Here is a 115,343-nt window from a genome sequence, read left to right as displayed (position 1 = left end):
TTTCTGGGAGCAGCCTCTCAGGATATGGGAACATTCGGACTGGGATTCTCTGCATTACCGAATGTCTTTGCCCACATGCCAGGTGGTCAGATCTTTGGTTTCCTGTGGTTCTTCATGTTATTTATCGCGGCGATCACCAGCAGTTTATCGATGCTTCAACCCGTGATCGCCTTCTTCGAAGAAGGCCTCGGATTAAAACGTCATGCCGCTGCGGCTATTTTAGGATTACTTGCGGCTATCGGTTCCGGTTTTGTAACCTGGTTTTCAAAAGATATTAAAGCTCTGGATACGTTGGATTTCTGGGTCGGTACGGCTGCTATTTTTGTTCTGGCAATGGTTCAGGCAATTATGTATGGCTGGGTTTTCGGAATTGAACGCGGTCACAAGGAATTGCACGAAGGCTCGCACATTCGAGTTCCATTTGCTCTGCAAATCATGTTGAAGTACGTGACGCCGTTTTATCTGATCGTCATTTTCTGTGCCTTCTGCTATTCCAATGTGCCTGGATATGTAACGTCCATCAGTGAGAGTGAAGTTGCCGTTGCTTCAATAATGTTCATTCTGCTAGTGGCCACGTTCCTGTTTGTGCTGGTGCACATAGCCGGGATTCGCTGGATGAAAGAAGGGAAATACGATTTCCTGTATCAAGATGAAGAGAAAGCCATTCAGGATTAAGCGTCTTACTGAACCCGCAATACTCAATCCAATATTCTCAGGAGATCTGAAATGAATACATATGGCTGGATTATGATGACCGTTTCGGTCTCGGCTGTTTTGATGCTGGTCTCGTTTTGCCTGGTTAAGGTCTTAAGTCTGCCGGCTGTCGAAATGGAGGATATCAAAGGGCCTCTGGAAATCGATACGCAAGACACGGACGACGCCGATTGAACCTTAGGTCAGGCTGTGCCTGACGAAATTGAGATTCACTTGTTATTGAACATACAAGCACGAAGCGCAAGCGAGTGTGTCCTGATTACCCAGACACACTCGCTTGCGCTTCGTGCTTGTAAAACAGTTCAATTGTTTGCCTGGATTCAACATCGATACTCGTCCGGCAGTGCCTGATCTACGAGTTTTCTCGTTCGTTTAGCCAGAGGTCGCGACGTTTCTTGGCCGTCAGTAAAAGCGCATTGATCTTATCGGTATCTTTGGCTTCGACGGCTTCCAGAAACGCATTCAACTGCTGTTGAAATTCTTTTGCAGCGGCGAGGGTGCCGTTGGGATTCTGACAGAAGATGGACGTCCACAAATGAGGATCCCCGCTGGCGATGCGGGTGGTATCGCCAAATCCCGTGGCTGCCAGAGGTAACTGATCTTCTGACACAGAAGAGGCTAAAGCCGCAGCGATCAAATGTGGCAAATGACTCGTCGCTGCCAATGCGCGGTCATGTTCTGCAGGTGACATAATAGAGACTTTGCCGCCGAGAGCTTTCCAGAACGCTTCCAGAAAATTGAGATCATTTTTGGACGACTGCTCTTCAGGAGTCAACACGACGGCTGCATTCTGAAACAGGTCTGCATCGGAATGTTCAAAACCGGTTTTTTCAGAACCGGCCAGAGGATGACTGCCCAGATATCGATGCTTTGCTCCGAGTTTTTCACAGACTTCACGAACAATCTGTTCCTTCACGCTCCCGGCATCGGTAATTAATGCTTCAGGCCTCAAGCTTCCATGAAGTTGAACGATATCCTTGGCAATACAATCAACTGGCGTGCAAACGACGATCAAATCGGCTTGACTGGCAGCAGTTTTTGAATCGGTTTCGAATCGATCGATAACCTGATGCTCAACCGCTTTTTGCAATCGAGCCTCATCACGACCGATACCCACAATTTCCTGAGCAATCCCAGCTTTCCGAGCTGCTTTCGCAATAGAACCACCAATCAAACCAACGCCGCGGATAGCGAGGGTCTGCAGGGAAAATTCAGGCTTTTCTGATACGGGTTTCATGGCGGCAGTTTAATGGTTTTATCGCAATTTCCTCCACCGATTAGAGACGATTCCTGTAAAAAGATAAAAAACCAATTTGAGATCAAGATGCATCAAGAAAGACTTCATTTTAAAGAACGGCGCTGGGTGGCCCCCTTTAGCATCGCGAAGGGCGTGGCCGGAAGCGATCACCACGACCATCACTTCGTTCTGGGTCGTGCCACCCAAACTTGTACTTCCCAAATCTCAAGTGACTTCATTCACTTTTTGTGAGAAGAGGAAATTTCCCCAGCTTTCATATTAAACTCGGATACTTCACTTCTGCGTTTATCTGCGTCCAACTGCGGTTCAAATTTCTCCAGATTACCTGACCGCTCAATTCTTAGATTGGATCTCGTTTTTAAGGCAGAATCTCTCAAGTCCTTGTTTACGTTTCAGGAGATCGATAGTGTGATATTGCGAGTCAATCTTTTATGGAGTGCTGACAATGCAATTTTCTGACTTGAGTTTCGGTCGATTTCTCTCGACATCATTAATTCTCCTGCTGCTTACGTCAGGAGGAATCGTCACCACAGTCGAAGCCAAAGACTGTTTTCTGACAATCGGAGGTGGATATTCTCCCACCGGAAATCAAATCTCTTTGGAACGGAACGTCGAATATTTCCAGCGCGTGTTGGCTGAAGCTTACGAGGGAGATGTTCAACACGACATTCTCTTCAGCGACGGTTCAGATCCGCAACGGGATCTGCAGTATTACAATTCTCAGCAACCGCTGCCAAGAATCTATGAGTTGCTCGGGCAGGTATTTGAGACCGAAAGCGGGCAGGATTATCGGTATCGTAATCATCAAATCGGAAACTTGAGAGGCCCTTCTTCGGTAGCCGAGTGGGATCGCTGGGTGAACGAAGTTGGGGCAAAAATGACAGCTGACGATCGACTCTTTATTTATGCAACTGCACACGGTGGAAAATCATCGGATAAAAAACGGTCTGGAAATACCTATCTGTATTTGTGGAATAAAGAAAAAATCAGTGTCGAGCAATTTGCAAATTCGCTGAGAAAACTTCCCGAGAATGTGCCAGTTGTGCTCGTGATGGTTCAGTGCTATTCCGGCGGATTCGCGAACAGTATGTTCCCGAACGGCGACCCTGCTCAGCCTCTCGATAATCGAGATATTGTTGGCTTCTTTGCGACCATTGAAACTCAACCGGCAGCCGGTTGCACGGCTGATATCCACGAAGAAAACTACCACGAATACAGCAGTTCCTTCTGGGCTGCGATTTCCGGAAGCACACGGACTCAAGAGGAAGTCTCCAATTGCGATTGCAATGGCGACGGACAAATGTCGTTTTCCGAGGCTCATTCCTACACCGTGGCAACTTCCACGACCATTGATATTCCCATCAGCACGTCCGATGTATTTTTGCGAACCTACAGTAAAACGTCTGGCGAAGTGGCAGAGGATGCAAATTTGTTGACGGAGTCCTCTTCGATTGAAGAACTACGTCAGTCTGCCCGGCCCAATCAGGCTTTCGCTTTGACTGAGTTGGGAAAACATCTGGAACTGACGGGAGATGACTGGCAGGCAGCCGTCGCAGAAAAGAAGAAGCTTCTGGAAGCGACAAAGAAATCTCTCGATTCTGAAGCTTACTCTTTGAAACGACAGTGGACTTCAAAAAAATCGGTCATTCGAAAGGAACTCCTGACAAAATGGCCCGAGTTGAACAACCGCTGGCATCCGCTCGTTCCTCAGATTATCGCGGAACAGCAGGCCGAAGTGATCGAGGCTATCGAATCTCATCCGGAATTTGCGGACTGGCAGAAACTGCACAGTCAACATGAAGAATTCAGCGTTAAAAAGCTGGATAATCGTAAAGATCTGGCAAAGTGCGAACGTGTTCTGTATCTGTTGAAGACACTGGCATTGACGTCCAACCTGAGACATTTTGCCTCCGATGAACTTCAGCAACGCTATGCAAAAATCGTGGCGTTGGAAGCAATGAGCCTGGGAAGCGAAGGAAGCAAACAGCATGAAATGACGACAATTACTGCTCGCAAAGTGTCAGCTGCAGAATCAATCGAAAAGAAAGAAGTGACTCCCGAGAAAACTAAGGCAGTGCCTCCACCAAAGCCTAAACAAACCGATGAGCAGCCCGCTGCAGACGATCGTTAAGTGCGATTCCCAATCCATGATTCGGAAATGGAGTCGCCACAATCAGATCCAGCTCGAGTTTGTCAAGTTCATGAATGGCCGCAAAGAAGCGAGTCGTCGCTTCGAGGAGGTTGCCGGTTTCTGAGAGCGTGATTACTTTCTCGAAAGGCTTCAAGTCAGGAGAGGTAGCCTCTGAAAATCGCAGAAGCCCTGTCTTTCGATCAGGTTTCAGTACCGCATTGTCCGCTGAAATGACTAGCGGAGTTTGTGGAGAGTAGTGCTCTTTGAGTTGGCCGGGAGCGTCGATTTTTGTGTCGGTATATTTTAAGGAATCGTATTGAACAATCGCTTGATTGACGCAATCTCTCAGTTCTTCCTGAGTAACCCCACCCGGCCGGAGTACTTCAAAGCGACCTTCTGCAAACCGCAATATCGTTGATTCCACGCCGACAATACACGGTCCTGCATCAAGAATGTAATCGATTCGTTCGGCCAGTTGATCAGCGACATGGTCAGCGGTTGTCGGACTGGTTCTTCCAAAAAGATTAGCACTCGGAGCAGCCAGCGGAACGTCTGCTTTCGCAATTAATTGACGAGCAACCGGATGAGCGGGCATTCGGACGGCCACCGTAGGCAATCCGGACGTGACGAGATCAGAAACCATGGCGGTTTTCTGAAAAATCAACGTCAGCGGTCCCGGCCAGAATCGTTCCATCAGCGGTTGATATTCTTCAGGAATGGTCGCAGCGATTTGAGAAAGCCTGGAAAGTTCATCAATATGAACGATCAGTGGATCGAATGTCGGCCGCTGTTTCGCTTCGAATATTTTCGCGACGGCTCGTTCATCAAACGCATTTGCAGCCAGTCCATAAACCGTTTCGGTAGGCATCGCCACTACCCCGCCCTCTCGAAGAAAACGAGCAGCGGTGACGAGATCTGTACCTATGCTGGCGATGTGAGACATGAGAAGACTTAACGAGAATTGAAAAATTTTGAACCGCCAAGACGCTCAGATCAACAAGGAATTTGATTGAGTTCAATCGTTGAATTCGTTGAAATGTATTTTTTGCAACGAAATTATTCATGAGCGAGTCACGTAATTATCATAACCCTGAATGGATTCTAGCCATGTGAATGGAATGATAACCAGCTGAAGAATAATTTTCTTGTGATTATTGGCGTCTTGGCGGTTCATTCATGCGGTTAAAGCATTACGCATGACAATTCAGCGAGTCTGGTTTTGCCATTGTTCCCATTGATCGGGAGTCAGGCCTTCAGGTTTGCCCCCAGAAGGAGCAGACGCTGGTACGACGGTTTTCTTGCTGGCCTCTTCGGAGGTTTGTCGCGAAACGGCATGAATGACCATGTCCTGCGTAGAAGCATTCGGCTTCGAGGCAGAAGCGGTTATAATTTGCTGGCTATTGGGTTCTTTTTTATTCTTTAGTTCGGTCACCCAATACCGTGCTTGCTCGAGTTTAGGATTGAGCCTTAAAGCCTCCACCATGTATCGCTCAGCGACCAGATCATCCTGATGATCGTTCATCGCAATGTAGCCGATGTTGTACATCGCTTCCGGACGACTGACGACTTCTGTCAGCGTGATCATTGCTTCCTGGTACTGTTCGAGCTTGGCCAGTTCAATTCCCAGAGAATATTTGTAATCGGTATTTGAGGGTTGCAGTTTGACTGCCTTCTGAATTTCAACAATTGCTTCTGTATGCCGTTTTTGTTCGGCTAGAAAATTCCCCAAGGCATAATGAGCTTCGGCTGAGTTGGAGTCGATTGATGTGGCATTTCGCATACGCTTTTCAGCATCTTCATAACGGCCAGCCAGAGCATCCAGTCGAGCCAGTCCAATGTTGGCTTCGATGGACTTTGGTTCGCTGTCCACCACTTTTTCATAGGAAGAACGGGCTTCAGTCAGATAGCCGAGTTGCTCCTGCAGTTTGGCGTAACTCAAGTGGAGTTGGAGCGGATTCTTCAAATCCTTTTCCGTTCGAGGGAGATGTTCATGCTCAACCATCGAAGGAGGATAAAGACTACTTTCCCCACCAGCCTGCATTTGCTGGGCACTGGGTTGCTGAGAAGCGAGCATCGCCTGCAATGCGGCGTTGTCGGCTTTGGGATCTTTAGGTGCAAATAACGCAAATGGATTTCTGGAGTGCGCACAACCAGGAGCCACGCAGACCGCGATCAGTAGTGGCATAATGTACTGTTTTATTGATGGCTTCATCTTCGCAATCCTTTGCGGCCGATGAACACACTCGAAACAAACTCGCAATACGCAATGCGTCCACTTGCGTAGCAGAGAACAAATCCGCTCACGAAAAACTGTGAGCGCGCATATTTCTTATCGTCATGGAACCGACGGGACTGAAAGAAAGCTGATTGCCATCACGAATAATCGGAAAAATCAGACTCGGCACTAGGCAGATGTTCAATGCCATTCAACTAATTACGTCGAGTGCAAAGAATCTTGAACTACTCTCCCCCGCTGCCTTCAAGGCTGTACGGAATATGAGGTGATTCCATATTTTCCAGCCAGACTCGCTGGTAATTCTCGACCTCAACAGCTGGTCGGGACATAGGCGAAGTGACATCCAGCATGACTGCCATTGAGCAGGCCGGTCCTGCCAGTTCATTCACATAATTATTGACACTGGCAAGACGTTGCTCGTTGATGTACTTCTCGGTCGAAGCCTGCACATAGGCGGCTCGGCGATGAGAAACTGCACTTTGCATAATCCACAGCAGATGTTCGCGGCCTGATTTGGTCAGCTCGTGAGTTTCAGAATTGAAATGATAATCGTAAAGGGTAGTTGCATTCTTCCAGCCTTTGGAGACCTGCGCTTCCTGAATCGTGTTGATATAGTTTCGGTCCATTTCGTTGTATGGCGTTGGCCAGAAATGAGCCGAGTGGTATTGCTGCATGAACGTCTGCTGAGGATCGGTCGGGCGCGGGCGGGGTGGCCACATCTTCCCAAAGCGGTAAAACTGACGCGAGCCCACTGGCAGCGAGCCGGTATAGGCCCACCATTCGGGAGAATATTTTTCCATCCCGCAATCCTGCTTTTTTGCCCAGGGCCAACCAGCCTTGGCGGTATCAGGACATAGAACGATTCCTGAAAAGAAAGCGAAGAGCAATATTTGAGATAGTATTAGACGCATCCTGCTGTCTCCCCCACCCTGAGTTTCAAACTCAGGATTTGATCTCTCTTAGTGATTGATCTCTGAGCATCATACTCAGTTTGTTCGACTCAGCTGAAATGGTGGCGCAATTTCCCCGGCGAGAAAACGATTCACCTCTGATTGTCGATGCAGCACATGGCGCGCTGCTCCCTGTCCTATCGGGTAGTATCGTCAAAATAGGCAGTCCAGCATGACGAAAATTACGGATTTGGCGATCAATACCGTTTTAGCGAACGAGTCGAATACCCTTACAGGGTGTTATTTTGGAGTCACAACTACTGTAATGAACTCCAAGATTGCGTGATCGAACTTGATCAGCTCAAAAAAATCTAAAGCTACGAACCGAACCAAGATCATCAAGCGTGCTCAAAAATAAACTCTAGCGTTCGGCAGGAGCAAACAGAGCGTATTGCTTTCATTTGATGTCCATGCGACTGCAGAAACCATTTGAAAATGGTCTCGTTATTGCATCGCGATACAAATGTTACCGGCATCCAGAGACACCGAGTAAGTCGTTGTGCGAATGGAGTCGGAAAGACAATGTTTTCCGGTGCGGACATCAAACTGCCAGCCGTGCCAGGGGCAGGTCACTACTCCTTTTCGCAATGCTCCTGTGCCAATCGGTCCTCCAGCATGAGGACATAAGCCATCAATGGCGTGAAATTCATCACCTTCCATCCGGAAAATGGCAATGACTTTGCCATGAACTGCAAATTCACGTCCTTCCCCGACGGGAATCTCATCAATTTGGCATACAGGAATGGGTTCAGACATGAATCTCTCTGGTAATTCAACTTATGCAGCCTTGGGGACTGCTGTTTTCTTGACACGCTTGCGGGGTTCGCTTTTCCAGCGGCGATGGACCCAGAAATATTGTTCCGGACTTTTCAGGACAATCTGTTCCAAAGCTGCACTATATCGACGGGTAATTGCCTGCACATCTCCGGCCAGATCTTCATCGCGAGGATCAATCACCGCTTCAATCCCGATTTCGTATCGCGTCCAACGGGAATTGATGAAATCATCTGGCAATCGACGGGCATATCCGACGCAGATTAACGCATCATATTGTAACGCTAGAACGCCAATCGACTTGAACGTGCTGGCTGGTTTGCCGAAAAAATCGACGAACAAACCACGAGGCCCGGCATCCTGATCTCCAAGCATCGCGACCACACCAGCTGACTCCATCTCGGCTGAGACTTCTTCAGAAGCTCCCGACTTGAGAATCATATAGTGTCCAGTCTGCTCGCGGAATCGACGGAACCAGTCGTGCAGATGCGGATTATCCAACGCCCGTGCGACTGCTCCTGCTCGGAATCCAAACAGGCCAAAACTGACCAGCGACATTTCCCAATTCCCGAAGTGACCACTTAATAAAATGACCGGACGATCACTGGTGAGCGATGTCACTGCCAGATGCCGATCCTGAAAAGTGATGCACTCATGAAAATTTTCCCGCCGCAATTTTCGAGGCAACTGAATCATTTCGACAATCAAACGCAGCAAATGAATCCACATTCCTAGAATAATGCGATCGGCTCGTTCATCATCTAACTCATCGCCAAACGCTGTCTGCAGATTTTCACGGCAGACTTTATAGCGTGTCAATTTTCGGGGCAGGCAGAAAAAGGCAAATTTGGCGATACTCTCTGCCACCAACACACTTTGTCGATAGGACAGACAGCCAATCGCGGCTGTGAGCAATCGAAAAACGGTGTATTCGGCCAGATATCGAATTGACTTCCCTGTCATCGAACTGCTCCACTATTTTTGTAGGACAGGCTTCCAGCCTGTCTATCTTTCAGACAGGCTGGAAGCCTGTCCTACCAAATTCGTCAAACGCAAAGTCTTACTCAGCATCGACATAACGTCAAGATGAGTTTCTCTTTTACTCTTTTTGTTTGGGGATTTTGGGATCACTTTTCAGTGGTAATTCCACGCGTTTTCCAGTCCAGGCTGACTTATAAATTGCGAGGATAATTTCCACACTCTTGCGACCTTCCCGACCATCGACACGCGGAGTCGTATCGGTTTCAATGGCCTTGATGAATTCCTTGAATTGTTCCATGTGGCCTGTGAACGAAATTGCTTTGGGATCGCTTGCTCCGCCACTATTGCCGGCTTTCTGTGAAAACTTTTCGATCACTTTGGCATCATTGGCACGTGATTTGGCAAATTCCCAATGCAGAATATCATCCTGCTCAACAATGACAGATCCGGCTGTGCCGTGGATTTCGGTCTTTTTCATAAAGCCCGGCCAGGCAGAAGTCGTTGCAGTAATTGTCCCCACTGCTCCATTGGCAAACTGAATGGCAGCAACGCCGGTATCTTCCACTTCAATTCGCTCGTGAGCCAGAGTTCCGGTCACTGCGGAGACGGAAGCGACATCACCCATGAACCAGTAAATGAGATCGACATTGTGAATCGCCTGATTCATGTAGGCCCCACCACCGTCCATTTTCCAGGTGCCACGCCATCCGCCGCTGTCGTAATAATCCTGAGTTCGCCACCATTTGACGAAAGAATCCCCTAAGGTCAAGGTGCCGAAACGCCCATTTTCGATAGCCTTCTTGAGTGCCAGATTCGCTTCGCCAAACCGCGAAGGCATGATTGCCCCAAGTTTGACATTGTTTTTATCGCAGGCATTAATAATTGCATCGCAGCGTTTGAGCGTGATTTCAAGTGGTTTTTCGACGATCACGTGCTTACCGGCATTGGCTGCCTGCACAGCCGGTTCCATGTGGGCTCCACTGGGTGTGCAGATCGTTACGATATCGATCTCGGGGTTTGCCAGCATGTCTGCCAGTTTTTCATAGGGTGTGCAATTTCGTTCGGCTGCAAATCGCTCGGCTGATGCAAACGGGACACTGAAACACCCCACGAGCTTGGCACCACGAATATGCGCAATCGCCTCGGCATGAAAATTCGCAATCATGCCACATCCAACTATTCCAAATCCAACCGCCATTGATACTCCTTGTTCGTTTTTTTATTCCCAAGTGTAGGTCAGGCACTGCCTGAAGAAATCTGCTTTCAATCACTTGTTTGTTTACGGTTCGCAGCCCCAACATTTAATGTATAAGGTAATATATTACATCTCATTATTTCAAAACCACTCGACAAAACTTCTTCTTTCCAGCCCAAACGATTAATCCCTCAACCAGTTCAATCGATTGATTAATATCGCCAATCGCTGTTTTCTCTTCTCCGAGTTTAGCCCCGCCCTGCTGAATGAGACGTCGCCCGTCGCTTTTTGTTTTGACGAGCTTCAGGTCAAACAGCAAGTCCACTGCTGCGACGCTTTCTTCGGGATAACTGGATTTCTCTAAAGTCACTTCCGGAATATCACTCGGAAGTCCACCCGCTCCAATTTCACGCTCCCAGCGTTCCACAGATTCATTGGCTTCCTGTTCCGAGTGGTACTCACCCGCAATGCACTTGGCCAATGTTTGCTTGGCAATTTTTGGGTGACCAGCCAGGATTTTCTGAATTTCTTCGATGGGCAAATCCGTCAACAGTTCAAAGTAAGACTGCATAACTTCATCGGGCAGCTGCATCAATTTTTTTGTCATGTCGTAAGCGGACTCGGAAATGCCGATGTAATTTCCAAGACTTTTTCCCATCCGACGCACACCATCAGTGCCCACTAGTATAGGCGACATCACACTCAACTGCAGTGGAAGTCCCTGATCTTTCTGGAGATCGCGGGCCAGCATGAAGGTATAGAGCTGTTCGGTTCCGCCGAGTTCGATATCCGCTTTAATCTCGACCGAATCCCACCCCTGCATCAACGGATACAGACACTCATGCAGATAGATCGCGTGTTCATTTTTAAAACGCTTGGAGAAGTCGTCCCGAGTCAACAACTGAGCAACAGTCACTTTGCTGCAAAGTTCCAGAATTCGTGCAAAGTCCATCTTTGCAAACCAGTCACCGTTGCGATGCACCTCTGCTGCGTCCATGTCGATGACTTTGGCGACCTGCTTCAGGTAATCTTGAGCATTGGCTTCGACCTGCTCGGCAGTCAGTCGGGCACGGGTTTCATCGCGACCACTCGGATCGCCGACCAGAGCCGTGTAATTTCCGATGATAATAACCGCCTGATGTCCCAACTCCTGAAACTGACGCATCTTTCGCATCGGTACAGTGTGACCAAGATGCAGATCGATGCCTGTCGGATCGATGCCGTATTTAATGCGAAGCGGCTGGCCAGTGGCTGCACTTTTTTCCAGTTTCTTCCGCAATTCTTCTTCCGGGACGATTTTCTCAACACCCCGACAGATCACTTCAAGTTGTTCTTCAACAGGAGGGAAAGTCATGTTCTATTCTTTTGATCACGCATTTTATGAAAGTCTTAAATAACTTTTAAAACTGAAATTGATTACTATTGCGGGCATAGTATAACAGCATGAGATTGAATCGTAACGTAACAAGCCCTCCTCAAAGAAACCAGTCAGAATTGATTGGCAATAACTGATGCCAAGCCAGAAAGTATTCACAAATAAGCAACCATCAATTCTCTTTGCGGGAGGAGGAACGGGTGGGCATATTTATCCGGGTATAGCCGTCGCTGAACGCTGGCAGGATTGTTATCCCGACGCTTCAATTTTGTTTGCTGGTTCGGGACGGGAAATTGAACGCCATATTCTGGCGAAATCTTATTTCAAGTATGAAGCCTTACCTTTTGTTTCTCCACGAACGGCTTTGCGTCACCCTCTGCGTTTTCTGAAAGGATGGAGAGAATCAAGGAAGCTCGCCCGTAAAATTCTTCGCGAATTCCAACCTGCAGCTGTGATTGGTCTTGGTGGATACGCGAGTTACCCACTCGTCATCGCTGCGTCTCAACAACAGATTCCAATTATTTTGCTGGAGCAGAATGCCGTCGCCGGACGTGCTAATCAGCACCTTGAAAAATATTCCAGCAAAGTCTGTATCAGTTTTACAGAATCGATTCAGACATTTACCAACCCATTAAAAATCGACCTGACGGGGAATCCTCTGCGCCAGGAAATCTTCGACCTCAAATCGGCAGCATTTGATGAGAATTTGTTACCAACTTTACTGATCACTGGCGGCAGTCAGGGATCAAATCTGATTAACGAGACTGTCATCAAGTTCTTCGAAAGTTATGCGAATCTTCTCAAGGGATGGCAAATTCGTCACCAAACCGGAAATGATTCAATCGCAATTCAGATTCGTGATCTTTTCCGACAACGGAATCTACAAGGGGATGTTCGACCTTATTTTGAATCCCCGGCTGATCTCTATCAAAATGTGAAACTGGCTATTGTACGAGCCGGAGGCACATCTCTGGCGGAACTGGAAGCTCTTAAAATTCCTGCGATCATCATTCCAATCGCTAATTCCGTAGCCAATCATCAAGTCCTCAATGCGAAAACATTTGCCAGTCGGAATGCTGCGGTTGTGATCGAAGAGTCAGAAAATAATTTTCAAAACGCTTTTTCAGACGCGATGACACTCCAACTGGCCAAAGCTTACTCTTCACCAGAGAAGTCCTGCACTGATTCCTGCGAAAAGAATTTCATCCCGAATGCTGCAAATCAAGTGGTTGAAGTTATCAAACGCTTGATTGAAGAATCAGATGTCAGTTGTTTTACTCCAGCGTAAACGCAGGTAATTGAACTTTCTCTCCGCCTTTCATGGCGGATTGATGAGCACAAATACCGACGCAAGTCCAGTTGGCACTTTTGGTCGCATTGGGCCAGGGATCGCGATCTTCTTTCAGAGCTGAGACAAATTCGTGGACCATATGCGGATGCGAGCCGCCATGACCGCCGCCCTGAATGAAGGAAAGGTGATCTGCATCGTGGATTTCTGCCGGTTGAGTAAATCTCTGAATCGATTCCGGCAGCAAGTGTGCGAAGTCTGGCACTTCGATTTTTTCCGGAATTTCATGCTCCGGCTTCTTGGCCGTATGCAGCACATGCGGTTCATTTTCGATGAGCGTCCACTCGAAACTTTTTTTAGTCCCGTAGACATCAAAACTTTCACGGTATTGACGGGCGACATCGTAAAGAAACCGCCAGATATGAGCAGTCACATCACTGTCTTTCAGCTTGATATGACACGATTCCACGGCAAACGGATTCCCTGATTTTTTCGCAATATCCTCCCTCACCTGCCCCGATCCGAAGCAACTCACATACTCGGCTCGTGAGTCCATCAAGCCAAGGCATGGGCTCACAACATGCGTTGCGTAGTGCATTGGAATCATCTCTTCCCAGTAACTGGGCCAGCCATCCATGTCCTGAGGATGCGAGGCGGCCAGATGCTGAATCTTACCCAACTCCCCTTTTTCGTAGAGTTCTTTGATGAAGAGGAACTCGCGACTGTAAACAACTGTTTCGGCCATCATGTACTTTAAGCCGGTCTCTTTGACCTTCTCGACAATCTTCTGGCAGTCTTCAATGTTAGTCGCCATCGGCACAGTACACATCACATGCTTGCCGGCTTCCAAAGCCTTCAAAGACATCCAGGCATGATCGGGAATCGGGCTGTTGATATGCACAAAGTCGACCTCAGGATCGGCAAGCACGTCGTCGTAACTGGTGTAACCTTTTTCGACACCAAACTGCTCGCACGTTTTTTTGAGTTCTGCTTCGTTACGTCGGCAGATGGCATAGGGATTCGCATCGGGATGCTGTTGATAAATCGGAAGAAACTCGGCACCAAATCCCAAACCGATGACGGCGACATTGAAGGGCTTCGACATGAAGACGGCTTTCTGATTAGCAGAAACTGCAAATGAATAACTGATCGTCGATGATAATTCATGACCATAATTGGATCGTAATAGGAACTCGTCATCATGTCATCCTATCAAAGATTGTCCATGAGAGATGACGCAAAAATTCATGAGGATTTTCACATCTCGCACAGATAACAATTATTGAGAACGATCGATTGAATTGACTCTCAACGATCCATCAGGGACGATATCTAAAGATCTTTATGAACTCTCGCACTATTGATAGAAAGTCCATTCTCATGAAATCCACTTCGTCTTTGCCACGTCGCTCGTTTCTCCAAACTTCATTAACGGCCGGAACTGCGGGCGCCGTTGGTCTGCTGACTGGTTCTCAGAATTCTGTTCAGGCTGCTGAATCAAAAGCAGAACCGGTTATCAAACCGGGTTCTACAATTTTGTTTCAGGGAGATTCCATTACCGATGCCGGTCGAAAAAAGGATAAGGAAAATCAGGATACCCCGAACATGCAACCCGGATTCGGCGGTGGTTATGCCTGGATGACAGCCGCGGCTTTGCTGACTGGTCCCGAAGGCGACACATTGAAAACCTACAATCGAGGGATCAGTGGGAATAAAGTTTATCAGTTAGCAGATCGATGGCAGGCGGATTGTCTCGATTTGAAACCGGATGTGCTGAGCATTCTGATTGGCGTGAATGATATCTGGCATTATCTCAATGGAAAATATGACGGGACTGTGGAAAAGTATGAAGCGGACTATCGTGCATTATTGGCTCGCACCAAAGAGGCATTGCCGAAGGTGAAATTGGTGATCTGTGAACCATTTGTGTTGAAAACAGGGGCTGTGACCGACAAATGGTTCCCAATGTTCGATGGCTTCCGCGAAGCCTCTGCACGATTGGCTCAGGAAAACAATGCAATTTTTGTCCCATTCCAAACCATGTTCGATGAAGCCGTGAAATACGCCCCTCCTTCCCACTGGGCAGGCGATGGCGTGCATCCTTCCTCACACGGAGCGTCACTGATGGCATCAGCCTGGTTGCGAGCGGTTCAGGCTGGTTAATTTATGAGTTCAATACAAGCACGAAGCGCAAGCGAGTGTGTCCACCACATTCGCTTAAAACTCACTCGCTTAGGCTTCGTGCTTGTATGTTTTTAATTATTGTTACGAACATTTATTTCGAGATCCCATGCGATTCACGAAAACAATTCGACTGAATGTCCCTGCTCAATTTGCTTTTGACTGGCATGCCAGACCGGGAGCGCTCTATCGTCTGCTGCCTCCCTGGGAAGACATCCGGATTCTTCAAGAATCGAATGGGATTCAGGTCGGGGAACGGGTCATTATGACCGTTCCCATGGGACCAACTCGTAAGAAATGGGTTGCGGAGCACACGGACTTCCAGGATGGAAGAGAATTTCAGGACGTGCAGGTTTCCGGACCGTTTGCATCGTGGAAACATCGGCATATTTTTAGACCGATCGACCAGACAACCTGCGAAATGACTGATGAGATTACCAATGAGCTGCCCTTCGGGCCTCTTGGTAAACTCGGCTCTTCATTCGCAACCAGTAAACTCGATGCGATGTTCGCATACCGTCATGCACGAACGGCGACCGAACTTGATATTCATTATGAGTGGCGGGAAGTCCCGCGAAAACGAATTTTAATCTCGGGCTCTTCAGGACTGATTGGAACCTCACTCGTCTCGTTCCTTCGGACCGGCGGACATGAAGTTATCAGACTAGTACGTGATAAAGCCGAGGCAGAGAGCAATCCCCAAGCAATTTTCTGGGACATCAAAGCTGGCGAAATTGATCGTGAAAAGCTGGAAGGTATAGATGCCATTATACACCTAGGTGGGGCTGGACTTGCCGATCATCGTTGGACGAAAGAGTACAAGGAAACAATCATTCAAAGCCGTGTCCAGTCAACAAAATTGTTGGCGAACACGATGGCTTCGCTGGAAAACAAACCGGACGTTTTCATATCGACTTCAGCCATTGGATATTACGGCGACCGAGGCGACGAAGTTCTTACTGAAAAGTCGACTTCAGGAGTCGGGTTCCTGCCGGAAATCGGACGGGAATGGGAAGATGCAGCCGAGCCCGCTCGACTGGCTGGAATTCGAGTCGTTCATCCTCGAGTCGGAGTCGTTCTAACTCCAGCCGGAGCGGCTCTCCAGAAACTACTGACTCCGTTCAAATTAGGTGGAGGCGGAGTTGTCGGTCCCGGCTCTCAATACTGGAGTACGATTTCCATTCACGATGTCGTTGGTATCTATCACTACTGCATGATGAAAGAATCGATTGAAGGTCCCGTGAATACGGTCATTCCCCAGGAAACGACGAACCGGGAATTTGTCAAAACCTTGGGCAAAGTCCTTTATCGTCCTACCATTGCTCCACTTCCCTCGATCGCTGTCAAAATGATGCTCGGCGAAATGGGCAAACCCTTACTTCTCGACAGCACCCGTGTTCAACCGCGAATCCTTCTGGAAAACGGGTATCGCTTTCAGACAGAAACGTTGGAACAGACACTGCGACAGGTGTTAGGGCGATTTTGAAATCGGGAAATTTGCAGAAACATTGATGTGCTTGCCTGGTTCATCGGGAGTCTCGGGGAAGTCGGAGCGGTAATGGACGCCGCGGGATTCGGTTCTTTCAAGAGCAGAGACCAATAGTAATCGAGCGACCAGGAGCATGTTCTGCAGGGACCAGCCATCAACATTGACGAACTGCTGACGCGAGACATATCGATCCCAGAACTCGACCTGTTTCAAAGCGTCGTTCAAGCCCTGAGCATCGCGCCAGATACCTGCCTGACGCCACATCAGACTCAATAGTGAGTTGCGAATATCGGTCAGATCGAGATCGGTTTGATCCATTGCTTGTCGGGGTTCATCTCCCTGGATTGGCATCGCACAAAAATGATCGGAAATTTTGGCTGCTTCCCGCGAAGCCGCCAAACCGGCTGCTTTACCGTGATACAAACCTTCGAGCAGACTGTTTGAGGCAAGACGATTGGCGCCATGCAATCCACTCGAAGTGACTTCACCGGCTGCAAACAGACCCGGGATTGTGGTACGACCTTCATGATCGATCACCACGCCGCCGATCATGTAATGAGCACCTGGGCGAACGGGAATCAAATCGACAGCCAGGTCGAGTCCGAACTGAGAACAGACTTCGGCAATATTCGGAAAGCGTTCTTCCACCAGTTTTCGATCAAGATGTCGCAAGTCGAGATAGACGCTTGATTGTCGGGTTTTATTCATTTGAGCAGTAATCGCTCTGCTGACGATATCTCGCGGAGCCAGTTCGGCTGCTGCATCGTAATCGGGCATGAAGCGATAGCCGTTTACATCAACCAGATGAGCGCCTTCACCGCGAACGGCTTCGGAAATCAGATGTCGTGATCCCCCTGCGATATACAACACCGTAGGATGAAACTGCATCATTTCCATATCGCGAAGTTTTGCCCCGGCTCGAAACGCAATTGCGTGACCATCGCCCGTCGCAATTTCCGGATTGGTGGTTTCACGATAGAGCCGCCCTGCTCCGCCGGTTGCCAGAATGGTTTGCTTGGCCCAGATGAAGGTCTTGCCGTGATACGGATTCCAGACCAAAGCTCCAACGCAGGTGCCGTTGTATGTCAGCAAATCGATCGTGAAGGTCTGCTCCCAGATCTGCGAGTCGGTCACGGCTTTTACGCGATGAATCATCGCTCGCATGATTTCCCGGCCGGTTGCATCCCCTAAAGCATGGATGATGCGTCGGTGACTGTGACCACCTTCCTGCGTCAATGCGAGATGGCCTTCGAATTGATCAAAGTTGGCACCGTAAGAAATCAGGTCGCGAATAATCTCGGGAGCTGCAGAGGTGATCTCTTCAACGGTTTTTTCATCACACATCCCCTTGCCCGCAGCGATGGTGTCGCGGGCATGATTGGAGACATGATCTTCAGGATCAAGCACTCCTGCAATACCGCCCTGTGCTTTCCAACTGTTGGAAAGTTCAACCTTCCCTTTTGTCAGAATAATTGAGTGCAGGCTGGAATCAGTCGCGAGAGCGGCTCGCATCCCGGAAATTCCCCCGCCGATAATCAGCACATCGGTGAACGCGTGCGGAATCCGTTTGGGATGAAAGTTGACGAGATAGCGTCCACTTAACGGGAGTGTCAGTTCAGTTTTCAATCGGCTAGTCCGGGAGAATTACTAAAAGAATCTGATTTTAACATCAGATCGTCATCGAGGAGAATCCTCCGTCAACAGCCAGATTATCACCTGTGATAAAGCTGCCCGCAACATCGGATGCAAGCAGCAGAACGGCTCCTGCCAATTCGTGTGCTTCTCCAAACCGATTCGCTGGTGTGTGCTTCATAATCGACTCGACACGTTCGGGTGTGAGAACTTTGCGATTCTGTTCTGCTGGAAAAAATCCAGGGGATAAAGCGTTCACGCGAATTCCATCTTCTGCCCATTCCCGAGCCAGGTTTTTCGTCAGATTCAACACCGCTGCTTTCGAAGCCGAGTATGTGAAGACACGAGAAAGCGGGACGATTGCAGACATCGAAGCGATGTTAATGATCGATCCCTGTCGTTTTTCATTGAGCCAATACTTCGCAAATATCTGACAAGCAGTTCGTACCGATCCCAGATTGATATTAAAAATGCGATCCCACTCTTCCTGAGTGATTTCGAGAAATGGAGTCGCCGCATTTACGCCTGCCCCGTTCACAAGGATATCGGGAATGTGACCGGATGAAACGCATTGATCCAGCAAAGACTGAATATCATCTGCGGAGGTGACATCTGCGGCAATGAACTCTGCAGATCCACCTGCGGATTCAATTTCTTTAACTCGATTTGCTCCCGATTCAGCAGAACGCCCAGCAACGACAACATAAGCTCCAGCGGAAGCCAGACAATCGCAAATGGCTCCCCCCAGCACTCCGGTGCCGCCAATCACGACGGCCGTTTTGCCCTGAAGCCCAAAGAGTTGTTGAAGATACTCTGCTGAATTCGCCATGAGATGCCGGTTCACTTTCGAGATAAACGCTTCGTTCAAAAAATATTTTGGAGACAGATATAGCCATTTTGTAGAGTGCGTCTTGTCGCACTATGAAATCTCCACATCTGCAGCACGGTGCGTCAAGACGCACCCTACATTGTGCAATCTAGCCGATAAAGTCGAGTTCGACTTTTTTGCTGATGATACCTTGATCGTAACCACGATTCAGCAACACCTTGACTGCTTCCCGGCCGACATCGCCGAAGTCGAGAGTCCAGTCATTGACGTACATGCCGACGAATTTATCAGTCAACTGAGTATCGAGATCACGTCCGTATTTCATCGCGTGTTCGAGAGCATCTTTTCGATGGTCGAGACCGTACTGAATGCTCTGCTTCAAATAGGCGGTCACTTCTTCCATCACTTCGCGACCTAAATCGCGGCGGATTGCGTTCGCGCCAAGTGGAAGTGGCAGGCCGGTATCTTCGTACCACCATTGTCCAACGTCGACAATCAAAGAAAGTCCCTGAGTTCCGTAGGTCAATTGACCTTCATGAATGATTAATCCAGCATCGACTTCGCCACGCTCGACCAGATTCAAAATCTGATCAAATTCGTGTTCGACGTAAGTCGCTTCGCTGCCGAGAATCAATTGCAGTGCCAGAAATGCGGTGGTCAGTTTTCCGGGGATGGCAATTGTTTTGCCCTTCAGATCTTCAATCGCCATTTTTTCTCGGGCGACAACCATGGGACCATATTTATCGCCCATACTGGCCCCGCAGGCACACAGGGCATATTGATCTGTTAAATAAGCGTAGCCATGCAAACTGACCGCTGTCAGTTCGAGTTCACCTTTGAACGCTCGCTGATTGAGCGTTTCGATATCCTGCAATTCATGTGTGAAACGATATCGACCCGTGTCGATTTTATCGTTTGCCAACGCGTGGAACATGAATGCATCATCGGGATCGGGGCTGTGCCCCACTTGGATCAAAATCTTTTCTTCGTCTGCCATCGCCTGCTGCCACAATCCTGCAAAATAATATTTATTATGTTAAGGCACACATTTTAACAGAAACTCCGTTCAAAATGTGCGCAAACCATCTTCACGATCATCAGATCATTATGCACGGTAGTTATTGAACAGCCGGAAAGCAATCGAGCCGAATTGACGCAGATTCAAGAGACACTATTTAACCAGTCCTGCCACGGCCCTCGAATTGCAAAAGTCACGCCGGGAGTTTGAATGTTTACGAACATGATTTGGCCATCTGCACTGAAGGTCGCTCCGGCCCACTCCTGTTTACGATAATCTTTCTTCAGACCCATGTGCTCGCCGTTGAGAATCATATTATTGTCCGCAAAACGCTTAAGCTGGCCCTGCTTCGTCAAAAAATGCATCCTCTGGAGTTTTGCATTGCTGTCCTCACAAATTGCGACAGCTCCGTTTGGATGAACCGCAATATTATCAGGCATATTCAATATTTTGGGATCCTTCGACTCATAAACCAATTCGAGTTGTTCTTCATCAGGCAAATATCGCCAGATTTGGCCGCATCCCTCGCGTCCACCTTCTGTACAGCTGAAATAAACGGCTCGTTCTTGAATGAAGCAACCTTCGACGCGATCAAATGTTACCGCTTTCTGGGCGGTTCCCTGCTTATAGACTCCCAGAGTGTCTCTTGTTCCAGGAGAATGTCCCTGATGAGGCTTATCGATTGTGACCCAGGACGTATCAAATATTTGTCCATCAACCTGATTGGCATCAAAGTCAGGATGAGCAGTCAGGGAGAGCATTTGCAGTTCCCCACCCTCAGCCAATTTTCCTGGTGTTGAAGGAAGGTATCGATAAAACCCGCCAGTTTTTCGATCTTCGGTCAGATAAACGATTCCCGTCTTCGCATCGACGGCTACTGCTTCATGCCAGAAGCACCCCATGTCTTTGATCGGTTCAGGGCGGGAATTCTGATCTGGATTGGCTTCGAAAACCCAGCCGTGAGTCTGTTGAAATGTATTGATCCGTGGAGCAACGAATAAATCTTGGGGTGACGAAATAGTTTCTTCGCACGTGAGCCAGGTTCCCCACGGGGTTGGGCCACCTGCGCAATTGCGGGAAGTTCCCGATAAACTGACATAACTTTTGAGTAATTCGCCGGACTTGCGATCAACAACAAGCGTCGTACAGCCTGCAGGTCCCTGAGCATCATAGGCATATTCAGGGTTTCCGAATGCTTTTCCACTGTAACTGAGTTCATGATTACGAATCAGTGTGATTGTCGACTCATCTTCCTTCACAACAGCCATACCATCATGAGCGCCGGGGGTTTTAATGCCATCGGACATCTTCTCACCAGTCCACCCGAAGGAACGATACGTAAAACCTTCCGGCAGCTTGAGCAAAGGCAAACCTGTAAAATCATCTGTAACGGGCTGTAATGAACTATCGATACGAGCCTGATTTTTTTGAGCGGCAAAGCCGAAGCAGGAAAACATTTGAGCAAGTGAAATCCCGCTGGCTGAAGCCAGTGAGTGTTTCAAAAATTGGCGTCGGTTGGTTTGGGACATGGGTTTCACTTTAATCTAAAAGTCTGAATGCTCAATTTCATGAATGCTTCTGAAAATCAGAACCAGTATGATATGCAAAAACGATGTGGAAAATGCAATGTCACCATTGCAGAAATACGTCTTAAAATAATTCTGTGATGCCTCTTATTAGAACGCTCCTATTCAAATCCATGCCTGCAAACCTGACAGATCACATCAAAGAGTCGGCTCGGGAACTCGGGTTTGAGCTTGTGGGAATTGCCCCGGCGGTTTCTCCTGTCAGTTTGCCTCATTTTGAATCGTGGGTGGAAGCTGGTTATGCCGGAGACATGAAATACATCCCCGGTCGACGGGAAGCCTATCAACATCCTCGCCATATTCTTCCGGTTGTCCGCAGCGTGATTATGACGGCCATGTGCTATGACCCGCAGCGAAATGTTGAACAGGAAGAAATCAGGATTGGTCAAATCGCCCGCTATGCCCGAGGGGAAAAAGATTATCACGATGTGATGAAGGTTTCATTAAAGACTCTCGCTCAAAGAATTCATAAAGCGGTCCCTGAAAGCAAAACGCGGGCAGTGGTTGACACAACGCCATTACTCGAGCGAGATTTTGCTCAGCAGGCCGGTCTGGGTTGGTTCGGCAAAAATACAATGCTACTCAACAAATCGATTGGCAGTTACTTTTTCCTGGGAGCATTGCTGACGGATGTCGAATTGACGCCCGATGAGCCTCACAACTCCTCTCATTGCGGTACCTGCACGAGGTGTCTTGACGCCTGCCCGACAGATGCCTTTGTCCAGCCTTACGTGCTCAATGCGACGAAATGTATTTCCTATTACACCATCGAAATGCGAGATCAATCGATACCCGAAGAGATTCGCCCCGGTCTGAAAGACTGGATGTTTGGCTGCGATATCTGTCAGGAAGTCTGCCCCTGGAATCGAAAAGCTCCGCAGACTCGGGAAGAAAAGTTTGAGCCTCAAGTCAACCTGCCGGATGCTATCGAATTTCTCGCGATGACGCCTGAAACCTTCAAAACCAAGTTCCGAGGCACACCTCTGGAGCGGACCGGACGCAATGCCCTGGCTCGCAATGCGGCTGTCGTTATTGGCAATTCTGGCTCTCGCGAAACTGTCCAGCATCTCGTCGATGCGTTGCAGGATGAGTCTCCACTGGTACGCGAAGCGGTTGTCTGGGCATTAGGAAAGTTGGAAAATGCTGAAACGATAGCGATTTTACAGAGTCAACTTTGTATTGAGCAGGAAGAAATTGTTTTGAATCAGTTGAAAGCCACACTCTCACAACTGGACAATAATTCAGACGAAATTGATTTCGAAGCAGTTTGACTCAGGTTTGATCCGGTCTAGAATGAAACACTCGAGAAAAACCGTCGCATGAGTGATTTGAAATTCGACTTGGGTGGCGGGGGCGCTCTCGAAGAGAAGCCCCCGAAATTTTAGTTCCGGGGGCTTCCGCTGAAGCGGGGCGCCCCCGCCACCCGCTCATTTATGATCATATCGGATTTCAATTATTTCACTTGAAGTGTCGGCGAAAGACTCTCCACAGATTGGAACCCATGATGTCAAACTGGTATGTCACCCTCCCTGTCTACAACGAAATTTCTCACGTTCGGGAAGTTCTGGATGAAGTTTCTCAATACGCTGAAAACATATTGGTTGTGGACGACGGTTCGACAGACGGAACGCGGGAATATCTTCAGGAGAGAGACGACATCACTCTGATTTGTCATCCTGAAAACCGGGGTTATGGAGCCGCGTTAATTTCCGCATTCGATTTTGCTGTCGAAAAAGGGATCGATGCAATTATTTCCATCGATTGCGACGGCCAGCATCAGCCGAAGTTAATTCCCGAAATGATCGAAGCCTTATTCCGCAATGAGTTTGCACCCATCGACATTGTTTCCGGAAGTCGGTACCTTGATACGTTCGCGGGTGATGTTGCCGCCCCGGAAGATCGGCGTCAGATCAATCGTTCCATTACGGCTCAGTTGAATGAACAACTTGGCCTGGAACTGACCGACACCTTCTGCGGCTTCAAAGCCTATCGCACGGAGGCATTGGCCAAACTGAATCTGACGGAAACCGGCTACGCGATGCCGTTACAACTTTGGATTCAGGCGGCTTGTCAGAACTTGAAAATCGAAGAGTTTGCCGTCCCGAGAATTTATCTGGAAGAGGAACGATCTTTCGGAGGCTCACTGGATGATTCCAAACGTCGGATGGCTCATTATCAGGATATCATTTCGCGAGAGTTGGATCGCCTGAAAGGCAAATGTGGTCAACTCCCTGTTCTGCAGGGAACATCACTAGAATAAATATAGGTCAGGCACTGCCTGACGAACTTCGACAACAATTGTTAATCAAGTCAGGCAGTGCCTGACCTACGATCGATTTTAATATTCGGAAGACTGGGAACGCTCCAACGTGATGACAGACGCGGTTCTACAGAATTCCGAAGCAGAAGTATCGACCACACATTATCGTGTGCCGCGAGGTGATGGGCAATTTTTGATTGAGCCTGCATTGTCTTTCACACCCAATTTGATCTCCGAAAATCAAAGTCTGCTTAATAATCCAGATGTTCAAATCTGGGAAAAAACTCTCAGCCAGTGGCGGACTGAGGCGCGTAGAGAACTTGTCGAACGAAAATCCTGTCATTGTGCTGATCATGGCTCTTTGATTTCAAAACTCTGGATTCTCACCGGTCATCAACCCGAGTTGATTCATCCCGGCGTGCTAATCAAAAACATGCTGGTCGATTATGTCGCCAAACTCGTGGGCGGAGTCGGCATGCATGTTACGATCGATTCGGACACGGTGAAATCGCGAAGGATCTCCATTCCCACTGAGAAAAACGAAAGTTTGACAAAACAGCAGATCGTGGTTGATAACTGGCCGATTGGAATTCCCTGGCAGGAAATAGGTATCCGGAATCGTCAGTTATTCGATTCTTTTCCTGAACGTGTTCAAGCACGACTGAGCCCATTGAAGCAGCCAAATGTGGTAGATGCTTATTGGCAATCCGTCTCGAAACATGTGAAATCGTCAGGTGATATCGTCGATGGACTGATCGCCGGGCGTCAAAGCGTTGAGCGAGAACTTGGGATTTCGAATCAGGAACTTCGCCTGACGGACCTGGCGGAAACGGATTCATTTCACAGTTTTCTGGCACACATCATTTGCGATGCCCGCAAGTTTTGCTCGGCTTACAACCAGGCACTGGCAAGTTATCGTGAACGTTACGGCCTAAAAAACAATTCGCATCCAATGCCCGATCTGATTCTCAAAGAGCATGAAATCGAACTTCCGTTCTGGATCTGGTCAGCAGAGCATCCGCAGCGACATGGTTTGTATCTCTTGTGGCAAAATGAGAACTGGACGCTGACGAATCATGCCGGCTGGTCTCTTAAGTTACCTGCTCAATCGACCTGCACTTCGGAAAGTTTACAGGTCGTTCTGCAGGAGATTTCCAGTCAGGGATTTCGGATTCGAACCCGGGCATTAATCACAACTTTATACATGCGACTATTTCTGGCGGACTGGTTCATTCACGGCATCGGCGGTGCGAAATATGATGAAGTGACAGATGAAATTATTCGTCTCTATTTCCAGATGAAACCTCCTCATTTTCAGGTAGCCTCGGGAACCGTCTGGCTACCTCTGCAGAATGTTCCAGTGACTGGAGAAGACGAAATCTCTGAGTTGAAGCAGAAATTGAGACGAGCAGAACAGAATCCAGAAACGATTTTATCGGAAGAACAACAGAGTGACGCTCGCGATTTGCTGCTGGAAAAGCAAGAATTGATCAGCGAGCAAAAAGCGGCGAGCACGACGGGTTTAAGTCGCCGCGAACGTCGCTTGAGAACTCCTGAGAATCAAAAACGTTATTATCGTTTTGAGGAAATTCGTGAGCAGTTACTGAAACTGGCTTCAGAACCGATTCAGCAGTTGGATAAACAACTCGAACAGGCCGAACATCTCGCAAAACAGAGAGCAGTCGCAACCGACCGGGAATATCCGTTTTGTTTATATCCTTTGGAAACACTGCAAAAAATGCAGGAAAAATTCAACCAGATCACTGAGCAGTAAATGACCAGAAGGTATAAGATCGTATGACCATTTCCAAAAATTCTCCGCTCATTCTTGCTTTGACGATAGTGGTCTCTGTGCAGATCGCACAAGCCGAGCGACGTGATAAAACCCCAATCATTGAGGAAGAACAGCAGATTTTTGAGGACATCAGCTATCTCGCCTCCGATGCGATGGAAGGACGTGATACCGGCTCCGAACAGCTCATGGAAGTTTCCGAATTCCTGCGTAATCGCCTCAAAAAAAGCGGCTTCACTTTTCCACAGGCTGAAGAGGATGGCTATCAGGAATTTTCTATCGCGGGACGTCCCGAACTGGGAGAGCAGAACAAACTTCAGATTCCCGGAATCGAGAATGGAGACTTGGAAATCGATAAAGATTTTCGAGTCTGCGCATTCGGCGGCAATGGAGCCTTCACCGCTCCAGTCGTATTCTGTGGATACGGCATCGACGATGCGGAACACAATTTTGATGAGTTCGCAGGAATCGATCTCAAAGGCAAAGTCGCTTTAATCATGCGGCGGGTGCCCCAACAGAAAAAAAATGGCAGCCTCTACGTCAATAAACAGGGCATTATTGATGTCAATCGGGCAGGACTCCGTTCCAAATTAGAAAACGCCAAAGAACGTGGCGCAATTGCGGTATTGTTTGTAAACGATCCTCTTTCGACGATCAAAGCAGGCGATGATTTGTTTGCATTCGGCTACGGTGGTTCGGCCAAGGCTGAGGAAATCCCCGTTTTCCAAATCACCGTCTCAGCCGCCAATCGACTTTTACAAGCTGGGATCGGTCAGGAACTGGGAGCGATTGAAGCCCAGATCGATCAGGACATGAAACCGCTCAGTCAAGAGTTGCAAGGCGTCAAGCTGACTGGCCAAGCCGACATGGATTTTTCCAATACGCAAACCGGAAACGTCATTGCGGTGATGGAACCTCGTGATGCCGACATTCGTGAAACCATTATCATCGGAGCCCATTACGACCACGTCGGCTGGGGGACTTATGGTTCTCTCGCTCCCGGAACCAATGCCATCCATAATGGAGCAGACGACAATGCTTCAGGTAGCGTCGCCTTGTTGACGCTAGCTGAACGGCTCGCTAAATATTCCGGACAGTTGGACCGTAGGCTCGTTTTCATCTGGTTCGCCGCTGAAGAACGGGGATTGCTGGGATCCAAACATTATGTACAAGCCCCGCTCTATCCGCTGCAGGATACGATCGCGATGATCAATCTCGATATGGTCGGACGCATGGCCGATGAAAAGTTGACCGTCTTCGGCGTCGGATCTTCTCACATCTGGAAACCGTGGCTGGATGAAATTGAGAAACGAACCGAATTGAACTTTTTCCGTGAAGAAAAATCCCTCGGACCGAGTGATCATGCCCCATTCTTTGAAAAAAGGATCCCTATTCTGCATCTCTTTTCAGGTCTGCATGAGGATTATCATCGTCCGACAGATGATGTCGACGAGATTAACATTCAGGGAATCCGTCGCACCGTTAATGTGCTGGAAACGCTGGTATTAAATCTGGCGAATGCCTCTGAACGACCCGATTACATTGAAAACAAAGCTCACATTCAGGTCGGACGGCATGCCGGCGGTCGACCTTCCGTTGGGATCACCCCTGCTCTGAATGCAGAAGTAAAAGGCCTGCAGATTCTGAATGTCATCGAAAACAGCCCGGCTCATGAAGCGGGGCTGCAAGCAGGCGATGTCATCGTGTTTGCGGAAGATACTCAAATCAGTAGCCGGGCAGATTTCTGGAAACTGATTGACTCGAGTTCTGCAGGAGATAAAATTTCCGTTCGTCTACAACGCGATGGTGAAATTGTCGAAACAACGATCAAGCTCGATAAACCTCGGTAACAACAAAAGTTATTCAACCTAATAATGAACCACGGATGGACACGAAAATACACGGATTTCAATTATCTGTGCTTATCCGTGTCCATCCGTGGTTCTAATTTGTAAGCTTATAAGTGAGAAATTCGTAGAGCGGTTTTTCACACATAAAATGATTGCGGTGTTCTTCTGCATTCAATAATCGAGAATTGTCACTGCATCCTCTCAGAATATTTTTATCCACGAAAGCGCGACAATGTGGTTCACTGAAAATCCCTGGCCGGGCGTGATTCTCTTTCTCATTTTGGGAGGCATCTTTCTCGGTCGAGCGATGCAGAGAGGCTTGGGGCGGGACTGGATTTTGGCCCTCATTCTGTTTGCATGCTCGGCGGGAGCTTATTTTCTTGAGCAGGCAATTGTCACTTCAAGTGAAGAAGTCGAATTGAGAGTGCATCAAGTCGTCGAGGCCTGTATCGATAATAAGGTTCCAGTTGTCGTCGAATCAATTTCCAAAGGACAGGTCGCGTTACGGACACTGGCTTTGACCGGATTAACGATGGCGGACATTCATGAAGATATGCATGTCAGCGATTTATCCGTCGAAATGACTGCTCAGAATTCCCGGGCACTGAGTCGTTTTCGAGCCAATGGAACAGTTTCAGTTGGGAATGTTTCCTACACAGGTCATGCCGCCACACGTTGGGAACTGACCTGGCAGCGTGAAGAGGGGCAGTGGAAAATTGTGGAGATCAAACGTCTCAATCCCATCACAGGCGAAGAAATGCCGGTTTTGAAGCAATCCAAAGGCTAAGAAACACGATCCTCCCTGAACCAATAAAAAAAGCCAGAGAAAAAACAAATCGTTTTTCCTCTGGCTACATAACCACTCAAAGTGGACAGGACGGGAATCGAACCCGTGACACCAGGATTTTCAATCCTGTGCTCTACCAACTGAGCTACCCGTCCGAAGTTGCTGGCGATCAGCAACGGGGAACACTTTATACGGCATCCGCTTCTGGCTTGCAATCGAAGAATCCTAACTTTTTTGAGACAAACACCTCCCCTGTCCAGTCTGTACATTCTTCCGCTAGCCGAGTGATCTTGTTCTTGCCAACATTTTTTGACAAGATGATGTATTGAACTACTTTCCCAAAGCGATGGAGTCGATCATGCGACACAACATACGAGTTCCTCAGTTTGACACATTTTCAGCGACACGGTTCGCCATGCGGACAATGGCATTAGTTGCCGTTTGCCTGATGGTGATCTCCGCCACTGTCAAAACGGCTTACAGTTGCCCCTTCTGCAATGCCCCGCAATTAACGCTGGCCGAGCAAATTGCCCAGTCGGATGCAGCAGTAATCGCGGAATGGACGAAAGGGACTCCTCCCGACTTTGATGCCGGTACGCCAGGGACGACGACTTATCGCATTGAAAAAATTATCAAATCACCCGATACGAATGCTGTCACAATTGATCAGTTGATTGTTCTGAAAGAATATTATCCCGGCGAAGCTGGGCAGTTCTCTTTGATTGTTGGGTCGCAGGACTTAAGTGTCTCCACCAGATTGCTGGAAAAACGGCTGAAAGTTGGCGCATTTGGTCTCACTCCTGTCGAAGAGCCCGCTCAAACTCCAATTCTCATCCCGGTTTCATTTACAACAGCACCCACGGAAATGAATTGGCTTTCGCCTCTCGATATTTCCAAAGAAGGCTTTGAATACGTAAAGAATGTACCGGGACCGGAGAATGATCCTCAAAAACGTTTGCGGTACTACGTCAACTTCCTCGAAGCCAAAGATCCTCTGATTGCAGACGATGCTTACGCGGAGTTCGCCAATGCCCCATATGATACGATTGCAGCCGTCCGGGAATCCTTCCCCAGGGAAAAAGTGCGTCAGTGGGTTTTCAGTGAGGAAACTTCTGTAACGCGACTTGGCCTGTACGGTTTACTTCTGGGATTATGCGGTGATGATTCCGATCGGGTTCAGTTGAAAGAAAAAGTTGTCTCCAACGATGAAGATTTCCGCTTGGGAATCGATGGAATCATGGCTGGATATCTTCTGCTCGCTGGTGAGGAAGGCTTGAATGTTCTGGAAGAAACCAAGCTGAAACCTTCTCTGAAATCTCCCAGCCCGGTTCCTTTCAGCGAAACATTTGCGACCTTGCAATCGTTGAAATTCCTCTGGGAATATGCTCCCGGCACAGTTGATAAAGAACGGCTCCGCAGTTCGATGCGGATTCTGCTGCAGCATCCTGACCTGGCTGATCTGGTGATTATCGATCTGGCTCGCTGGGAAGACTGGTCACTTCTACCGAAATTAAAAGAGATGTATGGTTCCGAGCCATACGACGTCCCTGCGATTAAACGGGCTATCGTTGGCTATCTGATTGCCTGTGAAAAACAACGGCCTGAAGATCCTGCAGCTGAAGTTCCACAATTTGTTGTTTCAGCAGGAGAGTATCTGGCTCAATTGGAAGAGACGGATCCCAAGACCGTAAAAACGGCTCGGTTGCTGTTTCGATAGTTTTTTACCTGAGTCGATAACATAAAATCGACACACTCACTTGCGCATCGTGCTTGTAGAGTTCTTAAAATGTAGCGAGAAATAACTTATGTCCTCAGATGATCTCATCGCTAAACTTCAACAGGCAATTACTGAAGCTGGTCTGCGTGGGTGGTTGTTATACGATTTCCGGGGGACGAATCCACTGGCTCGGTCGGTTTTGGGGCTGACGGAAAACCATGCCGGTTCTCGACGCTGGTTTTATTTCGTGCCTGCAAGCGGAGAGCCGGTGCGGATTGTGCATGGTATCGAGACCGATGCTCTGGATAGTTTGCCTGGTCTGAAAAAAATCTATCGCAGCTGGCGGGAATTGCACGATATTTTGCATCACACCTTGTCGACTGTTCCTACTCTGGCAATGGAATATGCCCCAGATGCCAGTAATCCCTATATTTCACGAGTGGATGCAGGAACCATTGAACTCATCCGCAAATGTGGGCCGGATGTTGTCTCTTCGGGAGATTTGATTCAGCACTTTGATGCCTGCTTATCGGAGGCTCAATGGCAAATGCATCTGGAAGCCAATGAGGTGACCACGAGTGCATTCACGATGGCCAGCCAATTCATTGCCGATAAGATTTCCAGTGAAGGTTCGACAAACGAAATTGAGGTTCGCGATCGAATCATGTCGTTTTTTGCCGATCACAATATGACGACCTACTCGCCACCGATTGTTGCCCGGCAGCCGAATAATCGCTTTCCTCATTATGAAACCGGTGCAGGAGCCGCGACAACGATTAAGCCGGGCGATCTGGTGATGATTGACATGTGGTGCAAAGGGAAGCAGCCAGGAGCGATTTACAGCGATTTAACCCGTATGTTTTACGTGGGTGAAGAGCTACCCGACGAATACACACACGCTTTCAAGATTGTCACAGACGCCCGAGATGCTGGGATTGAGCTCGTTAAAGAGAGAATGGCAGCCGGTGAACCACTCGCGGGTTGGGAAGTCGATCATCAGGTTCGTAAGGTAATCTCCGAGGCTGGTCAGGAAGAGTATTTTCTGCATCGCACGGGGCATAGTCTCGGGCAGGAAGTTCACAGTAACGGTGCTCATCTGGACGACTACGAAATGCACGAAGAACGACTCCTGATTCCCGGAGCCCTGTTTACAATCGAACCTGGATTGTATCTCGACAATTTCGGCCTTCGCAGTGAGGTCGATGTCTTTATTGATCGTACTTCCAATGTGCATGTGACAGGTGGCCCGGTGCAGACTGAGATTGAAATTATTGGTTGAGTTTCTCATTGATCAATGAGATTCTGGGGGCTCCGCTTTGCTGCGCCCCCTGCCACCCTGCCCTTAGTGGATCGTTCTGTTTTAAGTTTCTGGTTATGTGCCACTGGCTTCGACAATTCAAGTCGATACCAACATTGAAGTTACAGTACACTGGCAGAGCCAGTGCCACCCTTCGAGTCATGATTGACCCGGCTCACCTGTTGAATCAGTGCTTCTATGATTATGCTGACTCACTGGAGAGATCGTCCTTAAAACGCTATTTTTACTTTGAATAGCAGGAAATGGGTCTTCTTAAGTGGGAACAGGCGTTATGTCGGATGTTGTAAAAATTGGGGTTCATGGAGCCGCTGGTCGTATGGGGCGGATGATTGTGAAAGCTGCCCAGGCTGGTGACCTGCATCGTGTCAGTCTCGCACTCGATTCCCCCTCCTCTCCCCTGCTGGGGCAGGATGCTGGTCAGTTGGCTGGTGTGGGAAACATTGATGTTCCGCTGACTCGTGCCGACGAATTTATTGATGCCCCGGATGTCATGATCGATTTCTCAGTTCCTGAAGCCTGCGTGAAGATTGCAAAAATCTGTGGCGAACGACAAATTCCGTTGCTGGTGGCGACGACTGGCTTGACTGAGGATCAACGAAAAGAAGTACTGGCTGCAAGCCAGATGACAGCTCTTTTAATTGCTCCCAACACCAGCACAGCAGTCAACCTGGGAATGAAACTCGTGCGGGAAGCAGCCCGGGCGTTGAAGGATTTGCCGGATGGGGTCGATGTCGAAATCGTCGAACGGCACCATCGTTACAAAGCAGATGCTCCTAGCGGCACGGCTCTCAAGTTTGGAGAGATAGTCGCTGCAGAACTTGGACAAACAGAGCATGTACACGGACGGCATGGTCGAACCGGTCAGCGTAAGCAGACTGAAATTGGGTATCACGCATTGCGGACAGGAGACAATGTCGGCGAGCACTGTATTGTGTTCGGGTTGCTCGGAGAAACGCTGGAAGTCAATGTTCGCGGTCACAACCGGGACAGTTACGCTGTCGGAGCCGTCAATGCCGCTTGTTTTCTCTCGCGACAAAAACCGGGACTCTACACGATGGATGATGTCCTTGGGTTTTAATGAGATTCTTGCGAAGGCGAGCCGTGCCAGTTATGGCACGGGTGTCGTCACGCTCATTGTGCGACCGATCTTGCAAATACTCCCTCGAACGTACCCGAGTCATGACTGACTCGGCTCGCCTGAAAATCATTAGCTGAGAATAACTATTCTTCTATGAGAGGTGCATCCGGGCGGTAAATCCATTGGGGATCCCCCTGAAATCGGAACTCGGGAGATTCGGGATCGAACTGATCACCCGGTCGCCAGAATTCCTGTTTAATGGTCTTACGTTCAAGAATAGTTTCGCCATTCGGACCTTGAACGGTTCGGTAACCATTTGAAAACCCAGACATATAGACGGTGAATCGATCGACCGCCGGGTCAATTCCAGGAAAAATGGCGACACCATACAAGGCATTCTGGTCGTTAGCCTGTTCGTCTGTAGCCGGTGGTACTGGTCCGACAATGGTGATCGAATTTTTAAATTTGCGACGCTCTTTCTGATTGATTGCTTCCTGAACGTGTGGCAATACTTGATCAGTCACAGCCCTTTTGTCAGGAGTATCTTCGGTTACAAGTGTAAATTCTGGAATGAAGTAGGGAGGGCTAGGTTCAGGATCAGCCAGATTTTGAGGTTCTGCTTCGCGAATACTTGGCGTTGCCATAGGACGGTTAATGGCTCGATAGCACAAGTAGATGTACATCTGAGGCTCTAATTGTCCGCTCTGAGGATTTAAAGTGTCAACCCAAATCAAACGTAATGGCTTCATATCAACTTCCATCACGATCAAAGAACTCTGGCGACTCCGCTCATTCCCCTGAGTTTCGGAACGAACTTTTCTGGAGAAACCTTCATCACCCTGTGCATGCAGGTTCGTTGTAGTGCCCAAGGCAACCAGGGTGGCAAATGCAAATATCAACTGAAATCTCATGAGAATCCTCAAATGTCAGGACAGAGTCTTGACCCCTGAATGCAAAATATCGTTAGTTATGTCTATTAAATTATCAAGATAGCAGACGTCTGGTCAATATCTTGAGCAGAGTTATGTCAGTGCAAGGCCTTCCGACGACATTTCATGTCCGATTATTCAGGCTCATGATGAATTATCGAGAAGATGAGTCCAATCTGCAGGTCAGGCTGTTAGTTCAGATCGGCATTTGTCAGTTGATTTTCGACCGAATCGGCAGTTTCAGCCACCAGTCTCACACTTTTGCGGACTTCTTCCGGATCAACCGTTCCACGCGGATAGGTATCCACCATGACGAAATGGGAAACTCCCTCAATTTCCCGGATGGCCAGCCCACCGTGCGACAATTCCGAATTTAACCGTAATGCCGTTTCGTAGAAAGAATCCGTCGCTGGACAGCAAATACTATAAATAAGCAGCAATTTTTCGTCGTTTTTGTGATTACTACTCTCCACAAAAACTCGTTGCTTACGTCCATCGGGTAGTTGGACAGTCAGACGATATTTTTCGTGACAACGTATCCAGGACACCGCGGAGTCATGTCCGAGAGCCTCTGTTAAGATTGTATCAACATCTCGCATCTGCCCGAGTATTGATGAAACCAGATGCCAGGCTGCGGTGCCGTTGTTCGGGCGGGAAAGCGAATCCTTTGACATCATCGAGGTCACACATTCCGCCACATTGAGGGGAATTTCGGGTTGCAACTCCCGTAAATCGTATGGCTTGGTCGTCAGGATTCGATGAGCAATTTCAGCATATGACTTTCCGTTATATGGCAATTGGCCAGTCAGCAGATAATAAAGTGAAATCCCCAGAGCGTAGACATCACTTGAGGTAGTATGCTCTCCCGATTGCAGGACTTCGGGGGCCAGATAGGGCAACGTGCCAATGATTTGTCCATGCGGTAACGCATCGGGCAGATCGTTGCGTCGCGCTAAACCGAAATCGGCAAGTTTCGCCTGCCCTCTGCTGCAGATGAGAATATTATCCGGTTTGATATCCCGATGAAGAATTCCATGTCGGTGAGCAAAATCGACTCCACTGCCGATCGAGGAAATCCACTGCAGCGCCTTCAATGCAGGTATCGCCCCCTGCTGTTTGATCCAGTTTCTGAGCGAACCTCCTGAGACCAGTTCCATTTCAATGTAATAGCGTCCGGCCTCTTCTCCAACCGCATGAACGGTTACGATGTGAGGATGGATGAGTTTCGCTGCAGAGCGTCCTTCCTGAAGTGTTGCCAGCCAATTCGACTGATAATTTTGAGTTGCTGAAGGAGAGCTGATTTTCAACGCACAAGGGCGACCGAGTTGACTGTGATAGGCCAGATAGACACGCCCCATTCCTCCACGCCCCAGCAAGGCATCGCAGCGATATCGGGAAAAGCGTCGGCCAATCACTTGATCACACTCATCATCGTCATGATGCAATTCTGCCAGTTGCAAGTTCGCATGATCGGAGGGGCGATGAGAATCCCAGAATGGAGCTTCCAGTTCTCGACTGCGATCCATCGTCATTTCGAGTTCACCTGGCATCGAATCCTCTTGGATAAAAGTCGATTCAATTCCAGACAAATTTTCATGAAGACTTTGAAAAGGATCCATAAGTGATCAATAATGAAAGGGGTATATGTTAAGATCAGCTGAACATATCGAATGATGAATGTCTGTTATCCTACCATAAAACCATATCGATCCTGTAGGATAAAATGCTCTCGTAGCGGATTTTTTCTGGAGGAACAATGAGTTACAGATTACTCACTCTCACTGCAATGTGCCTTTTCATTCTAATCACGACTCCAGAAACTGAGGCTCAATCCGTCACAGTTCAACAACCAGTCGTCTCACGATTTTCTATCAATAGCACTGTCAGTGTCCCAGATCGGGGCACGACTCATCTGGGAAGTCTGGGAACAGCTCGCGATTCTCGTTTTCATTCAAGAACCTGGCCACCCGGTTCCAGTACTTCTCGATCGCTCACACATCAGTCGGTTTCGGTTTCCGCGTATATCCATGATTTTGAAGAGATGGACGCTTTACTTTTACAGCAGGGTGAGCAGAGTTTGCCGTTGACGTTCGAAAGTGAATCTCCTTCAAATATGCACATTCATCGTTTTCGCCAAACCGCTGATGTGAATCCTGTTCAGCGAAAATTACGGACACAATATCCAATAACCAAGTCTCAGCCAACGACCTATTCCTCAAGTTTGGCAGAGACTTATTATCAAAAAGCCTTACAGGCGGTCGATGACAATAATCCCCGATTAGCAAAAATCTATTTTCAGCTGGCCGCCGACCGTGGATCAGTTCCCGCGCAGATACAATTGAAAAACATTCCCTAAGCAGGACAAAAGTACGCGTGATTAGAACAGCCAATCGGTTGAAGTTATGAGCCGCCAAGCCGTCCAAGCACAGCAAGAGATTGTTGTTCAATTCTGGACAATCTGAATTTATGACTTCCCTACGAGAATTCCCGGCCCAGCTGGATTGATCAGATCGCCGAACCCCAATTGATTGTTTTCAAAGTTTTGCACAAGCCACAAAACATTTTTCGTTGGTGGCACGGATAAACGCGGATGATAAAACTCTGCGTTCATTTGCTGTTTTTTTTCTTATTAATCATTTGACTATTTCTACAACAAACCTGATTGTTCGCTTTCAATTTGACAGTCCACACTGGCAAAACTTACTTCTCTCTATGAAATTCATATCGCATTGCAACACTTCCTACAGAACCTGGTCTCCATCTTCATCTATATTGTTTTCTTCCTGAGCCTTTACCGTTGGGTAAAATGGTCGCTCGAACGTTTTTCGAATGAGGGAATATCCACTCCAGTCTGTTTTCGTGTGAATCCGCAAATCCGGTCTCCTATTCCAGCAGCGCCAATGTGGCTGGCGATTTTCTGGGTGATTCTGCAAGTCACATCGAACTTGCTATCTGGGACTGCAGAAGCCCCAAAAAGTACTGATCCGAATTATTCAGGTTTGTTTATGCTGACCACGTTGCTGCCGGCTTGTGTGACAAGCCTGCTGATCTTTCTTTGGAAAGTCTCACCAGGAACTGGCAATCTGTCAGACTATTTTCGGGTCGAGACGCTGGTCGAAGAATTGAAATCCGGGTTTCAGCTATTTGTCATGGCTTTTGCCCCCACATTCCTGATGCTACTCCTCTCACTTCTTTGGAAAACTCCTGAGACACAACATGTACTGCTGCAAATGCTCGATCAACAAAAGGATTATCTGCTGGTCGGTTTAATTGGCTTGGGAGCAGTCGTTGTCGCTCCGTTATTTGAAGAATTGCTGTTTCGAATTCTGTTACTCAATGGACTCATGGAAAAGTTGCGAGCCTCAGGATATTCGGAACAAAATTTGAAACGTGTGGCTGCTCTTGTGATCTCTATTCTCTTCTGCCTGGGCCATGGAAAATACGATGCCCTGCAATTGATGCCGTTAGCGTTATGCCTGGCCTGGAGTCAAATTCAACGCAAAAGTTACTGGAGCGTCGTGCTAGCCCATGCATTTTTTAATGCTTCGATGTTAATGCTGATGCTGGCCTCTTCTGGTGCTGAGGTTGATTGAAAGATGATCAAACTCGTTGATTACAAACGCAAAAAAAGGCCCTCGTTTTACTGAGGGCCTTTGTGAAGTTTAATTGAAATTACATATTATTAAGCAGCTGCAGAATCTCCGATGGCGACGATTTCCTGTTCGCCGCGAACCATTTCCGGGGTGATCAAGTATTTCTTGCCATGACCCTGGTCTGGGAGATCGTACAACAAGTCGAAGACAACTCCTTCAAGAACAGATCGCAGGCTTCGAGCACCGGTTTCGCGTTGGGCGGCTTTGTGAGCAATCGCCTGCAGAGCTTCATCGGTAAATTCGAGAGTCGCATCTTCCATGGAGAAGAGTTTCTGGTATTGCTTAACGATGGAATTCTTCGGTTCAACCAGAATCTTGACCAGATCTTTTTCGAGCAGAGGAGACAGAGTGCTCAGCAATGGCAATCGTCCGAGCAGTTCTGGAATCAAGCCGAATTCCAGAATGTCATCGACTTCAGCCTGAGCAAGCAACGCATCCCGCTGAGCTTCCTGACTTTCAACAGAGGAAGAATTGAAGCCGATCATCTTACGTCCGAGACGTTTGGCGATGATATCTTCAAGTCCAACAAAGGTTCCGCCGCAGATGAACAGAATATTAGAGGTGTCGACCTGAATATATTGCTGTTCAGGATGCTTACGACCACCCTGAGGTGGAACATTGGCAACCGTTCCTTCGAGCATTTTCAGCAGAGACTGCTGAACGCCTTCTCCGGAAACGTCACGAGTGATCGACACGTTCTGGCTCGTTTTGCCAATCTTGTCGATTTCGTCGATGAAGATAATCCCCCGCTGAGCCGCTTCGATATCGAAATCGGCAGCGTGCAGCAGTTTAAGGAGCAGGTTCTCAACGTCTTCCCCGACATAGCCGGCCTCGGTCAGCGTGGTGGCATCACCAATGGCGAAAGGCACCTGCAGGTAAGTGGCGAGTGTTTTGGCGAGCAAGGTTTTTCCACAACCGGTCGGTCCAACGAACAGGATGTTCGATTTTTCGATCTGCACATCGGATTCATCACTGGCGTGGTTCATCAGTCGTTTGTAGTGATTGTGAACAGCGACGGACATCACTTTCTTGGCTCGTTCCTGGCCAATCACATATTGATCGAGATGTCCTACGATTTCGCGAGGAGCGGGAACTTTCTTGAAGAGAGTTTGGGAATCACCCCGGCGTTTGTGTTCCTGAGTTAAAATCGACTGACAAAGATCGATGCAGTTTTCGCAGATGAAGACATCTTCTGGCCCTTCCACAAGTGGACCAACTTCGCGATAACTCTTTCCACAGAAAGAACAATTCGCGTGCTTCTTGCTACTGCTTTGTCGTTTACCTGAAGTGAAATCTGTACCGGAGGTCATGGGCTATCCTTACTTGACTGCGATCAAATCGCGTTTGATCGGAAATCGATTCTATCCTGGAGTGGAACTGAGACTGCTGCCTCCGATTCAGAGTTCTCAGTTCACGGTATTTGACCATCGACCATTCTAGTCGGGCGTCTGTTTTCTCTATCCCTGGAGATGGAAACCGAGAGGACTCTCGCGATTTCCGAAATGTCTACTATGCAACCCTCGTGCCAAATCCTGAAAGTTGTAAAAACGATTCTAGGAGAATGTTTTCACCAGGATCTCACGAAACAGATTTTGAATCCTTTCCAGAATCTGGTTTCGTCTGCTCCTTGGCTGATGGACCAAGTTGCAGGCGCGATGCAAGCCGACCTTTGATGGATCGGTATTCTTCGCTCGACAACTCACCCCTTCGTTGCAATTCTGTCATACTGGTCAGCATATCGTGGTCGACGTTCGTAGTATCTTCACTCTCAGAAAGAATGGATCTAACCCACATAATCAGTCCAATCAGCAGACCTATGAAAATGAGCAGCAGGACCCATTGACCAGCGGTAGCTTGTAGTAAATCCGTTAAGTTTCGAGCAGCCAGTAATTCCATCGGGCTCGAGTCCTTTCCAGACTTAAAACAAACACAAGAGCAGACTTAACGCAAAGCTTACAAATCGCGGCCTCACTTCGGAGTAGAAATTACCACGATGTTGTCAGTTTTCCCATTATTGCGAGTCCATTCAGGAATTCAATCCCGATTTCGAGAGCGGGTTACACAGCATCGAATCATTAGAACCACGGATGGACACGGAAAAGCACGAATAATTTATAGTAGCCACCGTTTGTAGGTTGGGTTAGCGGAACGCATAGCCCAACGCTTCTGACATTAAGTCTACTCTGTGGTTTCTCAACTCTTGTTGGGTTACGCTTCGCTAACCCAACCTACTTCGCCAACAATACAGTGTATTTATTCGCACTTCCTCCCGATTTTTACTTACTACCGGCTGATTTCCCGGATCGAATCAGTTTACAATTCGGGGTGGCATTGCAAACATTGGGGCAGAACAAGGAATATAGAAAATCAACAGGCGAAGTTATGGATTTTGAACAGAGACTACAAAAAGCGATCGACCGAGGTAAACGAACCAAGGAGCAGGTTCAACAGACGCAATCAGCCCAAGCCACTACTGAAGAGGAATTCAAAGCCCTGCATTCCTCGGCTCGATTGGAACTGACGGACCACATCGAAGCCTGCCTCAGAAAGATAATCGATCACTTCCCAGGCTTTGAATACGAAACCATAATCGATGAAACCGGCTGGGGAGCCAGGATTCGCCGGGATGACATTCACATGAAACGTGGCAACGCCGATCGTCTGTACAGTCAGTTAGTGATGATCATTCGCCCCTTCTCTTCCGGACACCTGATCGATCTGCTCGCCAAAGCGACTATCCGCAATAAAGAACTCTTCGCCAGAAATCATTTCCAAAGACTCGTCGAACTCGATCTCGACTCTTTCAGCAACCTGATCGATCTCTGGGTCCTCGAATTTGCAGAAGGCTATTCGGCTCAGGAATAAGCAGTACTCATGGTATGATGAATTGTCGAGATACGCTCATCAAGTCTTCATCAAACTCCAGGAAAATCACATTTGGGCTCCATAATCTTAACCCGAAGCGTAAGCGAGGGGACGACCTTCAAACAACAATAGAGTTAAACTCATAACTGGAGTTTTCCAAAATCTCAGTTACGAATAATGAACCAAAGCATCCGTGGAAATCTGTGTCCATCCGTGGTTCTTTTCCCTGTCAGAGAATCCAACTGCATCATTTATGGAAAAAAGTACGGGGCAATTTGAATTCGGGCAGAACTGGGCAGACTTCTCAAGGCTGATCGATCAGGAGTCCATTGATCAGGCGATCACAAAATTGTCGGATCTCCTGGGTGGACGGGAAGCCATCAAAGGTCGCTCCTTTCTAGATATAGGCTGTGGCTCCGGCTTGCATGCTTTGGCTGCTCAGCGTCTCGGAGCATCTGAAATTACGGCCATCGATTACGATCCCCATTCCGTCAGCACGGCTCAAAAAGTCTTTTCCGAATATGGGATGTTTGACAATGCGGAATTTCTGCAGGCAAATATTCTTACGCTCACCGAAGAGGACCTGAAAGCCTACGACATCGTTTATAGTTGGGGAGTCCTGCATCATACGGGAAATCTCTGGCGGGCTGTCGAAAACGCCTCTCGGCATGTCAAACCCAATGGAATCTTTGCGATTGCTCTGTACGAAAAGACAAGACTTTGTCCGCTCTGGAAAATCGAGAAAAAAGTTTACTCTTCTTCTCCCGTCTTCATCCGACGCCTGCTCGAATGGTGTTATATGAGCGTTTTTTATCTGGCAATGAAATTTCGAGGAAAATGTTTTCAACAATATGTAGACACCTATAATAAGGAACGGGGGATGAACTGGCGAACCGATGTCCGCGACTGGCTCGGCGGCTGGCCTTACGAATCGGCCAGTCAGCAGGAAGTCGAAACATTTGTCAGTCAACTCGGCTTTGAACGACTTCCTCTCGGAAAACCATCCCCTCCTTCAAAATGGGGATTACTCGGAACTGGGTGCAGCGAATATGTTTTTCGTCGAATAGCGTCAGATATCGATTAACCTCTAGAATTCTCATTACTACTCAAAATGACTAAAAAACGGGTTCTCTTCAGTATCGGATCGCTTGGCGGTGGAGGAGCCGAACGGCAGGTCATTCAATATTTGACTCATTTGGATCGAAGTCAGTTTGAACCCGTCTTATATCTGACGAAACGAGAAGGGCCATTTCTGAGCGAAGTCCCTGACGATGTGCCAATCGCTTCGTTTGAAGAGAGAGTGGCTCTGCCTCGATGGAATTTTCCTGGTGCGATCTATCGTCTTCAGGTTCAGGATTTCAGAAAGTTTCTTGTCGAACAGCAGATCGATCTTGTCTGTGCGGTCACTATTATGAATGTACTTGTGGCCGGGGAAGCGATTAAAGCTGTCAATAGACCCTGGCTGGCGGTCAGCATGGCTGATCTTCGCAATGAACTCAAACGCGAACTTGGGAAGTTTTCTACGATAAAACATCGCAAACTCTGCCGGGCGTTTCGGGCAGCCGACCGCGTGATTGCTGTCTCGACTGGCGATCGGGAAGGATTGTTCGCCTGCCACAATGTCGATCCTGAAAAAACTTTAATCGTTCCCAATTCTGTTGACATTGAACGCGTCGAAACACTGGCAAGTGAACCGTCCCCCAATTGGGATCCTCATCAATTCCACATTGTTCTGGCTGGTCGATTGACTCATCAGAAAGGGCATCGATTTCTGATTGAAGCGATGGATCAAATCGTTCATCAGCAAGGCATGAAACAGGTTCAGCTGCATTTGCTCGGACAGGGAGAACTCGAATCTGATCTGAAGAACATGGTGAGTGAAAGAAATCTGGATGACCATATTGAATTCGCTGGCTTCATCGACAACCCCTTTCCCTATCTCAAAGCGGCTGATCTGTTCTGTCTGCCTTCCCTCTACGAGGGCATGCCCTTAATCCTGCTCGAAGCCATGGCCTGCGGCGTGCCGATTGTTGCGACGGATTGCCCAAGTGGTCCTCGGGAACTTCTCGAGGGTGGTAGATATGGCAGACTAGTCACACCTGAGTGTTCAGGGGACTTAGCCAATGCAATCACTGAGGCAATTGAGAATTCAGCCTGGCGAGAAGAGGTTTCCCGTTCATCAAAAAAACATGTCGCTGAAAAATACGAGTCCAATGTCACAATTCGCCAACTGGAAAATCATTTACTGAAAATCGCACAATCACAAGGGTAGTCGTTCACCTGGAAATGCGATAACTTGTATTTCATGCTATTGACGATTCAAAGTTTTGTAGCTTACGCATATTTTGAAAGAAAACGATTTTTTTTCCGGCGTGCAGATCAATCCAGCTGGGCTGGGTGTTCACATAAATTGAATTGATGGAGTAAATGACAATGCGAAACGGGCCTGGACTAATTCTTCTTTTCTGCCTCATTTTCAGCAGTGGCATATCTGGTAATTTTTCTCAGGTTATCGCCGAGGAGAATAAAAACTCCCGACCGAATCTGTTGATCATTCAAACGGACGAACATCACTACGGCACCCTGGGATGCTACGGCAGCACGATGTTTGCGGGGGAAGGCTCGTTGACGCCGAATCTCGATCGCATCGCTGCTGAGGGTGCGATTGCCACCAGTTTTTATGCAACCACTCCTGTCTGCTCCCCTTCCCGTTCGAGTCTGATGTCGGGCCGTTATCCCCAGTCAACTCCTGTGGAACAGAATGACATTGCCATGAGTGGGCAAATTACAACATTTGCCGATGTTCTCAAGAACGCAGGTTATTCAACAGGCTATTCTGGCAAATGGCATCTGGATGGAAATGGCAAACCCGACTGGGCCCCGACTCGCAATTTCGGCTGGAGCGATAACCGCTACATGTTCAATCGGGGACACTGGAAAAAACTCGTACTTGAAGAAAATGGTCCAGCTGTCGGCTCGAAGGATAATCGGGGACGAGAGAATTATAATCTTGATGGAGCCGACGAAAAAACCTTCACGACAGACTGGCTGATCGATCGCACGCTCGAGTTCATCGACGAAAATGCCGACGAGTCTTTCTGCTATATGGTCAGCCTGCCAGATCCCCATGGACCGAATTCCGTTCGTGCGCCTTACGACACGATGTACTCGGAGAAAGATGTCGTCATTCCGGAATCTCTCAAAAAGAATCGAAGTCAGATTCCGATGTGGGGCCAGCCGGAACGGAATGTGAACGAATACAACCTGAAAAAAATCATGCCGGAATATTTCGGGATGGTAAAGTGTATCGACGATAATATCGGACGATTGCTCCAACGGCTGGAAGAGAAAGATCTGCTTGATAACACAATCGTCATTTTCACTTCCGATCATGGCGATCTCTGCGGCGAGCATGGAAAATTGAATAAGGGAAATCCTTACGAGGGTTCTGCCCGTGTGCCGTTTTTGATTCGATATCCGACAGCAATTCCAGCCGGGACCAAAGTTGATGTTGCTCTTTCGTGCGTCGATTTCTTTCCGACGATTCTGAAATTGATGAATGTCGAAGCTAATGTGGAGACTGCCGGGCGTGATGCCTCGGAATGGTTGCAGGGGAAAAAGCCGGAGAACTGGGACGATGTCGCCTTTCTTCGCAGCACCCGATCAAACCCACTGTGGTTATGTGCGGTGAGCGATCAGTACAAGTTGGTCTACTCATCATATGATCGTCCCTGGCTTTTCGATTTGTCAGAGGATCCGAATGAACTCAATAATCGTTTTAATGATCCCGCTTATGCGAAAATCAAAGTGCAATTGTCTAAGGCTTTGAAAAATTACGGCGAGACTTACGACGACTCTTACCTCAACAATTCACGAATTCGCTATTACCTGTTGCAAAATTCGAAGTCCCCGGAAATCGCCCGGCTCGAATTTCGACTCGGTGAAAAAGAAGCAGGGCCGAATCTAGTTGCCAAAGCATTACCAAATTTACCGAACGATCGAATATATCTTCACCAGGAACCAGTTCTCGAAAACGAGCATATCGCAGGAGCGACAAAATCGAATCAGGACGTCGGCGATGCCATAGAAGTGACGTTCACAAAAGAAGGTGCGGAGATCATGCAGAAAGTCACTGCAGAAAATAATGGAAAACGGCTGGCCATTTTGGTGGATGACAAACTGATCATGGCTCCTTATATTCGCAGTGAGATCAGTTCCAAAGCTGTTTTAACAGGGACATTTACAAATGCAGAAATAGAACGTCTGCTCTTCTCGCTGAATGCACCTGCAGAATAGTCATGTTGAGGGGCTCAATTCCGATACTCGTTTGAGTCCTGGCTCCAGAATCGATAAAACAAGAATATCGTTCCTTCACACCGATGATTATCAAACCAAGAATAGAAAAACCACAAGGTTAAACAAGGAAATACAATGAAAGCGCCCATTCGAGTCGCAGTTACTGGAGCAGCAGGTCAAATTGGTTATGCGATGATTTTTCGCCTGGCCAGTGGTGAAGTTTTTGGCCCCGATCAACCTGTCATTCTGCATTTGATTGAACTTCCTCAGGCGCTCTCTGCTCTGGATGGTGTGCACATGGAATTAGACGACTGTGCCTTCCCGACATTGGCAGGAGTCGTGAAACAATCGAGTGACGATCTCGAAGCCGGCTTCGCCGATTGCAACTGGGTCCTCTGTGTGGGTAGTGTTCCTCGAAAAGCAGGCATGGAACGTGGCGATCTGGTTCGTATCAATGGGCCAATTTTCACCAATACTGGCAAAGCGATCCAAGCAGCTGCCTCCAAAGATGTTCGCGTGCTCGTCGTCGGAAACCCTTGTAATACAAACTGCCTGATCACGATGGCAAATGCTCCTGACATTCCGCGCGATCGCTTCTTTGCGATGACTCGTCTCGACCAGAACCGAGCCGCTTCGCAGCTGGCTCAGAAAGCTGGAGAACCGGTTTCTTCTGTGAAGAATGTTGCAATCTGGGGAAATCACTCGGCGACTCAATATCCCGACTTCTACCATGCCACCATTAACGGAAAATCAGCGAACGATGTCATTACCGACACCGACTGGTTGCAGAAGGATTTCATTGAAACCGTTCAGAAACGTGGCGCAGCGGTCATCAGTGCCCGCGGTGCTTCCAGTGCAGCTTCTGCTGCCAATGCCGCCTTGGATACAGTGAAAAGCGTAATTCGCCCAACAGCCGAAGGTGACTGTTGCAGTGTCGCAGTCTGCAGTGATGGCAGTTATGGGATCGATGAAGGTCTCATTTTCGGATACCCGATTTCCAGCGACGGATCGAAATGGGAAATCCTTAAAGGCTGGGACAACAATGAATTTGCTCAGGAGAAAATCCAGGCAACCCTGCAGGAACTGCGAGATGAACGGGATGCTGTTAAGGATCTTCTGTAATTTCTTTCGCAACACCTTTGAATCATTGGAGGGCTCTCTGAGCCTGAACCATCTGTCGGATGAAATTTTGTTCACAATTTCATTCGACAGGTTTCGATTTCAAGGCAGCGATTGCGAAATCCTGCTCGTCCGTTACTATTTTCAGGACACGAAAACAATATGTGTCTGTTGATTTGATCTTTACTCAGATGCATTTGTCGAGAAGACTTGAAATTAACTCTCCGAGTATTTCAAAATTGATGAACTCGATTTGCAATCAGTTTGGTGATTTGGTCTCAGGCCTGCTTCAAACACTGCAAAACCTGTCAGGAAATGCTCCAGTCCGATGGAAAATGAATTGGCTATGCCGGCAAAACGTAAGAAATTAGCCTCCGGGGCAAAAGTTCGACTGAAAGCAGGATCTACGATTCCCGAAGTTCCACCGGTCAATGCCGACCAGTGGACCGGAGTTGTGATTGAGGCTAAAGGCCGTGGAGATGCTCTGCAGTACATCGTCGAATGGGACGAAGAAACTGAGCAACGCATGCCAGCCGACTTTATCAAGGCCTGTGAAGAGACTGGCTTATTCTATAAAATGGCCTGTCTGCCCCATCAGGATGTTGAAGCCTGCGAATGATGGTTGAGCAGATGATGTTTCTGCATCCCCCTCATACGCAAAATAGAATTCGGATCGAACTATGAACGACACCACCCAACTCGACTCAGTACATCATTTGGCGATCTCTGTCGAAAATATTGCCGAAGCAGTCGAATGGTACACCGCCCAATTTCGCTGCGAAATTGCCTATCAGGATGAAACCTGGGCCATGCTGCAGTTCGCTAACCTGCAAATGGCTCTCGTGATCCCCGGCCAGCATCCACCACACATTGGCTTTGCCATTCCCGACGCCGAAAAATACGGCGAACTCAAACTGCACCGCGACGGCACCCGCTCCGTCTACACCGCAGACCCCTTCGGCAACATCGTCGAAATGCTAGACGACCAATCCATATAGACAAGCGAGCGTTCCGCTCGACCGGGGGCAGTCGCTTGGACTGCCTCATATTTAAGTACGCTCTGTTTGCTCCTGCAGTTCGTCGGGTGATAAAGATAAGATGTTCTCTCAAACCTCGTCAAATTTTTTCAGATGAAAATCGATGACCAGTGGCAGGTGGTCTGAAGCAGCCTTGGTGAGTTTTCGTTTCACGAGCCGTGCTTCATTCACGTAAAGCTTGCCTTTGACAAAGGCTTTATCGAGAGCGCCCATTGGCAGGTAAGCTGGGAACGAACGAAATTTTCGAATCGGTTTCGTGATTTGTCGAAAGCCCTGACGTTCGAAGGGGCCGCGTGCGAGGGTGTCTCTCCAGTCGTTGTAATCGCCAACGATGATCGTGGGAAGTTGAGCATTGTCTTGATAAACGGCTTGCTGAAAAAAATGTTCAACCTGAGCGTGCCTTTGTTTTTCTGCAAGTCCGAGATGCCAACCAATCAGTAAGAGTGGTCCCTCAGGCGTAACGACGACTGCGACTTGTGCTCCTCGCTTTTTGCGATGATTCAGTTTGAGGCAGACATGCTCGACGACCCGCAACGGGAATCGAGAGAGAATCAGATTACCGTAGCCACCGGTTTTGATTTTGTGATTCCACTGAAAATCGTAGCCTGCGTATCCAAAGTGTTCTTTGAAGATCGTCGGTTGGTTATGAAACCGTGTCCGGTTCATGTTGTGATCGACTTCCTGCAGGCAGATAATATCAGGATTTTCGTGTTCGATGACATCAATCGTACGTTGCAGGTTATATCGCTGGTCACGTCCTCCGTAACCTTTCTGGATGTTGTAACTCATCAGACGCATGGTTCGAAACTTCAGTAACTCGTATTGAGATAATGTATTCAGTTTGTCGTTTATTTAATCATAGAAGATAACAGTTGGACGAGAACAGCTTGCGTGTCATAAATTTTATTACTGAAGCCATTCCAGAATCATTACCAAATTGTAGTAGATTTTCACGATCACCTCTGTTTACAATAAATAATATATTTGTAGACGCATTGTTTTTTTGTTCAGCGGGCATGTTCCAATTCAGTTGGGCTCAACGGAATCTGATTACAAGACCACTTAATTGCCAGACGGCATTTTACATTGAACGATTGGCTTCAATGGCCGCGTTTCCATCGCGGCTTTTCTGTAAGACTCCAATACGATCATCGCCTCAGGTCATTTAGTTCGGTCACGGTTTTCAGAATTCGTATTCTTCAAGCCGAAGACCGGATGATCCATGTTGCCGAAATTTATACAAGCCAAACTATCTGACTCCCCACCCGCTACACGTCGTGCCAGACATACACTACAAGACCCGCAAGGTCCGGGAATGGTCGAATCGATCTTCTGGTTTCTAGGAACCTGGGGATTGCATCTGCTTGGAGTCGGGCTGACAGTCGGCGTCTTTGTCGCCATCTTTTCCAGCAGTGGATTGGCCTGGAACGATTTGATCGTGCTGGAATTCCTCGCCGCACATCAAATGACGCTGCTGGCTGGTGAGCAGTTTGTTTTTGTGACTCTTGTGTTAATCGCAGCCTGGTTTCGTCTGCGTGGAAATCTGGGGCATCGCCTGAGCAGCCGACCTCTGCCCTTTCAGCATGTTTTTCTGCTGACCTGTCTGGTGATTCCGCTCTCCACCTTTAGTACCGCACTACATCAATGGGGGATGCGTGGCTGGAATTCTTTGCTTGAAAATGTGCCTGGATTACGTGCGATGGACACCATGCAATCGATGGATTTATTGCAGGAGTTGTCGTCAACGACTCCCCTCTGGACTCTTCTGCTGGTATTCGCCATTGCACCTGCACTGGGAGAGGAGATTATTTTTCGAGGAGTCATCGGCCGTGGATTGATTAGGCGATGGGGGCTGGTCGGCGGGATATTACTGACATCTTTCCTGTTTGCGATCGCACATATGCACCCGGTTCACGCTCTGGCTGTGTTTCCGATTGGAATTGTTTTGCATTATGTTTATATCACAACTCGAAGCTTCTGGGCTCCGCTCTACCTGCATTTTTGTAATAACACATTTTCGATTATGAAATCGACACATACGATTCCCTCAGCAGAGAACTGGAATTTTACTGCGGCATTGACCATCACACTATGTCTGATTTTGTTTCTCTCATTTCTCTGGATCACTCGAGTGCGATATGTCCAGCATGATGGTAAAGAATGGACTCCCCCCCGCCCTTCCCTGGAATTACCAATCGAAATTCCTGTCACACTCACTTTTTCGAGCCTGCCCTGGCGACTGACCGTTGGTGGTCTCGTTCCACTGATAGGCTTTCTGGCAGCCACTGCTGCTCACGCTCAATAATGCTCTGTCGAGCTTTATTGTCGCCCTCAAATCGCTATTCCGCAGGCAGTTTGCCTGCTATTTATAACTGAACTAATGCGATAGTTGGAATAGTAGTGAAAAGTTCATTTGTATGTCGGGCTCATCTGACATTTTGCACATTCGCACTTTTTCTGAGAGCGGTTACAATCTCCCACTATAGATTCTTTCCTGCCTGCCCTGCGAATTTTCGATGCAAATAGTACGTCATGTTGATGATTACCACCCGTTTCGAGGGGGAGTTGTCTCAATTGGGAACTTTGATGGTGTCCATTTGGGACATCGTGAGATGCTGCGGAAACTTGTTTCGTTAGCCAAAAGTCGCGGCGTGAAGGCGACTGCGATGACATTTGATCCCCCGCCGGTCGCCCTGATTGCTCCCGAACGGGTGCCTCCCCGCTTGAGTACCGTGAAACGCAAAGCCGAATTGATGGAATCAGTGGGAATTGACTGCCTGCTCGTTTATCCGACCAGTCGAGAATTTTTGAATCTTTCCGCTCAGGATTTTTTCGAGCAAATCATTAGACAACAATTGCAGGCAATCGGGCTTGTCGAAGGTCCCAATTTTTTCTTTGGGAAAGGTCGTCAGGGAGATGTGAATTTGCTGGCCGAGATGGCAGCCAGTCAACAGATGGACTTTGAGGTTGTTTCGGCTGTCGAACAGGATGGGATGGTGATTTCCTCTTCCTTGATTCGACAGATGATTTCTCAGGGCCGAATTGAAGAAGCTGTCCACTGGCTGGGGCATCCGTATCGATTGACCGGGACGGTCGAAACTGGAGCCTCTCGTGGAAGTGGGCTTGGGTTTCCGACAGCGAATCTGACTGACATTCAAACTTTAATGCCCAGAGCCGGAGTTTATGCGGGGGTGACAGAAATTGAGGGACGACACTATCCGGCTGCCTTGAATATCGGGGCGAATCCAACTTTTGCAGATAATAATTTCAAACTGGAAGCGCACCTGATCGGCTTTCAGGGGGACCTGTATGGTCAGGAACTTTCTGTCGATTTACTTTCATTCACGCGAGAAATTCAGAAATTTGAAAATGCTGCCCAGTTGAAATCGCAACTGGAAAAAGATGTTTCTGAAATTCAGGCAATTGTATCGAATCGTATCGTGCAGTAACCTCAAATAAAAATGGACATCGAATTTTGCCAGGCAGTGCCTGACCTACATTTTTCTACAGAAGCAGACAGGCTGATTTTTTGGATACTCATCCCCTGAAATTTTTGAAGAACTTGCGTCGCACCGGGGAAATTGCGGCTATTCTGATCAATCATGGGTTTGGGGATGTTGTAGAACGGATCGGCCTCAATAAATATCTCAACTGGGGTCGTCGTAAACTTCTGAAAAAAACAGAGGAAGAAACACGCACGCTCACCCGCGGCGAACGTGTTCGCCTGACCTTTGAAACGCTCGGGCCGACATTTATTAAATTCGGACAGGTTTTAAGCACTCGTCCCGACTTAATTCCTCAGGATATTGTTGACGAACTTGCTTTGCTGCAGGAACGTGTCCCTCCCTTTGATTCTCAGGTGGCGATTCAGACAGTTGAGAAAGCCTTAGGTCAGACAATTGATGACTGCTTCGGCTCATTTGAGTCGGAGCCACTGGCAACGGGCTCATTGGGTCAGGTGCATTGTGCCCGATTGCCCGATGGATCCGAAGTAATTGTGAAAATTCGTCGACCTCGAGTGGTTCGCGATGTCGAACGAGATCTTTCCTTGATTCATGAACTGGCAGCTTTGATCAAAAAGCACGTTCCTGAAGCCGAAGTGTTTGACCCCGATGGACTGGTTCGGAATTTTGAACGGACAATTCGGCGGGAATTGAACTATCTGAGAGAAGCCCGCAGTATTGAAGATTTTGATCGGATGTTCGACGGCGATGCGTCTTTGTATGTCCCGCAGGTGTATCCTGATTACTGCCGGGAAAACGTGCTCGTGATGGAGCGAATTCGGGGCTATCGGGTTGATCAGATTTTCGATGTCCCCTGCCTCTGGGAAAAGCGTCGACAGATTGCCAACAATGGGGCACGGCTGTTTCTCAAGTCGGCATTTGAAAATGGCATGTTTCATGGAGACCCACATCCCGGTAATTTTCGGATTCTGGACGATGGTTCCATCTGCCTGCTCGACTTCGGCATGATTGGGATCTTGGACGAACAGATGAGAGAAAGTCTGGTTGATCTGTTTATTGCGACCGCTCGAAAAGATTCTCGTCGTTGCCTGAGAATTATGCTGCAATTGTGTGAAACGATGAACGATATCGATGAACGACATTTTTGTGCCGACTATCGCGAGTTTATCGACAAGTATTACGGCTTGCCGCTGGATCGGCTGGATATTGCCAAGATGCTACGGGATTTTGTATCGATTCTTTCGACACATCGCCTTCGTTGTCCCGGCGACTTAATGCTGCTGATCCGGGCGATCATCCATCTGGATGCAGTCGGTCGAAAAATCAATCCGGAATTCACGCTCGTTGAAGTCGTCGTTCCGCATTTTAAAAAGATTTTGCGGGATCGTTATCGTCCCGATCATTTGTGGGAACGAGTTCGTGAAGAAGCTCAAATACTGGGTCGAGCCGCTCATGAAATTCCACTGGAGATTGCGACCGCACTCAAAAAATACAATCGGGAAGATTCTTCATTCAAAGTAAAAGTGACTGGAATGGATTACATGGTCAACGAATTAGATCGTTCCAGTAATCGAATTGTCGTCGGTTTGATCGTCGCCTCCTCGATTCTTGCCTCCAGCCTGCTCGTTCGCAGCGATGCCGCCACGGATTGGTTCAGCGTGCCAATTTACATTATGTCCAGTTTTCTGGGAATCTGGCTGATTTATGGCATTTTTCGGAGTGGTCGATTGTGAGTGAAATAATTGCCGCGATTTTGAATACGGTAGAAAAGACTGATTCATTCGACACTCTGCGTCAATTAAATTTTTAGTAAGAAGATTTCCTGGGTGGCACGACCCAGAACGAAGTGATGGGCGTGGGGATTACAAACGACCACGCCCTTCGCGTTGCTCAGGGGCGTGCCACCCACCGATTGTGAAATAAAAATCGAAAAATCGTAATTCAGCAAATATTTTTGACAGGTTGGAAGCCTGTCCTACCAATTTATCAATAGAGATTGTTAACAGATGCAAGAAGAGCAAATTGGTCCTTTGAAATGTCGAATTGTGGGGAATCCTCGTAATGCAAAATTGACGGCTGTGTTTTGTCATGGATACGGAGCGCCTGGTACAGATCTTGTGCAACTGGCGCCGGAAATTCTCGGGTTGGATGAACGGCTCGATGGTCAGGTTGCTTTTGTCTTTCCGGAAGCTCCGCTCTCACTGGCGGAACTGGGGATGCCGGGCGGTCGGGCGTGGTGGGAAATCAATATGATGCGACTACAGCAGTTGTTACAGACTCGTCAGATTGAAAAACTCGTGATGGCACAACCCCCCGGATTGAAGGAAGCCCGCGAATTGTTCCAGAAGTTTCTGGAGGCACTCCAAAGTGAATATGATTTGACGATGGATCGGCTGATCCTCGGTGGATTCTCTCAGGGAGCGATGCTGACAACCGATTTCTTCCTGAGAACTTCCGATCAACCGGCAGGGCTTTGTCTGTATTCCGGAACAACAATCTGCCTGGAAGACTGGCAGAAACTGGCTCAGGAAAAAACAAAACTCCCTATTCTGCAGTCTCATGGAACACAGGATCCAATTCTCCCCTACGAAGCAGCTGTCTTGTTGAAAGATTTGCTGAACGAGAATGGACAGGAGGTCGAATTCCTGCCATTTCAAGGGCCGCATACGATTCCTTATGAAGCGTTGGAGCAGACGGCAAAAATGCTGGTCAATATTTCAGAGAGTAAATGATTACCTCACTCTACATAGACGAGCCAAGCCAGTTATTATATTGGTAGGATCATTATCATGCATGTTGACCTTTTGCAAAAAGTCAATAATTACTTAATCTCCAAAAACATTGACGGTGCCGCACTAGAACTTGAATCTCTGCTGCGAACAGTAACATCGGATCGATTCTCCACTCTGGCAATGTCTCACTTTACGAACTCATCGGATGCAGTATTTGAACATATCAAGAAGTTTGTTTCTGCTTGCCAAGACAAATTCGAAGTCCGTACTGTTTATCTGGAAATGAACGGATTTGATATCAATTATGATCGCTGGTATTTTGATTCATTTGCTTACACAGTTCATTATAACGTCACTGAAGACATGGATTGGCTATGCGATTGGTCATCACCTGATTGGAAACAATTTACACTTTGTGGACTTGAAAAAACACAGGATGACTTTCGTTGGTACTCTGAAAATAAAATTTACGAAAATAAGACTCACGATAAAGTTATGGAAATCGCTTCGCTTCTTGTAATGGTGCGGTTTATTCAACTCATCCGTGATTCAATCCCCATCAGTAAATCAAATAGTTCCATACCGTTACTCGCAACCGCTCACGATTTCGATATCTTTGGGCGATTAATGATATAGTGAATCGCTGGGGCCAAAAAGTTGCCTCCGATATTTCTTTCTGGGAAAACGCAATCATTAGTGATCTAGTTGGCTGAGTTCGCCCCCGGCCACTCAGAAAAATACAAATCCCAGTTCTTTCATCGGACTGATTTCACACCGATTTCAATTGAAACCAAAGAAGCAGGTCGTGGCATCCTCGACGAGGAAAACCTTCCTTTGTAGAATCGATTCCACACACCACAAACACGATCCTCAACAGAACCGCGCACATGGTTTCATTTCGCGATTACTTTCAAGAAGGCCCGATTCCCTGGACGCAGTCGAATTTATTGGGATTGCAGTATTTATCAGGCGAAGAGATCACTCTCATTCTCGATCAGGCAGCCGAGTTCAAACGGCTGGCAGCAGAAGGTCATTCCAAACTCGGGCTACTCAAAGGGACCGTTGTTGGAAACCTGTTTTTTGAGCCTTCAACACGCACACGCACCAGTTTCGGACTGGCAGCCAAGCGACTTTCAGCCGACACAGTCGATTTCTCTCCGTCGGGAAGCAGTCTCTCCAAAGGGGAATCGTTTCTCGATACCGCGCGCAACATCGAAGCGATGGGCGTTTCGCTGATGGTCGTGCGACATAAGACTCCTGGTGCTCAGCTGTTTTTATCACAACGCATGAACTCCCCTGTCCTCAATGCAGGGGATGGAACGCACGAACATCCGACACAGGGATTACTCGATGTGATGACCATGCGCGAACGCTGCGGGGATCTCGCAGGCAAAACGGTTGCCTTGGTGGGAGACATTCGCCATTCCAGAGTTGCACGATCCAACATCTGGGGGTTGACAAAACTAGGTGCCAAAGTGATTGTCTGCGGACCAGCGACACTCATTCCGCCACAAATTGAAAAACTGGGAGTTGAAGTTTCGCATTCACTGGATGAAGTGATTCCGCGAGTCGATTGCATCAATTTATTGAGGATTCAATTCGAACGTCAACGGGGAGCGTTTTTTCCATCAATTCAGGAATACGCCCATCTGTTCGGAATGAATGCCACTCGATTAAAACGGGCACGTGAAAATGTCGTGATTCTTGCACCGGGGCCAATCAATCGGGGAGTGGAAATCACGCCGCATGTCGCCGATGGAAAGCATTCGGTCATTCTCGATCAGGTCAGTAACGGCTTGGCGGTTCGCATGGCTGCCCTTTATTTGCTCCACAGACGTCAGCAGGAATTGCTTTCGTTTCCCCCAGAGCCGCAAGTTTCCCTCATATAGATTTTGACAGTCATGGCTAGTATTCTGATAAAAAACGGGCGTGTGATCGATCCGGCTAATAACCGTGATGAGGTCGCATCGCTGTTGATTATTGATGGACGAATTCAGACCAACCCAGGCGACGATGTTCATGCCGATGTGGTGATTGATGCGACGGATAAAATAGTTACGCCCGGTTTAATTGACATGCGGGTTTCGTTGCGGGAACCGGGGAGTGAAGAAGATGAGACGATTGAATCGGGAACGGCTGCCGCTTTGGCGGGGGGATTCACGACAATCGCCTGCATGCCGGATACCGAGCCACCGATGGATAATCGGGCAGCTGCTGAGTTTGTGATTCTGCAGGCTGATCGTGCCCGTAATTGCCATGTCATTCCGATTGGAGCGGTGACAAAGCAGTGTCATGGAGAAGAACTGGCTGAAATTGGACAACTGCTTGAAGGTGGCGCGCGAGCCTTCAGCGATGCTAAACAGACTATTGCCAATTCCGAAGTGATGCGCCGTGCTCTGGAATACACGGGCATGATGAATCGGCCGATTTTTCACCATGCTCAGGTGCCGGAATTGATAGCCGATGGCCTGATGCACGAAGGATTTTATTCCACACTCCTCGGTTTGCCTCCGATGCCAGCCGCGGCTGAGACGATTATGATTAATCGTGATATTACGCTCGCCGAAATTACGGGCGGACACTTGCATCTGATGGGCATCACGACCGAGTTTGGTGTTGAACAAATTCGCAAAGCCCGGGAACGTGGAGTGCGAGTGACCGCTGATGTCACGCCGCACCATCTTTATTTTAAAGATGAAGACTTACAGACATTTCATTCCAAATACAAAGTCAATCCCCCCTTCCGTACAGCTGAGGATATCCAGGCTCTCATCGAAGGTTTGCAGGATGGCACGATTGATGTCATCACAAGCGATCATCAGCCGTATGCCGAAGAGAAAATCACCTGCGAGCTGGATCAAACGCCCTTTGGGGTTGTCGGACTGGAAACACTGGTCCCCGCCTGCATTAACCGTCTGATCGAAACCAATTTACTTTCGTGGCTGGAATTGATCGCCAAACTGACCATCAATCCTGCGAGAATTCTCGGAATTGAAGCGGGCACGCTCTCCGAAAATACGGTCGCTGATATCACGATACTCGATCCGGCGATGTCTCAAACAATTGATCCCGACAATTTCCTGAGCAAGGGACGACGAACTCCATTTGCGAACAAGGAGCTTAAGGGCGGGGTTGACCATGTGATTGTCGGTGGGGAGTTGAGATACTCGGCTGCTTCATTGACGACAGGCTGATAAGTTGTCGCAGTTACTTTGAAGTCGACTGTTTTTGTTCAACTCTGCCCTAAAATTGATTGATCATTTTTATTACTCAGCAGATCAATCTTATGACGACAAAAAAATTGCTCCCGATAATCGCTTTAGTCATTGGCTGCGTATTATTCATTTCAATCGTGTGCTTTTTCATGTTCAATGCATGGAAAAAACGCGAGGTGGAATTTGCGACTCATCCGGCGACGAATCAATTGATTCCGAGTGTGAAGCAAGCCATCGTCGATAATTCGAATAGAGTTTACGGCACATACAAAGATTTGAAAATTCCGCAGACTGCTCCTGTTCAATGGACAACGCCAGCGGATGAAAAGGGTGAGCCTCAGCATCGGCTTTTGAATGCTCAGGCGTTATACACACAGCATTGCCTGATGTGTCATGGTGTGAATGGAGCCGGGGATGGTCCGCAGGCTCATATATTGAATCCAAAGCCACGTGATTTTCGGCTGGGCATTGTCAAATATACGTCTACTGAAGTTGGGCAGAAAGCCAGCACGGACGATCTGCAGAATGTGATCAAAAATGGAATTGCCGGGACCGGCATGCCGGCGTTTAAGGGGCTGGGAAATCATGAGATCGCGCAGATTGTCGACTATGTGAAGTATCTGGCGTTACGCGGGGATACCGAGAGAGTTGTTTCGATTGAAGCCGCGGTCGATTTTTCAGAGGCTCAGGCTTCAAAAGGAAATCGGCAGGATCTGCTCGAAGAAGCAAATAGATTCATAGAGGAAGATATGCCTCCTATTTACGATGAGGAGTCAGAACGCTTATTTGATATATGGAAGAAGGCGGATTCTCCCTCTCAAATTGTCGAGCCGGAAGGCCTCCCCCCTGCCCCAACAGAATCTTCTCTGGCCGAGCCTTCGATACTCTCGATTGAGAATGGCCGCAGGCTTTATCTATCGAAAAAAGGCCAGTGTGCCAGTTGTCATGGTGAGACTGGCAAGGGAGATGGGGAACAGACGACACAGTTTCATAAACGACCGGATGGATCGAATTATGAAGAACCCGGGTTGCATGATGCCTGGGGGCATGTGGTGAAGCCGCGTGATTTGACGTATGGCGTCTTTCATGGAGGTCGGCGGCCGATTGATATTTATCGTCGGATTTATGCGGGGGTTAAAGGGACGCCGATGCCGGCTTATGGGACATCGGGATTGAGCGAAGCAGAGATCTGGGATCTGGTGAATTATCTGCTTTATCTGGCGGGAGATTTTCCGGAGATCAGTCAAGAAACCTTCAGTCATTAGACGTCCCGCGACAGACTCATTACTATTCAAATTGATATCTTCCTCGATGAGGCACGATTTTTGCCGCATCGTCCTACCAGAAAATCTCCTGCCTTATTGGCACTTACGAGTCATATCTGTTAATACAATTATGCCTTGATGATTCATGATTGAGGCGATAGATATGTATAGAAAGTCAGCTGTATTTCTCACGTATGGAATTTCTCTGTCAGATTTACAGTGATTTCAAAATTGAAATGACGGCTTTTATTTTTGCGTTTACAAATTGGAGTAATCAATCCTGATGAACAGTGTAACGAATTCAGCGTCGGACCAGCCTGCGGTAAAGAACGCAGATGCACAGGCAATGATTTCCGCACAGGGACTGACGAAATATTACGGCGAATTCATTGCGGCTACGGATGTCAGCTTTTCCGTCTCCCGCGGCCAGGTCGCTGCTTTTCTGGGTCCGAACGGAGCCGGGAAATCAACGACCATGAAAATGCTGACGGGCTTCCTGTCCCCAACACGCGGACGAGCCAGCATTGGCGGATACGATGTGTTTGAGGATCGTCTGGAAGCGGCTCAAATGCTGGGTTATCTGCCGGAAAACGGCCCGCTGTATGCGGAAATGACGCCTAAAGCGATGATGAAATACTGTGCTCGTATTCGCGGGATGTCAGCCGGTGATACTGCTGCCCGAATCGATTATGTCGTTGATCGATGTTCGCTGGGAACGGTCTGGGAGAAGCCAGTCGGGAAACTCTCCAAAGGATTTCGCCAGCGTGTCGGCATGGCTCAGGCGATTTTACACGATCCCGAAGTCTTGATTCTGGATGAACCAACCAGCGGTCTCGACCCGAATCAGACGCACCAGGCGCGCGAATTGATTCTCAGTCTGGCCGAATCGAAAACAATTCTGCTTTCAACGCACATTCTGGCAGAAGTCCAGGCGATGTGCAGTCGCTTAATTCTGATTAACAACGGTCGCGTCATTCTCGATGGACCGATTGAAGAATTAGCGAATGGGGTCACCGAATTGGAAGATCGATTCCGAGAATTGACGGCTTGAGACCTCAAGCGTATTTAAGAAGAATCCTGTAGGTCGGGCAGTGTCCGACCTACAACTGATAATTCAATATGAGACTATTCTAGAGTCTCTCTCAAATAGAGGAGTAGGACACACGATGATTCGCGGACATGTAATACACGCGGTCTTTTCCAGAAATCTGGCAGGTTTTTTTTCCGGTCTTCTGGGCTATGTCGTTATTGTCGCCTTTGTGGTGATCGCTGCCTCGCTGGCATTTTCGGCTGATTTTTTCGCCAGTAATCATGCGACACTCGACCAACTGACATCCAACTTTCCGGCTCTGCTCGTTTTTCTAATCCCGGCTCTCACGATGACCTGCTGGGCAGATGAACGGAAAATGGGGACGGATGAGTTGCTGTTCACGATGCCAGCGACCGATCTTGAGATTCTAATCGGTAAGTATCTGGCCATTCTGGCTGTTTACACCGTTGGTTTACTATTTTCATGCACGAACCTGATCATGCTCAGTGTGATCGGCAATCCCGACCCAGGCGTTCAATTCACAACCTACATCGGATACTGGCTAGCCGGTGCGTCGCTGATCAGTGCCGGGATGCTCGCTTCCGCATTAACGAGTCACTCAGCGGTTGCGTTTGTGCTGGGGGCAATCTTCTGCTGCATCCCCGTCTATATTTCTCTGGTTGCGAATGTTGTGACATCAGGAGTGGCTGCGTTTCTGCGAACATTTGGTATGTCTTCCGAACGCGTTGCAGCGATCATTCCTCAGGCTGGAGCGATGGATGTTTTTACCATCAGTCATCACCTGAGTGATTTTGCTCTTGGAATTCTGCCGCTGGCCGGGATAGTTTATTTCTTCTCGTTGATTGGGTTGTTTCTGTATCTGAATTATGTGGTCATTTCCCGACGACATTGGAACACAGGCGAAGAGAACAACTCAATGGGCTGGCAGTTCTCGGTCCGCTCGATTTCTCTGGCGATTGCTCTGATGAGCATTACAACTCTGGCCATTGGCTCGGTCAGCCGTTTCGATTTTACGCAACGAAGTCTGTACACGCTTTCTTCGGTCACCTCGAAAGTCATTAAGGAGCTTGATGCCGAGCGACCTGTGACGATTCAGGCGTTTGTCAGTCCTCAGGTTCCAGAAGAATACTCAGCTGTGCATCAGAATCTGATCGGCACCTTACGCGAACTGGCTCATCGTGGCGGTTCGAAAATCAATGTTCGCATCACAAATGTGGAGCCATTCAGTGAAGAAGCCGAACAGGCTCGATTACTGGGAATCACTTCACGATCTGTGCAGACAGAACGCAATGGAGAGATCAAAATCGAAGAGATCTTCATGGGCGTGCGAATCAGCAGTGGTTTGGATGAAGTGGTCATTCCCTTTTTCGATTTAGGGAATTCAGTGGAATACGAACTGACTCGCTCTCTGCGAACTGTTTCCCGCGAAACCCGATTGACGGTCGGCATTTTGAAAACCGATGCCAGTGTTGCTGGTGGATTTGACTCGGCGACGTTCCGTAGCCAACCGGAATGGAGGATCGTGACAGAGTTGAAGAAGCAATATAACATTGAAGAGATTTCTCCAGACTCTCCAATTGATGAATCCAAATTCGACGTCCTGCTGGCGATCCTGCCTTCTTCGCTGACAGAGCCACAACTGGAAAACCTGGTCACGTATGTGGCCACAGGAAATCCGACATTGATCTTTGATGACCCCATGCCGATGTTCAACATTAATATGGCTCCTCGCATGGAGAAACCGCCTCAAGGTGGTGGCATGATGGGTCAGCAGGCTCCGAGTGAACCAAAAGCCGATGGCGGTAAATTAACCTCACTGCTGGGTGTAATGGAAGTTGTCTGGGAGAATGGAGAAATCGTTTTTGATCGCGATTCTCCATATCCGAAAATTGAGGATATGCTCGGGCCGGAAGCCGTGTTCGTCTACGATAAAAGAAAGGCTCGCGATGCCTTCAATCCCGACGATCAGACGACAGCCGGATTGCAGCAGATGCTGATTTACTACTCGGGAACAGTTGTTCCGCGAGAGAGTGAAACTATGGAATTTACACCTCTGCTGCGATCGGGAGCGGCGAATTCCGGGATCTTGAATTTTGATAATCTGATCATTCGAAATCCACTATTTGGAATGACGCTCAATAATAATCCCCGTCGCGACAATGATGAATTTAGCCACGTCGTAGCAGCACGAGTGAAATCGAAAGCGGATGAAAAAGAGTCTGGTAAAAACCCCGTCATCAATGCGATTTTTGTGGCGGATATCGATCTAATTTCCGATGGAATTTTCGATCTGGCAGAACGACAAAGCATTCAGGCTCTCGGCATCGAGATGAAACTCGACAACATCAAGTTCGTCTTGAACTGCGTCGATTCATTGGCCGGTGAGGAAGATTTCATCTCACTGAGAAATCGTCGGGACGAATCCCGTACACTCGATTGGGTCGAAACGTTGACATCTGGAGCTGTGGAAAAACGAAGTGCCGCAGAGAAAGCTGCTCGTGAGGCTGAAGAAGAACGATTAGCCGATGCGAATCAGGAGTTGCGGGATAAAATTGCCGAACTTGAAAAAGATACGTCTATGGATGAGTTGGCAAAACTCCGTGAAATTCAGATGTTGCAGTCGGCATTGAGCCGTAAGGTGGAAGTCGACACCGTCGATATTGAACGAGAATCGGAAGCGCAAATCCAGGCGATTAAAGCGAGTTCAGAACGGGAAATCGCTGCCGTCAAAGGACAGTTCCGCTTCTGGGCGATTGTGCTGCCGCCACTTCCAGCGATTCTTCTCGGTTTGATCATCGGTTTTTCCCGCGTTCGCAATGAACGTCGCATGATTATCGATGAACGACGGGTTAAGCGAGCTTAGAGCAAATTTTCTAGAAGCATTTTTCAAGTTTCCTATATCGAATTTAGAGGACCAGTGTTCGGATCCAATTTCTCAGTGAACTGAAAATGAGAAGTGAACCAGGTCATGATTCCCATAAGAGGTTGAGTTTCTGATGAACAGTATGACTCGAACATTAATTTATGTTGTCGTTGCCGTTGTAACGCTCACTTTAGCCATCTGGAATGGCATGCCTTCGGCAGAAATGAATGTCAATGTGGCCGCCAATGTGGGTGAAAAGTTTTTCCCGGAGTTTACCGATCCCACTGAAGCGACCGGCGTGCGGGTGATTGTCTTCGATGATGAGACCGCTGTGATTAAGCCTTTTGAGGTCAGCCGTGTGGGTAACGAGTGGAGAATTCCCTCCCATTACGACTACCCCGCTGATGGAGCCGAACAGTTGTCGAAAACTGCCAGTTCACTTGTTGGCGTGGAGCGTGGAGCGGTTGCAGGTGAATCTGAACTCGACTTTGCCCGACTGGGCGTTGTCGATCCCTTAGCGGATGACAAAGATTCCCTGAAAGGTCGTGGTGATCGCCTCACCTTGACCAAGGGTGATACTGCTTTAGTCGATCTGATTATCGGCAACAAAGTTCCTGATAAGACGGATCAATATTATGTGCGAAAGCCGGATGATAAAATCACTTATATCACCAATCTGAAAATTGATCTGACCACCAAGTTTGGCGACTGGATTGAACCGGATTTGCTCATCATTGAACCTGCCTCACTTCGAGAACTTGAGATTCACGATCATTCTGTCGATGTACTTAACGGTCGTATTTTAGCCGGTTCCGATGTGATCCTGACGCGAGCTTCCGATTCTGATCCCTGGACAATGGCTGGTCTGGATCCCGCAAAAGAGGAATTAAAATCGTCAGAAGTCAATGCCATGGTGACGGCTCTTGATGGGCTGAAAATTATCGGTGTTCGCCCCAAACCGGAAGGTCTGCGGGGGGATTTGCGAATGACCGGGGATGTGACACCGAGTCGGAGTACTCAACGCGAGTTGAATAGCCGAGGGTACTATTTAGTGCCGACTGAAGATCGAGGCTTAGAATTATACTCCAATGAAGGAGAGCTCTCGGCTCTAACGAATTCTGGCGTCAAATATGTGCTGAGATTCGGCGATTTATTCACGGGTGATGAATTCGATATTGAAGTTGGCTCTGCCCAGAGTGAGGATGAAGAGGAAACCGAGGAGCCTTCAAAACCTGCCGATGAAAGTGGATCAAAAAAGAGCCGCTATCTGTTTGTTTCTGTGCAGTTTGATCCCGATGCAATTGGTGCAATTCCTACGAAACCGGTCCCCCCAGCGGAATCGGAAACAGAAGCGAGCCCTGAGCCTGCTGATGGCGACGCAGCGGAATCTGAAACAGAGACCGCTGAGATAACCGATGATAAGCAAGCCGCTTATGAGGCTGCATTGAAGCAATACGAACGGGATCTTGAAGAGCATAAGAAACAACTTGAAGATGCCAGAAAACTTGTCGATCAGCTCAATGACCGTTTTGCCGACTGGTATTACGTGATTGACGCAGCCAGTTTCGATCGTTTGAATAAAGGACGAGCCGATTTAGTCGAGGAAAAGGCTCCTGCTGAAGAACCGGCTCCGGAAACATCAACGGAGACGAAACCGGAAATGCCGGCTCCTGTGAATTCAACTCCCGTTCCCGAAGAGACAACATCGACTCCTGCTCCTGCTGGAACCTCGACAAAACCCGAAATGCCAGCTCCAACGGAAGCAACTCCTGCTCCTGCAGCCACAACTTCGACTCCGGCCATGCCGGCTCCAGCAACCACAAGTACTCCTCCACCGGTTTCAACCTCGGAAACAACACCTCCCGCAGAGTCGACTTCGACACCTGCACCGGCCACGACATCCTCTCAGTAGAGAAATTGCGTGAACCGTTTGACCTTTTTGGGGTCAGGACATAAAGTATGTCAAATAAACCAAGTCGTTTTGTCTGAATCAGTAAGACACTCTCATGTTGAATTTCCATGTGATCATTATTGGCGTGATTATTACCGGGCCTTATTAAGGTGACGCTGGGATCGCATAATGCTTTCATAATCCTCTCAGGTCACTCACCTGAGAGGATTTTTTTATTTCCACAGATCGAGGCATTTTGAAATGCGGGGTGCCTTCGCATGTGCAATTATTAATTAACACGTAGAATTCGCTCAGGCAGAACGCGGATAAATCATTTTTGAAATATTCTAGAATCAATCTTATGTCCAGAATCCAGATCTACGATACGACACTTCGCGATGGCAGTCAGGGAGAAGGTGTCAATTTCTCCCTACAAGATAAACTGATGATTACCGCCAAGCTCGATGAACTCGGATTCGATCTGATTGAAGGGGGTTTCGCTCAGGCCAATCAGAAGGATGCCGAGTATTTTCAGCATGTGCAGGACATGGATCTGAAACATGCTCAGATCACTGCGTTCGGAATGACTCGCAAAAAGGAGATCGCAGCCGAGGACGATCTGGGCTTGATTGCTTTGCGGGATGCAAAAACGCCTGTTTGCACAGTCGTCGGAAAGACGTGGGACTTGCATGTGACGGAAATTCTGCGGGTCGATGAAGCCGAAAACCTGGCGATGATCCGCGACTCTGTCGCTTATCTTGTCGCCGAAGGACGACGGGTCATTTATGATGCCGAGCATTATTTTGATGGGTATCGACACAATCCTGAATTCGCCCTGAAAACCATCCAGGCGGCTTCAGAAGCAGGAGCGGAACTGGTCTGTCTGTGTGACACGAACGGGGGGACTCTTCCCGAAGGAATCGCAGCAGCCGTCAAAGCAGCTAAGGGCGCCATTAAAGCCCCGCTGGGAATTCATTGCCATAACGATTCCGATGTTGCGGTCGCCAATACAATTCGTGCCATTGACGAAGGGGCAGTTCAGGTACAGGGAACAATCAATGGGATCGGTGAGCGTTGTGGGAATGCCGATCTCGTTTCGGCAATTGCAAACCTGGTCCTCAAGAAAAATTATCAGGCCTTGCACGAAGGTTCGGTCGAACATCTGACCGAACTCTCGCGATACGTTTATGAACTGGCCAATATGAATTTCCGATCCAATCAGGCATTTGTTGGCAGTAGTGCTTTTGCCCATAAGGGGGGCATGCACGTGCACGCGGTCAATCGTCTGGCTTCCAGTTATGAGCATATCACTCCTGAAGTCGTCGGAAATAATCGCAAAATTCTGGTGAGTGAATTGTCGGGACGTTCGAATATCGTCGCCAAAACGACGAAGTATAATCTGAACCAGGATGCCGAATTGATGAAGGCGATTTTGGCTCGCGTTGAAGAGCTGGAGTATGCAGGCTATCAATTCGAAGCAGCAGAAGCTTCGTTCGATTTGCTGATCAAGAAAGTTGCCAAGACTTACGAGCCGAAGTTCGCAAGACTCCATTATCGGGTCAATGTCGAAACGGATTCTGCTCATGATCCCCAGACCGAAGCGACTGTCAAATTAAAGGTTAATGGGAATACTGAGCACGTTGTTGCCGAGGGAGATGGCCCGGTGAATGCTCTCGATAATGCTCTGCGAAAGGCATTGATCCCTGCCTACCCGGCCCTCGAAACACTTCAGCTCGTCGATTACAAAGTGCGAGTCATCAATTCGACCGGTGGAACCGCAGCCAAGGTGCGAGTGGTGATCGAAAGTAAAGATAATAAAGAGGTCTGGAGCACGATTGGCGTGAGTGAAAATATTATCGAAGCGAGCTGGCTGGCTCTTGTGGATAGTGTCGAATACAAGCTCTATAAAGATGATGGTGAATTTGAACCGGCAAAGTGATCCTATTTTAAAGAACTCAAACAGTAATGGGCGAGCCAGCAAAGGCACCCGCCGGAAGGTGCGTCAAGATGCACCCTACAATTAAAACTAACTCAATAATTATTGATCGTGATATTGATGGCTGAAATTTCAAAGCAGTATGAACCGAAAGATGTTCAATCCAAGTGGTTTCAAATTTGGGAAGAGCGTGGGTATTTCGATGCCGATCCCGACCCCAAAAAACCGCCGCATACAATTATGATTCCCCTGCCGAACGTCACCGGGGCGTTGCATATGGGACATGCCTTAAACGGGACCCTGCAGGACTTGTTGACTCGCTGGAAACGGATGCAGGGCTATTCCGCCTTATGGATGCCGGGGACGGATCATGCGGGCATTGCGACACAGGCGGTTGTTGAACGTCGCATGCTGGAACAGGAAGGCCTCACTCGGCACGACATCGGTCGCGAAGCGTTGGTCAATCGGATTTGGAAGTGGAAAGATTCCTATGAGAAGCGGATTCTCAATCAGTTAAAGCAACTCGGTGCAAGTTGCGACTGGCGTCGAACTCGCTTCACGCTCGATGAAGTTTGCTCGGCTGCCGTTCGTAAGACGTTCCTGAAATTGTTTCGCGATGGATTAATCTTTCGAGGCAAACGGCTCGTCAACTGGGATGCCTATCTGCAGACAGCAGTCGCCGACGATGAAGTTTATCCGGAGGAAATTGCTGGTCACTTCTGGACGTTTCATTATCCGGTTGTCGATGATCAGGGAAATCCGACTGGCGAAAAACTTTCATTCTCGACCACACGTCCAGAAACCATGCTGGGCGATACTGCCATGTGTGTTCATCCGAGCGATGAACGTTATACGCATTTGATTGGGAAGAATGTTCTCATTCCGCTGAACGGTCGATTAATCCCGATTATTGCCGATGCCTTACTGGCCGATAAAGATCTCGGAACCGGCTGCGTTAAAGTCACACCTGCGCATGATCCCAACGATTACGCGTGTGGACTGCGTAATCAGCTCGAGATGATCAACATTCTGAATCCTGATGGGACATTGAATGAGATTTGCGGTCAGTTTGAGGGACTCGATCGCTACGCTGCCCGCAAAGAAATCGTCGCTGAGATGGAGAAACTCGGCTATTTTGAAGCCGTTGAAGAGCGATCGATTCCGCTCAAACATAGCGATCGTTCGAAGACGCCGATTGAGCCGTATTTGTCGGATCAATGGTTCGTTAAAATGGATACGCTGGCTCAATCGGCGATGGATGCTGTTGAGGATCATCGTGTTCGGTTTTTTCCTTCGCGTTATTCCAAAACATATCTGGACTGGTTGGGAGAAAAACGGGACTGGTGCATCAGTCGTCAACTCTGGTGGGGTCATCGGATTCCGATCTGGTATTGCGAGACCTGTACCGAAGATGAGTTAAAGCAAATCTTTGCTGGGCGAGAGGATGTTAGCTACACCCATGATGCTGAGAACTCCTGCTGGTTGATTTGTGCGGAAACCGATTTGTCAGCCGATGCTCTTGGGCCTGAACATGAATTGAGTCAGGACGAGGACGTTCTCGATACCTGGTTCAGTTCCGCCCTATGGCCTCACGCTACTTTAGGCTGGCCGAACACCGAGCAGAATCCTCCTTTAAATGGAGAAGCACAGGAATCATCATCTGGCAAAAATGAAGTTCTGGATTACTTCTATCCGGGCAATGTTTTGGTCACAAGTCGCGATATCATTACGTTGTGGGTTGCCCGTATGGTTTTGACGGGGCTTTACAACATGGAAGACATTCCGTTCTCGCACGTCTGTATCCACCCGAAAATTCTCGATGGTTTCGGTCGTACGATGTCGAAGTCAAAAGGCAACGGCGTCGATCCGATGGATCTGATCGATAAATACGGAACCGATGCCGTCCGCTTTACGCTCGCCTCTCTGGCGGGGGAAACTCAAGACGTCAAATTGCCGGTTGGTTATGAGGATCCGGAAACGGGTGAAGTTATTCCTCAGGAGCAGTTTCATACGGAAGCCAAACCTGTCGATGGTGAGAAGCCCCGCGTCAAGTTTCCGAGGAGTAAGCGGGAATTGCAGTATACGAGTCCGAACTTTGAGCCGGATGAGGGGGAGCCGGTTGCGAGAATGGTTTCCGAACGCTTCGAGTATGGCCGGAACTTCTGCAATAAATTCTGGAATGCAACTCGATTTGCCATGCTCAACCTGGAGGGCTACACGCCTGGTGAAATTGACATCAAAACATTGCCGCTGGAAGATCGCTGGATTTTGAGCCGACTTTCTCAGACCGCTGCCGAAGTTACGACTTGCCTGGAACGATATCAGTTCGATATGGCAACCCGCACAGTTCGTGATTTCACGTGGAATGAATTCTGCGACTGGTATCTGGAAATGATCAAGCCTCGCTTGCGAAGCGAAGATCAGAAAGCCGAGGCTCAACGAGTTCTGGTTGCGGTTCTCGATTCATTACTGAGACTCCTTTCTCCTTTCGTCCCCTTTGTTACGGAAGAACTCTGGCAGAAACTGGGCGAACTGGCTCCGGAACGGGGCATTCCAGAACCGATGCCAGCTGAAGAAGCCGCGATGATTGCTGCCTGGCCGAAGTTGCCCAAGGAGTGGATTGATACCGAGTTTGAAGGCCGGTTTGAGCGTCTTCGTGATTCCGTTATCGCAGTTCGTAACGTTCGAGCGGTCTATGGAATTCCTCCCGGGACCCCTCTCACCTTACGTATGCGTGCCAGTGAAGCGATTGCGAATGATATGAATTCGGTTTCTGGTCAATTTGAAAATCTGGCGAAAACTGTTTTGGAAGCAGCCGGGGCTGAGGTGACTCGTCCAGATGGTTCTGCCAGTTTTACAATTGGAGAGATCGATGGTTATATCCCACTGGGAGGCGTTGTCGATTTGAAAGCAGAACTGGAACGACAGGAGAAGGAAGCATCAAAACTCAAGGGCTTTATTTCTGGACATGAGAAGAAGTTGAGCAACGAAAAGTTTGTCAGTAATGCTCCCGATGATGTTGTCAACAATGTTCGTGAAACTTTGGCGAATTTGCAAAGTCAGCTTCAGAGTGTCGAAGAAGTGATTGCACAACTCAAGAAGATGTTATAATCTGATCTAAGCTACTACCCCCTTGCTAATTATGCTCAGGGGGCGAGAAGCGTTCAGCTGGAATCACAGCTTCGATCTTTCGATGTCATAAAGATCAGGGAAGTTAATCCTTTGAAGAGTGAGGCGTTCCATGGCTTATCAAGCGGGTTGTTTAACGATTTATCAGGCTGGGGAATTGACAGTTGTTGGCTTTGGCGGCCAGGATGCTGTTGCGAATTTGAATCTGGCGGAATGCCGGGATGAACTGGTCAAGGTGATCAAGGAACATAATTGTAAAGTCCTGGCATTTGATCTGACCGGTGTGAAATTGATTCCCAGCGGCACACTCGGATTGATCGCAGCCATGCGAAATCTGGGAGTGACCGTGCACATTTACAATCCGTCTGATGATGTTCGCGATGTTCTGGAAATTACCAAACTCGATACGATCATCGAAGTTCACGAAGTCGAAATTCCGCAAGCCTGAATAGCTCTACCCTCCAGAGAGATTCCCTGTATATCAGTTGCTGAAAGAGCTTTATAACGACAGGCAGACATGATGTCATTCAGTCGAGAACAATGGGAAGAACTCGAAGAGTGGTCCTATTTGAAATCGATGATTTCAAAGTTGGTGACAAACGACAAGTTTTCTGCAATTTCGCTGCAGGCATTTTGTGAGACATCCTCTCCCGTTTTGCAGATGGGAAGACAGAGACAGGATGCGGAACTGAATGACGACTCACTTTTTTTGATCGCCTCTTTAACAAAACCTGTGATTGCGACCGCTATTCTTAAACTGGTCGAACTGGGGAAACTTTCGTTGAACCAGCGGCTCTCGGAGATTTTGCCAGAATGGAATCGTGGTGAAAAACGTCGAATTACCATTCGCCAACTTCTCTGCCACGCATCCGGTTTGCCGGATCAACTTCCAGAGAACCTGGAGCTTCGTGATCAGCAGGCAACACTCGATGAATTCTATCAGCGAGTTATTGATGTCTCGCTCGATTATCCTCCCGGCACCAGTTCACGCTATCAAAGCATGGGGTATCTGGTTCTGGCCAAGGTGGTTGAGAAGTTAACCCGACTGTCACTGGAAGAATTCATTCATCTGCAGATTTTCATTCCACTGGGGATGAATAATAGTTTTCTTGGCATTCCCGCTTCTGCAAATTCGACCGCTTTACTGAATCGAGTCGTCGATGTCGATCTCCCTGAAGAACAACTCGAGTTGACTGGCAACTGGAACAGCGATTACTGGCGAAGCCTGGGTGCACCCTGGGGAGGGATGTTGTCCACATCGGCTGATATGCTCAAGTTTTGCGTGGAAATGACCAAGATTCAGCGTGGAGCAGGCACGATTCTCAGCTCAGCTTCGTTGAAGGAAGCGTATCAACCACAGTTGAGTTTTTTCGAGCAGATGTCCGAACGCGAAAAGAATTACCGCAGTTGGGGACTCGGTTGGCGACATAACTGGAAAGCTCATCCGGAAACATTTGGGGATACACTTCCGGAAAATGTAATCGGTCATTGGGGAGCGACGGGATGCCTGATGTGGATCGATCTGGATACCAACTCGGCTGCGGTCATCTGTACGACTAAACCAAGTTCGCAATCACGCGTGAAATTAGTTCAGCTATCCAATATGGTTCATACTGTCATTCAGGCTTCTTGCCGTAAATTTCGAACATCGCAATCTGGAAATTGACACCATATGTTGCCAGCCTCACAATTCCTTCTCGCATTTCTGGAAACCCCTGAAGTCATCGCAGGGCATGAAGTCCCAGCCTGGATGACCGGCTTCTTTACAATGCTGCTCATCGCGATGGTTCTCGCGCTGGCATTCGAGGAAAAAATCCATGCCAAAAAATCGATTATTGTCGGGACTTTTGCAGGTTTGTGTCTGATTCTCGAAGCGATGTTTGCGGCCTGGTTTGATGTGCAACTCCTGCCATTCGGGGAAATTATTCTGCCGAATGGTCATCATTTGCCGATGCCGGTTTACATACCCGGAATCGACTGGAGCGTGATTACCGTCATTCTGGGAGCGAGTCTATTTGTGGAAGTGACGAGCCGATCTGGTGTTTTCAGCTGGCTGGCGATTCGACTGACGAAGCAATCGGGGGGCGATCCCTGGTTGTTATTGATTTATTATGGCTGCCTGACCGTTCTGTTTTCAGCCGTTCTTAATAATGTGACGGCGATGATTATTATTGGCAGTCTCACTTCGGTTTCTCTGGGCAAGCTGAAACGCCCTGAGCTGATGCTTGGGTTTCTGATGGTCGAAGGTTTGCTGACGAATGTCGGAGGCTTGCTGACACTGATCAGTAGTGTGCCGAATATTATTGTCGGAAAAACGGCTGGAATCAGCTTTGCGAAATTTTTTCTGATCGCTGCTCCATATGTCTTTGTCGCCACGGCAGCAACTCTGTTTATGGGACGTTGGCGATTTAAGATTGATAGCTTAAAAACCGACGAAGAAAAAGCCGAAGCCAGGGCCCTGGTGGAAGGTTTTGACGAGAACGAGAGTGTGCCGAATCAAAACTTTTTCTGGATGGCAGTGGTCGTCCTATGCTTATTTATCGCGACATTGGCTGGTCAGTCTGCCCTGCCCTGGAATCTCGACAAACTTGGTATGGGCTTTATTGCCCTGTTCTTTGCCGGTGTGATGCTGCTAGCCTACAAAAATGAAGTTCATAAATACTATGCAGCGATGGACTGGGATCTGCTCGCTTTTTTTGCGGGATTGTTTGTCGTCATTTATGTGATGGAACAGGCCCTCGTGCTCGATTTAATTGGCAAGGGGATTGCCCAGATGCTTTTACTGCCTGCCTCGGCAGCCTCGGCCTCTTTATTAACCTCGGCAGCGGTGGCAAGTTCTGTTACTGATAATATCCCCCTGGCTGCTGTGCTGGCAAAAATTTTGTCGGGGATGAGTCTCCCCGCAGATTCTTCATTGTGGTGGTGTGTGATCCTCGGAGCCAATCTCGGTGGAAACATTACTCCAATCGGTTCGGCTTCAACCGTTGTCGCTATGACGTTGATTCATAAGCAAAAGCTACCATTAACATTCATGGGTTTCGTTACGATGGCTGTTCCCTTCGCGGCGATGCAAATCGTACTCGCGATTTTGTATGTTGTGATATTTTTATGATCTGAGAGTCTTTCCATGTGCGCTCATTCTAAGACCAGGCATCAAATATTGTTTCTGATTGCATCGTTAACATTCAGCCTGGGAAGTCATTCATTTGATGTCATGGCAGATGATCAGAATCATTTGATTGCTCCGACACAGCCTTTGAGCCCTGAGCAACAGCGTCAGTTGTTTCAACTTCCCGAGGGCTTTGAAATTCAACTCATTGCTGCTGAGCCAGATATCGGCCAGCCGATGAATTTGAATTTTGATGCTGCGGGTCGATTGTGGGTGACCAGTTCCTTGGAGTATCCCTATCCGGTTCAAGCTGAAGGAGTCCAGGATCGACCGGGGAATTTCCCCGGTGTGGGAGTGCCACCTGCGAAAGATCGCGTAACGATTATTGATGGTATCGAGCCTTCAGGTCATTCACAGCGAATCATTCAATTCGTCGTCACGTTGAACATCCCGATCGGAATATTACCGCTATCCAAAGCTGAAGCACTCGTTTACAGCATTCCCAATATTAAGAAATTGACAGACCGGAATCATGATGGGAAGTCTGATTTGAGTGAGGAATTGATTGGACCTTTTGGTAATATCGATACACATGGAATGACCAACTCTTTCACTTATGGTCTGGATGGCTGGGTCTACGCCTGTCACGGATTTGCGAATCAATCGAATGTCGAAGCCACTGATGGATCGAAATTGCAATTGAACTCAGGAAACAGTTATCGCTTCCGTCCTGATGGATCACAACTGCAACAATGGACCTGGGGACAGGTCAATCCGTTTGGACTGACATTTGACCCATGGGGAAATTTGTACTCTGCAGATTGTCACTCTCACCCGCTCACACTTCTGCTGCCGGGTGCTTATTATCAAAGTTTCGGCAAACCGCATGATGGACTCGGTTATGGCCCCGACATGATCGACCATAGTCACGGTTCCACTGGAATATGCGGACCGGCCTGGTATCAAGCTGAGACATATCCCAAAGAATTTCGCGACTGTATGTATCTGTGCAATCCGGTGACCGGGAGAATCCATCGAGATCAACTTCGGTGGAGTGGGTCATCACCGTGGGTTGAATCTCAACCCGACTTCGTCTCCTGTGACGATCCGTGGTTTCGTCCTGTTGACATCAAACTCGGACCTGATGGTGCACTGTATGTTGCGGATTTTTACAACAGTATTATTGGTCACTATGAAGTTCCGTTGAATCATCCCAGTCGAGATCGAAATCGCGGGCGTATCTGGCGAATTGTTTATACTGGGAATCAACAGGATGTGCCTCCTATCACGGATTTGACCTTACTCTCTGATTCCGATTTGATCGAGGAATTATCCTCTTCAAATATCACAACCCGTACTCTGGCAACTCATGAACTTGTCGGTCGCGGTCAAAAAGTAATTCCTAAACTCGATGATCGCATCAGGCAATCTGACATTTCAGCCAACGAGAAGATTCACGCAACCTGGGTAATGGAAAGACTCGGATTGCTCTCAACTCAAAATATCCTCAGTCTGAGTCACACCACGAATGCCCTCGTTCGTGTCCATCTTGCACGGATATTGGGAAATCGGGAGCAATGGTCTGATGACGACATCAAGATCATTTCCAAGCTGCTCAAAGATGATGATGCGATGGTTCAGCGTGCTGCAGTCGAAGCGGTTTCCATGCACGCTGATGAAGAGAGGTCAAAATCACTCGTTGAAACCGTGCTCTTTCTACTGGAAAACACAGCAGTAGAAGATACCCACCTGAAACATTCAAGTCGCATCGCCCTGCGGAATCTTCTGCAATCCCATGAAGCTGTCTGGCAGTCTGAATTTATTGTCAACAGAAGTAACTCTTCGGCTCTGATTTCAGTGGCATTGGCAACACATACTGAATCAGCTGCCAAGTATTTGAGTGAAGCTGAAGAATCTGCCTTGTCAAATTCAGTAGCACTGACGATTGGTCAATATGGAAGCATTTTCATCAACAATCAATTCACAGTGAGACTCTCCAAACTGGCAAAAAGAAACCCACACGAATTTACAAATTTGTTGTTATCGCAATTCCAGGGACTCGTTTCAAGCAAAAAAAGTACTGAAATAATTGAACAGGTCGCGTTAAGTCATCTGGACGAAACATTTACTCAAGCCGAAATGCAGGCCGCGGATGTGGAAGCTGTGGTGAATTTGATTACCGGGTTAAAGCTTAAGAGTCAACTACCGCGACTTCGAGAGGTTGTGGTCAATCACGCTGCTGGCTACAAATTCGCCGCAGGTGGTCTTGCCGAGTTTGATGACGACCCATTGCTCAATGCATTAACTCCACTGCTTCAGGAAGCGGACATCCCGCAGTTACTTTCGGATCAAATCGTAGAGGTGATTCTGAATGATGCACTGGGGCCAAGGAAAGAGGTCGTCATTTCTGCGATGGTCTTGCTTCCCTCAAATAGACAATTGCAGGTAGCCGAGAAACTGGCCGAGTCTCGTGAAGGAACAGTTTTGCTTTTTATGCTGGTCGAACAAGGTAAAGCCTCACCCCGCCTGTTAACCCGCCCGAATGTGAAACAACGAATTGAAGCCCACAAGCAGTCTGAATATCAGGAATTAATCACAAAGTTGACACAGGGACTGCCGACAGAGAATGAACAAGCAATCAAACTGATTGAACAACGGCTCAGGCAGCTTGAAAAGACTCAGTCGTCAACCGCGGTAGGTTTTGAAGTGTTTAAGAAAAATTGTGCAAATTGCCATCGTGTCGGTCAGGAAGGAAATCTAATTGGACCGCAATTGGATGGAATTGGTGTGCGTCCCGTTGTGAGAATTCTGGAAGATATCCTGGCTCCCAATCAGAATATCGATGCGACCTTTCGTGTTACCACATTTGTGATGACTGACGGTCGAGTCCAGAGCGGTTTGATTCGCCGTCAGGAAGGCAGCGATATCATTATTGCTGACCAGAAGGGCAAAGAAATTCGCATCCCTGAATTCGATATCGAACTGAAAAAAACGGCGCCTCTCTCTTTAATGCCAGCTAACTTTGATGAAGTCCTGAGCCTGGACGACTTCAATCATCTGCTCACTTATTTGAGGGAACAAAAGGCTTCGAAGTAAACGGTGCTCATGTACCATGAACCGCAGCATTTGCTCAGGCAGAACGCGGAAAATGATTTTGGAAATGCGTTCGAGCTTATTCATTAGTTACCTGCAACGTTCAGCAGAAATAAGCTCTGCGTTTCAGGACCTATGGTGTTCAAGCGACTGCAGAAACCATTTGATAATGGACTAACCACATAGCCATCGCATCCAACCTTCTACACCGTAGCGGTCATCGGGGTTGAGTCGTCTTAGAACGAGATAACAGACAAACAAAAACAGGCAGGCTAATGGAATGGAAACCGTAACAGGCATCGCTTTCTGCCAGTAGGCAGTCGTTTCGCTTCCCATTGCATAGCCATAAATCCACAACGGCCACAAATGAACCATGTGGTGGAGTAAGTAGATTGTAAATGCATATCGACTGAATGTTTTGAAGACGCGAAACCGTGAAACATCGCTGGATATTTTCGGGTTTAAATCGACAAATTGATGAAGCAATGTAAACAGGAACATCGCCATGCCTATTGTCGCAAGTATGTATTCAGTCGCAGGCGGGAACATGTGCCAACCCGACAACACATGCGTTGATATTATTTCAGGAGTATACTGCCGAATAAAAAGTCCGAACATTGCCAGAAGAAATAAACCACTCCCCAGCAATGTGAAATTCCAGAGGGGAGGTCGCTCCTCCTGATCAGGATTAAACAGCAGTGTTGCCGTAGTGAATCCTGCTAACGAGAACGTGATCCATGGAAATATTGGGAAATAGCCTGTCGCCAGATAACCGATGATGACATCGGTTAATGTCAGATCACATTCAAAATAACCATTCTCCCAATAGGATGAGTATACCGCAGTTGCTCGTAAAGCCGGACTGATGATCAGTGAAAGTACTGCAATCAAAACCGAAATCGAGATCGGCACGCGACGTAACAAATTTAGGATAATAATTGCCGAGCCGATAAAAGTCAGAATATCCCAGTTGAAGGTATCTTCGGGCAACCAGATAATAACATTGAAAGCAAAACCTACTCCGAAGACGAACAACCCTCTACGGATTGAAATTTTACTGATTTCTACATCGCTGATGCTCCGAGCCTCCTGACCGTTGAGCCACAAGCGATAACTCACTCCGGACAGAAACGTAAACAACGGAGCTCCCAACCCGGTAAACGGCGGAATGTAGTTGGATAAATTTTCAGGAAAATGAACAAGCACCATTACGACAATGGCAACTGTCCTGAGGATATCAACCGAGGGGTAACGCATGGCGAATGAAAATTTCAAATGTGATATACATACACAAAAGCGACAAGATAATCAGGACCCTGCAATGGTCAGATAATCGAAAACGGAAAGTAGAATCTGTACCAGTAACAGAATGATGATCATCCACTCGAGTGTATGCCCCTTGTAGGCATGCTGATGATCATTGATTCGCTGGCTGCATAACTCGTAAACCTCTTCATAGACTTCGAGTTGATCACTGATAAATTCGACCCGATCCTCCACACGCATACGTTCGCGAAGTCGCTCGCCAACTTGACTGGCAAGCGTTGGAGGATACACATGCGGACAGAGCAGAAACGGAGTGATTCGAGCCAGGTGTGCCCGAAACGAATAGATCGACTGGAATTTCTGCATCAATTCCTTTTTCTTGCCAATCAGTTTTTGGTCGTATTGAAACGCAATCGGGATGTCCTCTTCAAGTTGCGGCCAGCGCTGACTAATTTCAAACTCGATATTCATTAACTCTGAGACATAAAAGGAGGCTTCAATCATCGCCCTCTGAACAGTCTCAACACGTTTCGCTTCTGCCACGATCGCAATACGGTTTGGCGACCATAGGATCTGAACGTGTTGAAGGCTGAGCATCAAACTGATTGGCTCGGTCGCATGATTGTCTCCTTCGACCCATTCGCGAATCGCCGTCACTTTCTCCATCTCCAGCGAAATGCTTGACGGAACGACGAGCAAAGTCAGATCGGATTCTTCTGATTGAATTTCCTCCGGGGAAACAGAAATCGCTTTCCGGTTCATAGCGACAGGAAACTGAAAAAGCTCATTCAAACAATTGGTCTCCCGAGGAACAAATTTGATTTTCTCAATTCGCGATTCCTCCGGCAAACATTCCAGTATTTTTTTAAGCAACGACATTTCAAAAGTTCCAATGAGTCAAGGTGTAGAATGCCAATAGAAAGGTTATCAGGCAGTCGAATTCAAATGATATTCATGCAGAAGAGTGGCGATCCAGGAGGCGACGTAATGAGCCGAGTCCAGAACACCGTTCAGAGTAGAATCGAAGAGATAATCCCCGACAAAGAACAGATGAGGATGGTTCACCGGTTCAGGAAGATGCCGTCGGTCATGATTCCATTGCACTCCACCACCTGGCATTCCATTGACCGAGGCTGGCCAACGATGCACCGCCCCTTCGAGAAAGTTGCTACGTCCGTCCTGTAAAAATTCGGGGAGAGAGTCCAAGGCGGCCTGAATGAGGCGTTCATCGTCCCATTCGGACATCTCCAATGCCGCATCTCCTCCAAGCAGCCAGCCCAATATTCCATGCTCACCACCTGGCTGACGCATCGATTCATCGTAAAGACAACATCCACCGAATTGATCCAGCATCCAGAAAGAATCACTCAATTTGGATTGCCAGAAGGGTTTTTCAAACAGAATCGTAATTCTTAAATAGTGGGCAGGAAAGTGATATTGTTGATGATGTTTTTGAACAGCTTCAGACAGGCAGTCGCCCTCAAATACTATTGAAGGAATCTTATTGTGTGGCAACGCCACAATCACAGTATCAAAGAGTTCTTCTGAGACCTGGCCTTCAAATTCTGACTCGATAAGATACTGCTGCCCGATCTTCCCAATGCGATTAACCCGATGTTGCATTTTTAACTGGGCATGGATTCTGGCTGCAAGTTCTCGAGGCAACTGCTCATTCCCCCCGACAATTCCATACAGGAGCATATAATCGGCATCGTTCATGAGATAATTCTGCAACCCATAAGCAACATTTGTGAGCGAGGGTTCGGTCGCTAAATCGCTGTGGATGAGAGTTTGAACATACTTCTGAGTCGCTTCATTCTGGATTTCTGAGAGCAAATCGCTGAAGGGATAATTGTTTGCCTGATCGGGTGAACCTTCGGGATGATCCGAATGATAAAATTCATCTGGGATCATAATATTTCGGGCGCGCAGGTCGAATGCTCGCAATTCCTGATGAGCAGTATAGCCGAGATGCTCACGGATATCTTCGGCATTGGTCAGTATCTGCCCATTCATAATCACTGCAGAACCTCCCATCGGACTGATGGAAAGGCCGAGTTCGGCGATCAGTTCTTTTAATGGGTCTTCGCCAAAGTGAGCATAGTCATAAAACTCTGCTGCTCCGGCTTCATATTGCAGCGGAAAATTTTTGAAACAGGGGGTTGTAATCTTTCCCCCCAGGCGATCAGACAATTCGAAAAGAGTGATTTCCAGAGGAGAATCGCAAAGCTTTTCTAAAAAATAAGCGGACATAAGTCCGCCTGGTCCTCCTCCAATTATGCCCACCCTCTTCATGAAATTATTTTCTATTATCATTACTGGGACAGGCAATACCTGAAATGGAGATTCGTATTTTCTTAATTACGAATTATTCCAAATATGTATAACCACCTAGTCCCTGTTGAAAGTTACGAATGAAATCGTCGGCTTCCTGTTGGGTGAGTCGACCTTCCCGAAGTGCAGATTCTGCAGAAGCGGTCATACGACCCAGCAGATTCTGACCATCAAATTGAACATAGTCCAGAACTTCAGAAATTGTTTCTCCCACCACCGTCGTTTGAATAACTGGCTTTCCCTGGTGATCCACCGTCACATGAACGGTATTGGTATCCCCAAACAGGTTGTGCAGATCTCCCAGGATTTCCTGATAAGCTCCGATCAGAAATGCTCCCAATAAATATTGCGAACCATTGAAGTGATGGAGTTGCAGTGTTCGTTTGACATCTCGTTGTCCTATAAAGTGATCGATTTTTCCATCAGAATCACAAGTGATATCTCCCAGAACCGCATGACGCTCCGGTTTTTCTGAAAGTCGATGAATTGGAATGACAGGAAAGAGCTGCTTGATCGCCCAACTGTCTGGAAGTGACTGGAAAACGGAGAAGTTACAGAAGTATGTGTCTGCTAATAAACGGCTTAATCCTTCAAGTTCTTCAGGAATAAACTCTAAATCAGCCGAGAGGTTTCGAATTTCCCCACAGATATTCCAATAGAGCTTCTCCGCAGCGGCTCGTTGATCCAGTGGTAGATGCCCCATGCTGAAGAGCGACAAAGCGGTTTCCAGCAGCTGCAAAGCATCGTGAAAAGACTCCCGCAGGTTGTGAGCATTCAAACTTGCCCGGATTTCCATCATTTCCGCTAGAGGGGGTTTGGCATCTTTGAGAAGTTCATCAGGTCCTGAATAAGTTTCTGGCCCGGTTGTCCCCAGGACATCAAAAACCAGAACACTATGATAAGCCGTGAGTGCACGACCGCTTTCAGAAATGATATGCGGATGAGCCACGCCCGCTTCATCGCAAACAGTTTTTACGTGGTACACAACATCTCGCGCGTACTCCTCAAGGGTATAATTAACGCTCGATTCAAATGTCGATTGAGATCCATCGTAATCGACTCCCAATCCACCACCAACATCCAGATATTCGAGCCCTGAACCACGCTTGGCTAAATCGACATAAATTCGTGAGGCTTCAATGAGAGCGGTTTTGACTCGACTGATATTTGTGATTTGACTGCCAAAGTGGAAGTGCATCAAACTCAGGCAGTCCTGCATGCCTGCCGCTTCCAGATCCTCAAACGCTTTCATCAACTCACTAACCGTCAAACCGAATTTGGATTGATAGCCGGCTGACTCCTGCCATTTTCCCGCTCCTCGAGATGCGAGTTTCACGCGAACTCCGATTTTGGGACGTACCCCCAACTCCTTCGCCTGACTGATAATCAAATTCAATTCTGTGAGTCGCTCTACGACTGGAGTCACATTCATACCCATTTTACGGGCCAGGAGAGCCGTCTGGATGAATTTGGCATCCTTAAATCCATTGCAGATTACAGGCGTATCGCGATCGACCACAGCCAGCACTGCAAGCAGTTCAGGCTTACTTCCCGCTTCAAGCCCAGCACCATGGACGCGACCATAGCGGACGACTTCCTCGACGACCTGTCGCTGCGGGTTAACTTTTACCGGATAGACACAAGTGTAGGTTGCGTTGTAGTCATACTCTTTAATTGCGGCATCGAAAGATTGATAGATTTCTTTGAGGCGTTGCTGAAGAATTCCACTGAACCGAAACAGAATTGGAGTTGAAATCCCTTGAGATTTCAGCTGATCAGTCAATTCGAGTAAATCAACTGCAGCTTCTCCTTTATTAGGACGAATCTGAATTCGCCCCTCATCATTCACGGTGAAATAGCCCTTGCCCCAACTTTCAATATCGTACAATTCAGCTGAATCGGCAGCTGTCCAAGTTTCTTGAATTGTTGACACCATAACCCTCAATGCTATTGAATTCGGCACATTCGCTCTAAAAAAAGCTCAGTCCGTTCCTGTGAATGAATCTAACCAATCAGACAGATCGAAAGATTATAGATTATGGTCGAGAATTAAAAGTCGAGAGTCCTTCCACACCCCTGAAGCAATGGACAAAGTGCCACATTGATATATAGATTGTTAATCACAGAAAACTTGATTGTGATTTTCTCACATTATTTTGCACTTATAAAACTCACACCTTAATTCCCTTTGACCTTCCATAATGAAAAAGGCTGAACCCCATCAGGAGGGGACATAATAACACTGGTAACTATAGACATTTAATGTGTCATATTGACCCTGTTGATTTCGTGGTAAATATGTACACTTGATATAAAAAATCCTATTGTTAATTTATTATTCACATTTGCATAAAGAATCTATTTGTCACTCAAACATATCGATGAATAACAATCTATGGGACATATAATCACAACCACTTAGGTCATGTAACCGACTATCGGTCATTTGTAATATTAAGAAAGAATCAGGAGAGAAAATCAATGGTAGACATCCAGACAGACATGAGTGTTGCAGAAATTCAACGGCTATTAAAAGCACAACAGGGAAAAGTAAACTCACTACACAAACGCAGAGAACAGCTTCTTGAAAAACTTGAAAAGGTAGAACAGGAAATTGCCAGCTTGTCTGGTGGAGATTCAGGCGGCGGTGTCCGCTTTCGCAATGAAAGTTCGCTTGAAGAAGTCATTTTGGAAGTCCTGAAAAAGAATAAGAAAGGACTCGGCCTGAGCGAACTGACCGATGCGGTCGAAGCAACCGGTTATCAGTCCAGTAGTGCGAACTTCAAAAATGTTGTTTACCAGAATGTCTATAAGTCTGAACAAATCACTCGTGACGAAAAATCGGGTAAGTATGTACTAGCCTAATTGCCAGTGAGTACTTTGATGACATCTGCTCTTTTATGGGATACCATAAGAGAGCTTTTTTTATGGAATTGAATTACAATCGGCTGCTGCCGAAATGTTTGAGTCGTCGGTTCAGACTGAAGTCCTCAAGCCTGTATGCTCTGGATAAATTTTCCAGAGGGATACAAAGAACCTGTAGATGTCGCCTGAATGCAAGGGTTTCAGACCCATTATCTGATTATATAGGAATCGAAAATGAGAGATGCCTCCGTAAGTTCCCATGTCGACCTCTTAATGGCACTGCTGAAGATTTCCGGGATGAGTGGCCAGGAACGAGCAGTGATGACAGAAATTGAATCTCTGATTAAGAACGCAGGAATATCCGCTGAACAGATTTGTTATGACAACGCCCACGTCCGAGCCGGATTCGGGGAAGTCGGGAATCTGATTGTCACCTTACCAGGGACAGTGAAAGCCCCTCGACGTCTCTTTATGGCTCACGTCGATACTGTACCGCTATGCGTTGGTGCGATACCTGAAATCGATGGCGATTACATTATTTCGAAATCAAATCAAACAGCTCTCGGTGGCGATGATCGCTCTGGAGCCGCAGTCGTTCTGGCAACACTTTTGCGAATTCTGAAAGAACAACCCGCTCATCCCCCACTCACTTTTTTCTGGGCCATTCAAGAAGAAATTGGGCTGGTTGGTGCTCGTTTTGTCGATCCCGAGGAATTGAAACGCCCAGAACTCTGCTTCAATTTTGATGGAGGAGATCCAAAATCCGTAATACGGGGAGCAACAGGCGATACTCATATGGATATTCGGGTCCATGGCATTGCCAGCCACGCCGGTGCCCATCCAGAAAATGGGATCTCTGCGATTGTGATCGCCAGCCGAGCGATTTCTCAACTGCAGGAAGAAGGATGGCTCGGTCTGATTGAAAAATCTAACGGCACCGGTACGAGTAATGTTGGCTATATTCAGGGGGGAGCAGCGACCAATGTGGTAACAGATTATCTAGAACTCCGAGCCGAAGCCCGAAGTCATGATCCGGAATTTCGCGTTGAAATTGTTAATACAATTCAGCAGGCGTTCGTCGATGCAGCGAATTCAATTTCCAATGTAAGTGGCGAACATGGTTCGACCGAGTTTGGATCTCGAAATAAATACGATGCGTTCGCGTTGGACGAATCTTCTCCCGTTGTGCAATCCGCCATGAATGCAGTCACTGCTGAAGGATTGGAAGTCTCGACACGGATTTCCAACGGCGGGCTGGATGCCAACTGGATGGCTTCCCACGGCTTTCCAACCGTCACTCTTGGTTGCGGTCAGGAAGCAATACACACCGTCAACGAACGGCTACACATTCCAAGTTTCGAACACACCTGTAACATTGCCTGGCGGCTGGCCACAGAAATCGAAAGTTAATATCACGGCGAGTATCGCTGATAACTCCCAATTTATTCAGGCAGGTTGGAAATATTGAAGTTCTTGAAATAGAGGTCGGTCGTCGGATCGTGCCCCTGCAGACTGAGATGGCCAGCTTCGAGCCGTTTGCCTTTGCGGGGATTTTCATCGGGCTCACGGGTATCTTCCCAGCTCACGACCGGATAACCATCCACCCAGGTTGCAATGTGCGGGCCTGATGCGACCAGTGTAATCGTACACCATTTCAAATCCGAGGAAACGACCCTGCGAGCTTCAACACGACGAAAGATGGCGCCCGTTCCGGCATTTTTGGGTTGATTGCGATCTTCGTCTTTAAATCCGTTGTGTATCTGGACCTCATAACCATTAGAAGGATTTTCTTCAGTCCCGGTCATCGCCCGAAAGAACAGGCCACTATTCAATTCCTCTGCATTTGTTTTCGCCTGAAACTGCAGGACGAAATCATCGAATGTTTCGATAGTTTCCAGGAATCCCGGTCCACTGACGACATGGATTTCCTGCTTAACGACATCGATCACACTCTTTGAACCGGGCACTTCCCGCCAGCCGGCCAAGTCTTCTCCAGTAAAGAAAGAATCCATCTGCAGGGGTTTCAGCTGGATATTGCGAAAGGCGACTTCACCGCTATTTTTCTGTAAGCCGATCAACCCGCTTCGCAAAACATTTTCACGAGTTTCATCGAATCGGTTCTTGTGTTTCTCATCAATTGTAATTTCGATGGAACTGCCATTGGCAAGAATGCTCAACTTATGCCAGGCATTGTCTGCCAGTTTAACTCCTGGATCGAACTTGGAGAGCCCGACAACACTTCCGGTGAGAAAACCTTCGGGATGTTCATCGGCCAGGTTGATTTCGTAGCAATCTTTGACAGGGCTTTTCGGATCATTTGCACATCGAATAAATACGCCACTATTGCAGCCGGGAGTCATGCGAAATTCGAGTGTCAATTCAAAGTCCGCGAAAGGTACGTCTGTTAGGAGCAGTCCAATCGGGCCGCTGTCGGCCGTGATCGTTTCGTCAACGACTGACCAATTCACATCATTCTGTTTATGCCAGCCGAATAGAGTTTCATTATCAAAAAGATTTATGATTCCATCATCAATCTGCTCCTGCGAGAGATGATTAATGTATGTCAGCTCTGTGGAGTCCGTGCTCTGAGGAATCTTAGCGGGAGATGGAACTGGCTTAGCCTGACTGGCGGAAGTTCCTTCTGGATTCGTCTCAGGGCTGACAGGATCTGCTGGTTTACTACATCCATTTAAGACAATCAGCATTGAAAGCACGACGAGTGCGGGAATCGATTTGATTTTCATGTTGTTAATAGTTCCTGATCGATTCTCTCGTATGGACAGAATGACTGAAATGATAACGGATTATCTATTTTTTTGACCACGATGAGTCAACTGTTGTCAGTGGCGGTCTTAGTGTCTTGGCGGTTTATCAAAGTACTGGCACAGGTCTGAATTTATTTCAGCAGGCTGCGTTCGAGGACTTCCTTAGCCTGATTAAAATAGTCCTGCCAGACAATTTCTGGTTTGCCATGCTTCAAGCAGTCCCGAACTTTCTGCAATGTATTACGAGCCATGTGAGGACAGCGATTGCAGGCACAGGTTTCCCCTGTGCTTTCCATGATTCCCGGGACTGGGATATATTCGTGCCGAGGTGCAATTTTTTCGAGGGGATGAATCATTGCAGATTCGGTCGCTACCAGAAACTTAGTCGGCTCTTCGACAGAAGCTACATACTGACGCATCTTTTCGGTGCCGCCAATGAAATCGGAAACTTCCAGAATATTTTGCGGGCATTCCGGGTGAGCAATAATGACTGACCCCGGATTATTCTTCTTGGCTCGCAGCATATCCTGCAGGCTGAAAATCTCGTGAACCATACAGGACCCTGGCCACAGGATCATCTCCCGGCCGGTCACTTCCATTAGGTAGCGTCCGAGGTGCTGATCAGGGACAAACAAAATTTCCTGATCGGCTGGAATTCGTTCGACAATTTCCCGGGCATTTCCACTGGTCACAATCCAGTCACATAAACTTTTCACAGCGGCTGACGTATTGATGTAAGCAACCGTCTGAATTTGACGTCCTTCCGCGCGGAGTTTGTCCTGCATCGCTTTCAAATCCGGGGCCTGACAGCTTTCCGCAAGAGAGCAACCTGCTTGCAGGTCAGGCATTAAAACCGTTTTTTCCGGGCTGAGAATCTTGGCCGATTCTCCCATGAAGTGTACGCCGCTGAAGACGATGGTCGAACTTTCAATAGAAACGGCATCACGTGCCAGCTTTAAACTGTCGCCGGTGTAGTCGGCGATGTCCTGAATATCTCCATCGACATAGAAATGTGCCAGGATTTTTGCATCCTTTTCGATTTTGAGTTGTTCAATTTCATCCATCAGATCCAAGGGATCTTCATAGACTTCCTGCTCTTGACCAACGACGGCAAATTCCATGACGGCTTCTCTTCTGGCTATTGCGTTTAATACTGGAAAACTTAATTATAAGTGATAACGAAGTTTCTCGCTACAGGTTCAGCGGATTTTCAAAGCCTCATTTTGAGTGCTTTCTCATGGACCTGACGCGGTCAGCCTTTGCGTCGCTCAATATGGTGTAGGTCAGGCATTGACTGATCTACGACTGAAAATAGAAACGACAACTGCAGACAATTCATAAAACAGAAAGACTTATTATGTCTGATTACCAGACTCTCAAGCTTCTGCGAACTCTCCTACCGCTATTTTTCGCAATTTCAGCTGGCTCGGCAAGTTGGGCACTGGAAAAAGCCTCTTCAACGCAGCCGAATATCGTCTTCATTCTGGCGGACGATGTCGGTCGTGAAGTTCTTGGCTGCTACGGTGGCACATCCTATCAAACGCCTCATCTGGACAAACTGGCCAATGACGGAATCCGCTTTGAACACTGCTATTCGATGCCTGTCTGCCACCCTTCCCGCACGACACTTGTGAGCGGGAAATATCCGAGAAACAATGGCTACCCCGCCTGGGGCAGCTATCCGGATAACCTGGAATCGAAAACTTTTGCACAGATCCTGAAACGAGCCGGTTATAAAACGGCCATCGCGGGTAAATGGCAACTCTGCATGATGAATAAAAAACGCGATCATGCCGCTCGGCTCGGCTTTGAGCAATCCTCCCTCTTCGGCTGGCATGAAGGTGCCCGATATCACGATCCGTTCATCTATCAGAACGGCGAACTCCTCGAAGGGACTGAGGAGAAATATGGTCCCGATCTCTATGTCGACTTCCTGATTGATTTTATCGAAAAGAATCAGCAAGGCCCCTTCTTTGCCTATTACTCGATGGCCCTGTGTCATGACGTCACCGATGATTTGAAAGAGCCTGTCCCTTACGGTCCTCGCGGTCGCTACGACAATTTTGCAGAGATGGCTGATCAAATGGACGAAGAAATCGGCAAATTGATCGCCGCTCTCGATCGTATGAAACTGCGAGAAAATACCCTCATCTTGTTCACGACCGACAACGGTACACCGAAAAAATCAAAACTGACCTACGATGAAAACGGAAAATTCACTTACGAAAATGTGGTGTCGGAATTTCACGGAGCGATGATTCCAGGCGGCAAAGGCGATTTGACCGACTGGGGCACCCGCGTTCCTCTGATCGCCAACTGGACTGGCCATATTGAGGGAGATCAAGTCTGCGATGACCTCATCGACTTCAGTGACTTCTTACCGACATTCGCTGAAATCGCTTCCGCGGACTTGCCAGAAGACTTAACTCTCGATGGACAGAGTTTTGCAAAGCGAATTACGTCTGGCATCGCAAGTCCACGCCAGTGGGTCTCAGCTGAAGGTCGTGGAAATAAGTATTTTTACAAAGACCATACCTGGAAACTCTATAAAGATGGCCGATTTTTCAATTGTGAAAAAGATCCGTTCGAGAAAAAACCATTGAATGTCACTGAGTTGGAAGAAGATGCAGAAGCGACTTACTCAGCTCTCTCGAAATTAATTTCGAATTCTGATGAAATTAAAGAATAGTAAATGATCAGAAAAAGGAATTTATGAACCGCGGATGAGCGCAGATGCAAAATATCTGCGTTCATTCGCGACCATCTGCGGTTCAAACTTATTCTGCCTTGTCACCTTGAAACCGTTTGACCGTCATCAGTAGCTGCACAAGACGTGGATCTTTGCCGAAATCAAAGACCGGATTCACCGGACGAATCGCCTGAAATTCAGGAGGTGATTGTTCAGCCACCTGAGCAAGATTCGGCTCGAAATCGATCACGACATGCTTTTTCGTCAGTTCAAAATCAATAGGATCGTACCAGTTCCCTTCAGAGGGAAACGATTCCAGATCCTGCCAGGATTTCGGCCAGGCTCCTTCGTTGGCATTCATATAGTCGTTCACCACAGAAAACATCACTCTCACGGCATGATTCTGAGCATCTACGCCATTATTCCAGCGTCCCACCACCACAGCAATGCTGAGTGTCACTGCAATAATCAGGCAAATTGTCAGGATGATTTTGTTACGACGATCCTGCTCAGGGGTATGGTGTGCGACAATGTTCGTCATCTTTGTGTTGTTCAATCTGAGTGAAGTAAAGCCAGGATATCAAAAGTGTTTCGGATATTACTCACTTTAGTCGTTAGCGTGCACAAAACCAACAGGAGCGAACAGTGATGCCATTTGCTCTCCGCCAGGGGGATTGCATAGATCAAGGGCAATGCATATTGTAAATTACAATGCACAAACAGCCTCAATCCGCTTTTCAATATTCATGGGATCGTACATGAGTTTTCGCCTGCTACTGGCTTTCGGGATTTTGACATCGCTGACTTCGTCGGTTCATGCTGAGGATATCGACTTCAATCGCGATATCCGTCCGCTGCTTTCTGATAAATGTTATTTCTGTCACGGTCCCGATGAAGAAACCCGCGAAGCTGATCTTCGGCTGGATCAACGCAGTGCAGCCATCGATTACGGAGCCATAGTTCCGGGCGAACCCTCGCAAAGCCTCATTCTTGATCGAATCACATCGACCGAGTCTGATCTCAAAATGCCTCCCCCTTCCAGTGGAAAATCGCTCAGTGAAGCGGACATTGCCAGTTTCCGAAAATGGATTGAGCAAGATGCTCCCTATGCCGAACACTGGTCTTTCGTTCCGCCGAAGCGTCCAGAGTTGCCCGCATCTTCAGTTCAGACGGAATTGAAAAATCCGATTGATCGCTTCGTCGCTGCGAAACTGGAACAGAATCAACTGGATTTCAGTCCTCCCGCGGATAGAGAGACGCTCCTGCGACGGCTCTCGCTCGATTTAATCGGCCTCCCCCCTTCACCAGATGAGATTTCCGATTTCCTCAATAATACGGATGGAAATGCACAAGTGAAATTGATTGAACGCCTTTTAAATTCCCCTCACTACGGCGAACACTGGGGACGCTGGTGGCTCGATGCCGCTCGCTATGCTGACTCGGATGGTTATGAAAAAGACAAGCAACGCGAAGTCTGGTTCTATCGAGACTGGGTCATTAATTCTCTCAATGAGAATAAGCCTTACAATGAATTTATCATCGAACAAATTGCAGGAGACCTGCTGCCACAGGCTGGTCAGGATGAAATTGTTGCGACTGGTTTTCTCCGAAATTCAATGGTTAATGAAGAAGGCGGAGCCGATCCTGAGCAGTTTCGTGTCGAAGGAATGTTCGATCGTATGGATGCCATCGGCAAAGCGATTCTCGGACTGACCACCCAATGCGCCCAGTGTCACACTCACAAATTCGATCCCATCACTCAAACCGATTACTACCGCATGTACGCGGCTCTCAACGATTTTCACGAAGCGATTACAACCGTCTATACACCTGAGCAACAGGAGCAGCGGAAATCAATACTCGACCAAATTTCGCAAATCAAAGCCCGTATCAAACAACAACATCCGGATTGGAAACAGCAACTCAATAATTGGGCTGATCAAACCCGAGAGCATCTTGTGACGTGGAAGTCAGTCACGCCTACCGAAGTTCCCTTCGAAGGACAGAAGTTTCGCATCCTCGAAGATGGTTCCGTTCTGAGTGAAAGTTATGCCCCGACGAAATCGAATGTGGAATTGAGTCAGACGATCCCTGCTCAGGAAATTCGAGCAGTTCGGCTCGATTTACTGACTCATCCCCAACTCCCCCACAATGGCCCCGGTCGTTCTTTGTATGGAACCGGTGCACTTACCGAATTTGAAGTTCATGTCGCACCGGCAACTGATCCCGGCAAAAAAACGAAGATCAAATTCACCCGCGCTCTCTCCAACGTCAATGCGGCTCACTCCGAATTGCCAGCCGCATTCCGTCAGAAAGATGCTGAAAAGGATGATCGCGTGACCGGCCCCATCGAATACGCCATCGATGGCGATAACAAAACCGCCTGGACGAGTGATCTCGATCCCGGTCGCAGAAACGAAAATGCCTATGCGGTTTTTATACCGGAAACACCCATCAATTTTGACGAAGATTTCGTCCTCACCTGGAAACTCGCACAACTTCATGGCGGCTGGAATTCCGACGACAATCAATCCTACATTTTCGGACGCTATCGATTTTCCGTCACCGACGGCGACCTGACTCAGGCTGATCCTGTTCCACTCGCCATTCGAGAACTGCTAACTCAACCCGCAGAACAATTGAATGATGATCAGCGAGAAACTCTGTTTTCCTACTGGTTGTCTATCAATCCCGAATTCTCAGCCGAGAATGCAGAAATCGAAGCTCTCTGGAAAATACACCCGGCACCGGTCAGTCAACTGGCAGTGAAAACAATGAATTCTCCCCGCAAAACGCATCTCATGCAGCGTGGCGATTTTCTCAATCCCGGAAATGAAGTCCAGCCGGGGGCTCCCGGTTTTTTGAATCCTTTTCAAGATACACCAGCTCCGGATCGCCTCGACTTTGCCCGCTGGCTGGTCTCGGACGATTCTCCGACAACGGCTCGTACAATCGTCAATCGAATCTGGCAGGCTTACTTCGGACGCGGAATTGTCAGCACCCCTGAGGATCTCGGCTCGCAATCTCCGCCGCCCTCTCATCCTGAATTGCTCGACTGGCTGGCCGTCGAATTGATGGAGCATAACTGGGAACTGAAACATATCCACAAACTGATTGTAACCTCGAAAACCTATCAGCAGAGTTCCGTTATCTCACCAGAATTACTGGAAAAAGACCCCTTCAATATTCTGCTGGCACGTGGTGCCCGCTTCCGAGTTCGTTCGGAAGTTGTTCGCGACATTGCTCTGACGGCCAGTGGCTTACTCAATCGACAAATCGGCGGGCCGAGTGTTTATCCCCCTGCTCCCAAATTTCTCTTTCAACCACCCGCCAGTTACGGTCCGAAACAATGGCCACTTTCTTCGAATGAGCAGCAGTATCGGCGAAGTCTCTACATTCATCAGTACCGGTCAGTCCCCTACCCTCCTTTACAGGTGTTCGATTCTCCCAAAGGTGATGCGTCCTGTGTCCGCAGAACGCGCAGTAACACACCACTGCAGGCTCTGGTCATGCTCAATGAACCCCAATTCGTCGACTTTGCCAAAGCATTTGCAAAACGAATTCTCACAGAGTGTGACATCGATGATGCTGAGCGAATTCAATATGCATTTCAATTAGCCGTCAGTCGTGAAGCTGAAGAGGAAGAAGTCGAGATTTTGGAATCGTTATTAATAGAGATCCGTCAGCGAATCGAATCGAAAGAGTTGTCCGTCCAGGTAATTAATGGGAGTTCCACAGATGTTGACCAGAGTCCTGAAGCCAACGAATTGGCCACATGGAGCATTATTGCCCGAGCAATTTTAAATCTCGATGAAACAATTACACGACAGTGATTCACATTTTGTCAATAAGCTGTAGGTCAGGCACTGCCTGACGAAATCGGGTTCCGGAGCTCAATAAATGCCCAATTATCGTCGAGCGAATGTTCCAGGAGGTAGTTTTTTCTTTACAGTGGTGACTGATAATCGACGACCAATACTGAACTCAGAAATCGCCAGAAAATCGTTACTAAATGCATTCCAAATTTGCCAATCGACAATGCCATTTGAAATGAATGCTGTTGTTGTTTTACCAGATCACATTCATACGATTTGGACACTACCGAGAGGTGACACAAACTTTTCAAAGCGATGGGGCCTTATAAAGTCTTCCTTTACAAAGCAATGGTTAGAGCATGGAGGAATGCAACGTTCAATTTCAGAGGCAAGAAACAATGAGCATCGTAAAGGAGTCTGGCAACCGCGATTCTGGGAACATACGATAGTAGACGAAGATGATTTCGAATCGCACTTTGATTATTTGCACTACAATCCTGTTAAGCATGGATTAGTTAAGCATGTTTCGGAGTGGCCGTCGTCCAGTTTTCATCGTTGGGTCAAGGCTGGAGTCTATTCACCAGACTGGGGTAGGCTCGAAGGCCAAACCATGGAAATCATCGCGAGAGAAATTAAGCAGACTGTTGGTGAGTAAATTCATCGCACAACGACTTTGAGAAAATGGCGTGGTAATCTCGTCAGGCAGTGCCTGACCTACACCGGATTAATAGAGACGGAAGTCATAACATGGATAATCAAATCGGGATACTACCTCACAATCATGTCGCTCGTCGCTGGTTTCTCCAGCAATGCGGAATCGGCCTGGGTGGTATGGCAATGGCCAGCATGTTGCAGAAAACCGCGAAAGCAGCTTCATTGAGTGATGATCCTCTGGCTCCGAAACAGCCGCACTTTCCGGCTAGGGCTAAGAATGTCATCCTCCTGTTTATGGGAGGCGGACCGAGTCAGTTTGAACTGTTCGATTACAAACCGACGCTCGAAAAACTCGATGGGACATTGCCCCCAGCCGATTTGCTAAAAGGTTATCGAGCCGCTTTCATTAATCCCAATTCGAAACTGTTAGGCCCTAAATATCCGTTTGCCAGGCACGGTGAATCGGGAGCAGAACTCTCGGATCAATTGCCTCATCTGGCTAAAGTCGTTGATGATCTTTGCATCATCCGCTCGATGAAAACCGATGCCTTCAATCATGCTCCTGGTCAACTGCTGATGAGTACGGGGTCTCAACAGTTCGGACGTCCGAGCATGGGCTCCTGGGTCACCTATGGACTGGGAAGTGAGTCTCGTAATCTCCCCTCATACATTGTTTTTAACAGCGGAAACAAGGGGCCGAGTGCCGGGTCGAGTAACTGGAGCAGTGGATTTCTGCCGACTGTGCATTCCGGCGTCGAATTTCGGACCAGTGGTGATCCCGTCCTTTATCTTTCCAATCCGGAAGGAATCGATCGGCAGGTGCAGCGCTCGACTCTCGATGCCGTCAATGCGATCAATCGTCGGCAACTCGATCTCGTCGGGGATCCCGAAATCGCGACTCGTATCAGTTCTTATGAGATGGCTTTCCGTATGCAGACCAGCGCGCCGGAAGCGATGGATCTCAATAACGAGCCAGCTCACGTTCTTGAACAGTATGGAGCCGAGCCGGGGAAAGCCTCGTTTGCTAACAACTGTCTGCTTGCACGACGACTCGTTCAGCGTGGCGTTCGTTTCGTTCAGTTATTTCACGAATCCTGGGATCAGCACGGCGGCTTAAAGAATGGCATCGCTAACAACTGCAAAGCAACCGATCAGGCTTGTGCGGCACTGATTGCCGACTTGAAACAACAGGGCATGCTCGATGAAACACTCGTCATCTGGGGCGGAGAATTTGGCCGTACTCCGATGGTGCAAGGTGGGAACGATGGTCGCGATCATCACCCGAATTCCTTTTCGATGTGGTTAGCCGGTGGCGGAATCAAACCGGGTATCACCCACGGCTCTACCGACGAACTCGGTTTCAATGTCGGAGAGAAGCCGGTGCACGTGCATGATCTCCATGCCACGATTTTGCACCTGCTCGGATTCAATCACAAACAACTCACCTTCCGTTTCCAGGGCCGCGATTATCGCCTCACCGATGTGCATGGGGAAATCGTCAAAGAAATCCTCGCGTAAAGAATCAAGTTTGCTTGATTAATGAGCCGAAGTACAGAATTCGAGAACCATTTCCAATTCATCCTTTCGCTTCTTATCTCCAATACATATAATCTTCTCTTGATGTTTATTCGCCGCGCTCGCCGAACGACACCATTTCAGAGCTATCAACAATACTTGAATTTCACAGGAGAAACAAAATGAGCTTTCAGACATCGCGCCGTGATTTTCTCAAAAAAGCGAGTGCCGCATCAGCCGGCATCGCTTCTATGCCTTACATCTTCACCAGCCAGGCACAGGCTAATTTTGAGACACCGAATGAACGACCTGTCATCGGTTGTATCGGCACCGGATCTCGCTGGGGAGCAGTGGGACCAGCAGCGATGAAATTTGGCGATTGTGCAGCCGTCTGTGATGTCGACTCAAATCATGCCGGACAAGGCAAAGAACGCGTGCAAAAGGCACAAGGCAGCGATAAAAAGGTTGATGTTTACGAAGACTATCGAAAAATACTCGAGCGAGATGACATCGACCTCGTAACGATTGTCACGCCCGATCACTGGCATACTAAAATTGCCATCGAAGCGATGAAAGCCGGCAAGGATGTCTATTGCGAAAAGCCTTTGACGCTGACAATTGACGAAGGTCGTCAGATCATCAAGGCTCTCGATGAAACCAATGCCGTCTTTCAAGTCGGTACTCAACAGCGAACCGAAATGGGACAACGCTTTCTGCAGGCAATCGCAATTGTTAAAGATGGTCGCATTGGCAAACTGAAGGAAGTCACTTGTGCGATTGGTGGAGTAGGTGAAAGCGGACCGATTCCAGCCGTCGAAGTCCCCAAGGGACTGAATTGGGAAATGTGGCTCGGGCAGGCTCCGCTGTGCGATTATCGACACAAAGAGGGTGGACGCTGGGGCAACTCCAACTGTCATTATGAATTCCGCTGGTGGTATGAGTATTCCGGCGGAAAGATGACCGACTGGGGTGCCCATCATATCGATATCGCACAATGGGCGATTGAAGAAGCGAACGAAGGCGCCCGCGTCGCAACCTTTGAACCTGTCATGGCTTCTCATCCAACTCCTATGAAAGACGGAATGCCAACCCTGAACGATCGCTACAATGTCGCGACTAAGTTCAACGTAAAAACAGGCTTCAACAATGGCATCGTGATGCACATTCGCAATGAAGCCAACGATCTCGGCTTCGACAACGGCATTATGTTTGAAGGTACTGAAGGCAAATTGTTCGTTAATCGCGGCAAGATTTCCGGACAGGCCGTTGAAGACCTCAAAGACAATCCGCTGCCGGAAGATGCCATAGAAAAACTGTACGGCGGCAAACCGACTTCGCACATGCAGAACTTCATGGAATGCGTGAAATCTCGTGAACTGCCTATTTCCGATGTCTACTCGCATCATCGAGCCATGACAACCTGTCACCTGGCTAACATTACAATTCGACTCGATCGTCAGTTGAACTGGGATGCAGAAAACGAGCAGATCGTCGGCGACGAACAAGCCAACAGCATGCAGTCCCGCGAGCAACGCAAGGGCTACGAAATCAACGCATAGTTCAACTCAACTTGTGTTGACGAGCAAACAGCCGCGAAAGTAAAGATTTCGCGGCTGTTTTACTTTTATCTTATGCAGCTACTTACCGGACACGTTTGTATCGAATCAAACATCCGATCGGGGGCGTTTCTCTAATTTCTGGCTGATCCCCCTGTAGCAACGCTTCGACAGCGTCAACCACGTATTGCTGTTTCACTTCAGAAGCATTCGTACTATCGTCAAAAGCTCCCATGTAGGCAATGTTGCGAGCCTTATTCAACACGAAACATTCAGGTGTACGGAGTGCTCCGAGATCACGTCCGGTTTGCTGACTTTCATCGAACAGATAGGGAAACGTAAAGCCCGCTTCCTCTGCTTTCTCTTTCATTTTCTCCAGCGAATCTGCCTTCACAAGATTGCAGTTGATCGCCACAAATTTGACACGATTGTTCTTCGCGTATTTCTTTTGAAACTGTTCAAAACGGGATTCATAATCTTCGGCATACGGGCAACTGTTGCAGGTGAAAGCAATTACGAGCACATCCGCATCTTTGAAATCTTTTGTGGAATACGATTTGTCATCAGTAGCGGGAAGAGCGTCGAAGCCTGCAAAATGATCTCCGATGCTTCGATCGGGATTGTATTTTCCAGCCTCCAGATTGCTTCCAGAAATTAAACTGCTCAGCAGGAACATTCCCAAAACAATTCGATTCATACTCTTACTCAATTTCATCAAGTGTAATGTTCAAATACTCTTCAATAATTGCCCGGGCTTTATTGCGATCATTTTCAAAGGCAAGTACTTGAGGGGAACCATGCCAGCCCACCACTTCGGCATAACCACCAGAAGAACTTGCTCCACCAATTTGAGCTTCAATCCCCTGGTCAGCCAGAACATTCACCAGCATTTGGGCTTCGCTGAGATTTCTCGCGCGGTAAATTTCAATAATGTTCTCATTAAGACGATGAGGATCGCTTGTAGATGAGGAATCGTCCATTTTATTTCCAATCAATTTTGACTCGAATTCCCACTCGGCTGCCGACTCAGGCAGACAAGTTCTTCCTGGCGACTCTGACCGTTCCCAGTTCCGATTCGCAGGTAGATGTTTCCATCATATACTGCCGGGCTGGCGTAACAATCCGTTCCGAGGCGATTTACTGAAATTTGCTGAAAGCTTGAAGGATTGGCCTTGAATACAAAAGTTTGTCCTTCCAAATTCGAAACATAAATCGTATCACCAACCGCCACAGGAGAGGCTGAGAAGTTTCCTCCGAGCCGTTCCTTCCACTGCTCGGCTCCTGTTGTAACATCCCAGCAATAGGCAATTCCTTTGTCGGTGATTCCGAAGAGTGTATCTCCAACAGTAATCAATGATGGCTCATAGAGTTTCGTCTTCACCTCCCATTGTTTCTGCCCTGCACTATCAAGAGCAATCGTCTGGCTTTGTGGATAACCGCCACTGGCAATGATGAGATCCTTAGCCACAACAACAGTTCCACAAGTTGCATCGGCCGTGCCGGGTGTCTGCCAGTTCTCTTTTCCGGTGCGGGGATCGTAACTGATGATTTTTTCGCCTCCGGAAATCAATAGTTGATCCTTCCCGCCGACGTTCGCAATTCGAGGAGAGGAATATGTGCTCGCCAGTGGTCGTTCCACTCGCCAGGCCAGCTCTCCTGATTCGGTATCGAGAGCACACAGATATCCTCCGCCATGATTATCGCAGGCAAAGATCACAAATGAGTTGTATAAAACGGGAGAGGGGGCGTATCCAAATTTTGAATTGAACGCGCCAAGTTCCTGCGTCCAGATGATCTTGCCTGTTTCAACATTCAAAGCATAAGCCGTAATCTTTTCGTGATGCAGGGACGCGGTGATCACACGCGTTCCATCACAAAGAACTGTGCCATTGGCGTGTGTGCTTTTCGGATGCATTTGTCCGGAGGAAGGAAACCCACCTTCATTCACTGTGGTCGACCAGAGTTGACTGCCATCTGTGATATCAAAAGCAACGATCTTTTGTTTCTGAGCAGAATCATCGGCGGTCGCGAGATAGATGCGATTATTGACAATCACAGGAGATGCGTTTCCGCGGCCGGGAACATCGACCCGCCATTTCACATTTTCGGTCTCGCTCCAATGCGTCGGTGTGTCTGCTTCTCCGGCAACTCCGCTTTGATCGGGACCTCGCCAGCCGGGCCATTCGGATTTTAAGTGCGACAGATTTTTTTCGGAGAAAGAAACTGACGACTGTTCAATGCTCACTTGTTTTACAGGAGTTTTTTTCTGACATCCTAATAATGCAATCAGCATCAGCAGACTGGTCACTGTCCCTAACGTTCTCAAGTAGTATCGTGATTCCATCATCCCGCCTCTTTCGATAGCTGACCTGTTTTTGTTTTCTGTTTGGCAACCCAGCCAAAATGTTTTTGCAGCGAATCATCGGCCATCAGGAGTTCGTAAGTGGAAAAATTCTTGGCGAGGGTCATCTCATCAAACCGGTCATGGATCCCATTGTGGCACAACCGGCAAACGCAAATCCCACGGTTCAATTCTTCCTTCGTGTACTTCTTCTGGAAATGGGGTCGTCGGTGCATTTTCTGGGGAATGAGATGATGAAACGTCAACAATGTTTCGCGACGACAGCATGGACAGTTTCCATATTTCATCCGGCGAGGCATAGTCAACATTCTTCCGAACTTCCTTAAATTCAACTCAGCAGACTTGGTTTCCAATCCTGCAATTCTCAGTTAAACTCTTACTTATGGATCAGGGTCAGTCGATTATAGACAATTCCCAATCCCTGACGAACAGATCCTTTCCTTCCCCCGGAGAAAATTGATGGCATTTCTCAGATTCTTCACGATTATCATTCTGCTGAATTTCAGCGTAATTATCTCTGCAATTTCATTAAATGCCGATGAACCTCTCAATATTCTCTTAATCACGGCTGATGATATGGGAATGCAACTCGGCTGTTATAGGGACACTGCAGCGAAAACTCCTCGCTTGGATACATTGGCCAAACGCAGTCGACTCTTTGAAAACGCTTACGTTGCCCAGGCCTCTTGCAGTCCCTCTCGAAGTGCGATGTTTACAGGGCTGTATCCGCACACCAATGGTCAGTATGGCTTACTGAATGCGGGAGTCGGTTTCCAGATTCATGAGAAACTGTACGACAAAACAATTCCAGCCTTGCTGAAAGAAGCTGGCTATACTACGGGCATCTCCGGCAAATTGCATGTTGGTCCTGAAAAGACATTTCCATTTGATGAACGAATCCGAGGCGATTCGCGTGATGTCAAAGTGATTGCCAAAAAGATCGGTGAATTCTTTAAGGCTTCCAATGGCCCGTTCTTCTTCATGGCTAATTATTCGGATCCACACGTCTATGGCCGCAGTCCCCGACCTCCAAAAGAAGCATTTCCGACACAGTATAAAGGGATTCCAAAATCACCATTGAGGGTTGGTGAAGTCTCTGCGTTTCCATTTCAGAAACTCGACCATCCCGAAGAGATCGAGCGGATTACCCAGTACTACAATGCCTGCTCGCGATTTGATGCTGGGGTTGGTTTACTGCTCGATGAATTGCAAGCTTCCGGACATTCAGAAGATACACTGATTCTGTTCGTCTCCGATCATGGACCTCCCTTTTATCGTGGGAAGACAACCTGCTACGAGGCAGGTGCGAAAGTCCCGATGCTGCTGCATTGGCCCGGTAAGTTTGAAAAAGCCGACCGCTCCCCTGCTCTGGTTTCAACCGTCGATATTCTCCCTACTTTTCTGGAAGCTGCTGGGATTCAGAAGGATGTCCATACTCAAGGCCGATCTCTTTCGACATCTCTCGATCCTGCTCAATGCCGTAACACTCTCGCCACAGAATTTCATTATCACGGCAGTTCTCCTTTCTTCCCGAGAAGATCAATTCGCAACGAACGCTATAAATTGATCCACAATTTGCTGGCCAATGAAAAATCGGCTCGTACGAGTGTCGATGGCGATGCCGCTTATGAACTGGTCATGAAAGATCCTGAGCAGTCCTCTGAGATGAGGCAAGCCTATCAACGAGCGGCTACTCCTCCCGAATATGAATTGTACGATTTGAAATCGGATCCCTGGGAATTCAAAAATTTATTCGACGATCCCGACCACCAGACAATTAAGGCTCAATTACTTTCAAGTTTACAGCAATGGCAGGAAGAAACGGAAGATCCGCTGTTGACTCAGGAAGGGATCCAGTCAATGAGCAGATATGAAAAACAATAGCAGCCAATAACATCACCGACACCCCTAAACATATAGAGAATATCATGAAATTAATGATGACAATGATGGTCCTGACTTTCGGTTTGATCACTACAGTCAATGCGCAAGAAGTCCTGAAAGTCTGGCCGGGAAAACCGCCAGGGCCAGATCGTGAAGTCGGACCCGAACAGGATATCACCAAACCGACCGACCGCCTGATTGCCGGTCGACGAATTATTAAACTGGCAAATGTTACGACTCCAGAACTTCACGTATATTTTCCTGAGGAATCGAAACAGAATGGCTCGGTTGTCGTTATCTGCCCGGGGGGGGGATTCAACATTCTGGCCTGGGATCTGGAGGGGACCGAAGTTGCTGAGTGGCTTAACGATATTGGAGTGACTGCAGTTGTCCTCAAATATCGTGTGCCGACGCGTGGTCAAGACCCCGTCTGGAAAGCCCCCGTTCAGGACACACAACGAGCGATCAGTTTAGTGCGATCAAAAGCGAAAGAATGGAAATTGGATGCCAATCGAGTGGGAGTCCTCGGCTTTTCTGCAGGTGGTCACACTGCTGCACGAGCCGCTTTGACCAAAGAGAGACTTTATGAACCGATCGACGCGAGTGACGAGAACAATTTCCGTCCAAATTCCGTGATGCTTATCTACCCTGCTTATCTGAATGATAAGGAGACTTCCGCATTGGCAGCCGACTTAACAGTCGATGAGTCGACACCACCCATGTTTATAGTGCACGCATTCAACGATCCCATTTCCGTGGAAGGAAGCCTGCTGCTGTCACTCGAATTGAAGCGGAACAACATTCCCTTCGACTTGCACGTTTACGACACCGGAGGACATGGTTACGGTTTACGCCGTATTGATGATCAACCTGTGACCACCTGGCCAGATCGTTGCACCGACTGGTTACAAAGAAGCGGATGGCTGACACGAGCCAGTGAGTAACTGGAGTTTTTAAAAGATTCAGTTTGAAAGCGTATCACGAACTCGTTTGCGCTTCGAGTTTGTATTTTTGATTGAGACGTAAAGCTACTGCAGTTTGCGGTAGCGGCTTTTTGATGGATTGAGCCCTATGTTTCCAGTCAATCTCCCGCTAAACATTCATGGAAATGGCTATGATGCTCAGAAGCCAACGATCGATCCACTGCCGGACACGCCAGCAGTGGATCCCGTAATCGACTGACATCTAAAATTAACTCGTTGCTTCCTCTTCAACTGGTGTTTCTTCAGGAGCTCCCAGTCCGGTGGAGAATCCTCGTTTTTCAAGGGTTTTGACGCGGAGTTCTTCGGTGATTTCTGGGTTTTCCAACAGGAACAGTCGAGCTTTTTCGCGGCCCTGTCCAAGTCGAGTTTTGCCATAACTGAACCAGCTGCCGGATCGCTCGACGATGCGCTCGTTTGTTGCCAGATCGAGAATATCGGCTTCGTAGCTGATGCCGCAGGAATTGAGCATGTCGAATTCAGCAATCCGGAACGGCGGTGCAACCTTGTTTTTAACGATTTTCGCTTTGATGCGAATACCTGTTGTTTCGTCTCCTTCTTTCAACGTACTGATTTTTCGAACATCCACGCGGCAGGAGCAATAGAATTTCAATGCGCGACCGCCGGGCGTCGTTTCGGGGCTACCAAACATGACTCCGATTTTTTCGCGAATCTGGTTAATGAAAACGACGGTCGTTTTGGAGCGGGCAATCGCTCCTGTCAATTTTCGCATCGCCTGACTCATCATTCGAGCCTGAAGACCGACATGCGTATCGCCAATTTCTCCATCCAGTTCCGACTTCGGGACCAGAGCCGCGACTGAGTCGACAACAATAATGTCGACGGCATTCGATTTAATCAGCATTTCGGCAATCTGCAGGCCTTCTTCACCATAAGAAGGTTGACTGACCAGCAGTTCTTCGAGATTTACGCCGAGACGCCGAGCCCAGGAGGGGTCGAGTGCGTGTTCGGCATCGACGAATGCGGCAACGCCTCCTTGTTTCTGTGCACTGGCAATCGCATGCAACGCCAAAGTCGTTTTACCACTCGATTCCGGGCCAAACAGTTCGATAATTCGACCACGAGGGTAGCCTTTGCCACCTAATGCCAGGTCGAGAGAAAGGGCACCGGAGGGAATTCCCTGAATCGCATCCTGTCCAGAGTCGGACAGTTTCATAATCGAGCCTTTACCGAAGGCTTTCTCAATTTGTCCTAACGCATTGTCGAGTTGCTTTTCTGGATTTCCATTATCTGTAGGGGCCGGAGTTGCTGCCCGTGAGCGTGCTTTCGCCATCTTTCAATCCTTCGTGATACTGCCATTTGATAATGTACGTTGGTACAATACCCTGGGCGGATTCCAATTTCAACTAAGTTTCCAGAGAATTATGACCGATCTTAACGAATAGGCCGCGTCCTTGATGTGGCCAGCGGGGAAAATATTGACGGGTGCCTGGAGTGGCACTGTCGACCGGTTTGTAAATTAGTGCCCGAGTTTGCGTATTTTATTCTGTTTCTCACTCCGGCTCCAAGTCTGAGCGATGAAATGTTGAAAAAATGCAGGAATCGAGTCTGAATGCAGACCAGTCGGGATTTTGTCATGGTTTGCATGAGTAAGCGCGAGAACGTCTGGGGAGACGTGATCAGAGACTGCAAACAGACAGAACCATCCATTCGGGACAGGGAGAGCCAGAAATGACGCAGGATCAAATCTTAGCGATAGCCGAGCAAGCCGCCAATGAAATGTTGTTGTGGGTTGGCTTTGGCACTTTAATTGGCCTGGCCGCCAAAGCAATCATGCCCGGGCGTGATCCCGGGGGAGCTGTCTCGACTATGATGATGGGTATTGGTGGAAGCATTATCGGTTGCGGTACACTTGCCTTCTTTTGGCAGGGTGTGGTTGTCAGTCCTGTTTCAATCGTTGGGGCTGTTGTTTCGACCGGAGGAGCATTCACACTTCTGTTCTTTTACAAATTGCTGGCGGGAAGCTTCTTTGCTGAAGCCGAAGATGGCGATCGATTCACACATCGTTATCGGCGAACCCGGCGCCGTCGTAAAATGATTCGTGGTACGTGAGTCCGTGGACACCGCTTGCTTGAAATTGCAAAAGTCGGAATCCTCGTTACTTAGGTTCCGACTTTTTTTTTGATCGTTCTAAGTTCAGCCTGATCGAAAAGCCGTCATTAAATCTTCAATCAAAATTGTCTTCGCAGATGAGTCTTTTTGAAATCACTATAAATACAGTGATATTTCCGGTTCTTCGCTGATCAATTCGTATTTGGCATGGGACATGCATTCTCCTGAATTGTGCTCTTAACTACACAGTTCACAAGTTCAAAGGAGAAGAGAATGATGAGAAGTAAAAGATTTCTGTATGGATGTGTCGCAGCAATCACCGCGATGAGTCTGGCAAGTGTCGGGCAGGCTTTTGAAAAACAAGCACAAAATGCATTGGTGCCAACTTCAAAGATTGTTGGTGGCTATATTTATAACGCAGGCGATGAGCATATCGCCTCAGTTGATGACATTGTGTTGAATTCCCAGGGAGAAGTTCAATATCTGATCGTCGGAGTTGGCGGTTTAGCTGGACTGGGACAGAGCCAGGTTGCTATCCCCTCCAAAGCTGTCAAATGCGAATGCACTACTAAAGATGGTGAACGGGAATGTCGCATGACATTGTCGATGACTCAGGAAAAGCTGAATCAGGCTCCTAAACTGGAGCAGGAAAATCGGGCCGAACTGATGGACAATAACTGGGTGACCCGTAACCGGTCGCACTTCAGTGTTGATTCACCGTTAAATGACAAACCTGCTGGGAAGTTGATTTCCTACTCGAATGTTAACGATGTGACAGTTCAAACTGGCAACAACGATGAGACAACCAATGGTCAATTGGATGATTTGATTGTTGATACTGCTGATCACAAAGTGAAGTTCGCTATCATTGGAGTTGGTGGAGCATTGGGAGTTGGCGAAAGTTATGTCGCCGTGCCGTTCAAAGCTTTACAACTGACCGAAAATGAAGATCAGGATTACACAATTTCAACTAAAGTCACTTCAAAACAGTTGAAATCTGCTCCTAAGGTCACCAGTCCAGACTATTCTGAACTGGAAAGCCAGGAATTTCGTACGATGGTCAACAATATGAAGAATGCTAAAAAGCAATAAGTTGAAATTGTGGACTTTAACGAAAGTCCGCAGAGTTGACTCCAGAGCATTCTGCCCTGGTGTAAAACGCAATTGCTGAATTCAAGAGTGAAGACCCAATTCGGGGCTTCACTCTTTTTTTTGTGCAAATTAAACCAAGTTCAATTTGAAAACCGACGAAATTTATCAAACTGCAATTAGACCTTTAGGCAACAGTTAAACGATGAAAAACAATTGAAGCCACACGGGAGATCTTTATTCAATATGACATTGGAAATCTGGTTTCCTTTTGGAACGGGGATTCATAACGAACTTGGGAAGATCAGAGGGAGCATCCCGATCCATCTATAAACCTCCAGACTCACATGCAGAGTTCCTCTGGAATTTCGAATGATTCCATCGAGACGACTCGACCACCTGTCAGATAGCATTTATTTCCTGTGGCACGGCACCATTTCAGCCGAACGATTCCCTTGTGGACTTTATGTTTCGCTTGCCATTCGATTTGAACGAACGGCTCGACAATCAATTCTCGATGTTGAATGCAAGCTCCTGTGGCTGAATAGTTTAACAATCTGGCTGTAAAGGAAAAATCTGTAGAAACCATTTGATGGTCCAGAGGAGTGACCCGAATATCAAAAGCGACATCAATTCTGCTTTCCGATCGTTTATCCATTTCCGCAGATCGGTTCATCCACTCAGCTTTTCGCTGAGAACCCCTGGAATTCTGCATGATGCTCATGGCTGGCCCTTAATTTGAGATAGCGGAAACAGAGATGGGCTGGGCCGTGTGTTGATACACGGCTTTGAGTAAGAAAGTATCACCCGACGGATAAAACCTACTGCACATGCCCAGAGGAGATTCCATTCTCTGGCAAAATGAGTCAAGAAAGTGCGTAAGCGATTCGCCCGCGTTTGGATTTTTGCTAATATCAACATCGTTGCATCATCGTTGATGCCCGTTATCGACTATCATGTTGCAGGATTTCAACATGCGTAGCACAACCTCTTAATGCGAAGACCTTGCAGATCACATTAAAGTCGTAGTGATTCGTTGCTCAATAACCTGGAATGACCCGATGATTGATACTTATTCGGAAGCCGTGGAATGGTTGTATAACCGCGTGAACTTCGAACGGCTTGGGGTTGGGCAGTATGGTCGAAATGATTTTAAGCTCGAACGGATGCAAAGACTGCTCGAAGCCATCGGCAATCCTCAAGAGCAAATTCCCGTTGTTCACATAGCAGGAACGAAAGGAAAGGGAACGACCGCAACATTGGTCGATTCCATACTTCGCGAGGCTGGATATCGCGTGGGACTTTTTACGTCTCCTCATATGTTCCGTATTGAAGAGCGGTTTCTGGTGAACGGGTGTCAGATTTCCGAAGAGCGGTTTTTGAAGCTGGTAAGTCGCATGGAAGATTATGTGACGCAAACTCGGGAAGAAGCGCCTGAACTTTTGCCGACGTTCTTTGAAATTACGACTGCGATGGCGTGGCTGTACTTTATAGAAGAAAAAGTCGATCTCGCCGTGTTGGAAGTAGGATTGGGAGGGCGGCTCGATTCGACCAATTTGTGTCGGCCTCTGGTGACTGCGATTTCGAGTATTTCGTTGGATCATACCCGTTTGCTCGGGGATACCATTGCCTCGATCACTCGTGAAAAGGCAGGCATCATCAAAGCGGGAGTGCCGGTTGTCACCAGCTCGACCGATCCATTCGTTTGCGAGGACTTAAAAGCAATCGCCCAGCAGAAGGGGTGCTCATTCCAGCAGATCGGACATGATTTTCATGCCGAGATTGTGAAACCCTGGCATGAGTTCGATCGATTTCAAACTGTGCGATACTCGCAAACCGTTTTGCATGAGACGGTCTCAATCGAAATACAGTTTTCTCGACCCGGTCAAATTTATGCCTGCAATATTGCACTGGCTCTGGCTTGTATTGAGCAGTTGAATCAATCCGGATATGAGATCACGAACAGTCAAAAGCAACTTGGAATCCGGAATGCGTCCCTGCCCTTACGTTTTGAAATCCTGCAGGAATCACCACCAATTCTTGTCGATGCTGCACATAACCCGGCTGCGTTTGAAGCATTGATGGAAATGCTTCCAGAATATTTTCCCAATCGACCAGTGACTTTTATTCTCGCCATTTCCAGAGATAAAGATTACGTCGGCATGTGCCAAACTTTAAGAGGCGCTTCCTCTCTTATACTGACTCAGTATCTTGGGAATATTCGCTCATTACCAACTGTGGAATTGGCTGAAGTCGTAAATCAGACCGGAATTCATGTGACATATAACACTGAAAGCCCGGCTCACGCCCTGGAGACGGCGTTGCGAGTGACTCCAGAAAATGGAATTATTGTTGCTTCAGGCTCCCTGTTTCTGGCGGCTGAAATACGGCACCTTGTCAAACCTGAAAGTCTGATCCAAAGCCTTCCCGTATAAACCCAAGCACGTCTCTCTTTATAGTGCTACACTTAAAATTAATTTTCGAGCATTTCAAAATGCAATGTGCCATCGCATGAACGATTTAGGCATTGGATCACTCGGTTTACTTCGGTAGATCGCAGAAAAACGGTATTTGAAAAGCTCCAGTTCATAGATAATTTGTTGAAATCAGGAATGAAGTCTCAGAGAGTTATGCCGCTTTCAGGGTTACTTAATATTAATAAGCCAGCCGGCTGGACATCTCGGGATGTTGTTAATCGAGTCCAGAATGTGATTGGAATCCGTCGATGTGGTCATGCAGGGACTCTCGATCCTCTGGCTACGGGGGTTCTGGTCGTCTGCTTCGGTCGGGCGACCCGTCTGGTTTCTTATGTCCAGCAATCGAGAAAACGCTATCTGGCAGAATTTCGCTTTGGATTCACCAGTCAGACGGATGATATTGAAGGAGAACTGACTCCTGTTCCCGATGCCCAGTTTCCATCGCAATCCGAACTTCAGAAAGCAATGCAATCATTCGTGGGAACCATTCAGCAGGTGCCTCCGCGGTATTCCGCAGTGATGGTTAAGGGGCAAAGAGCCTATGCATTGGCTCGAAAAGGGCAGGAATTTGAATTGAAGTCGAAACCTGTCCGCATTGATCGATTTGACTTAATCGATTATCAGGTGCCCAATTGTCAGGCAATTATTGAATGTGGATCAGGAACTTATATTCGCTCTCTGGGTCGGGATATCGGAGCCCAATTTGAATGTGGAGCGGTAATGACCTCTCTGGCGCGAGAAGCCGTGGGAGACTTTTCGATTGACAGAGCGATTTCAATCGAGGATTTGACTACCGAAAATTATAAAGCATCTGTCTCGGCTCCTGTCGAAGCGATTCGCCATTTGCCTTTCCGTCTATGTACGGTGTCGGAGGCAGAATGGATTAGAAACGGAAGACCGCTCTCCTACCACAATGAGGCCTTAGAGAATCAAGCCGAAGTTGCGATTCTGGGAGCGGAAGGAGAATCGCTCGTTGCTATCTGTGAATATCGACAAGAAGAGTCTTTGTTAAAGCCACGAATCGTTTTTCCACTTGATGGCGATTGAAATGGTCTCATAGGAGTCATTCCAACTTCGACTTTAGTTGCCCTGAAGTTGGGCACTGCTGCGTAAAGAATGGTCGGCCATAGAGTTCCACTATTCAGGCAAACCCTATCGCATAACGATTCTCAAGAAACATGGTTGTTTTGGCATTGATATTGCTTTTCAAAACCGAGCCGACACAATAAGACTAATATTTATAAACTGACAGCATTTGAAAGAGACGGTCAATGTATGTTCGCGGATTACGCTCTACCGACATGTTACGACGAATTACTCACTGATAAACTCGAATCTCGTTTTCCATCCGTTACGCTATGTTTGACGACGCTTGGCCATGAGGAAATTCTTCAGCGTCAACATTTAACCGAAGAGCGGCTGAGAGATTTGGGGATTACATTTGCCGTTTATGGCCATCAGGATGGTCAGGAAAAAGTCTGGCCATTTGACATTCTTCCCCGTGTCGTCAGCAACGAGGAATGGAAGCAAGTCGAAAATGGTCTGAAGCAACGAATTCACTCTTTGAATTTGTTTATCGACGATCTCTATAACGAACAGAAGATCCTGAAGGATGGAATTATACCTCAGGAAATGATTCAGACCGCTGCAACATTTCGCCAGCAGTGTGTTGGACATCGACCTCCCAAAGCGGTCTGGACTCATATTACCGGTACCGACTTAATTCGGCATAGCGATGGTAAAATTTATGTGCTCGAAGACAATTTGCGTTGTCCTTCGGGAGTATCGTATGTCATTGAAAACCGGGAAGTGATGAAACGCGTGTTGCCGGAAGTGTTTCACGGCCAATCGGTCGCAATGGTGGAAGATTATCCAGAGCAATTGCTGAAAACATTACTGGCGACCGCTCCCGATCACGCAGACAATCCCGTGGCAGTGGTTCTAACGCCAGGAATCTACAATTCAGCCTATTTCGAGCATTCCTTTCTTGCTCAACAAATGGGTGTTGAACTTGTTCAAGGAACAGATCTGGTTGTTGTGGATGACTTCGTCTACATGAAAACAACTCGCGGATTGAGTAAGGTCGATGTTATCTATCGTCGAATTGACGATATGTTTATTGACCCTCTGGTCTTTAATGAGGAATCCATGATTGGCGTTCCCGGTTTGATGGATGCCCATCGAAAAGGGAATGTGACATTGGCAAATGCTCCAGGGACAGGCGTGGCTGATGATAAGGCGATTTATGCTTACGTTCCTGAGATTATCAAATACTACACGGGTGAGGATCCGATTATTGAAAACGTGCCGACTTATATCTGTTCGGATCCGAAGCAGCGCGATCACGTGCTGAAAAATCTGCACGAGTTGGTTGTGAAGCCGACCAATGAAGCAGGTGGTTACGGAATTGTTTTGGGGCCTCTGGCTTCCAAAGAAGAATTAGAGGCCTGTCGTCAGCAGATTCTGGCTGACCCACGCAATTACATTGCTCAGCCATTTTTGCAGCTATCAACAGTTCCTACCATGTGCCCTGAGGGAGTCGCTCCCCGGCACGTGGACCTCAGACCATTTGTGTTGCTGGGAGGATCTGATCCAGAAGACATCTATGTATTACCGGGTGGATTAACTCGGGTTGCATTGGTGAAAGATTCCATGATTGTCAATTCCTCTCAAGGTGGTGGCAGTAAAGATACGTGGGTAATGGGATAATTCATGTTGTAAACGCAGGCCAGGCATTGGCTGGCTAAATCGTAGTCGATGCAGAATAAATCAGGCCCTGCCTGATCGACCACACAGACAACAATAGACAACGGCGTATCAAAACCCCGGAAAATCGGGAAAAGGTGAAGCGATGCTGAGTCGAGTAGCAGATTCCATACTCTGGATGAGCCGATATATTGAGCGAGCCGATAATGTTGCTCGGTTTATCGATGTCAATCAGAAATTGACGTTAGGTTTTCAAAGTGGGATCAATCCACAATGGGAGCCGCTCGTCCTGACAACAGGCGATCAGGAGAAATTTGAAGAACTGTATGGTGAGGATTACTCGCAGGAAAACGTGGTTAAGTTTTTAACGTTGGATTCAAACAATCCCAATTCCATCATTTCCTGCTTGAAGTGGGCCCGTGAGAATGCTCGCTGTATCCGCGATAACCTTTCTATTCCAATTTGGGAGGCGATCAATAAGTTTTATTTGTTGGTTCGCAGCTTCCCGAATCATTCCTCAACGTTTGCCAACCCTCAGCCTCTGCTCGACATTGTTAAAGATCAATCTCAGCTCTTTGAAGGGGCCAGCCAGTTAACGATGTCTCATGGTGAAGCGTGGAACATCAATCAATTAGGTCGCCTGATAGAACGGGCAGATAAAACCTCCAGAATTCTGGATGTCAAATACTACATTCTGCTTCCTCGCGTGGCCGATGTGGGGAGTAGTTTAGATTTAGTGCAATGGACGGCTTTACTGAATTCGACGTCTGCGCTGCAGATGTATCGTCGGGCTCATGGTCGAATTGATCCTAAGAAAATTGTTGAATTTCTTGTCCTGGATCGCTTCTTTCCCCGTTCGATGCACTATTGTTTGATCAATGCTGATACCGCCCTGCGTTTTTTATCGGGGGCTCCTCCGTATGCGTTTTCCAATCCGGCTGAACAGCTGCTCGGACGAATGAAAACAAATATGGATTATCTTTCCCATGACGATATTGTGAATCAGGGTTTGCACGAATTTATCGATGGCTTGCAGGGACAGTTGAATGAACTGGGGATAGCAATTCAAGAAGCATTCTTTTGCAATAGTAGTTCTCAGATTCAGTCGCAAAATCAGCAATTCCAATATCAATAAATCCCTGACCACAATTGTCGATCAATTCTGAGATCGACTCACGAGAGAATTCTGAATGAGCATTCATGTTGCGCTAAAGCACCGTACGCGCTATCTCTATGACAGACTGGTCTCACTCGGACCACAAACAGTCCGTCTCAGACCGGCTCCGCACTGTCGTACGCCTATCCTGTCCTATTCGTTGAATGTGGAACCTGAAGATCATTTCATCAATTGGATGCAGGATCCTCACAGCAATTATCTGGCGCGGTTTAATTTTCATAAGCCGACTCGGGAACTTTGTGTCACGGTTGAACTGACTGCAGAAATGTCGGTGATCAATCCGTTCGATTTCTTTATCGAAGAATCAGCCGAAAAGTTTCCCTTTGAGTACGAAGAGCTTTTACAGGGTGACCTGAAGCCATTTCTGGCAATTAAAGAAGATGGTTCGTTCCTGACTGAATATTTGAGAAAAATTGATCGAACGCCGCGACGTACAATCGATTTTCTAATCGATGTGAATCAACAACTGCAAAACGATATCAAGTATTCCATTCGCATGGAGCCTGGTGTCCAAACCTGCGAGCAGACATTAGAAAAACTCTCCGGGTCCTGTCGAGATTCTGCCTGGTTACTCATGCAGATACTACGTCATTTTGGTTTTGCAACGCGATTTGTCTCTGGGTATTTGATTCAATTGGCGCCCGACATTCGCTCTCTCGATGGGCCGAGTGGCCCTACTGAGGATTTCACTGATCTGCATGCCTGGACGGAAGTCTTTCTGCCTGGTGCGGGCTGGATTGGTCTGGACCCAACCTCTGGGTTACTCGTGAGTGAAGGTCATATTCCTCTTGCTTGTACGCCACTGCCGACCTCCGCTGCCCCGATAGAAGGGGGAGTTGATAAATGCGAGGTCGAATTCGAATTTGAGATGGAAGTGACACGGGTCCATGAAGATCCCCGTGTGACAAAACCTTACACCGAAGAAACCTGGGAAGAAATTCTCAAGGTTGGGGATCAGGTCGAGAACATTCTCGATGAGAACCAGGTCAAATTGACCATGGGTGGCGAGCCGACTTTTGTTTCCATCGATGACATGGAAGGCGAAGAATGGACGGAGGCTGCAGTCGGGCCGGAGAAATATCGGCTCTCCGAGGAACTCGTATTACGTTTGCGAGACCGTTTCGGTCCCGGCGCATTATTACATTTTGGACAAGGCAAGTGGTATCCGGGCGAACCTTTACCGCGCTGGGCATTGACCTGTTTGTGGCGAAAAGACGGAGAACCGATCTGTCAGAATGACAATCTGTTTGCCGTCTCCAACACGAAAGAACAGGCTGATGTTGAGTTAGCTGCTCAATTTGTGGATGTTCTATGTGAAAATATTGGAGTCGAGGCCAAATATGTCCGGCCAGCTTACGAAGATGTCTGGAATGTCATTCATGATGAGCAGAAGTTGCCCGTCAATGTCGATCCCAGAAAGTTCGATTTGAATCATGCTGAAGAACGCGCCAAGTTGTCGCGAGCATTGGAGCGTGGGGTGACAGAACCCGTTGGTTTTGTATTGCCGCTCAAACGCGCCTGGTGGCAGGCGAATGCAAAATGGGAAAGTGGTCCCTGGCCATTTCGTGGACCCAAACTGTTTCTGATTCCCGGAGACTCTCCGGTCGGTTTACGTTTGCCACTCGATTCCCTGCCCAAGCGATCCAAACCAAACGATTCCCGCCCGGATGTGTACGAGATCGATCCATTTGAATCGCGATCGGCTCTCCCTCGTTATGTTGAACTGAGAAATGCTGTCCAGCAGACGGCTTTGGAAATGCAGGAAGTTCAAACACAGTTTCAAAAACGATCTTCTCAAGGGACTACACAGGAATCGTTACAGAAAATTGTCGATAATCAGGCAGCTGCAGTAGCTGAAGCCAATCAAGTGATTCGGACAGCATTATGTGTCGAACCGCGAGATGGACATATCCATATTTTTATGCCCCCTGTCGGTACACTGGAAGATTATCTCGATTTAACAACTGCAATTGAAGCTGCTGCAGAACAGGTGGGACATCCCGTTGTGTTCGAAGGTTATCTGCCTCCGCATGATGACCGTGTCGAAATGATGAAAGTCACTCCGGATCCTGGTGTGATCGAAGTGAATGTCCAACCCGCACAAAACTGGCGTGAGTTGGTGGATATCACAACCGAGGTCTATGAAGTTGCACACCTGTGCCGACTTGGGACTGAAAAGTTTCAACTCGATGGTCGGCATACTGGAACCGGTGGTGGAAATCATGTGGTTATGGGCGGGGCGACCGTAGCTGAAAGTCCATTTCTAAGACGTCCCGATTTACTGGGAAGTATGATTCGATTTTGGAATAATCATCCTTCTTTGTCTTATCTGTTTTCGGGAATGTTTATCGGTCCGACCAGTCAGGCACCGCGCGTTGATGAAAGTCGTCGTGATGCGGTTTATGAATTACAGATTGCTTTGGATACCCTCGAAGCTTCTCAGGATCGACCTGCCTGGCTTGTGGATCGGATCTTCCGTCATTTGATGACCGATTTAACGGGTAACACACACCGTGCGGAATTTTGTATCGACAAACTGTATTCGCCAGATTCCACAACAGGGAGATTGGGGCTAGTCGAATTGCGTGCATTTGAAATGCCGCCGCATTCGCGAATGAGTTTGACCCAACAGTTGTTACTGAGATCCTTTGTTGCCTGGTTCTGGAATCAACCCTATAAAACGGATCTCGTCGATTGGGGGACCCGACTGCACGACCAGTTCATGCTGCCTTATTATATGATGAGTGATTTCCGTAGCGTGATTGACGAAATCAACGCCGCAGGCATTCCAATTTCTCACGAGTGGTTTGTGCCGCATATTGAATTCCGTTGTCCTCAAATTGGAAATGTCACATACGATGGCATGTTGCTCGAACTGCGACAGGCAATTGAGCCATGGTATGTGCTTGGCGAACAGGCAGGAACAGGAGGGACAACACGGTATGTCGATTCTTCGATCGAACGACTACAGGTCAAACTTTCCGGCGCATTTTCAGAACGGTATGCAGTCACTTGCAATGGGCGTGCTGTGCCTCTGCAACCAACATCTGTGACTGGGGAATTTGTAGCCGGGGTGAGATATCGTGCCTGGCAGCCGCCTAACTGCCTGCATCCAACCATTCCTGTGCATGTGCCACTGGTGTTCGATATCGTCGACAAATGGCAGAAGCGATCTGTCGGGGGATGTCAGTATCACATTGAAAATGCAGGCGGTTTGAATCCGACTTCCTTTCCGATCAACGCTCTTGAAGCGGAAAGTCGTCGAGCCTGCCGCTTCTTCCGTTTCGGTCATACTCCCGGAACAATCCAGATACCAGATGAACAGTTAAATTCGCACTATCCACTAACGCTGGATTTAAGAAGACAGGTCAAGTGAATCGTGTGCGTCATGACACACATGACGAAATGGTTTTGAATGTGGTTTGCTTGTACCCTCGGCAAATTAGTTCCGATTCACTATTCTGATGTCAGAGAACGGACCGAATTCGGATGAATTCGGTTCATAATGCGAATCTGTATTCTCAAGGCATTCGTGAATGACATTGGAAGTTGCGGCAGGAAATATCATGGAACGACTCTTGGCCTATCAGGGACCTGCGGGAGCGTTTGATGAATTCAAGACACCAGATGGCCACATCAAGCCTCAGTGGCATAAATTGCTCGAATCGTTAGGCAATCTGGATGAGGCTGATCTCTCGACACGTTTGCACTCAGCGAACCGAATCCTGCAGGAGAATGGGGTCAATCTCACAGGGTTCGATCATGACCGCCGCTCGAGTCGACCGTGGGAAATCGACCTTCTGCCAGCGATGTACTCAGCTGCAGACTGGAAGATAGTTCGAGCTGGAATTGCACAGCGTGCTCAGTTGATGGAAGCGATTGTCCGTGATTTGTACGGCTCCCAAACACTCATTTCCGATGGATTGATTCCGACGGATTTGATCTTTAAAAATAAGCAATTTCTGCGTTCGTTTCATAACCTGCCACCGGAAAGTTCCGGACTGCTTCTATACGGTTGTGAACTGGGGCGTTCCACTTCCGGCCAGTGGTGGGTGATGGCAGATCGCGCTAATGCCCCGGCTGGCGTCAGTTATACGTTGGAAAACCGGATCGTCATATCAAAAACACTTCCTCAGTTTTTACGGGAGTGTCAGGTTCATCGTCTGGCTCCATTTTTTATTCAATTACAGGAAACCATAAAACAGTTATCTTCGCATAAGAGCGACAACCCATCGGTTGTGATCCTGAGTGCTGGACCAACGGAGCCATTCTATTTTGAAGATGTGTTTCTGGCACGGTATCTGGGGTACACGCTGGTTGAAGCGGATGATTTGACTGTTCGCAAGAATCATGTCTGGTTGAAAACACTGACTGGGCTTGTTGGTGTCGATGTCATCATTCGCCGTCATGCCGATCAGAATATCGACCCTCTGGAAGTTGGTGGCTATTCTCCGAATGGGATTTCCGGCTTGCTCAATGCAATGCGACATCGCAATGTGGTCATGCTGAATGGCCCTGAGTTCGGCTTGCTCGATTCCCCCGTGTTTATGCCATTTATGAAGAAGATCTGTCAGCATTTCCTTGGCGAAGATCTGCTGATCCCTTCAATTGCCACGTGGTGGTGTGGTCAAAAGCGAGAAATGGATTATGTCAAAGTTCACTTCAATGATTTAGTCATCAAGCCTGCATTCGCTCATTCTGGCGGCGAGGAATTTATCGTCAGCGATCTGGACAAGGAGAGTCAGCAAAAATTAATGGCGAAAATTGAGGCTCGTCCGTGGTCTTATATCGCTCAGGAAAAAATTGTCCGTTCGACAGCTCCTTGTTGGATTGGCGATTATTTTCATCCTGGTCACATGGCCTTACGTACCTTTGCGGTGAAATACAAAGAGCGGTACGAGGTGATGAATGGAGGTTTGATTCGAGTTGAGGAGCGAGGCGCTCCGATGCCGCTCTCCATCTCGGCTGGTCACTGCAGTAAAGATGTCTGGGTTTGCTCGAACAAGCCGGTTCCTCCCGTTTCCTTGCTGGCGAAAATTCAGGAACGTCCTGAGATTAAGCGATCGAACAATCAACTTCCCAGCCGAGCAGCCGATAACCTTTACTGGTTGGGACGATACATCGAACGACTTGAGTTTACGGGACGGCTGATCCGTAAAGTCTCTGATCGAATGCTGAGCGAATTTGGACAGCAGACGATTACCGATATCATGCCGATGGTCGCGTGTCTGGCTGAGCAAGGGGGTATTGAAGAATCGTTAGGTCTGGATGAATTTATTCCTTCGCGTGAGCGGATGGAAAAGCTTTGGCCTGCGATCATCTGGGAGAATGAGAATAGTGGAAAATTGCAAGGGTTGTGCGAAAATGTGATCCGACTTTCCTCACTGGTCAGGGATCGTATGACCGATGATTTCTGGCGTGCCACATTGCAAATGCAACAGACGATCAAACCGGAGAAAATTCATTCTCTGAGCGATCTGCAGGATTTAACAAATAGTCTGATGTTGCAGATCTCGGCAATTTCTGGACAAATTACAGATGGTCTTGTGCATGGCCCGACACGTCACTTTCTGTTGATTGGAAGGGGACTGGAGCGGTCGAGGCAACTGACTTTGATTCTTCGTCAATTTCTGAAGAAAGTCGATGATAAGGATGTGATGCCTCTGGTGACTTTACTGGATGTCTGCAATAGTATCATGACTTATCGTTCGAGGTATCGTGCCAATTTCTCGGTGTTGCCTGTGTTCGATTTGCTGGTTACCGACTCGAGCAACCCTCATGCACTCGTGTTTCAATTCAATGAATTAAGAAAACTGCTGGCCGAGTTGCCATATCGCGATCGCAGAAAACCACTCATCTCCCCTGAACGGGATATCGTGCGGTGTGTTCGATATGAACTGCAATCACTTTTGCCGACGGCTGATCGACAATTGAACTGGGTTGATTATCGTCACGGTCTGGAGAAAATTCTCAATGGTATGGATAAACGAATCCACCAGATTTCGAGTCAGCTGACTTCAACATTCTTTGTGTTGTCTGAATTTACACAACAGGTGGATGATCATTGGGAGAACCGGAACTCATGAGATATCGTGTCACACATATCACAAAGTTCGATGCCGCGGAACGGGTTGCCATCGGCATGAATCATGTTTATTTGACTCCGCGCACAACTCCATTTCAGACATGTGAACATTCCCGATTGATCACAAGACCTCCGGCGACAACATCCGATCGACGAACCGATTATTATGGCAACATTGCCTATTTTTTATCGTTTGAACGAGGCTACGATCATCTCGAAATTCGTGCGACCAGTCGTGTCGAAGTTCATGCTCGACAAATGCCTGCGTTGACGGACTCGCTGCCCTGGGATCAGATTGTTTCGGATATTGGTCGCGAGCCATGCCCATTCGATTTTCAGGTTCGCGAAATGCAGGCCGCTTCTCCGCGAGTGAACGACTATGATGAATCTGTACTTAAATATGCCAAACGATTTTTTCCAGAAGGACGTCCGGTTCTGGTCTGTCTGGCCGACTTGCTGAAGAACTTCTCCGAAGATTTTACGTTCGATCCTCACGCGACAACTGTCAATACGCCGACCGATGAAGTGCTGGTGAATAAGCGAGGTGTTTGCCAGGATTTTTCTCATCTGATGATTGCCCTTTGTCGGGCTGTTGAATTGCCCGCGCGGTACGTGAGTGGTTATTTGCGAACCCATCCCCCGAAAGGTAAACCCCGTTTACGCGGTGCTGATGCTTCACACGCCTGGCTGAGTGTATTTTGCGGTCCGCTCGGCTGGGTCGATGTCGATCCGACAAACAACATCTTTGTGTCGAGCGACCATATCACCGTTGCCTGGGGGCGAGATTACAGCGATGTTGCACCAGTGAAAGGCGTTGTGATCGGTTCGGGCTCGCATGCACTGGATGTCTCAGTCGATGTCGAGCCGATTAGTGATCTCGGTGCGACACGTGAAGAAGCAGCGTTGTTGAATTGAGTAGCACTGAATTCCTATCGGTTGAAGCCGATAGGTTCTGGCCGTGGGCT

At 47.9% G+C, this 115,343-nt stretch carries 89 protein-coding genes and 1 tRNA gene (1 of these 90 cut by a window edge); 58 read left to right on the top strand and 32 right to left on the bottom strand.

From position 1 onward, the window contains the following. A protein-coding gene (locus tag Pan54_RS09000) for a sodium-dependent transporter (protein ID WP_146503165.1) crosses the window boundary here: on the top strand, window positions 1–675 show its 3' end. Its footprint begins 900 nt before the window's first position; only the last 675 of its 1,575 coding nucleotides appear in the window; the start codon falls outside the window, past its left edge; its stop codon occupies window positions 673–675. A gap of 51 nt (window positions 676–726) precedes the next feature. Continuing rightward, entirely contained in the window at window positions 727–888 is a 162-nt protein-coding gene (locus Pan54_RS25805) for a hypothetical protein (RefSeq protein WP_165441681.1), read from the top strand. A gap of 178 nt (window positions 889–1,066) precedes the next feature. On the opposite strand, the gene Pan54_RS08995 is transcribed toward Pan54_RS25805, so the two are convergent. Then, a complete protein-coding gene (locus tag Pan54_RS08995; protein ID WP_146503164.1) occupies window positions 1,067–1,951 on the bottom strand; it encodes a prephenate dehydrogenase in 885 nt (294 codons plus the stop codon). A 466-nt stretch (window positions 1,952–2,417) separates the two neighbouring features. On the opposite strand from Pan54_RS08995, the gene Pan54_RS08990 reads away from it, so the two are divergent. Next, window positions 2,418–4,103 carry a C13 family peptidase gene (locus Pan54_RS08990; protein ID WP_146503163.1) on the top strand — a complete coding sequence of 562 codons (1,686 nt, stop codon included), beginning with the start codon at window positions 2,418–2,420 and terminating at the stop codon, window positions 4,101–4,103. Here the strand turns inward: Pan54_RS08990 and Pan54_RS08985 are convergent. From Pan54_RS08985 to tyrS, 7 genes are all read right to left on the bottom strand, one after another. Beyond that, complete coding sequence (locus Pan54_RS08985; RefSeq protein WP_146503162.1) at window positions 4,063–5,046, bottom strand: L-threonylcarbamoyladenylate synthase; 984 nt, start codon at window positions 5,044–5,046, stop codon at window positions 4,063–4,065. The genes Pan54_RS08990 and Pan54_RS08985 overlap by 41 nt on opposite strands. A 261-nt stretch (window positions 5,047–5,307) precedes the next feature. After that, entirely contained in the window at window positions 5,308–6,315 is a 1,008-nt protein-coding gene (locus Pan54_RS08980) for a tetratricopeptide repeat protein (RefSeq protein ID WP_146503161.1), read from the bottom strand. 248 nt (window positions 6,316–6,563) lie between these two features. Further along, entirely contained in the window at window positions 6,564–7,250 is a 687-nt protein-coding gene (locus Pan54_RS08975; protein ID WP_146503160.1) for a hypothetical protein, read from the bottom strand. A gap of 483 nt (window positions 7,251–7,733) precedes the next feature. Then, window positions 7,734–8,045 (bottom strand): Rieske (2Fe-2S) protein, encoded by a 312-nt coding sequence (locus tag Pan54_RS08970; protein ID WP_146503159.1) that lies wholly within the window; start codon window positions 8,043–8,045, stop codon window positions 7,734–7,736. 21 nt (window positions 8,046–8,066) lie between these two features. Further along, the gene (locus Pan54_RS08965; protein ID WP_146503158.1) at window positions 8,067–9,026 is read right to left on the bottom strand and encodes a lysophospholipid acyltransferase family protein; all 960 of its coding nucleotides are present in this window, start codon (window positions 9,024–9,026) and stop codon (window positions 8,067–8,069) included. Window positions 9,027–9,162: 136 nt separating this feature from the next. Continuing rightward, window positions 9,163–10,242: a Gfo/Idh/MocA family protein gene (locus Pan54_RS08960; RefSeq protein ID WP_146503157.1), complete on the bottom strand. Its 1,080-nt coding sequence runs from the start codon at window positions 10,240–10,242 to the stop codon at window positions 9,163–9,165. Between the two features lie 133 nt (window positions 10,243–10,375). Continuing rightward, window positions 10,376–11,593, bottom strand: a complete 1,218-nt coding sequence (tyrS, locus tag Pan54_RS08955; protein ID WP_146503156.1) for a tyrosine--tRNA ligase — start codon at window positions 11,591–11,593, stop codon at window positions 10,376–10,378. Window positions 11,594–11,750: 157 nt separating this feature from the next. On the opposite strand from tyrS, the gene Pan54_RS08950 reads away from it, so the two are divergent. Then, window positions 11,751–12,902, top strand: coding sequence for a UDP-N-acetylglucosamine--N-acetylmuramyl-(pentapeptide) pyrophosphoryl-undecaprenol N-acetylglucosamine transferase (locus Pan54_RS08950; RefSeq protein WP_146503155.1), 1,152 nt, complete (start codon window positions 11,751–11,753; stop codon window positions 12,900–12,902). Here Pan54_RS08950 and Pan54_RS08945 read toward each other — a convergent pair. Beyond that, window positions 12,889–14,007 carry a Gfo/Idh/MocA family protein gene (locus tag Pan54_RS08945; RefSeq protein ID WP_146503154.1) on the bottom strand — a complete coding sequence of 373 codons (1,119 nt, stop codon included), beginning with the start codon at window positions 14,005–14,007 and terminating at the stop codon, window positions 12,889–12,891. The two genes, Pan54_RS08950 and Pan54_RS08945, sit on opposite strands and share 14 nt — an antisense overlap. Before the next feature lie 275 nt (window positions 14,008–14,282). Between Pan54_RS08945 and Pan54_RS08940 the strand changes: the two genes are divergently transcribed. Together Pan54_RS08940 and Pan54_RS08935 are read left to right on the top strand one after the other, a co-directional pair. Beyond that, window positions 14,283–15,065 carry an SGNH/GDSL hydrolase family protein gene (locus Pan54_RS08940; protein ID WP_146503153.1) on the top strand — a complete coding sequence of 261 codons (783 nt, stop codon included), beginning with the start codon at window positions 14,283–14,285 and terminating at the stop codon, window positions 15,063–15,065. Between the two features lie 127 nt (window positions 15,066–15,192). Further along, window positions 15,193–16,569 (top strand): TIGR01777 family oxidoreductase, encoded by a 1,377-nt coding sequence (locus Pan54_RS08935; protein WP_146503152.1) that lies wholly within the window; start codon window positions 15,193–15,195, stop codon window positions 16,567–16,569. On the opposite strand, the gene nadB is transcribed toward Pan54_RS08935, so the two are convergent. The 4 genes from nadB to Pan54_RS08915 form a co-directional block, all read right to left on the bottom strand. Continuing rightward, window positions 16,555–18,198 carry an L-aspartate oxidase gene (gene nadB / locus Pan54_RS08930; RefSeq protein ID WP_146503151.1) on the bottom strand — a complete coding sequence of 548 codons (1,644 nt, stop codon included), beginning with the start codon at window positions 18,196–18,198 and terminating at the stop codon, window positions 16,555–16,557. The two genes, Pan54_RS08935 and nadB, sit on opposite strands and share 15 nt — an antisense overlap. Window positions 18,199–18,241: 43 nt before the next feature. Continuing rightward, entirely contained in the window at window positions 18,242–19,033 is a 792-nt protein-coding gene (locus Pan54_RS08925) for an SDR family oxidoreductase (RefSeq protein WP_146503150.1), read from the bottom strand. 148 nt (window positions 19,034–19,181) lie between these two features. Further along, window positions 19,182–20,030: a menaquinone biosynthesis family protein gene (locus tag Pan54_RS08920; RefSeq protein ID WP_146503149.1), complete on the bottom strand. Its 849-nt coding sequence runs from the start codon at window positions 20,028–20,030 to the stop codon at window positions 19,182–19,184. Between the two features lie 164 nt (window positions 20,031–20,194). Beyond that, entirely contained in the window at window positions 20,195–21,580 is a 1,386-nt protein-coding gene (locus tag Pan54_RS08915; protein WP_146503148.1) for an alkaline phosphatase PhoX, read from the bottom strand. A 137-nt stretch (window positions 21,581–21,717) separates the two neighbouring features. Between Pan54_RS08915 and queG the strand changes: the two genes are divergently transcribed. The 5 genes from queG (at window position 21,718) to Pan54_RS08890 (ending at window position 28,326) form a co-directional block, all read left to right on the top strand. After that, window positions 21,718–22,908, top strand: a complete 1,191-nt coding sequence (queG, locus tag Pan54_RS08910) for a tRNA epoxyqueuosine(34) reductase QueG (RefSeq protein WP_146503147.1) — start codon at window positions 21,718–21,720, stop codon at window positions 22,906–22,908. Between the two features lie 230 nt (window positions 22,909–23,138). Continuing rightward, window positions 23,139–23,897: a glycosyltransferase family 2 protein gene (locus Pan54_RS08905; protein WP_242631263.1), complete on the top strand. Its 759-nt coding sequence runs from the start codon at window positions 23,139–23,141 to the stop codon at window positions 23,895–23,897. Between the two features lie 109 nt (window positions 23,898–24,006). Continuing rightward, complete coding sequence (locus Pan54_RS08900; protein ID WP_146503146.1) at window positions 24,007–25,671, top strand: hypothetical protein; 1,665 nt, start codon at window positions 24,007–24,009, stop codon at window positions 25,669–25,671. Between the two features lie 23 nt (window positions 25,672–25,694). Continuing rightward, on the top strand, window positions 25,695–27,539 hold the full coding sequence (locus Pan54_RS08895) for a M28 family peptidase (protein ID WP_146503145.1): 1,845 nt from the start codon (window positions 25,695–25,697) through the stop codon (window positions 27,537–27,539). A gap of 232 nt (window positions 27,540–27,771) precedes the next feature. Continuing rightward, window positions 27,772–28,326, top strand: coding sequence for a hypothetical protein (locus Pan54_RS08890; RefSeq protein WP_146503144.1), 555 nt, complete (start codon window positions 27,772–27,774; stop codon window positions 28,324–28,326). An 82-nt stretch (window positions 28,327–28,408) separates the two neighbouring features. Here the strand turns inward: Pan54_RS08890 and Pan54_RS08885 are convergent. Continuing rightward, window positions 28,409–28,481: transfer RNA gene (locus Pan54_RS08885), tRNA-Phe, on the bottom strand. A gap of 203 nt (window positions 28,482–28,684) precedes the next feature. Here Pan54_RS08885 and Pan54_RS08880 point away from each other — a divergent pair. The 3 genes from Pan54_RS08880 (at window position 28,685) to dapB (ending at window position 32,439) form a co-directional block, all read left to right on the top strand. Then, the gene (locus Pan54_RS08880; RefSeq protein ID WP_146503143.1) at window positions 28,685–30,043 is read left to right on the top strand and encodes a hypothetical protein; all 1,359 of its coding nucleotides are present in this window, start codon (window positions 28,685–28,687) and stop codon (window positions 30,041–30,043) included. 88 nt (window positions 30,044–30,131) lie between these two features. Then, window positions 30,132–31,322 carry a M24 family metallopeptidase gene (locus Pan54_RS08875; protein WP_146503142.1) on the top strand — a complete coding sequence of 397 codons (1,191 nt, stop codon included), beginning with the start codon at window positions 30,132–30,134 and terminating at the stop codon, window positions 31,320–31,322. Window positions 31,323–31,632: 310 nt separating this feature from the next. Beyond that, the gene (dapB, locus tag Pan54_RS08870; RefSeq protein ID WP_146503141.1) at window positions 31,633–32,439 is read left to right on the top strand and encodes a 4-hydroxy-tetrahydrodipicolinate reductase; all 807 of its coding nucleotides are present in this window, start codon (window positions 31,633–31,635) and stop codon (window positions 32,437–32,439) included. Window positions 32,440–32,582: 143 nt separating this feature from the next. Here the strand turns inward: dapB and Pan54_RS08865 are convergent, their stop codons facing one another. Then, window positions 32,583–33,350, bottom strand: a complete 768-nt coding sequence (locus tag Pan54_RS08865) for a hypothetical protein (RefSeq protein WP_146503140.1) — start codon at window positions 33,348–33,350, stop codon at window positions 32,583–32,585. A gap of 209 nt (window positions 33,351–33,559) precedes the next feature. Further along, on the bottom strand, window positions 33,560–34,918 hold the full coding sequence (locus tag Pan54_RS08860) for a serine/threonine-protein kinase (protein ID WP_165441680.1): 1,359 nt from the start codon (window positions 34,916–34,918) through the stop codon (window positions 33,560–33,562). A 206-nt stretch (window positions 34,919–35,124) separates the two neighbouring features. Between Pan54_RS08860 and Pan54_RS08855 the strand changes: the two genes are divergently transcribed. Next, on the top strand, window positions 35,125–35,724 hold the full coding sequence (locus Pan54_RS08855; protein WP_146503138.1) for a hypothetical protein: 600 nt from the start codon (window positions 35,125–35,127) through the stop codon (window positions 35,722–35,724). Between the two features lie 544 nt (window positions 35,725–36,268). Then, window positions 36,269–36,961, top strand: a complete 693-nt coding sequence (locus Pan54_RS08850; protein WP_146503137.1) for a CPBP family intramembrane glutamic endopeptidase — start codon at window positions 36,269–36,271, stop codon at window positions 36,959–36,961. 89 nt (window positions 36,962–37,050) lie between these two features. On the opposite strand, the gene clpX is transcribed toward Pan54_RS08850, so the two are convergent. Together clpX and Pan54_RS08840 are read right to left on the bottom strand one after the other, a co-directional pair. Next, window positions 37,051–38,331, bottom strand: a complete 1,281-nt coding sequence (clpX, locus tag Pan54_RS08845) for an ATP-dependent Clp protease ATP-binding subunit ClpX (RefSeq protein ID WP_146503136.1) — start codon at window positions 38,329–38,331, stop codon at window positions 37,051–37,053. A 268-nt stretch (window positions 38,332–38,599) separates the two neighbouring features. Further along, window positions 38,600–38,917 carry a hypothetical protein gene (locus tag Pan54_RS08840; RefSeq protein WP_146503135.1) on the bottom strand — a complete coding sequence of 106 codons (318 nt, stop codon included), beginning with the start codon at window positions 38,915–38,917 and terminating at the stop codon, window positions 38,600–38,602. 486 nt (window positions 38,918–39,403) lie between these two features. On the opposite strand from Pan54_RS08840, the gene Pan54_RS08835 reads away from it, so the two are divergent. The 7 genes from Pan54_RS08835 to Pan54_RS08805 all read left to right on the top strand — a co-directional run bounded on the left by Pan54_RS08835 (window position 39,404) and on the right by Pan54_RS08805 (window position 46,299). Then, window positions 39,404–39,886: a hypothetical protein gene (locus tag Pan54_RS08835; RefSeq protein WP_146503134.1), complete on the top strand. Its 483-nt coding sequence runs from the start codon at window positions 39,404–39,406 to the stop codon at window positions 39,884–39,886. Between the two features lie 253 nt (window positions 39,887–40,139). Beyond that, the gene (locus Pan54_RS08830; RefSeq protein ID WP_146503133.1) at window positions 40,140–40,970 is read left to right on the top strand and encodes a class I SAM-dependent methyltransferase; all 831 of its coding nucleotides are present in this window, start codon (window positions 40,140–40,142) and stop codon (window positions 40,968–40,970) included. Between the two features lie 27 nt (window positions 40,971–40,997). Continuing rightward, window positions 40,998–42,158: a glycosyltransferase gene (locus tag Pan54_RS08825; protein ID WP_146503132.1), complete on the top strand. Its 1,161-nt coding sequence runs from the start codon at window positions 40,998–41,000 to the stop codon at window positions 42,156–42,158. A gap of 161 nt (window positions 42,159–42,319) precedes the next feature. Continuing rightward, on the top strand, window positions 42,320–44,182 hold the full coding sequence (locus Pan54_RS08820) for a sulfatase-like hydrolase/transferase (protein ID WP_165441679.1): 1,863 nt from the start codon (window positions 42,320–42,322) through the stop codon (window positions 44,180–44,182). 135 nt (window positions 44,183–44,317) lie between these two features. Next, complete coding sequence (locus Pan54_RS08815; RefSeq protein ID WP_146503130.1) at window positions 44,318–45,304, top strand: malate dehydrogenase; 987 nt, start codon at window positions 44,318–44,320, stop codon at window positions 45,302–45,304. Window positions 45,305–45,647: 343 nt separating this feature from the next. After that, window positions 45,648–45,920 carry a hypothetical protein gene (locus tag Pan54_RS08810; RefSeq protein ID WP_146503129.1) on the top strand — a complete coding sequence of 91 codons (273 nt, stop codon included), beginning with the start codon at window positions 45,648–45,650 and terminating at the stop codon, window positions 45,918–45,920. Between the two features lie 61 nt (window positions 45,921–45,981). After that, window positions 45,982–46,299, top strand: a complete 318-nt coding sequence (locus Pan54_RS08805) for a VOC family protein (RefSeq protein WP_146503128.1) — start codon at window positions 45,982–45,984, stop codon at window positions 46,297–46,299. A 108-nt stretch (window positions 46,300–46,407) separates the two neighbouring features. Here the strand turns inward: Pan54_RS08805 and Pan54_RS08800 are convergent, their stop codons facing one another. Then, on the bottom strand, window positions 46,408–47,136 hold the full coding sequence (locus tag Pan54_RS08800; RefSeq protein WP_146503127.1) for an endonuclease/exonuclease/phosphatase family protein: 729 nt from the start codon (window positions 47,134–47,136) through the stop codon (window positions 46,408–46,410). A 424-nt stretch (window positions 47,137–47,560) separates the two neighbouring features. Here Pan54_RS08800 and Pan54_RS08795 point away from each other — a divergent pair, with 424 nt between their 5' ends. The 17 genes from Pan54_RS08795 to Pan54_RS08715 all read left to right on the top strand — a co-directional run bounded on the left by Pan54_RS08795 (window position 47,561) and on the right by Pan54_RS08715 (window position 74,089). Further along, window positions 47,561–48,643 (top strand): CPBP family intramembrane glutamic endopeptidase, encoded by a 1,083-nt coding sequence (locus Pan54_RS08795; RefSeq protein ID WP_146503126.1) that lies wholly within the window; start codon window positions 47,561–47,563, stop codon window positions 48,641–48,643. A gap of 211 nt (window positions 48,644–48,854) precedes the next feature. Next, a complete protein-coding gene (locus tag Pan54_RS08790) occupies window positions 48,855–49,787 on the top strand; it encodes a bifunctional riboflavin kinase/FAD synthetase (RefSeq protein WP_146503125.1) in 933 nt (310 codons plus the stop codon). Window positions 49,788–49,867: 80 nt separating this feature from the next. Continuing rightward, window positions 49,868–51,535 carry an ABC1 kinase family protein gene (locus tag Pan54_RS08785; RefSeq protein WP_146503124.1) on the top strand — a complete coding sequence of 556 codons (1,668 nt, stop codon included), beginning with the start codon at window positions 49,868–49,870 and terminating at the stop codon, window positions 51,533–51,535. 273 nt (window positions 51,536–51,808) lie between these two features. Continuing rightward, entirely contained in the window at window positions 51,809–52,534 is a 726-nt protein-coding gene (locus Pan54_RS08780; protein WP_146503123.1) for an alpha/beta hydrolase, read from the top strand. A 57-nt stretch (window positions 52,535–52,591) separates the two neighbouring features. Then, window positions 52,592–53,170, top strand: coding sequence for a hypothetical protein (locus tag Pan54_RS08775; protein WP_146503122.1), 579 nt, complete (start codon window positions 52,592–52,594; stop codon window positions 53,168–53,170). A gap of 251 nt (window positions 53,171–53,421) precedes the next feature. After that, on the top strand, window positions 53,422–54,423 hold the full coding sequence (locus Pan54_RS08770) for an aspartate carbamoyltransferase catalytic subunit (protein WP_146503121.1): 1,002 nt from the start codon (window positions 53,422–53,424) through the stop codon (window positions 54,421–54,423). Window positions 54,424–54,435: 12 nt separating this feature from the next. Beyond that, window positions 54,436–55,728 carry a dihydroorotase gene (locus Pan54_RS08765; protein ID WP_146503120.1) on the top strand — a complete coding sequence of 431 codons (1,293 nt, stop codon included), beginning with the start codon at window positions 54,436–54,438 and terminating at the stop codon, window positions 55,726–55,728. A gap of 197 nt (window positions 55,729–55,925) precedes the next feature. Then, the gene (locus Pan54_RS08760) at window positions 55,926–57,014 is read left to right on the top strand and encodes a c-type cytochrome (RefSeq protein WP_165441678.1); all 1,089 of its coding nucleotides are present in this window, start codon (window positions 55,926–55,928) and stop codon (window positions 57,012–57,014) included. A 346-nt stretch (window positions 57,015–57,360) separates the two neighbouring features. Continuing rightward, complete coding sequence (locus Pan54_RS08755) at window positions 57,361–58,065, top strand: ABC transporter ATP-binding protein (protein ID WP_242631262.1); 705 nt, start codon at window positions 57,361–57,363, stop codon at window positions 58,063–58,065. Window positions 58,066–58,180: 115 nt separating this feature from the next. Next, a complete protein-coding gene (locus Pan54_RS08750; RefSeq protein WP_146503117.1) occupies window positions 58,181–60,928 on the top strand; it encodes a Gldg family protein in 2,748 nt (915 codons plus the stop codon). Window positions 60,929–61,070: 142 nt separating this feature from the next. After that, on the top strand, window positions 61,071–62,840 hold the full coding sequence (locus Pan54_RS08745; RefSeq protein ID WP_165441677.1) for a DUF4340 domain-containing protein: 1,770 nt from the start codon (window positions 61,071–61,073) through the stop codon (window positions 62,838–62,840). Window positions 62,841–63,180: 340 nt separating this feature from the next. Then, entirely contained in the window at window positions 63,181–64,758 is a 1,578-nt protein-coding gene (cimA, locus tag Pan54_RS08740) for a citramalate synthase (protein WP_146503115.1), read from the top strand. Window positions 64,759–64,875: 117 nt separating this feature from the next. Then, window positions 64,876–67,866 (top strand): valine--tRNA ligase, encoded by a 2,991-nt coding sequence (locus Pan54_RS08735; RefSeq protein ID WP_146503114.1) that lies wholly within the window; start codon window positions 64,876–64,878, stop codon window positions 67,864–67,866. Window positions 67,867–67,996: 130 nt separating this feature from the next. Further along, on the top strand, window positions 67,997–68,332 hold the full coding sequence (locus Pan54_RS08730) for an STAS domain-containing protein (RefSeq protein WP_146503113.1): 336 nt from the start codon (window positions 67,997–67,999) through the stop codon (window positions 68,330–68,332). A gap of 69 nt (window positions 68,333–68,401) precedes the next feature. Next, window positions 68,402–69,550, top strand: coding sequence for a serine hydrolase domain-containing protein (locus tag Pan54_RS08725; protein WP_146503112.1), 1,149 nt, complete (start codon window positions 68,402–68,404; stop codon window positions 69,548–69,550). A gap of 6 nt (window positions 69,551–69,556) precedes the next feature. Next, a complete protein-coding gene (locus tag Pan54_RS08720; RefSeq protein ID WP_146503111.1) occupies window positions 69,557–70,996 on the top strand; it encodes an ArsB/NhaD family transporter in 1,440 nt (479 codons plus the stop codon). A 48-nt stretch (window positions 70,997–71,044) separates the two neighbouring features. Further along, a complete protein-coding gene (locus tag Pan54_RS08715) occupies window positions 71,045–74,089 on the top strand; it encodes a DUF7133 domain-containing protein (protein WP_165441676.1) in 3,045 nt (1,014 codons plus the stop codon). A gap of 171 nt (window positions 74,090–74,260) precedes the next feature. On the opposite strand, the gene Pan54_RS08710 is transcribed toward Pan54_RS08715, so the two are convergent. From Pan54_RS08710 to speA, 4 genes are all read right to left on the bottom strand, one after another. Continuing rightward, window positions 74,261–75,343, bottom strand: a complete 1,083-nt coding sequence (locus Pan54_RS08710; RefSeq protein ID WP_146503109.1) for a heparan-alpha-glucosaminide N-acetyltransferase domain-containing protein — start codon at window positions 75,341–75,343, stop codon at window positions 74,261–74,263. A 51-nt stretch (window positions 75,344–75,394) separates the two neighbouring features. Further along, entirely contained in the window at window positions 75,395–76,231 is an 837-nt protein-coding gene (locus tag Pan54_RS08705) for a hypothetical protein (protein WP_146503108.1), read from the bottom strand. Between the two features lie 48 nt (window positions 76,232–76,279). Further along, entirely contained in the window at window positions 76,280–77,647 is a 1,368-nt protein-coding gene (locus Pan54_RS08700) for a flavin monoamine oxidase family protein (protein ID WP_146503107.1), read from the bottom strand. 73 nt (window positions 77,648–77,720) lie between these two features. Next, window positions 77,721–79,622: a biosynthetic arginine decarboxylase gene (gene speA / locus Pan54_RS08695; protein ID WP_146503106.1), complete on the bottom strand. Its 1,902-nt coding sequence runs from the start codon at window positions 79,620–79,622 to the stop codon at window positions 77,721–77,723. Between the two features lie 545 nt (window positions 79,623–80,167). On the opposite strand from speA, the gene Pan54_RS08690 reads away from it, so the two are divergent. Together Pan54_RS08690 and Pan54_RS08685 are read left to right on the top strand one after the other, a co-directional pair. Continuing rightward, window positions 80,168–80,551, top strand: coding sequence for a hypothetical protein (locus Pan54_RS08690; protein WP_146503105.1), 384 nt, complete (start codon window positions 80,168–80,170; stop codon window positions 80,549–80,551). A 234-nt stretch (window positions 80,552–80,785) separates the two neighbouring features. Continuing rightward, window positions 80,786–81,961 carry a M20/M25/M40 family metallo-hydrolase gene (locus tag Pan54_RS08685; protein WP_146503104.1) on the top strand — a complete coding sequence of 392 codons (1,176 nt, stop codon included), beginning with the start codon at window positions 80,786–80,788 and terminating at the stop codon, window positions 81,959–81,961. A gap of 32 nt (window positions 81,962–81,993) precedes the next feature. On the opposite strand, the gene Pan54_RS08680 is transcribed toward Pan54_RS08685, so the two are convergent. After that, window positions 81,994–83,295, bottom strand: a complete 1,302-nt coding sequence (locus Pan54_RS08680) for a 3-keto-disaccharide hydrolase (protein WP_242631261.1) — start codon at window positions 83,293–83,295, stop codon at window positions 81,994–81,996. A gap of 152 nt (window positions 83,296–83,447) precedes the next feature. Next, window positions 83,448–84,437, bottom strand: a complete 990-nt coding sequence (gene nadA / locus Pan54_RS08675; RefSeq protein ID WP_146503103.1) for a quinolinate synthase NadA — start codon at window positions 84,435–84,437, stop codon at window positions 83,448–83,450. Between the two features lie 236 nt (window positions 84,438–84,673). Here nadA and Pan54_RS08670 point away from each other — a divergent pair, with 236 nt between their 5' ends. Continuing rightward, a complete protein-coding gene (locus Pan54_RS08670) occupies window positions 84,674–86,005 on the top strand; it encodes a sulfatase-like hydrolase/transferase (RefSeq protein WP_146503102.1) in 1,332 nt (443 codons plus the stop codon). A gap of 88 nt (window positions 86,006–86,093) precedes the next feature. Here the strand turns inward: Pan54_RS08670 and Pan54_RS08665 are convergent, their stop codons facing one another. Next, complete coding sequence (locus tag Pan54_RS08665; RefSeq protein ID WP_146503101.1) at window positions 86,094–86,546, bottom strand: hypothetical protein; 453 nt, start codon at window positions 86,544–86,546, stop codon at window positions 86,094–86,096. A gap of 217 nt (window positions 86,547–86,763) precedes the next feature. Between Pan54_RS08665 and Pan54_RS08660 the strand changes: the two genes are divergently transcribed. From Pan54_RS08660 to Pan54_RS08645, 4 genes are all read left to right on the top strand, one after another. Further along, entirely contained in the window at window positions 86,764–89,838 is a 3,075-nt protein-coding gene (locus Pan54_RS08660; protein ID WP_242631260.1) for a PSD1 and planctomycete cytochrome C domain-containing protein, read from the top strand. A gap of 67 nt (window positions 89,839–89,905) precedes the next feature. Further along, entirely contained in the window at window positions 89,906–90,475 is a 570-nt protein-coding gene (locus Pan54_RS08655; protein WP_146503100.1) for an REP-associated tyrosine transposase, read from the top strand. A gap of 92 nt (window positions 90,476–90,567) precedes the next feature. Continuing rightward, window positions 90,568–91,992, top strand: coding sequence for a DUF1501 domain-containing protein (locus Pan54_RS08650; protein WP_146503099.1), 1,425 nt, complete (start codon window positions 90,568–90,570; stop codon window positions 91,990–91,992). A gap of 179 nt (window positions 91,993–92,171) precedes the next feature. After that, complete coding sequence (locus tag Pan54_RS08645) at window positions 92,172–93,548, top strand: Gfo/Idh/MocA family protein (RefSeq protein WP_146503098.1); 1,377 nt, start codon at window positions 92,172–92,174, stop codon at window positions 93,546–93,548. Between the two features lie 82 nt (window positions 93,549–93,630). On the opposite strand, the gene Pan54_RS08640 is transcribed toward Pan54_RS08645, so the two are convergent. From Pan54_RS08640 to Pan54_RS08625, 4 genes are read right to left on the bottom strand one after another with little or no spacing between them, the layout of a single operon-like run. Beyond that, a complete protein-coding gene (locus tag Pan54_RS08640; RefSeq protein ID WP_207310087.1) occupies window positions 93,631–94,242 on the bottom strand; it encodes a thioredoxin family protein in 612 nt (203 codons plus the stop codon). Window positions 94,243–94,246: 4 nt separating this feature from the next. Continuing rightward, a complete protein-coding gene (locus tag Pan54_RS08635) occupies window positions 94,247–94,525 on the bottom strand; it encodes a putative signal transducing protein (protein WP_146503097.1) in 279 nt (92 codons plus the stop codon). A gap of 11 nt (window positions 94,526–94,536) precedes the next feature. Next, the gene (locus Pan54_RS08630; protein ID WP_242631259.1) at window positions 94,537–95,892 is read right to left on the bottom strand and encodes a PQQ-binding-like beta-propeller repeat protein; all 1,356 of its coding nucleotides are present in this window, start codon (window positions 95,890–95,892) and stop codon (window positions 94,537–94,539) included. Further along, window positions 95,889–96,215 (bottom strand): hypothetical protein, encoded by a 327-nt coding sequence (locus Pan54_RS08625; RefSeq protein ID WP_242631258.1) that lies wholly within the window; start codon window positions 96,213–96,215, stop codon window positions 95,889–95,891. Before Pan54_RS08625 ends, Pan54_RS08630 begins: the two co-directional genes overlap by 4 nt. 151 nt (window positions 96,216–96,366) lie before the next feature. Between Pan54_RS08625 and Pan54_RS08620 the strand changes: the two genes are divergently transcribed. Beyond that, complete coding sequence (locus Pan54_RS08620; protein WP_146503096.1) at window positions 96,367–97,791, top strand: sulfatase family protein; 1,425 nt, start codon at window positions 96,367–96,369, stop codon at window positions 97,789–97,791. 44 nt (window positions 97,792–97,835) lie between these two features. Then, on the top strand, window positions 97,836–98,735 hold the full coding sequence (locus Pan54_RS08615) for an alpha/beta hydrolase (RefSeq protein ID WP_146503095.1): 900 nt from the start codon (window positions 97,836–97,838) through the stop codon (window positions 98,733–98,735). Between the two features lie 247 nt (window positions 98,736–98,982). Here the strand turns inward: Pan54_RS08615 and recA are convergent, their stop codons facing one another. Further along, window positions 98,983–100,065 (bottom strand): recombinase RecA, encoded by a 1,083-nt coding sequence (gene recA, locus Pan54_RS08610; RefSeq protein WP_146503094.1) that lies wholly within the window; start codon window positions 100,063–100,065, stop codon window positions 98,983–98,985. A gap of 398 nt (window positions 100,066–100,463) precedes the next feature. Here recA and Pan54_RS08605 point away from each other — a divergent pair, with 398 nt between their 5' ends. Both Pan54_RS08605 and Pan54_RS08600 read left to right on the top strand, forming a co-directional pair. Further along, window positions 100,464–100,844, top strand: coding sequence for a GlsB/YeaQ/YmgE family stress response membrane protein (locus tag Pan54_RS08605; protein WP_146503093.1), 381 nt, complete (start codon window positions 100,464–100,466; stop codon window positions 100,842–100,844). Window positions 100,845–101,117: 273 nt separating this feature from the next. Further along, window positions 101,118–101,936: a PRC-barrel domain-containing protein gene (locus tag Pan54_RS08600; protein WP_146503092.1), complete on the top strand. Its 819-nt coding sequence runs from the start codon at window positions 101,118–101,120 to the stop codon at window positions 101,934–101,936. Between the two features lie 340 nt (window positions 101,937–102,276). On the opposite strand, the gene Pan54_RS08595 is transcribed toward Pan54_RS08600, so the two are convergent. Further along, on the bottom strand, window positions 102,277–102,648 hold the full coding sequence (locus Pan54_RS08595; protein ID WP_146503091.1) for a hypothetical protein: 372 nt from the start codon (window positions 102,646–102,648) through the stop codon (window positions 102,277–102,279). A 346-nt stretch (window positions 102,649–102,994) separates the two neighbouring features. Here Pan54_RS08595 and Pan54_RS08590 point away from each other — a divergent pair, with 346 nt between their 5' ends. From Pan54_RS08590 to Pan54_RS08560, 7 genes are all read left to right on the top strand, one after another. Next, window positions 102,995–104,368: a bifunctional folylpolyglutamate synthase/dihydrofolate synthase gene (locus Pan54_RS08590; protein ID WP_146503090.1), complete on the top strand. Its 1,374-nt coding sequence runs from the start codon at window positions 102,995–102,997 to the stop codon at window positions 104,366–104,368. 177 nt (window positions 104,369–104,545) lie between these two features. Continuing rightward, window positions 104,546–105,457 carry a tRNA pseudouridine(55) synthase TruB gene (gene truB, locus Pan54_RS08585; RefSeq protein ID WP_146503089.1) on the top strand — a complete coding sequence of 304 codons (912 nt, stop codon included), beginning with the start codon at window positions 104,546–104,548 and terminating at the stop codon, window positions 105,455–105,457. A 228-nt stretch (window positions 105,458–105,685) separates the two neighbouring features. Continuing rightward, window positions 105,686–107,119 (top strand): circularly permuted type 2 ATP-grasp protein, encoded by a 1,434-nt coding sequence (locus Pan54_RS08580; RefSeq protein ID WP_146503088.1) that lies wholly within the window; start codon window positions 105,686–105,688, stop codon window positions 107,117–107,119. Window positions 107,120–107,261: 142 nt separating this feature from the next. Then, window positions 107,262–108,251, top strand: coding sequence for an alpha-E domain-containing protein (locus Pan54_RS08575; RefSeq protein WP_146503087.1), 990 nt, complete (start codon window positions 107,262–107,264; stop codon window positions 108,249–108,251). Window positions 108,252–108,306: 55 nt separating this feature from the next. Next, window positions 108,307–111,669 carry a transglutaminase family protein gene (locus tag Pan54_RS08570; protein ID WP_146503086.1) on the top strand — a complete coding sequence of 1,121 codons (3,363 nt, stop codon included), beginning with the start codon at window positions 108,307–108,309 and terminating at the stop codon, window positions 111,667–111,669. A gap of 190 nt (window positions 111,670–111,859) precedes the next feature. Next, complete coding sequence (locus Pan54_RS08565) at window positions 111,860–114,379, top strand: circularly permuted type 2 ATP-grasp protein (RefSeq protein ID WP_165441675.1); 2,520 nt, start codon at window positions 111,860–111,862, stop codon at window positions 114,377–114,379. Continuing rightward, window positions 114,376–115,293, top strand: coding sequence for a transglutaminase family protein (locus Pan54_RS08560; protein WP_146503084.1), 918 nt, complete (start codon window positions 114,376–114,378; stop codon window positions 115,291–115,293). Before Pan54_RS08565 ends, Pan54_RS08560 begins: the two co-directional genes overlap by 4 nt. The last annotated feature ends 50 nt before the right edge of the window (window positions 115,294–115,343 follow it).

The sequence above is a fragment of the Rubinisphaera italica genome, from assembly GCF_007859715.1.
Taxonomy (GTDB): Bacteria; Planctomycetota; Planctomycetia; order Planctomycetales; family Planctomycetaceae; genus Rubinisphaera; species Rubinisphaera italica.
The sequence above is the reverse complement of the archived record's forward strand: the minus strand, read 5'-3'. Positions and strand labels throughout refer to the sequence as shown.

Bases quoted from the DNA above. Each gene is read 5' to 3' on its own strand.
- Pan54_RS08690 (WP_146503105.1), top strand. From the start codon at position 80,168: ATGGTAGACATCCAGACAGACATGAGTGTTGCAGAAATTCAACGGCTA.
- Pan54_RS08795 (WP_146503126.1), top strand. From the start codon at position 47,561: ATGTTGCCGAAATTTATACAAGCCAAACTATCTGACTCCCCACCCGCT.
- Pan54_RS08775 (WP_146503122.1), top strand. From the start codon at position 52,592: ATGCATGTTGACCTTTTGCAAAAAGTCAATAATTACTTAATCTCCAAA.
- Pan54_RS25805 (WP_165441681.1), top strand. From the start codon at position 727: ATGAATACATATGGCTGGATTATGATGACCGTTTCGGTCTCGGCTGTT.
- Pan54_RS08755 (WP_242631262.1), top strand. From the start codon at position 57,361: ATGATTTCCGCACAGGGACTGACGAAATATTACGGCGAATTCATTGCG.
- Pan54_RS08790 (WP_146503125.1), top strand. From the start codon at position 48,855: ATGCAAATAGTACGTCATGTTGATGATTACCACCCGTTTCGAGGGGGA.
- Pan54_RS08950 (WP_146503155.1), top strand. From the start codon at position 11,751: ATGCCAAGCCAGAAAGTATTCACAAATAAGCAACCATCAATTCTCTTT.
- dapB (WP_146503141.1), top strand. From the start codon at position 31,633: ATGTCGGATGTTGTAAAAATTGGGGTTCATGGAGCCGCTGGTCGTATG.
- Pan54_RS08940 (WP_146503153.1), top strand. From the start codon at position 14,283: ATGAAATCCACTTCGTCTTTGCCACGTCGCTCGTTTCTCCAAACTTCA.
- Pan54_RS08665 (WP_146503101.1), bottom strand. From the start codon at position 86,546: ATGACGAACATTGTCGCACACCATACCCCTGAGCAGGATCGTCGTAAC.
- Pan54_RS08640 (WP_207310087.1), bottom strand. From the start codon at position 94,242: ATGAATCGAATTGTTTTGGGAATGTTCCTGCTGAGCAGTTTAATTTCT.
- Pan54_RS08630 (WP_242631259.1), bottom strand. From the start codon at position 95,892: ATGATGGAATCACGATACTACTTGAGAACGTTAGGGACAGTGACCAGT.
- Pan54_RS08620 (WP_146503096.1), top strand. From the start codon at position 96,367: ATGGCATTTCTCAGATTCTTCACGATTATCATTCTGCTGAATTTCAGC.
- Pan54_RS08970 (WP_146503159.1), bottom strand. From the start codon at position 8,045: ATGTCTGAACCCATTCCTGTATGCCAAATTGATGAGATTCCCGTCGGG.
- Pan54_RS08895 (WP_146503145.1), top strand. From the start codon at position 25,695: ATGACCATTTCCAAAAATTCTCCGCTCATTCTTGCTTTGACGATAGTG.
- Pan54_RS08615 (WP_146503095.1), top strand. From the start codon at position 97,836: ATGAAATTAATGATGACAATGATGGTCCTGACTTTCGGTTTGATCACT.
- Pan54_RS08805 (WP_146503128.1), top strand. From the start codon at position 45,982: ATGAACGACACCACCCAACTCGACTCAGTACATCATTTGGCGATCTCT.
- Pan54_RS08815 (WP_146503130.1), top strand. From the start codon at position 44,318: ATGAAAGCGCCCATTCGAGTCGCAGTTACTGGAGCAGCAGGTCAAATT.
- Pan54_RS08670 (WP_146503102.1), top strand. From the start codon at position 84,674: ATGTCTGATTACCAGACTCTCAAGCTTCTGCGAACTCTCCTACCGCTA.
- Pan54_RS08840 (WP_146503135.1), bottom strand. From the start codon at position 38,917: ATGGAATTACTGGCTGCTCGAAACTTAACGGATTTACTACAAGCTACC.
- Pan54_RS08750 (WP_146503117.1), top strand. From the start codon at position 58,181: ATGATTCGCGGACATGTAATACACGCGGTCTTTTCCAGAAATCTGGCA.
- Pan54_RS08825 (WP_146503132.1), top strand. From the start codon at position 40,998: ATGACTAAAAAACGGGTTCTCTTCAGTATCGGATCGCTTGGCGGTGGA.
- Pan54_RS08780 (WP_146503123.1), top strand. From the start codon at position 51,809: ATGCAAGAAGAGCAAATTGGTCCTTTGAAATGTCGAATTGTGGGGAAT.
- Pan54_RS08875 (WP_146503142.1), top strand. From the start codon at position 30,132: ATGTCCTCAGATGATCTCATCGCTAAACTTCAACAGGCAATTACTGAA.
- Pan54_RS08865 (WP_146503140.1), bottom strand. From the start codon at position 33,350: ATGAGATTTCAGTTGATATTTGCATTTGCCACCCTGGTTGCCTTGGGC.
- Pan54_RS08915 (WP_146503148.1), bottom strand. From the start codon at position 21,580: ATGTCCCAAACCAACCGACGCCAATTTTTGAAACACTCACTGGCTTCA.
- Pan54_RS08720 (WP_146503111.1), top strand. From the start codon at position 69,557: ATGTTGCCAGCCTCACAATTCCTTCTCGCATTTCTGGAAACCCCTGAA.
- Pan54_RS08965 (WP_146503158.1), bottom strand. From the start codon at position 9,026: ATGACAGGGAAGTCAATTCGATATCTGGCCGAATACACCGTTTTTCGA.
- Pan54_RS08735 (WP_146503114.1), top strand. From the start codon at position 64,876: ATGGCTGAAATTTCAAAGCAGTATGAACCGAAAGATGTTCAATCCAAG.
- Pan54_RS08765 (WP_146503120.1), top strand. From the start codon at position 54,436: ATGGCTAGTATTCTGATAAAAAACGGGCGTGTGATCGATCCGGCTAAT.
- Pan54_RS08835 (WP_146503134.1), top strand. From the start codon at position 39,404: ATGGATTTTGAACAGAGACTACAAAAAGCGATCGACCGAGGTAAACGA.
- Pan54_RS08560 (WP_146503084.1), top strand. From the start codon at position 114,376: ATGAGATATCGTGTCACACATATCACAAAGTTCGATGCCGCGGAACGG.
- Pan54_RS08575 (WP_146503087.1), top strand. From the start codon at position 107,262: ATGCTGAGTCGAGTAGCAGATTCCATACTCTGGATGAGCCGATATATT.
- Pan54_RS08990 (WP_146503163.1), top strand. From the start codon at position 2,418: ATGCAATTTTCTGACTTGAGTTTCGGTCGATTTCTCTCGACATCATTA.
- Pan54_RS08975 (WP_146503160.1), bottom strand. From the start codon at position 7,250: ATGCGTCTAATACTATCTCAAATATTGCTCTTCGCTTTCTTTTCAGGA.
- truB (WP_146503089.1), top strand. From the start codon at position 104,546: ATGAAGTCTCAGAGAGTTATGCCGCTTTCAGGGTTACTTAATATTAAT.
- Pan54_RS08710 (WP_146503109.1), bottom strand. From the start codon at position 75,343: ATGCGTTACCCCTCGGTTGATATCCTCAGGACAGTTGCCATTGTCGTA.
- tyrS (WP_146503156.1), bottom strand. From the start codon at position 11,593: ATGACTTTCCCTCCTGTTGAAGAACAACTTGAAGTGATCTGTCGGGGT.
- Pan54_RS08655 (WP_146503100.1), top strand. From the start codon at position 89,906: ATGCCCAATTATCGTCGAGCGAATGTTCCAGGAGGTAGTTTTTTCTTT.
- Pan54_RS08810 (WP_146503129.1), top strand. From the start codon at position 45,648: ATGCCGGCAAAACGTAAGAAATTAGCCTCCGGGGCAAAAGTTCGACTG.
- Pan54_RS08745 (WP_165441677.1), top strand. From the start codon at position 61,071: ATGACTCGAACATTAATTTATGTTGTCGTTGCCGTTGTAACGCTCACT.
- Pan54_RS08730 (WP_146503113.1), top strand. From the start codon at position 67,997: ATGGCTTATCAAGCGGGTTGTTTAACGATTTATCAGGCTGGGGAATTG.
- Pan54_RS08860 (WP_165441680.1), bottom strand. From the start codon at position 34,918: ATGCCAGGTGAACTCGAAATGACGATGGATCGCAGTCGAGAACTGGAA.
- Pan54_RS08830 (WP_146503133.1), top strand. From the start codon at position 40,140: ATGGAAAAAAGTACGGGGCAATTTGAATTCGGGCAGAACTGGGCAGAC.
- Pan54_RS08890 (WP_146503144.1), top strand. From the start codon at position 27,772: ATGTGGTTCACTGAAAATCCCTGGCCGGGCGTGATTCTCTTTCTCATT.
- Pan54_RS08770 (WP_146503121.1), top strand. From the start codon at position 53,422: ATGGTTTCATTTCGCGATTACTTTCAAGAAGGCCCGATTCCCTGGACG.
- Pan54_RS08635 (WP_146503097.1), bottom strand. From the start codon at position 94,525: ATGGACGATTCCTCATCTACAAGCGATCCTCATCGTCTTAATGAGAAC.
- Pan54_RS08650 (WP_146503099.1), top strand. From the start codon at position 90,568: ATGGATAATCAAATCGGGATACTACCTCACAATCATGTCGCTCGTCGC.
- nadA (WP_146503103.1), bottom strand. From the start codon at position 84,437: ATGGAATTTGCCGTCGTTGGTCAAGAGCAGGAAGTCTATGAAGATCCC.
- clpX (WP_146503136.1), bottom strand. From the start codon at position 38,331: ATGACCTCCGGTACAGATTTCACTTCAGGTAAACGACAAAGCAGTAGC.
- Pan54_RS08625 (WP_242631258.1), bottom strand. From the start codon at position 96,215: ATGTTGACTATGCCTCGCCGGATGAAATATGGAAACTGTCCATGCTGT.
- Pan54_RS08700 (WP_146503107.1), bottom strand. From the start codon at position 77,647: ATGAAGAGGGTGGGCATAATTGGAGGAGGACCAGGCGGACTTATGTCC.
- Pan54_RS08820 (WP_165441679.1), top strand. From the start codon at position 42,320: ATGCGAAACGGGCCTGGACTAATTCTTCTTTTCTGCCTCATTTTCAGC.
- speA (WP_146503106.1), bottom strand. From the start codon at position 79,622: ATGGTGTCAACAATTCAAGAAACTTGGACAGCTGCCGATTCAGCTGAA.
- Pan54_RS08960 (WP_146503157.1), bottom strand. From the start codon at position 10,242: ATGGCGGTTGGATTTGGAATAGTTGGATGTGGCATGATTGCGAATTTT.
- Pan54_RS08980 (WP_146503161.1), bottom strand. From the start codon at position 6,315: ATGAAGCCATCAATAAAACAGTACATTATGCCACTACTGATCGCGGTC.
- recA (WP_146503094.1), bottom strand. From the start codon at position 100,065: ATGGCGAAAGCACGCTCACGGGCAGCAACTCCGGCCCCTACAGATAAT.
- Pan54_RS08685 (WP_146503104.1), top strand. From the start codon at position 80,786: ATGAGAGATGCCTCCGTAAGTTCCCATGTCGACCTCTTAATGGCACTG.
- Pan54_RS08595 (WP_146503091.1), bottom strand. From the start codon at position 102,648: ATGCAGAATTCCAGGGGTTCTCAGCGAAAAGCTGAGTGGATGAACCGA.
- Pan54_RS08925 (WP_146503150.1), bottom strand. From the start codon at position 19,033: ATGGCGAATTCAGCAGAGTATCTTCAACAACTCTTTGGGCTTCAGGGC.
- Pan54_RS08680 (WP_242631261.1), bottom strand. From the start codon at position 83,295: ATGAAAATCAAATCGATTCCCGCACTCGTCGTGCTTTCAATGCTGATT.
- Pan54_RS08725 (WP_146503112.1), top strand. From the start codon at position 68,402: ATGATGTCATTCAGTCGAGAACAATGGGAAGAACTCGAAGAGTGGTCC.
- Pan54_RS08800 (WP_146503127.1), bottom strand. From the start codon at position 47,136: ATGCGTCTGATGAGTTACAACATCCAGAAAGGTTACGGAGGACGTGAC.
- Pan54_RS08855 (WP_146503138.1), top strand. From the start codon at position 35,125: ATGAGTTACAGATTACTCACTCTCACTGCAATGTGCCTTTTCATTCTA.
- Pan54_RS08995 (WP_146503164.1), bottom strand. From the start codon at position 1,951: ATGAAACCCGTATCAGAAAAGCCTGAATTTTCCCTGCAGACCCTCGCT.
- Pan54_RS08645 (WP_146503098.1), top strand. From the start codon at position 92,172: ATGAGCTTTCAGACATCGCGCCGTGATTTTCTCAAAAAAGCGAGTGCC.
- Pan54_RS08660 (WP_242631260.1), top strand. From the start codon at position 86,764: ATGAGTTTTCGCCTGCTACTGGCTTTCGGGATTTTGACATCGCTGACT.
- Pan54_RS08605 (WP_146503093.1), top strand. From the start codon at position 100,464: ATGACGCAGGATCAAATCTTAGCGATAGCCGAGCAAGCCGCCAATGAA.
- cimA (WP_146503115.1), top strand. From the start codon at position 63,181: ATGTCCAGAATCCAGATCTACGATACGACACTTCGCGATGGCAGTCAG.
- Pan54_RS08985 (WP_146503162.1), bottom strand. From the start codon at position 5,046: ATGTCTCACATCGCCAGCATAGGTACAGATCTCGTCACCGCTGCTCGT.
- queG (WP_146503147.1), top strand. From the start codon at position 21,718: ATGCCTCTTATTAGAACGCTCCTATTCAAATCCATGCCTGCAAACCTG.
- Pan54_RS08920 (WP_146503149.1), bottom strand. From the start codon at position 20,030: ATGGCAGACGAAGAAAAGATTTTGATCCAAGTGGGGCACAGCCCCGAT.
- Pan54_RS08850 (WP_146503137.1), top strand. From the start codon at position 36,269: ATGTGGCTGGCGATTTTCTGGGTGATTCTGCAAGTCACATCGAACTTG.
- Pan54_RS08945 (WP_146503154.1), bottom strand. From the start codon at position 14,007: ATGTCGAAGCCCTTCAATGTCGCCGTCATCGGTTTGGGATTTGGTGCC.
- Pan54_RS08905 (WP_242631263.1), top strand. From the start codon at position 23,139: ATGATGTCAAACTGGTATGTCACCCTCCCTGTCTACAACGAAATTTCT.
- Pan54_RS08565 (WP_165441675.1), top strand. From the start codon at position 111,860: ATGGAACGACTCTTGGCCTATCAGGGACCTGCGGGAGCGTTTGATGAA.
- Pan54_RS08935 (WP_146503152.1), top strand. From the start codon at position 15,193: ATGCGATTCACGAAAACAATTCGACTGAATGTCCCTGCTCAATTTGCT.
- Pan54_RS08600 (WP_146503092.1), top strand. From the start codon at position 101,118: ATGATGAGAAGTAAAAGATTTCTGTATGGATGTGTCGCAGCAATCACC.
- Pan54_RS08705 (WP_146503108.1), bottom strand. From the start codon at position 76,231: ATGTCGTTGCTTAAAAAAATACTGGAATGTTTGCCGGAGGAATCGCGA.
- Pan54_RS08570 (WP_146503086.1), top strand. From the start codon at position 108,307: ATGAGCATTCATGTTGCGCTAAAGCACCGTACGCGCTATCTCTATGAC.
- Pan54_RS08590 (WP_146503090.1), top strand. From the start codon at position 102,995: ATGATTGATACTTATTCGGAAGCCGTGGAATGGTTGTATAACCGCGTG.
- Pan54_RS08580 (WP_146503088.1), top strand. From the start codon at position 105,686: ATGTTCGCGGATTACGCTCTACCGACATGTTACGACGAATTACTCACT.
- Pan54_RS08880 (WP_146503143.1), top strand. From the start codon at position 28,685: ATGCGACACAACATACGAGTTCCTCAGTTTGACACATTTTCAGCGACA.